Genomic DNA, 115,343 nt, shown 5'->3' on the forward strand with positions numbered 1-115,343 from the left:
TTTCGTTCGCTTAGCAGCGGGTATGCACTGAGCGGGTTCCGCCCGCCAGGCGATCAGGAGTGAAGCGCCTGAAGCTGGGATTGTTCGCTGCGCGAACAGGCTATGAGAAGGTTTCGTTCGCTTAGCAGCGGGTATGCACTGAGCGGGTTCCGCCCGCCAGGCGATCAGGAGTGAAGCGCCTGAAGCTGAGATTGTTCGCTGCGCGAACGGGCTATGAGTAGGTTTCGTTCGCCTGGTAAGCCGGGCAGTTTCAGATTCGCCTCTGCAGGCGACCGACAAGGGGGCGCCAGTCGCCGCGCCCCCTTGACCCCGGGCTCCGGCCTGCTTCACCGCCGCTTCGCGGTTCCTTCGCTACTTCAGGGTTTCTCACGGACCGGCGGGACGCGCCATCCATGGCGCGAACCCGCCTCTTCGCGACATCCCTGTCGCTCGTCCTGAAATCCCTCATCCGCTCAGCGGTTCTGACGGCCTCCCCACCCCCCTCGCTGTTATCTTTTCTTTTTATGTTGGGCTCGCTGTCGCTGTGAGTTTGGGAATTGCCTCTGACTTTTGGCTCAGCAGACAGAATGGCATTCAACCCGCCCGCTGTTATCTCTGCTTTTTATGTTGAGTGCTTTATCGCTGTGGTTTTTTGGGATTGCCTCTGAATTTCGGCTCAGCAAACAGAATGGCATTCAAACCTACCCGCTGTTATCTCGTTTTCAGGTAACTAAGATTGTTGCGGTGAACTTCAGGAATTGAGACTGGCTTTCAGACCACCAGACAACTGTGCACCAAAGAAAACATAAAGAAATCACAGGCGGGGGTTTCCCAGAGGCGTCCGAAGCGCTGAGGAACAACCGCAGGCCAGGATGAGCCGACAGGACGTCGGCGAAAGGACGGCACGAGCCAGGGATGGCGAGTCCGGACGGTCCGTCGGCCGCAGGGCGTGACGAAGGCACCCCGCACCGCGGGACGCGGAGGCAGCCGGACGCCGGGATTATTAAGGGGCGGGCGTCCGCCCCTTAATACGTTCGCCTGCTCGGGCGATCTGAAACTCCCCATCGCCTGGCGGGCGGAACCCGCTCAGTGTTAGCCCGCGGCTAAGCGAACGAAGCCTTCTCACAGCCCGTTCGCGCAGCGAACCCAGGGCCTGCCGGTCGTAACCCACTCAGTGCATACCCGCTGCTAAGCGTACACCGCCGCCAGGCGAAACCCTCTCAGCGCCCGTTCGCGCAGCGAACAAAAAGGCCTGGCGGGCCGCTACCCGCCTCTGCCCCGCTCAGATCAGCGCCCCACTATCATATTAGCCACCAGATACTTCTGTCCCTGGTCATCCTCTTCGGTGTAAACGCCCTGCAGCTCCGGCGAGAAGCCGGGCAGCAGATTAAGCCCCTCTTCCAGTGCCAGGAAGTAACGCTGCACCGCGCCGCCCCAGACTTCTCCTGGCACGACGCACAGCACGCCCGGTGGATAAGGCAGCGCGCCTTCCGCAGCGACACGGCCTGCGGCCTCGGCGATGGGCACCAGCTCCACTTCGCCGCGAATATAAGCCTGATGCGCATCCTGCGGATTCACCCTGACCGGCGGGAACTCGGCTGCGCGGAACATCAGTCGCTGCAGATCTTTAACGTTGTGACTGACGTAAAGCTCGTGCATCTCCTGACAGAGGCGACGCAGGGTATAGCCGGCATAGCGTTGAGCATTTTTGCGATAAATTGTCGGCAGCACTTCGGCCAGCGGCGCATCCTCTTTAACGTGCTGCTCAAACTGCGCCAGCATCGCCACCAGATTCGCCATCTTCTCTGAGCTTTCAGCCGGAGTCAGCAGGAACAGGATCGAGTTGAGATCGCACTTCTCCGGCACGATGCCGTTCTCACGCAGGTAGTTCGCCAGGATGGTCGCCGGGATCCCGAAATCACTGTATTCACCGCTAGCCGCATCAATCCCCGGCGTAGTCAGCAGCAGCTTGCAGGGATCGACCCGATACTGGTCGCGCGCGTAACCCGCAAAGCCGTGCCATTTCGCCTGCGGTTCAAAGCTGAAGTAGCGCAGATCGCGGGCGATCGTCTCAGTAGGCGCATCCTGCCAGCGCTGACCTTCCACCGTCTCCGGAACAAACGGCAGGATCATTTCACAGCGATCGAGGATCGCTTTTCGTGCCTCAATGCCCAGCGTGACACATTCATCCCACATGCGACGCCCCGCTTCGCCCTGATGCATTCTGGCATTGATATCCAGCGCGGCAAACAATGGATAAAACGGGCTGGTTGAAGCGTGCAGCATAAAGGCATTATTCAGTCGCTTATGCGGGCAGAAGCGCCGCTGTCCGCGAATGTGGTTATCTTTTTTATGGATCTGCGAGGTTTGTGAAAAACCGGCCAGCTGCTTATGTACGGACTGCGTGACAAAGATGCCGGGATCGTTCTCATTCAGCTCCAGCGTCAGCGGCGAACAGCCTTCCATCAGCGGAATGAACTGCTCATAGCCGAGCCACGCGGAATCAAACAGGATGTAATCACACAGATGACCGATGCGATCCACTACCTGACGTGCGTTATAGACCGTACCGTCGTAGGTGCCCAGTTGGATGATCGCCAGGCGGAAAGGCCGCGCCTCTTCCGCCCGCTGCGGATCCACTACCGCGATTTGCTCACGCAGATAAGCCTCATCAAAGCAGTGCGCGTCAATACCGCCAATAAAGCCGAAGGGGTTGCGTGCCGCTTCAAGATAAACCGGGGTCGCACCCGCCTGAATCAATGCGCCGTGATGGTTTGACTTGTGATTGTTGCGGTCAAACAGCACCAGATCGCCACGGGTCAGCAGCGCATTGGTCACCACTTTATTGGCACTTGAGGTTCCGTTAAGCACAAAGTAGGTTTTATCGGCGTTAAACACCTTTGCTGCATACTTCTGCGCATCTTTGGCTGAGCCTTCGTGGATCAGCAGATCGCCCAGTTTGACGTCGGCGTTGCACATATCAGAGCGGAAAACATTCTCGCCGTAGAAGTCATAAAACTGTTTGCCAGCCGGATGCTTTTTAAAGAACGCGCCACCCTGATGTCCGGGACAGGCAAAGGTGCTGTTCTGCATATCGACATAGCGGGTCAGCGTCTCGAAGAAAGGTGGCAGCAGCTCAGCTTCATACGCCTGCGCAGCCGCTTCCAGCGCAATCCACTCCTGCGGCTCACCATTCAGCTCACCGCTGACGCCAGGCAGGTGCATCACCTCTTCTTCAAACGCATTCGCGACAAACACTGGCAGATTAAAGCCGGTGTGACGCAGCAGCGCCAGCACACCGCTGCGGGTATCCGCCAGCGAGACGACAACCGCCGCCACATCAGTAAAGTCGGTGTTATCCAGCGTCACTACGTCACGCGCGGTGTTCAGGGTCAGACTGGGCGCGACAGCGGCGCTGGCAGCAATTTTCAGTGGAGTCATAAAAGAATCCCTAACGTCAGGGAGGAAGTGCCTGAGGCACAATCATGGGGACGGCGCCCCGGCGAATAATTAACAGGAAGGCATTAAGCAGCCCGTGAAGAAAAGCCCCACAGCCGCGGCCTGGCTGGCCTCACCGCATGAGGAATAACGCAGAGTGCGGAAATGATGAAAACCCGGTGAGCGCCGGAAAAAGCGAACGGTAATCCGGGCGAGTGCGCGGTGAACCGGACATGGCGACGTCCTCTGTGGTGAAGCAGCAGGGTCAAAAAGTGGCGGTCATAATGTCATCTTTTTTAGGCATGAACAACCCGAACCAGGCAATTATTCAGTCATCACCCCTAATTGTAACAACATGATTTTTATAGCCTATTTATTATGAAAAATTCACAATTCGACTAATTATATGAAATATATGTAGATTTATGCAAATAACCTGGCCGCCGCCCTTACCCGGAAAAGCGGCCGTTACCCTACCGTATTACCGCAGCCAGGCGTAAACTGATCCCCTCTTTCCCACTCTGCCGGAGGCTGCATGTTCAAGGCACTGGTCATTGAAAATGACGAACAAGGTTACCGTTCCCTGCTGAAAGATCTCCCCGAATCCCAACTGCCCGACCATGATGTCACGCTCGACGTCAGCTACTCATCCCTGAACTACAAAGACGCCCTGGCTATCTGCAACAAAGGCCCGATTGTGCGCCAGTTCCCGATGGTGCCGGGTATCGATTTTGTGGGCCGGGTGACAGCCAGCCGCCATCCCGACTGGAAAGAGGATGATGTGGCCCTGCTGACAGGCTGGGGCGTGGGTGAAAAACAGTGGGGTGGCCTGGCGCAGAAAGCCAGCGTCAGCGGCGACTGGCTGGTGCGTGCGCCCGCCACGCTGAGTCCGCTGCAGACTATGGCCATTGGTACGGCGGGGCTGACCGCGATGCTCTGCGTGATGGCGCTGGAAAAACAGGGCATCACACCTGATCGCGGACCGGTGCTGGTGACCGGGGCCAGTGGCGGCGTCGGCAGCTATAGCGTCAGCCTGCTGGCGCGTCTGGGCTATGAGGTCATCGCGTCGAGCGGACGCGCCAGCGACCATGCATATCTGATCGAGACGCTGGGCGCGGCATCGGTCATTGACCGTGAAGAGCTCTCCCATCCTGGTAAGCCACTGGCAAAAGAGCGCTGGGCCGCTGCGATAGACAGCGTCGGCAGTCAGACTCTGGCGAATGTGCTTGCCGCTACTCAGCGTGACGGCGCGGTTGCCGCCTGCGGAATGGCGCAGGGACTCGATCTGCCAGCCAGCGTTGCACCCTTTATTCTGCGAGGCGTTACGCTGGCTGGTGTCGATAGCGTGATGTGTCCGAAGCCGCTTCGTGAGCAGGCGTGGCAGCGACTCGGTGAGCTAATGGATAGCGAACGGCTCAATAAGCTGAGCCGGGTCATTCCGCTGAGTGACGCCAGAGAAGGTGCGCAGGCATTGCTGGATGGCAAAGTACAGGGCCGCCTTATTGTCGACTGCCGCTAACGCTTTTAAAGGCGCGTGAATCGCGCCTTTATCAATCGGCTCGCTGCAGCCGTTTGATCAGCCCTTCCAGCGCGAACTGCGTGCCCTGCTCCATCACCGATTTCGGATCGCCGCTGAACTGGTGGCACTCCGCCTCGTCCCTGCCGTCGGGCAATATCCAGCCAAACCAGATAGTGCCTGCCGGTGTGCCATCCTCGCCGCCACCCGGCCCGGCATAGCCGGTGATTGATAGTCCTACCGGTTCACCAGAGCGGGCGCAGGCTCCCTGCACCATCTCCCTCGCCGTTTTCTCGCTCACCGCCGTGTGCTGTTTCAGCGTGTCTGGATGTACCCCCAGCAGACGCGTTTTGGCATTTTCGCTGTAGGTTACGAAGCCGCTGGTATAGAAGTCGCCGCTGTTTTCCACGGCGGCCAGCGTCATGCTGATCAGCCCGGCGGTACAGGATTCGGCGGTCGCCAGATGAAGTCCGGAGGAGAGTAAAATATTACCCAGTTGCTCAGCGGTTTGCTCTAATGATTTTGCCATTATGGTCTCCTTAAGGCTGTCGGGAACTCCAGGTATAGCGCAAAATCAGCGATTAAAAGCGCGCAAGGCAATGTTTTTAAAGCGAAACGGTCTAGATACGCAGCTGGATATGCGGCTGTCCACTCCCGGCATGCGCCACTACCTGTAGATCGGCCTGGTACCAGCGCGTCAGCGTCGCTTCCGTCATCACCGTCTGCGGCGAGCCTTGTGCCACCAGTCGGCCTGCGTGCAGCAGCAGTATGCGATCGGCCCACAATGAAGCCTGATTAAGGTCATGTAACACGGTACAGACTGTGAGATCGCCGGCCCGCGTCAGCTGGCGTAGTAAACGCAGGGTTTGCTGCTGCCAGAAGAGATCCAGCGCCGAGGTCGGCTCATCAAGAAACAGCCAGCCGCGTGGTCTTCCCTCCAGCCAGAGCTGTGCCAGCACCCGCGCCAGCTGCACCCGTTGTTGTTCACCGCCGGAGAGCTGGCGGTAATCGCGCTGCGCCAGCCCTTCACAACCGGTCAGCCGCATAACCTCAGCCACAATTTGCGTCGTCTGCGCTTCCGGCCAGGGCGCACGGCCCATCGCCACGACCGACTCCGCCGATTGTGCAAAGGTCAGGTTGTTCTGCTGGCGCATCACTGCCCGGCGTCGTGCCAGCTGCTCACGCGGCCATGCCGTCAGCCGTCGATCGCCCAGCCAGCACTCGCCCCGATCGGGCGACAGAAATCCCGTCAGCATCCGCAGTAGCGTCGATTTACCTGCGCCGTTGGGGCCAATCAGCGCCACCAGCTCTCCACCTGACAGCGTGACGTCGAGATTATCGATAACGGTTTTGTCGCCGTGCGCGAGACACAATCCCCTGGCCTGTAAAATGTTCATCACTCCAGCCCTCGCTGTTGACGCAGAATCAGCCAGAGAAACCACGGACCGCCAATCAGGCTGGTCAGTAGCCCGACCGGCATCTCGGCCGGAACCACCAGAGTGCGCGCCAGCGTATCGGCCAGCAGCAGCAGAATCGCCCCCGCCAGCGCTGAGCCGGGCAGCAGCCAGCGATGATCGCCGCCAAGGCAAAAACGCATCACGTGTGGCACCACCAGTCCGACGAAGCCGATCACGCCGCTGACCGAGACCGCTGTACCGACAAGCAGCGCGCTGAGGATCAGCAGTTGATGCTGAGTACGCTTCACATCAATCCCCATGTAGTGCGCATCCTCTTCGCCCGCCTGCAGCAGATTAAGGTGGCGGGCGCGAGTCTGTAGCAGCAACAAGGCTGGCAGAATCAGCAGCAGGCAAATCAGCAGTGCGGGCCACTGTGTCTGGCTGAGGCTTCCCATGCCCCACAGCGACAGCTGGCGCAGCTGCTGATCGTTGCTCAGCCATGACAGCACGCCTACCGCCGCACCGCACAACGCATTAATCGCAATACCGACCAGCAACAGCCGCGAAAGATTGCCGCGCGCCAGCCGACTGAAACTGAAGATCAGCAGTGTAACCAACAGACTGCCGATAAACGCGGCGATCATCGGTAGCCACAATGCCAGTGATGCCGGCAACGCCACCGGAATAATGATTGCCAGCGCCACCGCCAGTCCCGCCCCGCTGCTGATCCCCAGCAGACCGGGATCGGCCAGTGGGTTACGAAAAACACCCTGCATCACCGCGCCAGAGACTGCAAGCGCCATGCCCATCACCACCGCCAGCAGCACGCGCGGCAGGCGGATATCCAGCCAGATCTGCCAGATCAGATCGCTGAGCGGTGCCTGCCATAGCGCCCGCACTGAAAGCGACATCGCCCCCAGATTTGCCGCCAGCACCATCGCCACCAGCAGGAAGATCAGCATCAGCCCCAGGCTACGCAGCGCATTATCCTTAATCATGGTTCAGCGATTCCGCCGCCTGACGCAATTTCACGATGGCCCGCGGTGTATCAAGGCCAAACCCCAGCAGTGCCATGGTGTCGATCACCAGCAGACTATGCTGCTGCCCGGCAGGTGTCAGCATCAGACCCGGTAACTGCCACAACTGCGCTTCGCCGCCCAGAGTTTTCAGGCCATCCTCGCCTATTACCACCAGATCTGGCGCGGCGGCGATCACCCCTTCCTGCGACAGTGCCTGATAGTGCGGCACCGAGCCCATAGCATTCTCCAGCCCGGCGCTGCGAATGGCGCCATCGGCCGCAGTCTGATTTCCAGCCGCCATCGACTTCATGCCGCTGTTCGCCATGATGTAGAGCACTTTTACCGGCAGCGGTTGCTGCGGCAACTGGCGAATCTGCTGCGTCATTTGCCGCGCCAGTGCCTGAGCTTCGCTTTCACGCTGCAGCGCCTGACCCACAGTGATAATTTTCTGCGGGATCGCCTGCAGGCTGCTGTCGCCGCTGACCGTGACCACCCTGACGCCCGCGCGGGCAATCTGTTGCAGCACCAGCGACGGCTGCGCCTGCTCGCTGGCGATCACCAGCGTCGGTTTCAGTGCCAGAATGCCTTCGGCGTTGAGCTGGCGCATATAACCCACGTCCGGCAGTCGGGTGGCCTGCGCCGGACGCAGACTGGTGCTGTCGCGCGCCACTAGCTGCGACTGGGCATCCAGCGCATAGATAATCTGGGTGACGTCACCGCCAATCGACACCACCCGCTCCGCCGCCAGTGATGGCAGCGTCAGCAGCAGCCATAACAGCATCACTCTTTTCATGCTGCCGCTCCCGACGTGTGGAGTGCACCAATCTGCTCGCGCCAGCTTGACTGCTCTGGCATACCCTCCGTGCGCTGACCGTAGAGCTGGGCGATCTGTGTGCCGTCGGCGGCGAACAGTTCCAGGCTGGTAACAAAGCCATCGCCCGTTGGCTTGCGTGTTACCCAGCTTTCGCTGATCTGATCAGCCATCAGATGCAGCGTGAACTGGGGATTGAAGATGTTGAGCCAGTTTTCCACTGGCTGCAGCTTCTCTACCCTGCCGGTGAAAATCTGAGTACAGCCACGGTTGCCGACAAAAATCATAATTTCATTGCCCGCCTGCTGTGCCATCTGTAGCAGGCGCTCAAGCGCATCGTTACCGGTCTGCCTGGCGAGATCGTCACCCACCGCGCGAAACGCCTGCGGTCGTGACACCTGATGGCGCTTAAGCAACGCGAAAAATTGATGAACATCGGTCATGGCGCGCCATTCACGGTCGATGGCGGTGGCATCAATCGCCTTAGTCAGAGGAGCAGCGGCAACCGGCTCAACCACAAGCGGCGTCGCCGCGGCGTCGGTAAAGTCGGCGATCAGCGTCTGCCACGCTGCCATGTTGGTCTGCTCCGTGACGTAAACTTTCAGCACCGCATCGCCATGACGATCAAAGATCTGAATGCTGTGACGAACGCCCTGCCCGGTTGGCTCCTGCTGAGCAAAGGCGCTGCACCACTGACCGACGAACAGGCGCAGATCGAGCGCACGGGGATTAAGCACCAGGCCACCGCGTGCGCCAATCTGCACATTGTGGTATTCACCCAGATGTTCATGTACCGCATAAGCGTTACGCGTAATGTTTTTGGTTTCGCCGACTGCGCCCAATGCTTTCAGCAACGCCGGAAAATCGCGTTTCAGCGCCACGGCATCAACGCCGATGCGCGCTTCACACAATTCCGCTTCGCTGATGCCGATCAGCGCGGCCAGGTCGCGGGCATATTTCTTCGGCTGTTCACCTTTAAGGGCAAGATAGTGCTGATAAATCGGGTTCATGATTCAGGCTCTCTTAGTAATGCCCTGCATCAGCGCAGGGCGACGGCTATCAAAAATCGACGTTAACACCTAACTGGAAAGTACGGCCCGGCATCACGGCCAGTGCCTGATCGTTGCGCTCCTGCTGAGTGGCGCTGGTCAGTTCACGGCTGCTGAGGTAATCCCAGTATTTGCGATCGGTTATGTTGTAAAGCCCGCCACTCAGCCTGACGTTATGCGCGACGCGCCAGTAAGCAGTCATATCCACCATGCCATAACCCGGTACCCGCATGTAATCGGTGCTGGAGTCGGCAAGGCTGCTGCCGTTGTTAGCGAAGCTTTCGCGGTTAGTCGCGCTGGCTTGCTTACCTTTGACAAAGGTAGCGGTAATGGCGGCACCGTAACCACGCGCCTCATCATCCCAGGCGAGTCCGACAATCGCTTTCATCGGGGCAACACTTTCCAGGTCGATGTAGCGGTCACCAAGGTAGCTCGACTTTGCCGCACCCTGCGTGTAACCAAACGCCAGATTGGCGCTCAGACCCTCGACCTCACTGAACCAGCTGCCGAAGTTCACTTTACTGCTGATTTCCGCCCCGTAGATGTAGGCTTTATCGCGGTTCTCCGCCTGATAGGTGGTGTAAATGTTGGCGGGTACATTGACGAACTGATCCGGATTAGCCGCCCGGCTGTAACGGGTAAAGGCTATAAAGTTTTTATAGTCGTTATAAAAAGCGGCAGCGTTAAGCGTGACGCCTTTTGTCACCTCTCCTTTTACACCCCACTCGTAGTTGTTGCTGGTTTCGGTTTTCAGGTCAGCGTTACCAATCAGCGCATACTGCGCGGTGCCGGCATAGCTGGAACCAAGGTTCCATGATCCATAGAGCTGGGTATCGTTGGGGAACTGCGCGCCACGGGTATATTGCAGATAAGTCATCAGCTTCGGTGTCAGATCGTACTGGAAGGCGATCGACGGTAATATCTGGGTGTCACTGTTTGGCGATCCGTAGAGCGCTGAAACTTCGCTGGCGTCAAGCACGCTACTGTTCGTGGTCAGCGTCGCCACATCACGTGGTCGGGTGTTCTGATAGGCCACGCGCGCGCCCGGCACGATAGCCGCCCGATGTCCGTCAGCATCGAAGCTGATAGTATCCTGCAGATAACCGCCCACGCTGTAGCTGCGGCTGTTAGCCTGCGGCTGCATAATCGCAGTAAAAGTACTGGCTGGCGGTGACTGACGGAAAGGTCGCTCAGTATCCACCAGGCGCGCATTCAGCCCGGCACTCAGTTCATGTCGCCCGACGCTTTTAAGTGCTCGGGTGTCAAAACCGTAGCTGTCGCTGTTGTAGTCGGAATAGACGGTTTGCCTGGCGGTGGCACTCGACGGCATTAGGGTGTTGTCATGCGCCTGGGTCTGCTGCCAGTAAACGCGGGTTGTCAGGCTGTCGATCAGGTCATTGTAAGGGGTGTACTCATCCGCCAGACTGATGCCCCAGCGGCGGGTGTCACTCTGCTGCTGTGCCGTTCCCCAGACTGTATTGCCTGAAGTGCTCCAGCTGTCGTAATGGCTGTGGTGGGTTTTGTGATAATAATCGACCGTCGCGCTGAGCTTGTGAGCATCATTGGGCTGCCAGATGCCGGAAGTCATAAAGGCATCGGAGTGCCAGTTGGCCGGATAAGCATCGAGCGTATCGCTGTTGTTACGGGTCTGCTGTCCGTCACGACGGCTGTAGACAAAAATGCCACTCAGCGTGTCATCGCCTGCTGCTGCAGTCATGCCGTTGTGCCAGCTGCGGCTGGCGGAGTCGTAGTCGCTTTGATAACCGAAAAAGGTCGGCTTGCCGGGGTGCAGATAGTCGTCCGGGGATTTGTTACGGAACGAGACGTTGCCGCCAATTGAGGTGTTCGGCTGATCCACTGCTGTGGCGCCCTTCTCAATCTCAATACGACCAAACATATAAGGATCGATGTAATCGCGGCCAATGCCAAAGCTGTCGAGACCAGCGCGTCCTACATAGCTGCGGCCAGTGGCCTGCGGCAACGGAATGCCGTCCACATCCAGACCGACGCGGTTGCTCTCGAGGCCTCGAATGTTGTAGCCGGTATAACCAGCCCGATCAAAACCGCTCTTACCGGCTGATGAACCGCCACTGGTACCGGTGGCACTGATCAGCGGTTCATAGCGCATGATCGATCCAAAGTCAGTGGCACCACGCTGTTGCAGATCGCTGGCAGAGAGCGAGGTTTTACTGCCTGCCGTTTTTTTAATTTCCGGCGCCGTCACCGTCATTACCTGTTCGGTATTGCTGCCATAGCTGTCGGAAAAGGCTAGCGTGGCAGATTCACTGCCCGCAGCATAAGTGCAGGTGGTATTGATGAAGGTGGCGAGCAACGCCAGTTGAGTCAGACGCGGTTGCGTCAATCTCCGAAAACGTGGTGACATAGGCGCGAATTACCTGATTAATTGTTAGTATTCGCTCACTTGCTTGCTGGCAACAGTAAAACGGCTCCGCATAAAAGCCGTGAAAAGTCAGAACATCATGCTGGTATAGTAATTATCGCCCGAAATTTAATGCAACTGATAATCATTATCAATCTTATTTACATTTAGATATAAACCACAGCGCACAAATTGTTAACCCGAATGCACTGGCATTTATCAACACGTAAAGGAATCAAGAGTTATGGCGCAAAAACCTGTGGTTGTTATTCACTACTGTATGCAATGCAACTGGCTGATGCGGTCAGCGTGGATGGCACAGGAACTTCTACATACTTTCGCTGAAGATCTGGCGGAAGTAACCCTTAAACCAGGCACCGGCGGTATCTTTGAAATTACGCTGGATGAGCATCTGCTGTGGGAACGCAAGCGTGATGGTGGCTTCCCTGATGCGACCACGCTGAAACAGCGCGTGCGCGACATCTGTTTCCCGGATCGTACCCTGGGCCACATCGACAAAAACAAAGCTGAAATCAGCTGATTAACTGTGAGTGATTTTTTCAGCCGCGTCGTGCAGCGCCTTAATCAGTGTCTGCAGCGCGGCTTCTGAGATATCTTCCTGCGCCAGCCGCCGGTTCAGCGCGACCTTCAGCCCATAAATCGCCTGCTCTACAGCAGGAATGCTGCGGTTATTGACCAGAATCGCCAGCGAAGAGAGCCGCGTGATCAGGCTGGAGACCGTTTCCAGGTTCTCTGCCAGCTGCGCCTCTCCCGTTGCGGTCAGACGGTAGGCTTTACGCGCTGTCTGCGCATCCACCACCTCAATCGCCTCCATCTCTTCAAGCAGCGTCAGATTGGGGTAGATGATCCCCGGACTAGGCGAATACTCTCCCTTCGACAGCACCTCAACCGACTTAATCAGTTCATAGCCGTGCGCCGCATTCTGCGCCAGGAAATGGAGCATCAGCAGGCGGATCTCACTTGCTTCCAGCATCTTTTCGCGTCGTTTGCGTCGTCCGCCGCACCCGCCTGCGCGCGTACTCTGATCGTCAGATGATGTGGAATTCGGATGCTGTTTCATGGCCTGCCCTGCGGGAAAAAAGTCGGATTGATGGTAGTCCGCCGTCTGGCAAAACTCAATTGCCAGAGCCGCTTACTTCTGGTGCCAGTAGGCCACCGCCCGCACAAAATCACTGTTGAGGCCGCGCTGCACCGTAAAGTAGTCAGACAGCGCTTTCACAAACTCACCTTCGCCGGTCAGCCAGATAAAGTAATCTTCCGCCGGGAGTGTGAGCTGATCCAGCTGGTCAATCAGCTGGCTGAGCTGCGCTTTCTGCATCTGACCGCTGCCCAGCCAGTTTGTCGTTACGCCAGTCGTATCCGATAAATAGTCGCGGCCCGTCACTTCTTCGGTAAAGGCATAGAGATGCAGCGACTGGGCACTTGCGTCACGCTGACGACGCGCAAACGCTGGCAGCCCGGTTTCATCACAGACGTAAAGCTGGAATGCATAATCGGTCGGCACCACCAGCGAACCGCGTGGCCCACCGATAATTAATTTATCGCCCACCTGAGCCTGCGTTGCCCAGTCACTCGCCACGCCCTGCTGGTGAATATAGAAATCCAGGGTCAGTGAAGAGACACCATCGAATTCCAGCGGCGTGTAGTCGCGCGCCAGCGGACGCAAACCTTCGGGCCAGACAATGCCCGCGTCAGTCATCTGCGGCAGAGCCAGTGTTTCACCTTCAGCGGAAGGGAAAAATACCTTGATGTGGTCATCAAAGCCTGGCGATGTAAAGCCCGCCAGATCGCTGCCGCTGAACCGGATACGCCAGAATTTACCGGCAATGTTAGTTTTACTGGCGACCTGAATATGACGGAAACGCAGTTCATTACGGACGCGCTGGGGTAAACGCTGATTAGCTGATGCAGTCAAAATATCTCTCCTCAATCAGGAGCTGTGCCCGTGATTCAGGGGCATGCTCACTGTCATGAAACTTTAATGGAATAACAATCATTCTCATCTCAAGCCGGGAGATTAGCTATGATATATCTTGAGTACAAGAACGAAAAATGCGATCGGGCAGATTAAGATATATTTTATAGAGATGCAGGCGTGCGTATCGCAGGCGTGAAGCGACCCTGACAAGCGTTAAGAGAGAGGTATTTGCGGGTTTAGTAAGGCAGGCAGATAAGGTTAAGGCTGGCCGGCTCCCGACGAGCCGGTCATGTTGCGCCACCGGGTCTGGCAGCGTATCAGCACTTACAGCGTGTCGTTGAATCCGGAGAGGGAAGCGTTACTGCTGGTGTGTTCCGGCAGCTCACCGTCACCCAGAATTTCATGCTGAGAAGCCTGAGAGTGGGGATGCAGTCCGGCAGGCGGTGAGAAAGGCTCAGCCTGCTGCGCCATTGCCATAACAGGCAATGCCAGAATCAGTGAAATCATTAAGCGTCGCATAGTTGTCTTCGTTTGTCGTTTTGGCCGGAAAAGGCCTGAAATGCAGATGAATGTTCCAGCCCCATCACGGATGCACGGTGATTCAGGTATGACAGGGTTTCGGGAGAGGATTTTACGCCAGACGGGCGAGTTAGTTTATAGAATCGTGCGGTTTGTCACAGTTTACCGCACGAATTATGCATTTGAGCCACGTGCCCTGTCCTGCTGGCTACGCCTGCATCACCGGAATAGAAAATACGCCGCTCAGCCAGTCGTGCTTACACTGTGCAAAATCGAGACGCAGCAGATCTTTGCCCGGACGGCGGGAAACACCCAGCGCTGGCAGATGCTGATAGTAGATATCCTCGATAAAACGCGTCAGCTGCTCCGGTCTGCCGCTCCAGCGAATCGACGCATAGAGGCCCGGCACTTCACTCCAGTTGTCGGTGTGGTCACTCAGCAGACCGGCATATTGCGGCTCCAGCGCCTGAAACAGGCTGATATTCTGCTGGTCAGCCGAACTATGGCCGGGGCCATACTGAAAGCCTAACCAGCCCTGCGCAACATGGCTGCCCGCCAGGGCGACAAGTTGCTGCGCCTGATCAGCCACCCGGTGATCGTGGTCGGCAATGTAATCACCGAACTTACACTCCCACTCCTGCGTCTCTCCTCGCAGATGCAGCTCTTCTTCGCGTTCCACCAGCGTTGCGCGCTCTGCCAGCGACCGCACCAGAATGCGTCCATGGAAATTTTTCACCGGCAAATGGGGAATACGCCGAAACGCGCCTGGCGTCAGCGCAAAGTGGCCTTTGAATACCCGGGTAAAGTTTTGCTGGTTATCAAAACCAAATCGCACGGCGATATCGATCAGCGTCATGCGCGTCAGACGCAGCGCCATGGCCGCCATCGTCAGACGCCGTTTGCGGGTATACGCCGCCAGCGTCTGTCCGGTCATCTCCTTGAACATGCGCTGCATGTGCCATTTCGAATAACCTGATTTTAGGGTGATTTGATCGATATTGAGATCGTCGGTGAGATTGGCTTCTATCCACTCGACCAGATCGTTAATGTGCTGTTTTTTAATGGCCTGACTGAGCATGATAGCGATTTACGACGCGGGTTAGGACTGGGATTTTCGTCACAAAAGGATAACAAAAATCGCGAATCGGTGTAAGGAAAGGGTAAGGCGCACGCGCCTTTTCGGGGCAATACCGCATTAATTGCTTAGGTTACTAACTAAAAAAGGCTGACCAACGTCAGCCTTCTGATTATTGATAAAAACTGCGTCGGATAACCGTGAGACGTGGCCTGCGACAATTAATGACTGCGCATTCCGGCCGCTGTCATCATCATGCGGAACAGCGAGGCGACGACGCCCAGTGCCAACACGCTGGCGGCATAGATAAACACCAGCCACATCAAACGCTTCCACCACGGCGCTTTCGTCTCTTCATGGTGATTGTGGTCTTTCATGCTGCTGAGGCTTTTCATATCAATGATATCCTTCATCTGCTTTGATTTTTCCACGGAACACGTAGTAGCTCCAGAAGGTGTAACCCAGGATCATCGGGATAATCAGCAGGCTACCTACCAGCATAAACGCCTGGCTCTGCGGCGGCGACGCGGCATCCCAGATGGTCACGGATGGCGGAATAATGTTTGGCCATACACTGATGCCCAGACCGGAGAAGCCCAGGAAGACCAGCGCCAGCGTCAACAAGAACGGTGAATAGTGCGCCTCGCGCTTAATGGCGCGCACAATACCCCACGAACAGAGCAACACCAGCACCGGAACCGGCAGGAACAGGAACAGATTTGGCTTGCTGAACCAGCGATGCGCGATATCTGCATGCGCAAACGGTGTCCACAGGCTAACGATGCCGATAATCACTAACAGCGCGATCACCAGCGGCGTCGCCAGCGCAGACATCTTTCGGTGCAGCTCGTTCTCGGTCTTCATGATGAGCCAGGTGCAGCCCAGCAGCGCATACGCCACAACCAGACCTACGCCGCAGAACAGCGGGAACGGTGCCAGCCAGTCCAGTGCGGAACCGGCGAAACGACGTCCCTCAACCGGAATGCCATCCAGGAACGCCCCGACCGCGACACCCTGACTGAAGGTGGCGATAACGGACCCGGCAATAAATGATTTGTCCCAGAATGCCCGATGGCCTTCAACCGCCTTGAAGCGGAACTCAAAGGCGACACCACGGAAAATCAGGCCAATCAGCATAGCGGTCAGCGGAATCGACAGCGCATCGGTAATCACTGCATAGGCCAGCGGGAATGCGCCGAACAGGCCTGCGCCACCCAGAACCAGCCAGGTTTCATTACCATCCCAGACCGGCGCAACGGTGTTCACCATCATGTCACGCTCGCCGGCATCTTTGTTGAACGGGAACAGCAGACCAATACCCAGGTCAAAACCATCCATCACGATATACATCAGGGTTGCAAAGACGATAATCACAAACCAGATAACGGAATAATCGATCATCTTAGTGGTCTCCATCCTTAAAGGTGGCAGCGGAAAGCGGACGCGCTGGCGTTTTCTTCTGACCCGGTCCACCCTCTTCGGTGATATGACCTTCGCCAGTAACCGGTCCCTGCTTAATCAAACGCATCATGTAGTGATATCCCACACCGAACACCGAGCTGTAGACCAGAATAAAGGCCAGCAGGCTGATGCTCATGTGCATATCGCCATGTGCCGAGACCGCATCAATGGTGCGCTGCACGCCATACACCACCCAAGGCTGACGACCGATTTCAGTGGTAAACCAGCCCGCCAGTATCGCAATCAGACCCGATGGCCCCATCAACAGCGCAAACCACAGGAAAGGACGCGACTCATAGAGACGGCCTTTGAAACGCAGCCACAGGCTGACCACGCCCAGCGTAATCATCAGCAGGCCCAGCGCCACCATCACGCGGAACGACCAGAAGATCACCGTGGAATTAGGCCGGTCCTCTTTCGGGAACGACTTCAGCGCCGGAACCTGCTTGTCCAGGCTGTGCGTCAGAATCAGGCTGCCGAGGTAAGGCACTTCCAGTGCATATTTGGTGCGCTCCTGCTCCATATCAGGAATACCGAACAGGATAAGCGGTGTGGCTTCACCCGGCGGGTTTTCCCAGTGGCCTTCAATCGCCGCGATTTTAGCAGGCTGGTGTTCCAGCGTATTCAGACCATGCGCATCACCAATCATCGCCTGAATCGGTGCAACGATTAACGCCATCCACAGCGCCATGGAGAACATCTTGCGAATAGCAGGATTGTTATTACCTTTCAGCAGATGCCAGGCCGCCGACGATCCCACAAAGAAAGCACTCGCCAGGAACGCCGCTACGGACATATGGAACAAGCGATAAGGGAAAGAGGGGTTAAAGACGATTTTGAACCAGTCCTGCGGAACCACGATACCATTCTGAATGATGTAGCCCTGAGGCGTATGCATCCAGCTGTTAGAGGCAAGGATCCAGAAGGTCGAAATCAGCGTACCCAGGGCAACCATGCAGGTGGCAAAGAAGTGCAGACCCGGACCTACGCGATTCCAGCCAAACAGCATCACGCCCAGGAAGCCCGCTTCCAGAAAGAACGCTGTCAGCACTTCATAGGTCAGCAAGGGGCCGGTGATACTGCCCGCAAACGCCGAGAAGCCGCTCCAGTTAGTCCCGAACTGATAAGCCATGACCAGTCCTGATACCACACCCATGCCGAAGTTAACGGCAAAGATTTTTGACCAGAAATGGTAGAGATCGCGATAGGTGTGATCGCGGGTTTTGAGCCACATACCTTCGAGCACGGCCAGAAAACTGGCGAGACCGATGGTGATGGCGGGAAAGATAATATGGAAGGAAACAGTAAATGCGAACTGAATCCTGGCCAGATGAAAGGCATCTAATCCGAACATTGCTTACCTCTTTGCCACATAGAACACCATGTATTTACTTATAATTAACAACTTAAGCCTGATGCGCCTGATTCTCTGCGCTTATTGAAATTCCCGCCGCAAATTTAAAACTATTCGCGGTGAGGAAATAGAAACAGTGGGGTTAATGAAAACTATAACAGTCTTTATTGATTCTGATCATTGTTTTTAACGGTAATTATTTATTTAAAAATAAGGGCTAAAGGTTAATCAGAGCGTATTTATGTGTCGTTAATGTTACGGTATTTTGTACTTTAAAAATCGATCGCGCTAAAGCGAAACCTGTCTGGAAATTGCTTTCAACAGGCTGTTTTCAGACACTATTTTGTTATAAACCCTGATTGAGTAAAGGTCAAATTTTAGAGCTTACAATTTAAATAGCCTTATTTTTTAAGAGGTTAAAAGAGTAAATAGTTACCTCTACCGCTTTGTTTGCTTTTTTGCTTATGCCTGGCTAATGCAGCTATAACTTCTGACAGAAAAAACGCAGAACGGCGCTTTTAAGTGCACTCAGAGATGTTAATAAAATGAGTCAAAAAGAAGATATTAATTAACAGCGCGCTGCGGGCAGTCGATTATTCCGGGCCAGAGGTTCATAAAACGATTTAATAACCAGCAACCATGCAAAAAGACCGACTGGATTATTTGCGCTGCCGTTACGTTATCGCGGTTCTGGAGAGTCAGATCACAGAAAAGCGGAAAAGAACATTTCCGGAAAGGGTAGCGATGCCGTCACCGTCTGACGGCTGACACGGGGGAATTTACTCTGCGGCGGATTTTTCGCGCTGTGCCAGAATCCGGCTCAGGTTCAGCTCCAGCCAGTCAGCCAGCCCCACAACCTGTTCACCGACTTCGCGCCCGAGTGGAGTCAGACGATATTCCACGTGCGGCGGCACCACATCGTAGGCGATACGCTGCACAAAACCATCTTCTTCCAGGTAACGGAGATTCTGCGCCAGCATCCGTTCGCTGACGCCACCGACCGTCCGGCGCAACGCACTGAAGCGCAGCGTCTGGTCCTGCAGGGCCAACAGAATTAATACGCTCCAGCGGCTGGTCACGCGTTTCAGCACGTCACGCGACGGGCAGTTGACGTTAAGCAATTCGCCACGACTAAATTTTTCACTGAGCTTTTCAGACACTTAATTTACCCACCTCAAACTAACAATTCTGTAAGTACTTACTAAAAATTAGTTTATACCCTAGTCTGAATTTCACCAACAGCCACAGGAGTTATCCCATGATTGCAGTAACAGGTGCTACCGGCCAACTGGGCCGAATCGTTATCGATGCATTACTGAAAAAAGTGCCGGCGGGAGAAATCGTCGCCGCTGTGCGTACGCCAGCCAAAGCGGCCGATCTTGCGGCGCTGGGCGTCATTGTCCGCCAGGCCGATTATGGCCAGCCAGAGACGCTGGAGGCCGCTTTTGCAGGCGTGGATAAGCTGCTACTGATCTCCGGTAGTGAAGTGGGCCAGCGTGAAGCGCAGCATAAAGCCGTCATTGAGGCTGCTCGTGCTGCGGGCGTGGGCTTTATCGCCTACACCAGCCTGCTGCATGCGGATACCTCGCCGCTGGGCCTGGGCATTGAACACCGCGCAACAGAAGCGCTGCTGAAAGCCTCTGGTATCCCGTTCGCCCTGCTGCGTAACGGCTGGTACAGCGAGAACTACGCAGCGAGCATCCCACCGGCGCTGGCGCATCATGCGTTTATTGGCGCAGCAGGTGAAGGTCGTATCGCCTCGGCAGCGCGTCAGGATTATGCTGAAGCGGCGGCAGAAGTGATGACCCGAGAGGATCAGGCGGGCAAAGTGTATGAACTGGCAGGCGATGACAGCTACACGCTGGCGCAATTTGCTGCGGAGATTGCCGCCCAGAGCGGTGAGAAGGTCGATTACGTCAATCTCTCTCAGAGTGAGTTTGCGGCGGCGCTGAAAAATGCAGGCCTGCCAGAGGGCCTGGCGGAAATGCTGGCGGATTCCGATGCCGGTGCAGAGAAAGGCGGTTTGTTCGATGATTCTCGTCAGCTTAGCCAGCTCATCGGTCGTCCCACTACCACCTGGCAGGCGGTGATTCGCGCGGCACTGGCGAACCGTTAATTCTGTCATTCATGAGCGGGCCATCGGGTCCGCTCACTTCACTCTCCTGCCCGAATTCCCGTTGGGTATGCCACTTTCTGCACTCTTTGCGGCTGCGGTTTCTTTTACAAAATGTGAATAAACGCCAGTTTTCTTCAGGTTAAATTTTTTTATTCAGGTCGCTAAGAGATTCATCTGAAATGCGTTTTTTGTGAATAGCGCCATATTTGGTTGAATTGTCTGGAATTTATTCAAAAACCTCGATTAATCGATAATATTTATTACGTTCATTGATATTCTGCATTGTTGTTCCGCAGGATGAGAGGTCTATAATTTGTCCTTTGTGCAACCACGACCGCTCAGGAGGCCGTTATTAATACCCATCGCCAGCAACAAAATGCACCTGAAGAGGTTCGTGCCGGGGCGGAAGTTGAGTATCAATACGATCCCCATGAACTGAAGCTGGATCGCATGCAGGATTCTGAACCGGAGCCGGAGTTGATTGAAGGCTTACCGGCGCCGGATGCGTTGACCCCTGCCGATCGTTATCTGGAACTGTTTGAACATGTTCAGATGTCGCGCATTTTCGAGGACAGCAAAACCTTTCCCGACTGTTCGCCCAAGTACGATCCGCTGGATGTGCTGATGCGCTATCGTCGACAGAAACGCAGCAGTGATTTTGACCTGTCGCGTTTTGTTGCCGATCACTTTTATCTGCCTGGCGTAAACGAAAGCTTTTATGTCTCTAACCCGGATAAAACGCTCAATGAGCATATCGATGACCTGTGGCCGGTTCTGACCAAAATGCCGCAGCAGCATATGCCACACTCATCGCTGCTGCCGTTACCCAAACCTTATGTGGTGCCGGGCGGACGTTTTGGCGAAACCTATTACTGGGATTCTTACTTCACCATGCTCGGCCTGGCAGAATCGGGCCGCGATGATCTGCTGCGTCACATGGCAGATAACTTTGCCTGGCTGATCGATAACTACGGTCATGTGCCAAACGGCAACCGTACCTATTATCTCAGCCGCTCGCAGCCGCCGGTGTTTGCCCTGATGGTTGAGCTGTTCGAAGAAGATGGCGTGCGCGGTGCTAAGCGTTATCAGGAACAGCTGATGAAGGAGTATCAGTTCTGGATGGACGGTGCCGGTTCTCTGATGCCAAATCAAGCCTATCGTCACGTTGTGCGGATGCCAAACGGCTCACTGTTGAACCGCTACTGGGATGACAGGGATACGCCGCGCGATGAGTCGTGGATCGAAGATGTGGAAACCGCCCGCGAATCTAAACGTCCGGCCAGCGAAGTGTATCGTGACCTGCGTGCCGGAGCGGAATCGGGTTGGGATTACTCCTCGCGCTGGCTGCGCAACCCAAAACGGCTGTCGAGCATCCGTACCACACAGTTTATTCCTATTGATTTGAACTCGTTCCTGTACAAGCTGGAGCTGATGATCGCCACCCTGTCGCACGCGAAAGGTGAAGAGCTGACCGCACTGGCCTGGCAGAAAAAAGCGGAAGCGCGCAAGCGTGCGATTACCCGTTATCTTTGGGACAGCACCGCGGGTGTGTTCCGCGACTACGACTGGCGTCGTGAGCGTTTTGGTGCCTTTACCGTGGCTTCGGTGGTTCCGCTGTTTGTAGGCCTTGCGACGCCGCATCAGGCGCACCTGCAGGCGATCTCGTTGCGTCATCTGCTGCTGAGCAACGGCGGTCTGCTGACCTCCATGGTCGAAAGCGGTGAGCAATGGGATCGACCTAACGGCTGGGCACCGATGCAGTGGATGGCTATTGTTGGCCTGAATAACTACGGTGAAGAGACGCTGGCAACGGAAGTGGCGGTGAACTGGCTCAATACGGTCAGTAACTTCTATCAGTTGCACCACAAGCTGGTCGAGAAGTATGACATCAGCGGCGATCGCGCCCGTCCCGGTGGCGGCGGTGAATATCCATTACAGGATGGTTTCGGCTGGACTAACGGTGTTACCCGCAAGCTGATGACGATGTATGGGCATTTAATGGCTGACTGAGTATCGCAGCCTGTAAACGTCTAAAACGCAAAAAGCCGGGTTATCCCGGCTTTTTTCATGCAGACAATTCAGCGCTATTTCTTCGCTTCAGTGCCTGGCTGTGACGCACGTTGCAGGAACTGCTGTGTGACTTCAGGCATATGCTGCAGCAACCACTCCGCCATCGCGACTTCCTGATCGCGGATCTCACTCAGTATGCGTACGCCCTGCGTATCACCTACCTGCTCAGCCGCGGCGATCAGGCTGGTGTAGCTGGCGATCTCGGCATTTTCGAATACATAGCCACTGATGGCACCCTTTACTACTTCATCGGAGTTAAACATACCGCCCACGGCCTGGCCGGTGGCGGCCATTTTGCCCATCGCATCTTTCATCACAGAGTGATCGATACCGTGGCTGTCCAGCAGCTGTTCCAGCAGGGACAGCTGATGTTTGGTCTCTTCCAGATGTTGCGCCAGACGCTGTTCCAGCGCCGGATAGTGTTCAAGACGACCTGACATCTTGCTCAGCATGCTTTCTGCTTGTTTTTCCATCGCATGCGCATCGCGCAGCCAGTCGTGATAATGTTCAATCGCAGTCATGTGTTACTCCTTAAGAGACGGTAATAGACTCGGCTACCGAGGTGAGCTTCTCATCCGTTTGCTTCTCTTCATTCAGGGTTTCTTCCAGCAGTTGCGCGGCTTTGGTGTAACCCAGCTTCAGCGCCAGCGCATGCAGCGTGCCGTAGGTGGCAATCTCATAGTGTTCAACTTTCTGCGCGGCACCGATCAGCCCCTGATCGCGAATCTCCCCCTTCTCGACCGAGTCGATAATTTCCTGCGCTTCTTCAACCAGGCCTTCCAGCGCATGGCATTTCATTCGTTTGATTTTGACTTCAGGTGTCACTTCCACCAGTTCGTCAAGTCGTTCAATCTGAGCACGGGTTTCTTCCAGATGCTGATTAAACGCAGCGATAAGATTTTCGTCACTGGCTGCACGCGCCATTTTAGGCAATGCACGGGTTATCTGTTTCTCAGCGCTGTATACATCGGATAAGTCATGGATGAACAGATCGTTTAAGGTTTTCACTGTCATAAGATAGCCTCATTGATTAGAAAGCTGCGTCAGTAATAACGCAGCGCCAGTCATATCGTTGACACCTGAAAAGTCTAGTGGAGATTTTTAATATCGCACGCCACTTCAGTATGAATTTAATACAAAAGTGGCATGCAAAATGCGTTTTCCTTTTTACAGCAAACATTTAGCTGGGAAATCTTTTTATCTTTACGGCTTCGCTCGCGGCACCGGAATTGTACAAAGTAATAAATCGTTGTATACATTTTCAAGGCTAAGCGCATAAAAAAGTACCAGTTAAAAACTTACCTGTACAAAGCTTTATTAAACCGTATAGCTTTAATTGATCGGAAATAAAAAACCGGAAGGGAAAACCCTTCCGGTTTAATTAACAGATCCGGCCATTGCCAATGATTCAGCACTGACACAATTCAGGGGGCAATTATCTTGCAGAAGAACTAAATAGATTCAAAATGCCCGGCTAACAGAGTAACCCTGCCGTCACAGCAGTGTTCAAGGCGTTCAGCTCCGGCGGCTAACCTTACCTCCCTTGCGCCCCGCTTCAATGGCACGTTCAGGATCGTTCTTAAAGTTGCCGCCGCTTTTCTGGCCACCTTTGCGTCCTGCTTCTGCAGCACGCTCTTTGTCGGCCGCAAAATTCCCGGCCCCACCGCGATATTGAGTCATATGCGTCCTCTTTGAATTTTGAAAATTATAATTTGCACAGTTAACGCTTCATCAGGCCGATTCAGCAACATAAATGTAGACAGAAAATCGGACCGATCAAGTGAGATAAATAAAAAACCCGTCACAGTTCTGGTTTATTGATCGTACTACCCTCAACCAGATTGATAACGGATTTCAACCATCGCTCTTTTGTATTGATAAAAGAGCTGCGGCATGAAAAACCTTTATAACGAAAATCGCCGCGCCCTATTAATCGATCATTTTCAAAAAAAGTCCAACTGAAAAAAATATAAGCGAAGCGGCACGTAGATAGTTTAATCAATATCAGTTGGTGAAGATGATCAACAAGCGATCAATTTCCCCAAGCGAAGCGATAAATAGAAGTCCTGCGCCCTGCTTTACCGTTAAAAATAAGCGAAGCGTGATGCATTCATTGCACCCGTTAAAAAAAGCCTGAATCGATCAATAAACGATCAATTATGCTGATTTAATGAAAATTTTTATTAAAATAGAGGACCGATTTAGCGCTGAAATTTGAATATAAGCGAAGCGGGAAAATTTATACTTTCGGGAGCAAAAAACAGTTTTTCAGAATAGTACTAAAATGCATTTTCTGCGGGGATACGCATAAATTTTGCATGCCTGTGAAAAGGGGAACTCAACGTTATGAGTGAGATGGAGCAATGTCATGAGGGGAGACAGTGCGTTAATGGCATGCAAAAAATGCCCTGCTCGCAGAGTCAGAAGGAGTCGGGAAAAGCGGAATCAAAAGCGACACCGCGCTTGCCATTTTTCTTGATGCGGTACATCGCTTCATCAGCACGCTGCAGTGCAGTATCAAAGTCATCTTTGTGTTGCGCCTGAGACACACCGACAGATGCCCCAATGAGAGCATGCCCGTTTGCCATATCAAAAGGTGCCATTACCACGTCAAGACAGGCGTGCGCCAGTTTCTTTACCTGCGGATGATCAAGTGCCCACGGCATTAATAACACGAATTCGTCGCCGCCCAGTCGGCCGATCATCACCTCTGTTGGAGAGAGTTCGGTCAATCGATGACTTAACTGGATCAGCACTTCATCTCCGCTGCGATGCCCCAGGGTGTCATTAACATGTTTGAAGTTATCAAGGTCAATAAAGACGACGCAGAGCGGCCCCTGCGCTTTCAGTTCACAGAAATAATTCTGCAGCGCAAGGCGGTTGTTGAGCATCGTAAGGGGATCGTGCAGCGCCAGCAGGGCGAGTTGCTCTTCATATTGCTTTTCTTTGGTCATGTCGATGTGAGTGCCGATCACTTTGACCGCCTCTCCGTGTGCATTCCACTCGCTTACCCGGCCCCGATCCAGCACCCACGTGATGCTGCCATTTTTGGCGATCATGCGGTGCAGAGCTTCATAGTAAGGGGCTTTGCCGACAATGTGATCGTTAAATGCCTTCAAAACTTCGTCGGCATCATCGGGATGCAGACTCTCTTTCCAGGATTCAAAGTTGGCGTCAGTCTCTTTCGGCTGGAAGCCCAGCATCGCTCCCCACCGCCGATTGAAAATCACCAGTTTGCCGCTGGGGATATCAAGCTGCCACAGAAACAGGCCAGTACCATCCAGCGCCGCGTTGAGTTTTGTGCGGGCGTCATGCGCTATACGCTTCAGACGCGCATTATGCTTTTTAAGGTTCTGTATCTGCTGCCGCAGTGCTTCTTCTGACATAACCGTGCGAGAGGAGGAAAAAGGGGTATTGTGCCTGTCAGGCTGATTCTGTAAAGGGTGGCTTACAAAACACGATTAGCCCCGGTCAATTGCAGGCTGGGCAGGATATCAGGCGGTGACAGTCTGACAACGCAGCATAGAGCCGGGACGATAAAGTAATTTCGCCGTGAAATCTGTTTGCGTTGTTACAGGGTTAAGGAATGGAATAAGCCTGGGAGAGGTAAAATTCGGAATGTTCGGGGAGAGGGTAAGTCTGTCGGACCGTCGATTACGGGTTTGCGCCATAAACGCAAAAACCCGCCAGAGGCGGGTTCTTTAAATCTGGTGCCCGAACCCGGAATCGAACCAGGGACACGGGGATTTTCAATCCCCTGCTCTACCGACTGAGCTATTCGGGCAACGGGGCGCATTAAACCAAAGCGGCCCGGCAGCGTCAAACGCTTTTCACCAAAATTAAATTGACTGGCGGCTTTTCCATCAACTCAAATACCGGATTTGACCTGGCGCAAACACCTTGTGTCTGGCGGGGTAAATTTCACTCAACGGAACGGCAAAGGCTGCATTGTGGCGCGGTTTTGCCGATATAGCATGCGAGACCAACACTAATAATAAGGATCGCCATGTTTTCCACCATTACATCAGGAATCGCTTCGCGCCACAGCTGGCAGAAGCGCTCACACTCAGCCGCCACGCTGAGCTCTCTCAACGGCTCCATCGCCATGATTGAGTTCTCCCCCGATGGCACCATTCTCAGCGCCAATGCGCTGTTTCTGGCGCGCATGGGCTACACGCTGGCAGACATCGAAAACCAGCACCATAGCCTGTTTTGTACCGCAGAGCAGCTTGAGTCGCGGGACTATCAGGATTTCTGGCTGCGACTCAACCGGGGCGAAAGTTTCAGCGATAAGTTCCTGCGCGTGGCGAAAAACGGCCGACCGGTATGGCTCGAAGCCAACTATGTGCCGGTACAGAACCGCCATGGCCGGGTAATTAAAATCGTTAAGCTGGCAACCGACATTACCGGTCATATTAACGATGCGCAGGAGCAGCGCGCCATCACCACCGCTATTGAACGGTCGATGGCCGTCATCGCCTTCAACCTCAAAGGTGAAGTGCTTAAAGCTAATGAAAACTTCCTGAAAACCATGGGCTACCATCGTGAGGAGGTAGAAGGTGTTCACCACAGTCGCTTCTGCTCACAGGCACTGCGTGACAGCCGCGAATATAGCGAGTTCTGGCAGCAGCTGAACCGGGGTGAATTTGTCTCGGGACAGTTTCCCCGCGTGAATAAAAGAGGCGAGACGGTCTGGCTGCGCGCCACCTACAATCCGGTGTTTGACGAACAGGGCCGGCTCTATAAAATCGTGAAATTCGCGACGGATGTGACTGCACAGGTGGAAAAGAATCAGCAGGAGCATGATGCGGCTCAACGAGCTTATCACACCGCACTGCAAACGGATCAAAGCACAAAGCTGGGTGCCGATGTAATCGCCAGCAGCGTGCAGACCATGAACGCCCTGGCCGTTGAACTGCAGGGGATCTCAGGTGATATTACCGGCCTGAGTGAATCCTCCGATCGTATTGGCGCGATTGTGGAAGGTATCCGCCGGATCGCCGATCAGACCAACCTGCTGGCGCTGAATGCCGCTATAGAAGCGGCGCGGGCCGGAACCCATGGCCGTAGCTTTGCGGTGGTGGCTAATGAAGTCCGTACGCTGGCGGCCAACATCAACCGCGCGACTACCGACATTGAAAATCGGGTACAACAAAACCATCTGCTGGCAAGCCGGGCACTGAAAGGGATTGAATCAAACCTGAAGCGCGCCGATCAGGGCGTACAACTGGCCCAGGAAGCGGGCGGCGTGATTGCGGAAATCCGTGAAGGTGCAACGGACGTCGTGCGCGCCATCGGCCAGGTGACCAAAACGCTTAAAGTCTGAGGCTTTGCGGGGGCAATCGCCCCCCTTTACGGTGTTGCCTGAACAGGCGCTTCTGGCGTCGGCGGAATAAAGATGTGGTCCAGAATCGCCCGCATCACAGGTGCAGCAGTAATCCCTTCGTTGCCGCCGTTCTCCAGAATCAGCGCCACCGCCACTTTCGGGTCGTTAAATGGCGCAAAAGCGGTGTAGAAGATATGGTCACGCAGCCGCACCGGGATCATTTTCGCGTTATAGGTCTGGTTTTGACGCAGGCTGAACACCTGCGACGTCCCACTCTTCGCGGCGATGCCATAAGGTGCCGTGTGGAAATATTTATACCCGGTGCCATTTGGCGCGTTCGCCATGCCAAACATCGCGTGGCGTACCAGCGACCAGTAGGGTGAATGAGGATCGCCAATCTGCGCCTCGCGCAGCTCGGGATGATAATTCTCCACCAGCGTGCCGCGCTGGGTTTTCTCCAGCAGATGCGGTGCGATTACCCGCCCGTTGTTGATCAGCGCCACCATCGCTTTCACCATCTGAATCGGCGTCGCAACCCAGTAGCCCTGCCCGATGCCAACGGAAACCGTATCGCCCTGATACCAGGTCTTTTTATGCACCTTCTGCTTCCACTCCCGGCTCGGCAGTAAGCCGCTGTACTCTTCATTGAGGTCGATGCCGGTCGACTTGCCATAGCCAAACTGGCTGAGCATGGTGTGAATCCGGTCAATGCCCATCATGAATGCCACCTGATAGAAGAAGGTATCGGCAGATTCTTCAATCGCCCGGGTCACATCCAGCATGCCGTGCCCGGTTTTCTTCCAGTCACGGTAGCGCCGGTCCGTGCCTGGCAGTGTCCAGGTGGGCGCGCCAAAGAACTGCGACTGCGGCGTAATCACATGGGTGAGCAGCGCCGACATCGCCATGTAAGGCTTCACAGTGGAGGCAGGCGGATAAAGGCCCTGCGTGACGCGGTTAATCAGCGGCAGGTCTTTATCCTGCAGCAGCTTTTTGTAAGCCTGATAGCTGATGCCTTTCACAAACGGATTAGGGTCGTAGCTGGGGCTGGAAACCATCGCCAGCACCGAACCGTCGTGCGGATCCTCAACCAGCAGTGCCGCACGCTGTCCCGCCAGCAGACTCTCTATATATTGTTGCAGATGCAGATCCAGCGTCAGCGTCAGGTTTTTACCCGCCACTGGCGGCACTTCTTTCAGCACCCGCACAATGCGGCCGTGGTTATCCACTTCCACTTCCTGATAACCCGGCTTGCCGTGCAGCAGCGCTTCGTAATAGCCCTCAATCCCCTGCTTACCGATGTTATGGTCAGCGGCATAGTTTTCGGCAATGCCTTCCGCATTCAGCCGTTTATAGTCGTTATCGTTGATTTTCGATACATAACCGATCACATGCGCCAGATCCGCGCCATAGGGGTATTCACGATCCTGGTAGGTCTCAATGCTGGCACCGGTGAAGTGAAACTGATTGACCGCAAATCGGGCGACCTGCTCTTCGGTCAGCTCCTCTTTCAGCACGACCGGCTTATAACGGCTGGTCTGCTTCAGCGCACGGCGGAAGGTGTCGATCTCGTCAGGCGTCAGATTAACGATTGGCGTCAGTTCCCGCAGCGTGGCGTCCATGTCGGTAATTTTGTAAGGCGTCAGCGTAATGGCGTACCAGCTGACATTGCGCACCAGCGGGATGCCGTTGCGGTCATAAATCAGCCCGCGCGTCGGGGCGATGGGAATCATCTTGATGTCGTTCTGGTTGGAACGCGTCTGGTAGTAGCTATGGTCGCGCACCTGCAGGCGATAAAGGTTTACGCCAAGAATGGTGAAACAGATACAGACCAGAACAAAGGCTATTGCGGCGCGGCGGGCAAACAGCTTCTCTTCAGCTTCGAAGTTACGAAAGTTCATCAGGGGGCATTATCAGGCGATTAATTATTATCTGTTATTGCGCACTATGATAAAGCGGGATCGCAGAGGTGCCAGCGCGAAGATGCACAAGCCTCAGCAAAAGTGTGTCATTTGATGTGAATGTTACCGGGACGGCGAGGCGGGAAAATCAGATCCTCCGGTGGGGGAGGATCTGAACAGGGGATCGGGCAGCGGGCGGATACTGCACCCGCCGCGCGGATTAATCACCCAGCAGGACAGACTCCAGCGCAATCTTAATCATGTCGTTGAAGGTTGTCTGACGCTCAGCAGCAGTAGTCTGCTCGTGCGTACGGATGTGGTCGGAAACCGTACAGATTGTCAGCGCTTTCGCCCCGAACTCAGCGGCCACACCGTAGATACCAGCGGCTTCCATCTCAACGCCGAGAATGCCATATTTTTCCATCACGTCGAACATCTGCGGATCCGGGGTGTAGAAGAGATCGGCAGAGAAGATGTTACCTACGCGCGCTTCAACGCCCAGGTTTTTCGCCGCATCAACCGCGTTACGCACCATGTCGAAGTCAGCAATCGCAGCGAAGTCGTGATCTTTAAAACGCATACGGTTCACTTTGGAATCGGTGCAGGCACCCATACCAATCACGATATCACGCAGTTTTACGTCGGCACGCACGGCACCACAGGAGCCTACACGGATGATCTTTTTAACGCCGAAGTCCGTGATCAGCTCTTTAGTGTAGATGGAGCAGGAAGGGATACCCATTCCATGACCCATTACAGAGACTTTGCGGCCTTTGTAGGTACCGGTGTAGCCCAGCATGCCGCGCACGTTGTTCACTTCAACCGCGTTTTCCAGGAAGGTTTCTGCGATGTGTTTTGCACGCAGCGGATCGCCAGGCATCAGTACGACGTCTGCAAAATCGCCCATTTCAGCATTAATATGCGGGGTTGCCATTGTTTAATCCTTATTAAATTGCTGATTTACAGCATGTTCTTGCCATAATCCATCTCGGACAGGCCAAAGTAATGTGCAATTGTCTGACCAATGTCAGCGAAAGTCTCGCGGTATCCCAGTGAACCCGGCTCCACTTTCGGTCCGTAGATCAGAATCGGAATGTGCTCACGCGTGTGTTCGGTGCCCTGCCAGGTCGGGTCACAACCGTGATCAGCAGTCAGGATCAGAATGTCATCTTCGCCAACCAGCTCCATCAGCTCAGGCAGACGGCGGTCAAACAGCTCCAGCCCGCCAGCATAACCGGCTACATCACGACGATGTCCCCACGTTGAGTCGAAATCAACGAAGTTGGTGAAAACAATCGCCTGATCCGGCGCGATTTTCATCTCCTGAATCGTCGCATCAAACAGCGCATCCAGACCGGTCGCTTTAACCTTTTTGGTAATGCCCTGCTCAGCATAGATATCAGCGATTTTACCCACAGAGATCACATGACCCCCCTTCTCATCCACCAGCTTTTTCAGCATGGTGGCGGATGGCGGCTCGACCGCAAGGTCGTGGCGGTTGCCGGTACGCTCGAACTGACCCGCTTTGTCACCCACAAACGGACGGGCGATAACGCGACCAATGTTGTAGCCACCTTCGGTCAACTCTTCACGGGCGATTTCGCACAGCGCGTAGAGACGATCAAGACCAAAGGTCTCTTCGTGACAGGCGATCTGGAATACGGAGTCCGCAGAGGTATAGAAAATCGGCTTGCCGGTTTTCATGTGCTCTTCGCCCAGTTGGTCGAGGATCACCGTACCTGAAGAGTGGCAGTTACCGAGATAGCCCGGCAGGTCTGCACGCTCAACCAGCTTGTCCAGCAGTTCCTGCGGGAAGCTATTCTCTTTGTCGCTGAAGTAGCCCCAGTCAAACAGTACTGGTACACCGGCAATTTCCCAGTGGCCTGATGGCGTATCTTTACCTGACGAAAGCTCACTGGCGTAAGCGTACGCGCCAGTGATCTTCGCTTCAGGATCCAGACCCAGCGGGAAGCGGCCGGTCGACAGCTCAGCGGCTTTGCCCAGACCCAGTGCGGTGAGATTAGGCAGATGCAAAGGACCTTTACGTCCCTTGTCTGCTTCACCTTTAAAACAGGCTTCGGCGATATGACCTAAGGTATCTGAACCCACGTCACCGAATTTATCGGCATCTTTACTGGAGCCAATTCCAAAGGAATCGAGCACCATAATAAAAGCACGTTTCATGCAAGTCTCCTGCGCATTGGCGCGTGACAAGTCAAAAAAAAGCGATCAGATCAGTATACCCGAATGCATCACGGCTGGCACGGGTTACGGGTCAGTTAGCTGATATCGCTCACACGGCGATAGACAACTGGCGTCTCAGCTGGCGCGGAATCACCGAGCACCAGCGCGGCTTTGACCGCAGCGGCGGCCTGCTGCCATTTGTCTTCGCTGCTGGCGTGAATCATCGCCAGCGGGCGCTGCGCATCGGCACGTTCGCCCAGGGTGATCATCTCGCTGAAGCCGACGCTGTAATCGATGCTGTCGCTGGCGCGCTGACGTCCGCCGCCCATCGCCACGACCGCCAGACCCAGCGCTCGGGTATCCATACTGCTGACGATGCCAGAATTGTCGGCATAGACCGGTTTGCTAAGCAATGGCGCGGGCAGATAAGTGTCGTAGCGTTCGACGAAATCAGCCGGTCCCTGCTGGGCAGCGACCATGCGACCAAACACCTCGGCGGCCTTGCCGTTATCCAGCACTGTCATCAGCTTCTGACGCGCTTCGGTGTCGCTGGCAGCCAGTTTGCCGGAGATCAGCATTTCGCTGCAGAGCGCCAGCGTCACTTCCAGCAGGCGCGGATTACGCTGCTCGCCGGTGAGGAAGCGAACGGCTTCACGCACTTCCAGCGCATTACCGGCTGAGGAGGCGAGAACCTGATTCATGTCCGTCAGCAGCGCGGTGGTCTGACAGCCTGCGCCATTGGCGACGCCCACAATCGACTGCGCCAGACTTTCTGAGGCTTCATAAGTTGGCATAAATGCACCGGAGCCGACTTTGACATCCATTACCAGCGCATCCAGCCCTTCTGCCAGCTTCTTCGCCAGAATCGAGGCGGTGATCAGCGGAATGGAATCGACGGTAGCCGTGATGTCTCGCGTGGCGTAGAAACGCTTATCCGCCGGCGCGAGTGAGCTGGTCTGGCCGATGATGGCCACACCGACCTGCTTAATGATTTCGCGGAAGCGGTCATCGTTGGGGAATATATCGAAGCCCGGAATCGCTTCCAGTTTATCCAGCGTACCGCCGGTATGGCCCAGGCCACGCCCGGAGATCATCGGCACATATCCACCGCAGGCGGCGACCATCGGCCCTAACATCAGCGACGTTACATCGCCGACGCCGCCGGTCGAGTGCTTATCCACTACCGGCCCGTTAAGGTTGAGTGATTTCCAGTTAAGCACCGTACCGGAATCACGCATCGCCATGGTCAGCGCGACCCGCTCTGGCAGCGACATGTCGTGGAAATAGATGGTCATCGCCAGCGCGGCGATCTGACCTTCCGAGACGGTGTTATCACGCACACCATTGATGAAAAAGCGAATCTCCTCTTCATTCAGCGCATGACCGTCACGTTTTTTGCGAATAATTTCTTGTGGCAGGAACAAGGTAGCCCCCTGGTTCAGGGAAAACAGAATGGATAACAGGCGGTCAGCGACCGCCTGAGGGATCAGTAACCCGCTTTGCTGGTGTCGCTGTCATGACCCAGAGTGTTTAGCAGGCTCGCCAGCAGGCTTGAGGCACCAAAGCGGAAATGGCGCGCATCGGCCCAGTCGGCACCCAGCGTATCTTCTGCCATTTGCAGATAGATCGCGGCATCTTCTGCGGTGCGTACGCCGCCCGCAGGTTTAAAACCAACTTCCTTGCTGACGCCTTTATCACGGATCACGTTCATCATGATCTGCGCCACTTCTGGCGTGGCGTTAACCGGCACTTTACCGGTGGAGGTTTTGATGAAGTCGGCACCGGCATCGATGGCAATTTCAGAGGCCTGACGGATCAGCGCTTCCTGCTTCAGCTCACCGGTTTCGATGATCACTTTCAGCAGCACGTCCGCTTCTGCACAGGCGGTTTTACAGGCTTTCACCAGATCGAAACCCACCTGGCTGTTACCGGCGATCAGCGCGCGGTACGGGAACACAACGTCCACTTCATCGGCACCGTAGGCGATAGCAGCGCGGGTTTCTGCCAGTGCAATGTCGATGTCGTCATTGCCGTGCGGGAAGTTAGTCACCGTGGCGATGCGGATCTCCGGGGTACCCTGCTCGCGCAGCGTTTTGCGCGCAATCGGAATAAAACGCGGATAGATACAGATTGCCGCGGTGTTGCCTGCCGGGGATTTAGCCTGATGACAAAGGTCGATCACTTTTGCATCGGTGTCGTCGTCATTCAGGGTAGTTAAATCCATCAGTTTCAGGGCGCGCAGGGCAAGGTGTTTGATATCGGTCATGAGGCTCTCCAAAGGATCGGGGTGCAACCCACCGGCTTGCCGGCGGAATGTTATAATAATAACACTCTGAAGCGGCCTGATATGTGCCAGCAGTCACATAGAAATAAGAAATTAGTGCAATCATGCCACATATAATGTGACTAAAATCTCAAGTTGCACTAGCTGATGCCGATTATACGCCAGATGCTGCGATGTTACTATTATCACATTTTACTGCAAGGGGTGCAGAGCGGGAGGCGGGTCAGCTGCGCAGCGGCGGGAAAGCGGGATCAAGCTGAAACAGCTTCTGACTGTTTTGCCACAGCGCATCGGCAATGTCTTCAGGTGACTCTTCCCGCAGGCTGCAGAGCACTTCCCACACCTGATGCGCCCGCTCCGGCCGGTTTGGCTGGCCCTGAAAACCCTGCAGTGGCATATCGGGTGCATCGGTTTCCAGCAGCAGCGAAGAGAGCGGCAGTTGCGCCACGGTCTGACGGGTCTTGCTGGCGCGTTCATAGGTTATGGTCCCGCCAATGCCAATCGCATAACCCAGCTTAATAAAGGTTTGTGCCTGTTGCAGGCTGCCAGCGAAACCGTGCACCACGCCACGGCGCGGCAGATCGTGACGACGCAGAATCTGCGCCAGCTTGTCATGGGTCCGGCGCGAATGCAGGATCACCGGCAACGCATAACGCTTTGCCAGCTTAAGCTGCGCATCGAGAAAGCGCTGCTGCTTATCAAACTGCGGATCGTCGCGATAGAGATCCAGCCCGATCTCGCCGATCGCCACCAGCTTACGCGGCCGCTGTTGCAGTAAGATTTCCAGCTGGTCGAGATGGGCGTCCTGATGATTTTCGATAACAATCGGATGCAGGCCCAGCGCGGCATAAAGTGGCGGATGCGCTGCAGCCAGCGCGCAGACCCGCTCAAAGCGGCTGGCATCGATCGCCGGAACGATAATCTTCTCTACGCCCGCCTCCGCGGCGCGGGCCAGGCTGGCGGCAATGTCTCCTTCGAACGGCGGAAAGTCGAAGTGACAATGCGTGTCGATAAACTTCATGCCAGCGATCCTTTGTCGTAATCCGCATCATTGTCCGCCAGTGGCGGTGTGATGATCAGTCGGGTATCCGGCGCATTGGCGACCGGTGCAGGCGGCATAACGATACGCGCTGAGATCATCGGTTCTGCATCGCTCAGCCACTGGCCCAGCGTGGCAAGGAAATAGCGACCACAGCGTCGTCCCAGATGATAATCCTGATTCAGCGCCGCGATGCTGCTGCCCAACGCACTGCTTGCCAGCACGTGCGGCGGGAAGATTTCAATGATGCGCAAATTATCGGGTGGATTCTCAATAAACTGCTGAATTTCCCGATAGCTCTGCTCATGCTTATTCAGCACGTTAATCATCGGCTGCAGCGCGCCGGTGCTGAGCCAGCGCTCCATCCGCTTAAACCATTTCGGGGTATAGAACATCTGCGACGGCACGGTGCGGATCACCACAATCGTATCGGCCCCGCGTCGGGCGGCTTCACGCACCGGAATGGCATCGCTGATGCCGCCATCGTGATAGCTGATCCCTTCCAGATTCACTCCCAGCCGGTAAAAGCCGGGAATGGCACTGGAGGCTTTAATCAGATCCAGCCAATTATCAGCGGTGGGATTGAAGTAGCCGGGCGTGTAGTCATCGCTGCGGCAGGCGCACATATAGAATTCGCGACCGCTGGAGAACAGCTGTTCCGCACTGCTCATCGCCAGCGGGAATTCACTGCGGGTAATATCGATCAGCCAGTCGAGATCAATCAGATTGCCTCCACGCACAAAGCGCAGCGGATCAAAAAAGAGTTTGCTGGTGGTGTAGCGGGTAATGACACGACGGGCATAGCCGGGTTGACCACAGACAAAGGCCGAGAGATTTTGCGCACCGGCAGAGGTGCCGAGCATCAGATGAAAAGGATTGAATCGGGCGCGCTGAAATTCGTCTAACACGCCTGCGGTGAAAATGCCACGCTGACCGCCGCCTTCACATACCAGGGCTATTTTCTGAGATTTAAACGGTGTCAGGGCCAGAGGTTCAATGGCGCCGAGTGTGACGGGAATGCGTATACCCACTGTGCGAACCTCAAAAAAGGGTTCCGGGTATGCTGGAGGATCGATCCATTTATTACGGCAGCATTCCGGAGAACCAGTCATCTATTCCTTTAACCGGCAGGCCAGCTAAGCTGGCTTACCTTGCAGCGATGTGAAGGTGTCCATTTCTTCACGTCAGTCGCTGCAGATGACTGGTCTCCGCTCTATGCTTTGCGTTGCATTAGACTGCAGAACTCATCGGCTAAAGCTTTTTACGGCCGGTAAACAGGCTGATGAGGAACAGGATAATACCAACGACGAAGACAACTTTAGCTGCCCATGCTGCTGTGCCCGCTAAACCGCCAAAACCTAACGCTGCAGCGATCAGTGCGATCACCAGAAAAATAATGCCCCAACGAAACATAAGCCTCTCCTTACCCTATTTAAAATCGAACTGCTTAGTTCATCCCCGGATGGGTATCTTTTATTCGTGCGGCCACCAGAGGCACCGCACGCAAGCTTAAGACTTAACCGTAAGGTCATTCTTAACGCTTTTCACGCCTTCAATGGCTTTAGCGATGCTTTCTGCACGATCTGACTGTGCCTGATTAGCAACCTGCCCTGAAAGCTGAACAACGCCGTCGGTGGTCTCAACTTTTACGTTGCGCGACGGAACAATGTCATCCGCTAATAGCTTAGCTTTAATTTCGCTGGTCGTAGCGGCATCGCCCGCATAACCTTTCATTGAAGAAGATTTGCTGTCTCTGACGTGTAGTTTGTCGCTGACGGATTTAACACCTTCGATTTTCTGCACCACAGCCACAGCCTTTTCAGCCTGATCCTGTGAGGTGACGAAGCCGCTTAAGGTCACGACGCCGCTATGCGTTTTTACCGAGATATCCGTGCTTTTAATTGCGTCATCATCTACCAGTGCCGCTTTGGCTTTAGCAGTGATGCCGCTGTCATCCATATAACCATCGACTTTTTTCATAGAACTATCGATTTTTGAACCCGCGCTGTCGGCTGTCTGTGACGCTTTCTGCGACATTGATTCGTCAGCCAGTGCGCTGCCGCTGATCAGTGCTGAGCCAATCATGGCGGCCATCAGGGTTTTAGCAATCTTAGTCTTGTTCATCGATATCTTCCTTCTATCAGTTAACTCACCCAAAAACTGTGGGCGCAACAGAGGCAACCAGGGCCACTGCGATACAGGACGTAAGGACAAGAGAAGTCTCTTCCGCCGTCCGATAGAATAATCATAGACGGCATTTTGCAATTTGCCTGGCTAACTGGTTGATCACACGTCAAAACAGAAGAAAAACGGGGTTTTTAGGAGGAGTCTGTAGCGGGGAAAACAGGGCCACTTCCAGCTGGAATGGCCCGGAAACAGCCGATTAGTGCTCGCGCGTTTTACGGAAACGAACGTCGGGATAACGTTCCTGCGTAATATTGAGATTGACCATGGTCGGCGCGATATAAGTCAAATTATTACCGCCATCAAGCGCCAGGTTAACTTCGTTTTTACGCTGGAAGTCCTCAAACTTTTTCGCGTCGCTGCATTCAACCCAGCGTGCCGTAGATACGTTGATCGCTTCGTAGATCGCTTCGACGTTATATTCGCTTTTCAGACGTGCTACCACCACATCGAACTGCAGTACCCCGACCGCACCCACGATCAGATCGTTGTTATGCACCGGACGGAACACCTGCACAGCCCCCTCTTCCGACAGCTGAACCAGCCCTTTCAGCAGCTGTTTCTGCTTCAGCGGATCGCGCAGACGAATACGACGGAACAGTTCTGGCGCGAAGTTCGGAATACCCGTGAACTTCATGTTTTCACCCTGCGTAAAGGTGTCGCCAATCTGAATGGTGCCGTGGTTATGCAGACCGATGATATCGCCAGGATAGGCTTCTTCAACGTGCGAACGGTCGCCCGCCATAAAGGTCAGGGCATCAGAGATCACCACATCTTTGCCGGTGCGTACCTGACGCAGCTTCATCCCTTTTTCATATTTACCGGACACCACACGCATAAAGGCCACACGGTCGCGGTGTTTCGGGTCCATGTTTGCCTGGATCTTAAACACGAAGCCGGTGAACTTCTCTTCTTTCGCTTCTACCGTACGGGTGTCGGTATCACGCGGCATCGGACGCGGTGCCCATGCCACCAGGCCATCCAGCATATGGTCAACGCCAAAGTTACCCAGCGCGGTACCGAAGAAGACCGGCGACAGTTTGCCGCTCAGGAAGGCTTCCTGTTCAAACTCGTGCGAAGCGCCTTGTACCAGCTCCAGCTCTTCACGCAGCTGTGCCGCCAGATCTTCACCGACTGCGGTGTCGAGGTCCGGGTTGTCCAGCCCCTTCACGATGCGCACATCCTGAATGGTGTGGCCTTTACCGGTCTGGTAGAGATAGGTCTCATCTTTGTAGAGGTGGTAAACCCCTTTGAACAACTTGCCGCAGCCGATAGGCCAGGTAATAGGTGCGCAGGCAATTTTCAGCTCGCTTTCCACCTCATCCAGCACTTCCATCGGGTCGCGGATGTCACGGTCAAGTTTGTTCATAAAGGTCAGGATCGGCGTATCGCGCAGACGGGTCACTTCCATCAGCTTGCGGGTACGATCCTCGACGCCTTTCGCGGCATCGATCACCATCAGACAGCAGTCGACCGCAGTCAGCGTACGGTAGGTATCTTCCGAGAAGTCTTCGTGGCCTGGGGTATCCAGCAGGTTCACCAGGCTATCGCGGTAAGGGAACTGCATCACCGAGGTGGTAATGGAGATACCACGTTGTTTCTCCATCTCCATCCAGTCCGACTTGGCGTGCTGGTTAGAGCCACGGCCTTTTACCGTACCGGCGGTCTGGATAGCCTGTCCGAACAGCAACACTTTTTCGGTAATGGTGGTTTTACCGGCATCCGGGTGCGAAATGATCGCGAAGGTGCGGCGGCGTGCCACCTCTTCTAAAAAGGGATTAGACATGGAATTCTTCTCAATAGGCAGCGCAACGTCCTGGCGCTGCTGATAAATCACGGTGGCCGGCAGAACCTTACCGGCGGGTAAACGGTGCCAAAAACGATCATTGATCGCTGGCGGGTCAGCGCGAAGTTACATTGGCGTGAAGTCCGGTTACCTGGTCAGCTTTAAGGCGGCATAGCATACAATATTTTGCGCTCGCGGCCTACAGGGAGAGGGGCAGGATTTCATGGACGGAGAATCGGAAAAGGTGAATGCCGTCACAGGGTGGGAAGGATCTGCATCCGCCCCGCCGCCATTATCCCAGCACCTTCCTGACACAGGCTTTAAAGATCTGCACACCAATCTCCAGCGAGCTGAGATCAAAATGCATATCGGGATGATGCAGTCCTGGCGTCAGGTTGGTGCCCAACCCCCAAAAGCCCGCTTTTACACCCGGACGCTTCACCGGATAGTAGAAAAAGTCCTCGCTGCCCGGCGTAGTCCGGGTCGACAGTGCGCCCTCTTCGCCCAGCACCTCAACGATCGCGGCGCGGATCACCGCCGTCGCCTCATCATCAATCTCGGCGGCGGGCATCTCTTTCAGCACGCGCACCTCGGCGGTGGCACCCAGTGACGCCACGCTATGGGTAATGGCACGCGTGACCTGCTCTTTCAGCATCGTCATAGGCCCGTTCTCCTGCGAACGCAGATCCCAGACTACGCGCGCTTCATCCGGCACCGAGTTGGTGACGCCCGCATCGCACAGGAAGCGCGTCGCTTTGACGCTCCAGGTCAGGCCGGGCGAAAGATGGATGGCGTTGACGGCCTGAACCGCCTGTACAGCGGCATCCAGTGCGTTGACGCCAAGATGTGGACGCGCCGCATGAGCGGGCTGGCCTTTGATGGTTGCTTCCAGCGTGCTACAGGCGGAGTAGAGCACCGCAGGCACCGCCTGACCGACCACGCACTCCTCCAGCGGACGCAGATGGAACCCCAGAATCATCTCCACATCATCCAGTGCGCCGCCTTCGATCATCGAGAGCGCCCCGGCACCCAGCTCCTCGGCGGGCTGGAACAGGATCTTCAGACGGCCACGTTTCATCGTGCCCTCCTGCAGCAGCGCCGTCGCCGCCGTCAGCACCACCGAAGAGTGACCGTCGTGACCACAGGTATGACGCGCACAAGGCACGCCATCAATGATGTGGCCCAGCGCATCCATATCCGCACGCAGCGCCAGCACCGGCCCCGGCACCCCGCTGTCGATCTCCGCCACGATGCCGGTGGTGTTATTGATGTTACGCGTCACCTTCAGGCCCGCTTTCTCAAGCTGGTCCGCGATGTAAGCCGAGGTTTTCACCTCCTGAAAACCCAGCTCCGGAATTTCATGCAGATAGTGGTAATGCTCTAATACCTTAGACACAGCGTTACTCCTGAATAAACAGACGCATAACAGACATCGCGATCAGCGCGTTGATGATGCTCACCAGCATCAACAGCGGCCAGTATTTTTTGGGCACATCGGCCACGCCCAGTAGCCGTCCCATATATTGCAGCTGCGATCCCATCAGGAAAATCGCCGGAGCCAGAATAGTAATATCCGCACCGGTCAGCAGCCCTTTAGTCAGCAGACTGACCGCTACGCCAGTGCCCGCCGACGATGAGAGCCAGGCGGTGAGCAGTACGGTAATCGCTTCGCCCGGCAGGCCAAACAGCCCCATCACCGGCGCAAAGACATGCCCGAGAAACTGCATAATGCCGAGCAGATTAAGTACTTCTGCCAGCACATAGGCCATCACCACATTCGGCATCAGGTTGTGAATGGCGATGTGAAAGCCTTTGCGCGCACCGGTCACAAAAACATCAAACGGATTACTGCTGGTCGCGATTTTATTTTCCATCGGCGAAATCCTTCTTATAAACACTGTTTAACACAGCGCGTGTTATCGCCGCACCGACAAATTTCAGAACGAACATTAATAACAGCGGAATAATAATCGGCAGGGTCATAGAGGCGAACAGCGCAGAACCGATGGCGAAGTAATTATTGATTAATCCGGCACCGGAATATTGCCAGGCGCTCATCACCACAACCTCTTTTTTGCTGATCTGTTTCTGGTCAGCCATCTCTTTGGTTAATGCCGCGCCCGCATCAGTGCTTTGCAGGTCGGTGATTAACGCCAGACCGCAATGTCCCGGCAGTCCCATTAGCGGCTTAAGCAGCGGGGTCAGCAACCGGTGTGCCGCGCGAATCGCGCCATAGTGGGTAAAGATTTCCAGCACGCCCAGCGCCAGCATCACCGTAGGCGTCAGCGACAGCGCAAACAGGAAACCTGCTTTGGCGCTGAGTCCGCCTGCGCCCAGAAAGGTGTTGCTGGCGGGATCTTTCATCGTGCCAAAGCTGCCGCCCAGCGTGGTGAAGTCAAAGGCACCCAGCCATGAAAGCCCCTCGACCTTATAAAACAGCCCTGAAAAAAACAGGATGGCAAAAATTAACGCGACATAACTGCCTTTGGTCGCCGTCATTTTTACCGAATTAACCACACTCTCTTCTGACATTTCTTGCTCCTGGTAAGCTGCTTTGCCGTAAATTCCCTGGCGTACAAATTTCAATTCAGGGAAGTAAGTTGTAAGCAGGATTTATGCCAGAGCAGATCAGAGCTCGCTTATAAATGGCGAGTCTGTCGTTACCTGGCACTTAATCCACGCGAACAGTCAGTTGCGCGCCCAAATAATATTTTCAGACCGCGAGGTTATATTTTCCCGACGTCATCAGATTGCGGATATTTCGCCTGCGTTTGTGACGATTGCACCAGCAGACCCATTAACGCCCGCACTATCATGGTGCTGATAACCCTGACTTTATTGCCCGGTAGCCTGTGATACAGAATGAGAATTGGTCGCATTCAATTTCCGAAATAATTCTATTTAAATCAATCAGATAAATTGGCTCATTTTGCCGAAAAGGCTTCACTTTACTAACATGTTTGATGCATAATTCACCGACTATACATCTGTATTTAACATCTTCTTAAAAGGACTCGGCCATGCTGACTGCTGAAATGACTGGGCGTTTAAACGACCAGCTGAACCTGGAATTTTTCTCTGCCAATCTTTATCTGCAAATGAGCGCCTGGTGCAGCGACAAAGGCTTTGAGGGTGCCGCTTCCTTCCTGAAGATGCATTCACGCGAAGAGATGCAGCACATGCAGCGTCTGTTTGACTACCTGAGCGATACCGGCGGCATGCCGGTGCTGGGCACCATCGCTGCGCCACCGGTTTCTTTCACCTCACTGAATGAAATTCTGCAGCAGGCGCTGGAACATGAGCAGTTGATCACCAGCAAAATTAATGAGCTGGCCCACGCTGCTATGACTTCGCAGGATTACTCTACCTTCAACTTCCTGCAGTGGTATGTTGCCGAGCAGCACGAAGAAGAGAAGCTGTTCAAAACCGTGCTGGATAAACTGGCGCTGGTCAGCAACAGCGGCAACGGTCTGTTCCTGGTCGATAAAGATCTGGGCAGGATGAGCACCGAGAACCACGCAGAATAATATTTATCGGCCCCTTTTTGGGGCCGACCTTATTTCCGTCTTGCTGACACCACTGCACCGCTATTCCAGCCGGTAACTCGCCGCTTTCTCGCCATTCACCCACAGCTCACGACGTTCACCTTCAGGCAGTAACAGCGCGATCTCCCGCCAGGCGGGCTGGTAATCTCCGCGTTTTTCCACCGTCAGGTCGATTCGACTAGCGCTGCTGCACAATGTCCAGCTCAGCCACAACGCATTGCCCTGCTGCCAGCCATGGCTTTCGCCATCGTCGTCAAACATTTCGCCCTGAGTGGTTACGCCTTCCGGTGCCGGCCATAGCTGCCACTGCCGCACCGTGTCGCGGCGCGCATCCGTCGTGGTTTCACACTCGCCCAGCGGGATCACCGCACCGGCCCGTACCAGCAATGGCAGCCGATCCAGCGGTGCATCCAGCGTGATAGTCTCGCCACCTGCAAACGCCTTGCCGCTGTGCCAGTCATACCAGCCGCCGCGGTTACGTGGCAGATAGACTTCACGACTTCGCGCGCCCTGCTCTACGACGCTGGCAACCAGCAGATCGCGACCCAGCATAAAGTCATCACACTCCTGATATGTCTGCGGATCCTGCTCATGATCGAGGAAGGTCGGACGCAGCATCGGCTCATCTTCCGCGCTGGCCTGCCACGCCAGGTTATAAAGGTAAGGCATCAGACGATAGCGCAGCCGGATCGCCTCGCGGATCATCGGCGTGACTTCCGCATACATCCACGGCTCGTTCACCGTGTGATCGTCATTCCACGAGTGGATGGTAAAGCGTGGATGCATCACGCCATTTTGAACCCAGCGCACAAATAGCTCGGCATCCGGCTTATCGCCTGAGAAGCCGCCGACATCATGTCCGACGTTAAACAGCCCGGACAGGCTCATTCCCAGCCCCATGCGGATGTTGTAACGCAGGGTCTGCCAGCTGGTGCGGTTATCGCCGCTCCAGGTCTGCACATAGCGCTGCATCCCGGCGCAGCCGGAACGGGAGATCAGATAAGGACGTTTCTCTGGTGCAAACTGCTGCTGTGCTTCCATTGAGGCGCGCATCATCAGCAACGGCATCACCGGACGGATATGCTTGATGGCGATTGGCTGACCGAAACCGTGACAGCGCGCTTCGCCATCCCACACCTCATATTCGTTATTGTCGTTCCAGGTGGAATCGATGCCCTTTTCCAGCAGCTGCTGAGTAACATTCTCCTTCCACCAGCGCACCGCCTGCGGATGAGTGAAATCGAGGTGCGATCCCTCATCATCCCAGAACACCGAACGCTCAGGACGATCCTGCTCAGAGTCACGAATAAACAACCCCTGTGATGCGACTTCCTGATAGCGCGGGTGATCCTGTAGCAGACAGGGCTTGATGTTGGCCGCCAGCTTCATTCCGGCACGATGAAATGCGTCGCTCAGCGCATTGGGATTCGGGACTTTGTCGTAGTTCCAGTTGAACACGTAGCGCTTGTTGTTAATCGAGGTGTAACCGGATGAGAGCTGGAACGAGTCGCAGGGAATTTCATGCTCGCGACACAGACGGATAAAGGATTGCAGCTGTTGCTGTGCGTCCGGTGCGTCGGTGTAGTGCATGGTAGAACCGCTGTAACCCAGGCTCCACTTCGGCTGAAACAGCGTGCGTCCGGTCAGGCGCACAAAGGCTTTGGTCACGTCGAGCAGCGTCGGGCCGAGCATCATGTAGTAATCGAGATCGCCCGCCTCGGCGCGGTAACGCCGATAAGGCAGATGATAGTTATCCAGCTCATTCCCCAGATCGAGCCAGCTGCTGCTGAGGTTGTCATAGAACAGGCCGAAGCTGACGCCATCGCGCTGCGTCAGGGTAAACGGAATATGTTTGTAAAGCGGATCGGTGCTGGCGGCGTTGTAGCCCATGGCGTCGAGATTACGCATCTCAAAACGACGGTTAACGCGGTTCAGATCGCCACTCTTCTCGCCCAGACCATACACCCGATCCTGCGGCTGACGACGCTGATAGTGCTCGACTCCATCACCATGCGCATTCAACAGATAGGCACCGGTGTGGCGATCGGCGGTCAGCGGCTGCCAGCTCTTTCCATCAAACTGCTCCCAGCTCAGGCAGAGCGGCTGATGCACCGTGACCCGCAGCTGTTGCGTGCTGATGCGCAGTTGCTGCGCATCGTGCTCCACCTGAAACGCGGGCAGCGTAAAGCCATCCAGCGCCTCGCGGTCACGTCCCTCCCAGGGCACATCCTGCCCGGGCGCAATGCTCCAGGTGCGGTTCAGCGCCAGCTCACCGTCGCGCTTCAGCAGCACGCGCATCAGCTTCTCTTCCAGCACATAAAGCCGCAGGAAATGACGAGCTTCGACCTTGAGTTCAACAAAGTGATCGGCCTGCTGATGCAGCGTCCAGTTCTTCAGGGTTTTCATCGCGATATCCTTATGGGTTAGCAGGGCGCTGGCGGCGTTCGGCGATCAGCATCACCAGGAAAACGGCACCAATCAGGTCAAAGAAGCCCATCGCCACAAACAGCGGATTGAAGCCGATGGTATCGGCGGTGACACCAATAATCAGCGAGAAGATAAAGCTGGCGATCCAGGCGCAGGAGCCGCGCATGCCGTTGACTGTGGCCATCTGGCGGCGATCAAAACGCTCTACCACCAGCGCGCTCAGCATGCAGGAGATCACCTGATGACCAAAGCCACCGACGGAGATCAGGGCGATAGCCAGCCAGGGATCTTTCACCAGCGTCATCAGCGCCAGCGAGACCATCAGCAGTGCACCGGTCACCGAACTGGCGACAATGGAATTGACGCGGGTGAGACCAAACCAGCGCACATAGATTTTGGTGAGATAGCCGCTGGCGACGCTGCCGAGGTCAGCGGCCAGGAATGGTAGCCAGGCGAACATCACGATCTGCTTGAGATCCATGCCGCGCTCGTTGGCAAGATAGAGCGGCACCCAGAAACTCAGCACCGCCCAGGCCGGTTCGGCCAGAAATGCCGGAATAGCAATGCCGTAGAATTTCTTCTCTTTACCAATCACTTTCAGCGCGGTAAAGAACGGCAGTTTTTCACCAATCGCTTCGTTGTCCTGATTAATAAAGGCGCGCTCTTCATCAGAGAGACGAGGATGGGTCTCCGGCGAGTGATAGCCCCACCACCAGAGTCCCACCCACAGCAGACCCAGGCCGCCGGTCAACAGAAAGGCGCCCTGCCAGCCAAAGGTAATGTGCGCGACATAGATAATCGGCGGAGCCAGCATGGCACCAATCGAAAAGCCGACGCCTGCCCAGCCCGCGGCGACCGGGCGCTCCTTTTTCGGAAACCAGTCACCAATCGCTTTGGCGTTAGCGGGCGTGGCGGCTGCTTCCGATGCACCCATCACAAAACGCAGCAGCGCCAGATGCAGCCAGCTTCCTGCACCGGCGTGCAGCAGACAGGTCAGCGACCAGATCAGCGCGCAGATCAGGAAGCCCATCTTCAGTCCGATGACATCGATCAGCCAGCCGCAGAGGGGCTGAAACAGGGTGTAGGCCAGCTGAAACGCGGCGACGACCCAGGAGTACTGCTCGGTACTCATATGCAGGCTGTTTTTCAGTTCCGGTGCCAGAATGCCGAGCGAGTTGCGGGTGATGTAGTTGACGGTGACACCCAGCAGGAACATTCCCAGCATCCACCAGCGTAAATTTTTAATCACGCGCACCGTGCGTGACGCACTGATGGGTTTCGTTGTTGATTCGAGGCTCATTCTGCCACTCCTGATTACCATTGATGACGCACACCGCCAGCAGGCGTACCGCGTGTCCTTTTCACGAACTTAGAAAAGTGCGAAACGTGGGTACAGCCACTTTTTTGCAACGTTTTTCATGGCAGGCTGGATTCCGGCAGAAAATGGCTCTGAAACGCTTATCTGACGCGATTCAGCAGGCTATGAAAAATTTTTCATTAGCAGATTTGAAGGCGATCACAGAATGAAACAAAGGCTGAAAGTGGGTGAAATAGCGGCGCTGAGCGGGGTCTCGATAAGCACGGTCTCGCGCGTGCTGGCGGGTAAAGCGAATACCCGGCCCGCTACCCGCGACAAAGTGCTGGCAGTGGCGCAGCAGCAGGGTGTGCTGAATAACCTGCATAGCGGTCGCCTGCTGCTGAATAACCTGATGGTCTTTGCCCCGCCCCGTGCCTTCGATGTGCGCAGTGACATCTTCTACTACAAGGTGATTCAGGGGATCAGCCAGGCGGTGGAGCCGCATGAGGTGCGGCTGCGCTACTGCCCGCTGGAAGAAGTAGAAAGTGATGCGACGCTGTTTATCGATAAAATGCAGCAGACCGAAGCGGCACTGCTGATCGGCATTGATGATGAGCATATTCATCAACTGGCGGCGGAGATGAACAAACCCTGCGTGCTGATTAACGCCCGCGATCGCCGTATGCGCCTGCCATCGGTCTCGCCACATCATCAGCTGATTGGCGAATTTTCAGCTCGCTATCTGTTTGAGCAGGGACACCGGCAGATCCTGTCGCTGCACTGTCTGCGCCGCTACACCATGGAGCAACGCCTGCAGGGCGTCCGTGACGCCTGGCACGCAATGAATCTGCGCTTTGACAGCCGCCAGCATCTGCTGACCCTGAACAGCTTCAGCAGCAATGAGGCGGCGGAGCGGCTTGGGGAATATCTGCGCCACTGCCCGGATGCGCTGCGCCCCACCGCGATTCTCGCCAGCGGGGATTACATTGCCGCAGGTGCCGTTACAGCGCTGGAGCAGGCCGGTCTGCGGGTGCCGCAGGATATCTCGGTGATGAGCATGGATGGCTTTAACCTTGCCGCTATCCACGATATTCCGCTGACGTCGGTGCAGGTGCCGCGTGATGAGCTGGGCGCTGCGGCAGTGAGAATGCTACAGGAGATGCGACTGAATCCCGGCACGCCCACCGGCAGCCTGCTGCTGAATGGCAGGCTGGTGGTGCGTGAATCGGTGCGGCGTATCCGCGATAATCTCAGCCATGCGCCGGTCCAGCAGCATGGCCTTTATGATTAACGTGGCGCTGGTTAACCCAGCGTTTTCAGCCGCAATTCCGATGGCTGAGGCCGACCGAACAGGAAGCCCTGGAACAGCGTACAGCCCTCATCGCGCAGTTTAGCGAACTGTTCATCGCTCTCCACCCCTTCGGCGGTAATCTGGATATCCAGACTGCGGCTCATGCCGGTGATGGCACGGATAATCGCCAGTGCCTCGCGGCTGTCGCCCATATCGTTGATAAACGATTTGTCGATTTTGATTTTGTCGAAGGGGAAAGATCGCAGATAGCTCAGCGACGAATAGCCAGTGCCGAAATCATCCAGCGCAATCTGCACGCCCAGCGCCTTGAGGTTTTGCAGGGTACGGATATTCCCCAGCGAATCATCCAGCAGCACCGATTCAGTGATCTCAACTTCCAGCCGCGCCGGATCGAGACCCGACTCCTTCAGCGCGCCTTCGACCACCGGCACCAGCGAGCTATTTTTGAACTGCAATGGTGAGAGATTGACCGAGACCGACTGCTCCCCTTCCCAACTCGCCGCTTCGCGACAGGCTTCGTAGAGTGCAAACGCTCCCAGCATATGAATAAGACCGGTCTCTTCCGCAATCGGGATGAAGTCGTTGGGCATGATCAAGCCACGGACTGGATGATGCCAGCGCATCAGCGCCTCATAGCCAATGATGGTGCGATGATCGCCATTGGTGATGGGCTGATAGTAGAGCCGCAGATGCCCGCCACTGATTGCATCGCGCAGATCGTTTTCAATCAGACGGCGGCTGCGCGCCACATCGTCCATCTCCAGTGTAAAGTGCTCATAGCGGTTACGGCCGTTGCGTTTGGCTTCATACAGCGCCATGTCAGCACAGCGCAGCAGCTGCTCCGGCGTATTGGTGATGGTGGTGCTGAGCGCAATACCCACGCTCAATCCGACCGTCAGATTATGGCCTTCCACGTTGACCGGCGAACGAATAGCCTCGATCAGGCGCTGTGCTACTGCGCTTGCCTCATCACTGTTCGCTACCGAAGGCAGCACGATGGCGAACTCATCGCCGCCGATGCGCGCCAGCGTATCCTGGTCACGCAGCGTGTTGCGCAGACGCTTTGCCACGCTGCGCAGCAGCTCATCGCCAATCTGGTGACCCAGCGCATCGTTCACATTTTTGAAATTATCGAGGTCGAGGCAGAGCGCAGCGGTCTGGCGCTGTGTCTGACCGGCGCTACGCAACGCTTCGCTCAGACGCTGGCGGAACAGCAAGCGGTTGGGCAGGCTGGTGAGGTTGTCGTGATGCGCCATATGGTGAATACGGGCATCGGCGGCGCGCTGGTCGGTGACATCTTCCACCAGCAGCATCAGATAGTTACGGCGCGCATCCTGACCATTAATCGCAGTAGCGCGGGTATGCAGAATGCGTTCGCCGCTGGCAGTCATCAGCAACTGCTCGCGCTCATGCATGCCTTCACTGCGCAGCGCAACATCGGCCAGATTATTAAAGTAGTCGCTGAGTTCAGGCGACATGCATTCGTGCGGGCGCTTGTTGACGATCAGTGATTTGGACAGGCCGAACAGCTGCTGAGTGCGGTCGTTAACGAGCAGGATTTCACGGGTGATAGCATCTTCCACAATCACGCAGGAGGGAATGTTGGCGATGATGTTATCGAGGAATCTGGACAGCGCCGTTTTCTGGGTGCTCTGGGCTTCGGCCAGATCACGTGCGCGCAGGATCTGCTGCTCCTGTTCACGGCGTTCCGTGCGGTCGCGGGTGATTTTGGCGAAGCCGACCAGCTTACCGTCATCATCATGGATGGCGTCGATCACCACATGCGCCCAGAAAGCGCTGCCATCTTTGCGGTAACGCCAGCCCTCATTTTCAAAGCGGCCGGTTTTCAGCGCGATACCGAGGTTGGCTTCCGGCGTCCGGTTCAGTCGCTCCTGAGAACTGTAAAACAGCGAGAAGTGCTGACCGACCACTTCGTCTGCTTTGTAACCTTTTGCACGCTGTGCGCCGGCGTTCCAGTTCACCACCACGCCATCGACGTCGAGCATATAGATGGCGTAATCGGTGACGCCCTCTACCAGCAGACGGAAACGCTGTTCCTGCTCCCTTTGCTCACTGCGGATTCGCTGCTGCTCGGTGCAGTCGCGGGTGATTTTGGCATAGCCCAGCAGCTTGCCCTGATCGTCGCGGATCGTGTCGATCACCACATGCGCCCAGAAGGCACTGCCATCCTTGCGATAACGCCAGCCCTCATCCTCAAAACGGCCGGTGCGATACGCGGTTTGCAGGTTCTGCTCCGGAACATGATTCAGCCGATCCTGCGCGCTGTAGAAGCGGGAAAAATGCTGACCGACGATCTCTTCCGCCACATAACCTTTGGCGCGCTGCGCGCCAGCGTTCCAGTTCACCACGTTGCCGTCGTGATCGAGCATGTAGATAGCGTAATCGGTGACGCCTTCCACCAGCAGACGGAAGCGCGATTCCTGTTCCCGATCTTTGTGCTGCTGTTCCTGTTGCAGGGTACAGTCACGGCAGATAGCAACGAATCCGACCAGCTGGGCCGCCTCATTACGGATCGGATAGATCACCACGTGAGCCCAGAACGTACTGCCATCTTTACGACAGCGCCAGCCTTCGGTTTCAAACCGTCCGGCGGTCGCTGCAGTATCGAGTTCGCACTGCAGCTGACCGCGACGGCGATCCTCTTCGTTGTAAAACAGGGCGGCATGCTGACCAATAATTTCGTCTGGCCTGTAACCCAGGACGTGCAGGCCCCCGCCGTTCCAGCTGGCGACAGTTCCGTCCGGTTTAAGCATGGTGATCGCATAATCGATCACGCTTTGTACCAGCATGCGATAGATGACATCAGAGTTATTATCCATTGTTATTTGCCTGCTGCTCGGTAGCCGGGTAATGGCTTAGGAATGTTCTTAATAAACTGGCCGCGACTAAAGCGGAAAAGGTCTGCAAACACAAGCGTATTAAGAAGAATAACTAATCTTAGCAGGTGATATATCGGCAGCGGCGGCCAAATATTCAATGGTATGACAACAGGATTAAGCGAACGGGATTAACATTTAACAGAGATTTCAGGGCAGAACGGCAGAAGCGCGAGGCGTGCTCGCGCTTAATGATTTCACGACGGGCGCGGGTATTTACAGGTCCATCTGCTGCTGTAAATGCAGCGCGGCAATCGGCTGCCAGATCTCGGTTAATGCGCCCTCTTTGCCGGTAAAGGGATCCTGCGTCGGTAAGGGCACTTTTTTCACCTGCTCCTGGGCCATCTTCAGCTTCGCCGGCTCATCGCGCATCGTTTCTGGCGACATGCCACGCGGATAGGCACCCACCACCATAAAATCTTCGCTGGCGCTGACCTGACGATGCCCGACACCTGCCGGAATCAGCACCGCATCGCCTGCGCGCAGGGTGACCATCCGGCCACTGTCGCCGCCAAACAGCACTTCTGCCCAGCCTTCCACCACGCCCAGCAGTTCATGGGTATTGGGATGATAATGGGTATAGGGGAAAATCGGATAGCGCCAGGCGGGCGGCCAGCCGTTTTCTTCGAAAGTTTTTTCAAACCACGTCCCGATCTCCTCTTCTTCCGGCACCACGCGCGGCCAGATAATCAGAGGTAACGGGTTATTAGGCACGCCGCCCGAGGGGATGCCGAGCATAAGATGCTGAGGATTATCAGAGGCCCCGGCCGAGAAGGTTCCCGCAGCAAAGGACATCAGTAACATCAGACTGGAGGATGAGGCACGCATACAGGTTCTCCGTTTTTTCTAAGTGTGGCAAACCTCCGGCACAATGCAATGTGCGCCAGACGGCACAATTGAGATAGTTGACTGATATTGCTGACTAAAGCCAAATGTGTCGTTAACAATAGTGCAACGATGTATCTGCGCGGTGGCGGAAAGTGGTTCTTACTACGGCAAAGTGTTGCAAATTGTCACAGGGCCACGACCGCAGCCGCTTCAGTCCGTTTATCTGGCACGCATTTTCTCAACTGTTATAGAAAAATCGAACAAATCTGTTTCTGATATGCTTGACTGTTATCTGTTGTAATAGCTAACAGATGACAGTGAGGTAACCAATGGACGCTATTAAACAAATCCTGATTGATGAGATTGCGACGCTGAACCGCGAAGAACGTCGCGACAATTTGCCGCGCTTTAGCCTCTCGTTTCTGAAAAACCATCCTGGCCTCTGGGCAGTCATGTACCTCTGCTATGGGCTGTGCGTGGCGCTGATTTTCACCACCGAGATGCTCGGCTGGCCCGCCTTCTGGTTCGCCACCGTATTTGTGCTGGTGATGAGCGTGTTGATGCTGCTGGATATCAACCCGAAATATCGCTTCGAAGATATCGATGCGCTCGATCTGCGCGTCTGCTACAACGGCGAGTGGTATTACGTTCAGCCGGTGCGCGAACAGGCTATCTCCCGCATTCTGTCGCTGCCCGAGACGCCGGAACGAGTGAAAACCGGTATCCAGCGTCTGCTGTCGCAAAAAGGGGAAGTGGATTTCTATGATGTCTACTACCTGACCTGGGGCCATCAGGAAGCGGCGCGGGTTTAATCTGCCTGCGGCTCCGCCATCAACTGACCCAGCGTTGCTATTGCCGCCTCGGCCCGACTATCCCACGGCCAGGCGGTATTCAGCCGAAAACAGTGACTGAACTGCTCCCCTGCCGAAAATAACTGCCCTGGTGCAATACTGATCCCCTGAGCCAGCGCCTGCTGATAGAGCCGGGTAGTATTGATGCTCTCCGGCAACGTCACCCAGAGAAAATAGCCGCCGCGCGCTTCACTGACCGTGGCCTGTGGCGGCAGCACCTTCAGCAACGCCTGGCGCACCATCTGCTGTCGCTTCGCCAGGATCTGTCGCAGCCGCTTCAGATGGGTGTCGTAACGCCGTGTGGCGAGAAAATCGGCCAGTGCCAGCTGCATCGGTGCGCTGGTCGAGAGCGTGCTCATCAGCTGTAGCCGCTGAATACGCTGCGCATGTTGCCCTGCCGCGACCCAGCCAACGCGAAATCCCGCCACCAGCGACTTTGAAAATGAGCCACAGTGCAGCACGTTTCCCTGACGATCCCAGGCTTTTGCCGGCAGCGGCGCAATTTCACCTGCCCAGAGTTCGGCATAGACATCATCTTCAATCATCGGCACCTGATAACGCGCCAGCAGCGCCACCAGATGCTCTTTGCGTTCCGGAGTTAACGTCACGCTCAGCGGATTCTGCAGCGTCGTCATCAGCCAGCAGGCTTTCACCGGCCAGCGCTGTAGCGCCTCCTCCAGCTGGACGAGATCGATACCCTGCTTTGCATCGACCGGAATCGCCAGCGCCTTGAGTTTGAGCCGCTCTATCGCCTGCAGCGCGCCATAAAAACCCGGATGTTCAATCACCACATAGTCGCCAGGCTCGGTCAGGGATTGCAGACTGAGGTTCAGCGCCTCCAGCGCCCCACTGGTGATGACAATTTCATCCGGCGACAGGGTGATGCCCTGACGCGCATAGCGCTGCGCCAGCAGCTGTCTCAACGTGGCGTTGCCGGGTGGCAGATTGTGCAGCGCATCGGTTGGGGTCAGATGATGGGAGACGTTCGCCAGCGAGCGCATCAGCTGGCGCTGCGGAAAGAGTGCGGGATCGGGGAATGCGGAGCCAAACGGCACGATAGCGGGATCGCGCGTGGCCTGCAGCACATCAAACACAAAGTCGTTGATATCAACCTGTTCGCTGATCGCCACACTCAGCGGTGCGGGGGCTAAGGCACGCGGTGCCACGTAGTAACCTGACTGTGGACGGGAGACGATCCAGCCCTGACTCTCCAGCAATTCATAGGCATGCAGCACCGTCATCAGGCTGACCCCCTGCTGCGCCACCTGCTGACGCAGAGACGGTAAACGGGTGCCCGGAAGCCAGATGCCGGCCTCTATCTGCTGCTGAATCTCATCCATCAATCGCTGGTATTTCGCCACGGGTCGCCTCTCCCTGTTTTACCGTGAATAGTCTGACCGCGAGACTTTACCACGCACAGCGACCAATGACAGGCGGCGCGAATCGCTTTATCCGATTGCGCTGGTTCTTCCCTGCTTCAGGCAGGTCAGATCACAGCGACCTGCGGCGTCAGCGGCTGCTCGGCTTTGGCAATCAGGCTCACATCCGCAACCGCCTCTTTAATTCCCGCCACCACAAAATCATCCAGCTCTGGCACCCGCTCCGGGGGAACAGGCTTGCCCAGTAGGTAGCCCTGTAGCGTATTACAGCCCAGGCTGGTCAGGAAAGCCTGTTGCTCAGTAGTTTCAACGCCCTCGGCCACCACTTTCAATTGCAGCGACTGGGCCAGCGCCACTATCGCTGACACGATGGTGGCATCTTCTGTGTGATGCTGCTGCAGCTCATTAACAAAGGCCCGGTCGATCTTGAGTTCACTGGCCGGAAGCCGTTTCAGATAGAGCAGGCTGGAGTAGCCAGTACCAAAGTCATCAATTGAAGCTTTCACCCCGAGCTGGGTCAGTTCAGTCAGGATACGCACGCTCTCATCGGGATCGCGCATCGCAATAGTTTCCGTCACCTCCAGCGTCAGCAGTTCGGCCGGAATCTGATGTTTTGCCAGCGCATCAACCACCGTCTCCACCAGATTCGATTGCTCAAACTGCAACGCCGACAGGTTCACCGCCACCGACCAGTGCGGATGGCCCTGCAGATGCCACTGGCGCAGCTGGCGACAGGCTTCATGGATTACCCAGTTGCCGATATTGACAATCATTCCGGTCTTTTCTGCCATTGGCAGAAATTTATCGGGCGACAGCAGGCCGCGCTGCGGATGCTGCCAGCGCAGCAGAGCCTCAAAACCGAGAATCGGACCGCTCGGCGCGCAATATTTTGGCTGATAGAACAGGCGCAGTTCATCATGATCCAGCGCCTGCCAGAGATCGTTATTCAGTTGAAGCTGGCTCTGGGCCTGAATGTTCATTGAAGGCTGAAAGAAGGTGTAGCCGTTACGGCCATTATTTTTGGTGTGGTACATCGCCGCATCGGCGTTGAACATCAGTTCACGCTCATCCACGCCATCACCGGGATAGACCGCAATGCCGAGACTCAGCGAGACCATCAGCTCATAGCGTGAGATATCAAACGGACGATCCACCGCTTTGACCAGCTTATCGGCAATGGCCGCCGCATCATTGGGATCGTCGATCTCCACCAGCAGCACAAACTCATCACCACCGAGCCGCGCCAGCGTGAAGTAGCCGGTCATCTGCTGGCTCATGCGCTCGGTCACGCCGATCAGCAGACTGTCGCCAATGTGGTGCCCGAACGCGTCGTTAACCGCTTTAAACCCATCAAGATCCATAAACATCAGGGCAAACTGCTTCTGCTCACGGTTCGCTTTGTTGATCGCCTGCTCCAGCCGATCCTCCAGCAGGATGCGGTTAGGCAGCCGCGTCAGGTTGTCGTGCAGCGCCAGCTGAGCCAGCTCGCGATTGGCTTCAGCCAGGGAACTGGCAAGAATGGAGGTACGCGCCTGCATCCGCGCATCCAGCATCGACACCAGCAGCGTTATGCCCAGAATCGAGATGGTGACCACCGTGACCAGAATCGCCAGCCAGTTGCTGTTAACGCCCTGACCCACCGAATGACTGTGAGCAGGAAACTCTGCCGCCACCATGCCGGTGTAGTGCATGCCCGCAATCGCACAGCCCATCACCACCGAAGCGCCAATGCGCAGCAGGGTGACCCTGCTGGTCTGTCCTTCCCGCAGGTTAAACGCCAGCCACAGCGCGGTACCAGAGGCGGCCAGGGCGATCGCCACCGACAGCGCCACCCAGCCCCATTTCCAGACGATACCGGGGGAGAACATCAGCGCCGCCATGCCGGTGTAGTGCATCGCGACTACGCCGCTGCCGAGAATAACCGCACCACCCGCCAGGCGCGGTAAGGGCAGATCATGACTGCTGCAGACCAGCCACAGCGCAAATATCGACGCACAGACAGCGATGGCCGCAGAGAAGGCGGTGAGCCCGGCGTTGTAGCTCATGACCATCTCCATGTTCATCGACAGCATGCCGATAAAGTGCATCGCCCAGATGCCGATGCCCATGGAAAAACCACCGCCGAACAACCAGACCAGCGCAACTTTGCCGGTGGAATGCACCACCCGTCCCGCCATATCTAAGGCGGTGAACGAAGCCAGCATCGCCACAAGAACGGAGACGATGACGATAAAAGAGTCGTATGAGGTCGCTAACATAGTGCATTCCCGCGGAAGCAGAGCTTGTGGTTGAGCAGAGGTATTTAAAATTATTCTCTTAGTTATCGGCACGGCCCGGCGGTTAATGAACCACGAACCCTGCATTCTTTTCACTCATTCTGAGTGATGAAATCTATCGTCAGCGTCAGCCCGACAGTGACGCTACCGGCGGTCGCAGCTGGGGAAAACTAAACGCATCAACCCGGTCCGCTGGCGTTGGCTTGCCCAGCAGATAACCCTGCAGCGCATCAAAGCCTAAGCTGGTGAGCAAATGCTGCTGCTCTTCCGTCTCAACCCCTTCCGCTACCATGCGCAGATTGAGACTCTGCGCCAGCGTCAGCATGGCGCTGACCACCGTCGCATCTTCACTGCCAGGTCGCAGACAGTTGATAAAGCTGCGATCGATTTTGAGTTCACTGGCATCCAGATCCTTGAGATGCAGCAGGTTAGCATAGCCGATGCCGAAGTTATCAATGGCGACGCTGACACCCGCCTGCTGTAATTCACGAATACGCTGCTGGCTGAAAACGGGATCGCGCATGGCGATCGCTTCGGTGATCTCCAGCATCAGTGCGCTGCCTGGCAACTGGTAACGCGCCAGCGTCTGGGTCAGGGTATTCAGCAAATCACGCTGGTGAAACTGCAACGCCGAAAGGTTCACCGAGACCGTCCAGTCGTTGTGACCCTGGCTGTGCCAGATCCTCAGCTGTCGGCACGCCTCATCGATGACCCAGTTGCCGAGCGCGACAATCTGGCCAGTTTTTTCGGCGCGCGGCAGAAACAGCTCCGGCGTCAGCAAGCCGCGCTGCGGATGCTGCCAGCGCAGCAGCGCTTCGAAACCCATGAGCCGGGTGCCACCGGAACGGAATTTGGGCTGGTAGAACAGCCGCATCTGCTGACGATCAATCGCCTCCCACAGATCGTTTGCCAGCTCCAGCTGATACTGTGTCGCGACGCTCATGGCCGGTTCAAACAGGCACCAGCCGTTTCGTCCGCTGTGTTTGGTATGGTACATCGCCGCGTCGGCATTCAGCAGCAGCTCCTGCCGGTTGCGGCCGTGCAGCGGAAATATCGCAATGCCCACGCTGAGTGAAACGTGCAGCAGGTAGCGATCCAGTTCAAACGGCGTACTGATCACTTTAACCAGTTTTTGCGCCAGCTGACGGGACGGGCTGATGTCACACGCCTCCGCCATCAGGACAAATTCATCGCCTCCCAGCCGCACCAGTAGCATCGTGTTACTGAGCTGACTGCGCAGCCGTTCCGCCACAGCTACCAGCAATCGATCACCGACGTGGTGTCCCCAGGTGTCATTGACCGCTTTGAAGCCATCGAGATCCATATAGATCACGGCAAAGCGCCTTTCATTGAGCATAGCCTGTTTAATGGTCAGGTCGAGCTGCTGCTCCAGCATCACCCGATTGGGCAGCGCGGTCAGGTTGTCATGCATTGCCAGCTGACGCAGCTCCTGGTTAGCGCGCCGGAGCCGGGTCGCCAGCCGCGCGGCACGCAGCTGCGCATCCAGCATTGAGCTCAGCAGCGTAATACCCAGAATAATCAGCGTAATGAGCGTCACCCACACCGCCAGTCCCGGATTACTCGCACCGTGCGACTGCATCGTGCTGATTTCACTGAACCGGGCTGCCGACATGCCAACATAGTGCATACCGGCGATGGCGATCCCCATCACCAGGGATGCCAGTCCCCGCATCAGCAGCAGATGATGATCGCCCTGACGCAGATGAAACGCCAGCCACAGCGCCAGGCCAGAGGCCGCAAAGGCAATCAGTACCGAGAGCGCCACCCGCAGCCCATTCCACTCAGGTCGGGGGTCAATCAGCAGCGCATACATGCCGAGATAGTGCATCACGACCATCCCCGCGCTGAGGATCAGCGTGCCGCGCAGCAGCCGCTGACGGGTGAGATGCAGGCCGCCCACCGTCTGACCAAAGGCGAGCACGGACGCCAGGATAGCCACCAGCAGCGAGAGGATCGTCAGCCGTGTGTCATAGCGCATTATCATCGGCATCATCATCGCCAGCATCCCGATAAAGTGCATTGCCCAGACGCCAATCCCCATTGCGGTGCCGCCCACCAGCAGCCAGAACCGGGCGCTCCAGCCACGGGATACCACCACCCGACCAGCGGTATCCAGGGCTGTAAAAGAAGCAATAAACGCCACGATCAGCGAAACGCCGATCAGCACGCTATCCCAGGTGACAGGCAACATGTGTAACTCCTCACCACCCGCTGATTAACGGATGCTGTGTACAGTCTGATAAGTGATCTAAAAAACACCCGGTAGGTGAGCGTTATTAAATTTCGATGTTTGTGTGACGGAAAAGCTGGCAAAACGCGCCCACAGACGCAGGACATTGATGACCTGCATTCTTATTACCTGGCCCCTAAGGCAGCGGGTAAATTGTTATAATGTCTGATTGGTAAAAGAAAATTTCACCGAAGCAGAAAACATGACAGCGGCCAAAAAAACAAAGGACTTTGCTTTTCCGACTCGCCTTCATCCCTTGCTATTACTGGGTTATCGGCCGCCGTGACGTTTTGATTAGTCAAAAATAAATTACAAGGCTTCGCGTAACGCTTTAACTGATCTATAGTAAGTAAAACTGATATAAATCAGCATTCTTAAGTCTGAGGTTAATCTTAAGATAGCGGCACTGCCCGCCTTGTTACTTTTATTTCATTCCTTTGGGTTAAATCGTTAATAAACACCGGGTGAAAAAGCACTGACTCTCGATAATCCGTAAGGAAATATTATGAAACTCAAGCTTTTTCTGTTTGCCGCTGCAGGATTAACTGTCGCCATTCCGTTATTAACCCAGGCGGCGACGACCTCGGGAACTGTCAATGCCACATTAACGCTGACCACCGGTTGCCTGGTGAACGGCCAGTCAGCCACGGCGGGTGTGAACTTTGGTACCCTGAACTTTGGTAGCAGCGCTGCCACCTTTGATACCCTGAACGCCACGCTGGTCGGTGCGGCGGGCAACGGTATTTTTGTGCGCTGCACCACCGGTCAGGACTACAACGTGGTGGTGACCAGCAGTAATGCTGCTCCAGCCAACATCTATGGCACTGCCTCGACATCGCCGCGTTATCTGATTCTCGGATCGAATAATGCGCAGGGCATCGCCTATACCCTCTACAGTGACGCCTCCTTCACCACGGCGATCGCCAATAACACGCCAATCGCGGCCAGTGGAACCACTGACCCGACGCTGGGCACCAACTACGCCATTTATGGCCGGGTGGTCGGCGGCGGCTTTAATCCCCTGGTCCCTGCCGGAACCTATACCGATACGATAAACGTTGCCGTGAACTATTAGCTGCTGTCGCAGGTAAATACGGGTGGTTCTCTGGCGATCCTGCCTGATGATCGCACGCGGTCTGCCCCTTCTGATAGGGAGTGTCAGCGCCTGGAGTCTGCCCACCAGCACCTTCCAGGTTACCGCGTCGATTGTGGCAGGCTGCGTAATAACCGGTACCAATACCGGCGTTTTCGGCACGCTTAACTTCGGCACACAGTCTGGCGTGGCGGCGACGACCGCCAACGCCAGCTTTGTGCAGAGCACCTCCATTAATCTTGCCTGCACGCCGGGCACCACGCTGAGCATGAGCATTAATCAGGGCGCCAACTTCACCACCACCCGCAACCTGAAGCTGCCCAATTTTAGCAACACCGTTCCCTATACGCTCTTTAGTAATGCCAGCCGCACCACGGTAATCCCGGTGAATCAGGCAGTGCCGCTGAGCTATAGCAATGCCAATAACATTACGCTGCCGATCTATGGCCAGCTACAACTGCCCGGCACTGCGCGCGCCGGCGTTTATACCGACACGCTGACCGTCACCCTGAGCTGGTGAGGTGATAGAAAACAAGGATATGATCATGAAGCCACTGCGCGCCCTGTTGCTGCTGCTAAGTTCCACCCTGCTCTCCCCGGCCTTCGCCGCGAATTCGGTGATGATCTGGCCCATCGACCCCGCCATTAATCCTGAAGAGAAAGCTAGCGAACTCTGGCTGGAGAATCGCGGTAACAGCACCACCATGATGCAGATCCGCGTCTTCAGCTGGCAGCAGAACAACGGCCAGGAGCAGTATCAGACTCAGCAGCAGGTGGTCGCCAGCCCGCCGATGGTGCGGATGGAGCCAGGCCAGAAACAGCTGGTCAGGCTGATTAAACAGACACCGCCCGCGGCCGGTAAAGAGCTGGCCTATCGGGTGGTGCTGGATGAGATCCCGACGCCGCGCAATCCTGGCGAAAATCAGGCCGGACTGACCTTCCAGATGCGCTACTCAGTGCCGCTGTTTGTGTATGGTACCGGGCTGAACACAGACAGCGCTCGCCCGGCTCTGCGCTGGCAACAGGTCAGCGAAGGCGGCAAGCGCTGGCTCCAGTTAACCAACAGCGGCAGCGGTCACGCCCGTTTGAGCAATGTGGCGATTGGCGGTCGCAAACTGGGCGACGGTTTATACGGCTATGTGCTGGCGGACAGCACTTATCGCTGGCCACTCACGGCGCCGGTCAGCGGCGAACTCACTGCAGAGGTTAACAAGAGCCAGTGGCGCAGCGCTGCACAAAAATAAGTGCTGAATGAGACCTTTCTCCCTGCATCCCTGCGCGCTGGCGGTAGCCAGCGTCATTTATGCCTTAACGCCGGATCCTGTGCTGGCGGAGACTTACTCATCCCTGCCCCCGCCGCCCAGCCTGCAGACCAGCAGCAACGGTCAGCAATATATGCTGGAGCTGGTGATTAACCAGCAGGAGAACGGCAACATAGTGCCGGTAGAGCAGCGCGACGGTCATTTCTGGATTCGCAGTGGCGATCTGCAGCGAGCCGGTCTGCCACAGGATAAGCTGGGCCAGCAGGAGCAGATCGATGTCAGCAGCCTGCAACCCGTCAGTGTGGAATATGATGCCTCCCGTCAGCGTCTGCTGCTCACCGTGCCGCCTGAGTGGCTGCCCGGTCAGGTGATTGGCGAGGTGAAGAACGGACCGCGCTATCCGGGTCGAACCAGCAACGGCGCGCTGATCAACTACGACCTCTACGCCAGCCGTACCGATACCACCGGCACCCGGCTTTCCGCCTGGAACGAACTGCGGCTGTTTGGTGATGCCGGACACGTCTCCACTAACGGCGTCTGGCAGCAGCAGCTGGAAGGCAGTACGACGTATCAGGACAACGGCTATATCCGCTACGACAGCTGGTGGAGCAACGAAGATGAGAATGCGGCGGTGAGCTGGCGGGTCGGCGATCTGGTCACTGACTCGCTGGCCTGGAGCAGTAGCGTACGGCTCGGCGGTATCCGTATCGGCCGCGATTTCAGCGTCCGTCCCGATCTGGTGACCTATCCGCTGCCCGCTTTTTCCGGTCAGGCCGCCGTGCCTTCCACCGTTGATCTCTTTATCAATGGCTATCGCTCCAGCCAGGCAAACGTGCAGCCTGGCCCCTGGTCGATGACCAATGTGCCGTTCGTTAACGGCGCGGGTGACGCGGTGATCACCACTACCGATGCGGTGGGCCGACGCGTCACCACCACCATGCCTTTTTACGTCTCCAGTAACGTGCTGAAATCGGGGTTATCGGACTATGCCTTCTCCGCTGGTGCTATCCGCGAGAACTATGGCATTAAAAACTTCGATTATGGTGCGGCCGCCGCCAGCGGCTCATATCGCTACGGCATGACCGACTGGCTGACGCTGGAGAGCCACGCCGAAGGCAGCGAGAGCCTGGCGATGGGCGGGCTGGGAGGCCAGTTGCGCGTCGGCAGCTGGGGCGTGGTTAACGGCGCGGTGGCGCAAAGTCAGCTCGATGGCGAAAGTGGCAGGCAATATAGCTGGGGCTATCAGTACAACAATCGCTGGTTCAACATCGGCACACAGCAAACCCAGCGCAGCAGCGACTTCGGCAATCTGGCCCTGGTCGGCAGCCGCGCCGGTAGCCAGGCGGATAGCCGTTACGCGCTGTCGCGCCGCAGTGCTCAGTACAGCGCCAGCGTCTCACTGAACCGCTTTGGCAGCGTCGGTGCCGCCTTTATCGATATCACCGACGGCCAGGGCGATCGCACCCGCTTGTGGAACCTCTCTTGGAGTAAAAACCTGTGGGGTAACAGCAGCCTGTATGTCTCGGCCAGCCGCGATCAGCAGGAGAAAAGCTGGACCGGGGCGATCTCGCTGGTGATCCCGTTTGGCGAACAGGGCAGCGCGGCCATCAGCACCGAGCGTGATCAGCGTGGCCGCGACAGCCAGCGTCTCTACGCCTCCAGCGCCATGCCCAGCGACGGCGGGTTCGCATGGGATGCCTCCTGGGCGAATCAGAGCGGTAACAGCGGCGATTACCGTCAGGGCAGTCTGCGCTATCGCAACAACCAGATTGACACCTCGGGGGGCTTCTATGGCGATGATGACAACCTGACTCAGTGGGCCGATCTCTCAGGCGCATTGGTGTTAATGGACAACAGCGTTTTTGCCGCCAACGCCATCAACGACGCCTTTGTACTGGTAAAAACCGGCTACCCCGATGTGAACGTCCGCTATGAAAATCAGTCGATGGGACGTACCAACCCGCAGGGCTATCTGCTGGTGCCCGCCATCAGTAGTTACTATCCGGCCAAATATGATATCGATACCCTCGACCTGCCCGCAGATATGACCACACCTCATGTTGAGCAGCGCTTCGCGGTGAAACGTCAGAGCGGCTACCTGCTCAACTTCCCGGTGGAGAAACTACGCTCAGCCAGCGTGATCCTGGTCGATGCGCAGGGCCAGCCGCTGCCGATCTCAAGCCTGGTGCAGCGCCCTGATCATCCCACCGGGTATGTCGGCTGGGATGGCATCGTATGGATGGAGGATCTCACCGCCAGTAATCCGATGGAGGTGGTGACGCCCGATGGCCGCCAATGCGAAACCGAACTGCGCATCGCCAGCGGTCAGCCGCAGGCGCTGAAAACTTACGGCCCGCTGACCTGTGCGCTGCCCGCACCGGCCGCAGGCAGCGCCCCCTCTCCAGCTGAATCTTTTACGTTCGGAACCCAACCATGATGAAATCGCTGTTACTGGCTGGCCTGCTGCTGTTACTGCCGTCGCTGGGCTACGCCGCCTGCGCCCTGCCCGCATCGACCGCCAGTTTCGGTTCAGTCACGACCTTTGTGGCAAATACCACCGTCAGTTCCACCACCACGAATGCCAACGTCAACTGTGGCGCGGGTGCCGGGCTGTCGCTGCTGGGCAATAACCAGATCACCTTTCAACTGACGGGCGCGACCAATAGCAACGGCACGCGCGGTACGCTGAAACGCAGCGGTGATACCGGCAGCGATAATGTGCCGGTGCGGCTCTGCACCGACAGTGCCTGCGCCACTGAACTGACGATTGGCGGCACGCCGTTCGTCTATGGTTCGCAGACCCTGATCAACCTGGCGGGCTTGCTGGGCAGCCTTAACTTCGCTATCCCGGTTTATCTGCGCACCGTTCCCGGCCAGGTGGTGGCCGCGGGTACCTATACCGTCACGCTGAATATGGCCGTGACTTATCGCATCTGCACCAGCATTGCGATTGGCAATATCTGTTTAAGCGAGCAGAACGGCAGTGGCGTGATCCCGATTACCATCACCGCCATACTCACTAACGATTGCACGACGATTACCGCGCCTAATATCAGTTTTGGCAGCGCGCCGCTGGTCGGCAGCTTCTCCGCCGTGTCACAGACTATTAATGTACTGTGCAGCAAAGGCAGTACCTATACCGTCGGGCTGAGCAACGGCAGTTATCCAGTGGGCAGCGTCAGGAATATGGCGAGTGGCGCGAATCGGTTGAGCTATGAGATCTATAAAAGCACCACCAGCAATCGCTGGGGATCGGCAGGCACTGAACGCTGGAGCAGCACCACCTCCACGGCGGTATCCACGGATGGACTGACGCGCGGTTTTAACTACACCGCGCGCATCCTGACCACGCAAAACACGCCGCCTGCGGGAAACTACAGCGACAGCGTGGTGGTCGATTTGTCGTTTTAGAGGGAGGCGCTGACCGTCGTCGTGCCGTTGTGACGCCTCTGGTACTGCTTCACCATCCGGCCAATCAGGAGAGTACCAATCAATCCGCAGACCGCGGCAAAGGTCAGCCAGACGCCCGGCATCGCTTTATCACCGGTGGCGTGGATCAGGTAGCTGGAGATAGCCGGTGTGAAGCCGCCAAACAGCGCCGTCGCCAGGCTGTAGGCCATTGAGAAACCGGCAGCGCGAACCTCAGCAGGCATAATCTCTGCCAGATAAACCACCATCGCACCGTTGTAACTGGCATAGAGGAACGACAGCCACAGCTCCGCTTCCAGCAGGTGGGCGAAGCTGGCCGAGCCTACCATCCAGTGCAGCACCGGCCACGTGGTGACAATCATCAGCAGAGTAAAGCCAATCAGCAACGGACGGCGTCCGACACGGTCCGACAGCGTGCCCATCAGCGGCAGCCAGAAGAGGTTGGAAACACCGACACAGAGCGTCACCAGGAACGCCTGCTTGTCGCTCATCATCAACACGGTTTTACCAAAGGTGGGGGTAAAGGCGGTGATCATGTAGAACATCACCGTGGTGGTGACCACCATCAGCATCCCCGCCAGCACCAGCGCCCAGTTGCTGGCGACTGAGCGCATGATTTCCGTCATGCTCGGATGATGTTTACGTTTGCTGAACGCTTCGGTCTCTTCCAGCATCCGGCGGATATAGAACAGGAACGGCACAATCAGGCAGCCGACCACAAACGGGATACGCCAGCCCCACTCCGTCACCGCTTCTTTCGCCAGCAGATGATTCAGCATCAGACCCAGCAGAGCAGCAAAAATCACCGCAATCTGCTGACTGCCCGACTGCCAGCTCACGAAGAAGCCTTTGCGTCCTTCAGGAGCAACTTCGGCCAGATAGACCGACACGCCACCCAGCTCAACGCCCGCCGAGAAGCCCTGCAGCAGTCGTCCCAGCAGGATCAGAATCGGCGCTGCCACGCCCAGCGTGGCATAACCTGGCACCACCGCAATGGTCAGGGTACCAATCGCCATCAGGCCCAGCGTCAGCAACAGTCCTTTGCGACGACCATGATGGTCGATGTAGGCACCCAGAATGATCGCCCCCAGCGGGCGCATCAGGAAACCGGCACCAAAGGTCATCAGGGTCAGCATCAGGGAGGCAAACGGGTCATCACCGGGGAAGAAGGTTTTTGAAATGGCGGTCGCGTAGTAGCCGAACACCATGAAATCATACATCTCCAGGAAGTTACCACTGGTGACGTTGAAAATGGTTCGGGCGGCACTTTTCGGCGGCTTTTGTAAAGACGGGGTGTGACTCATAACGGCTTCCTGTTGTTTTTTAGCCGTTTTAGCCTGCCTGAAGCGGGATTAATGTGACCTGAGTCACCATTGCACTTTACAAACCCATGTACATAAGTAACAACTAATTAACAATTAAGATAAGGCAGCATAAGTGATCGGTTTTGCCACTTATCGACCTGATTTTATGTGGCTGAAGTGCCACCATAAAAAAAGGCGACCTCAACAGTCGCCTTTTAACGGTGCCGGATAACCCGCTATTTCTTCACGGTTTCCATGCCCATCAGACCAATTTTCAGATAGCCCGCCGTGCGCAGCTTATCCATCACGTTCATCAGCGTTTCATAATCCACCGACTTATCCGCCTGGAAGAAAATGGTGGTCTCTTTATTGCCCTGAGTCTGGCTGGTCAGCACGTTCACCAGCGAATCCGGCGTCACCTGATCGTTACCGACGTAAAGTTGCTTATCCGCTTTAATTGACAGGTAAACCGGCTTCTCTGGTCGCGGCTGCGGCGCGCTGGTTGAGGCGGGCAGATTGACACGTACGTCGACCGTAGCCAGTGGCGCGGCCACCATAAAAATGATCAACAGAACCAGCATGACGTCGATAAACGGCGTCACGTTGATTTCATGCATTTCACCATCGGTTTCCAGATCGTCGTTTAATCGCATTGCCATAAGAACTTACCCTAAGCGCAGTTTCTGGGCGGTCGCAGGACGCGGAACGTCAGTGGCGACGGTGCCCAGGTCGATGTCACGACTCTGCAACAGCATCACCTGAGCGGCGACATCACCCAGCGAGGCTTTGTAATTAGCGATCATGCGGGCAAAAACGTTGTAGATCACGACGGCCGGGATTGCAGCCACCAGGCCTACCGCCGTCGCCAGCAGCGCTTCGGCGATACCAGGAGCCACAACCGCAAGGTTGGTAGTCTGGGTTTTCGCGATGCCGATAAAGCTGTTCATAATGCCCCAGACGGTGCCAAACAGGCCGATAAACGGAGCGACAGAACCGATGGTTGCCAGGAAGCCATTGCCCCGGCCTGCATGACGGCTGAACGCAGCAACGCGGCGCTCAAGACGGAAACTGGTGCGATCTTTAATGCCGTTGGTGTCTTCAACGCCCGCCGAGAGTTCAAGTTCATTCTGCGCATCGTTCAGCAGCACGATGCTGTGGCTGTGACCGGTAAACGACTGAGCAATGCGGGCGGCGTCATTGAGACTGCGGGCTTCGCCCAGTGCCAGTTGCTCACGCTTCAGGCGACGTTTAGCGGCGCTGAGTTCGGTATATTTACCGAAGAAGATCGCCCATGTCCCCACTGAGGCCAACAACAGGCCAATCATGACCACCTTTACCACGATATCGGCATGTTGATACATGCCCCAAACGGAGAGGTCCGTTTGCATCAAATCACTGGCTACCACGCTGCTTCTCCAACTTCTGATTCAGGGATGCGAAACAAGCGCGAATAATAGCAAAATAGCGGCGAATTGATAGTAGTTCTCATTAGTATTTACAAACCCAATCGCCGTTATTGACCTCCCATTGACCTTGTTTAAACACTATTTGCAGGGATGTTTCGGAAATGTGAAGTTGCATGAAAATTTATTAAAACAACGTTTCAAAATGTGACGAGATTCATTCAATCAGCATTGCTGCATTTTACTCAGACGCGATTTCACTATGCTGGCTGCACACGGCCCTCTGCGGTTAGCCCAGATCCCATGCCGTTTTACCTCTGCGGGAGACAATATAATGAGAATGACGAAAACATGCCTGGCCAGTGCCCTGGCGGCGATGATGATGAGCGCCACCGCCACGGCACAGGTGATTAAAGTGGCTGAAGTCCAGCCTGCCGGCTATCCCACCGTGGTCGCCCTGCAACACATGGGCGACAAACTGAAACAGGCCACCGATGGACGGCTGGAGATGAAGCTCTACGCCGGTGGCGTACTGGGCGATGAAGATCAGACGCTGCAACAGGTGCAGCTGGGTGCCATTGATATGATCCGCGTCTCGCTGGCTCCGGTCACTTCGATTGCCCCGGAAACCAGCGTGCTCACTCTGCCCTACATTTTTCGCGACGTTGACCACATGCATAAAGTGCTGGATGGCGAGATAGGCCGCGAAATTGCCGACAAGTTCGACAAAGATCCCAATGCCCGCATGGTGTTCCTGGGCTGGACCGATGCCGGTGAGCGCAACATGATTACCAAGAAGCCACTGGTAAAACCGGAAGATCTCAAAGGCATGAAGATCCGGGTGCAGAACAGCGCCATCTCACTGGCGACGCTGAAAGCGATGGGCGCGAATCCGGTGGCGATGGGCGTCAGTGAAGTATTCAGTGCGATGCAGACCGGCGTGGTCGATGGCACCGAGAATAACCCACCCACCTTTGTTGCCCATAACTACATGCCGGTCGCGAAGTATTACACCCTCAGCGGCCACTTTATCCAGCCAGAGATGATCCTGTTTTCAAAGCGCGCATGGGATCGCCTGAAACCCGAGGATCAGGCACTGCTGAAAAAGCTCGGCAAAGAGGCACAGGATGAGGAGCGCCAGCTCTGGGCGACCTACACCGAACAGTCGATCGCCAAAATGAAGGCGGGCGGCGTGACCTTCCAGCAGACAAACCGCGACTACTTCGTTAAAGCGACCCAGCCAGTGCGCGATCAGTTTGGCGGTAAATATCAGGATCTGATGACCCGGATCGCTGAGGTGAAATAATCCAGACGCCACACTGCCGTGTGGCGTGCTTAATCAGGGATCAATTATGTCTGCTTATACGCGTCTGATGGATGGGCTTTATCTGCTCTGCATGCTGGTGGCCGCCGTTGCGCTGTTGATCATGGTGACGGTGATCCCGATTGGGATTTTCGCCCGCTACGTGATGAATGGCGCACTCTCCTGGCCGGAACCGGTTGCCATTATCTGTATGATCATTTTTACCTTTATCGGCGCACCAGTCGGCCTGCGCGCCGGGACTCATATCTGTGTCTCGATGATGACTGACCGCCTGCCACAGGTTCCTCAGCGCGTGCTACTGCGGGTCTGCGATCTGTTGATGATCATCACCTGTCTGGTGATCTTTCAGGCCAGCTACAGCCTGTGCGAAGCGATGTGGGTGCAGACGCTCGCCTCACTTCCAGCGGTGACCTACGGCGAGATGTATCTGCCGATCCCGATTGGCGCGATATTCACCCTGCTGTTTGTTGTTGAGCGATTGCTGACCGGCGATCAAAGTCAGCGACCCATTGTTACGCTGGGCGGCACCCACTAATCCGGAGCAGAAGATGGATGCATTAATCTTGATAGGCAGTTTGCTGGTGTTGCTGTTAGTGGGTTTTCCGGTCGCCTTTGCGGTCGGCCTGAGCGCCTTTATCGGTGCCTGGTGGATCGATCTGCCGCTGGAAGCGGTGGTGATCCAGATTACCAATGGGATTAACAAATTTTCGCTGCTGACCATCCCGTTCTTTATCCTCGCGGGTGCGATCATGGCGGAGGGTGGCATTGCCCGGCGGCTGGTCAACTTCGCCTATATCTTTGTCGGCTTTATTCGCGGCGGCCTTTCACTGGTTAACATCGTGGCCTCGACCTTCTTTGGCGCCATTTCCGGGTCGTCAGTGGCGGATACCGCCTCAATTGGTTCGGTGATGATCCCGCAGATGGAAGAGAAAGGCTATCCGCGCGATTTTGCCGCTGCGGTGACGGCCAGCGGCTCAGTGCAGGCGGTGCTCACGCCCCCCAGCCACAACTCGGTGATCTATTCACTGGCCACCGGCGGCATGGTAACCATCTCTTCGCTGTTTGTGGCCGGTATTTTGCCCGGACTGATGCTGGGTGGTTGCCTGATGATCATGTGCCTCGGCTTTGCCCATAAGCGTGGCTACCCTAAGGGCGAGCGTATTCCGTTTCGTCAGGCGCTGAAGATTTTCTTCGATGCGTTCTGGGGCCTGTTCACCGTGGTAATCATCATGGGTGGGATCCTATCCGGTATTTTCACCGCCTCAGAGTCTGCGGCGATCGCCTGTATCTGGGCCTTTTTTGTCACCATGTTTATCTATCGCGACTTTAAATGGAATCAGCTGCATATCCTGCTGTTTCGCACCATTAAAACCGTCACCATCGTGATGGTGCTGATTGCGTTCGCGGCCGGGTTCGGCGCGGTGATGACCTTTATGCAATTGCCCACCATTATTACCGAGGCCTTCACCAGCCTCTCCGATAACAAGTATGTGATTCTGATGTGCATCAACATCCTGCTGTTGGTGGTGGGCACGCTGATGGATATGGCGCCGCTGATTCTGATCCTGACGCCGGTGCTACTACCGGTGGCGACCGCGCTGGGCGTCGATCCGGTTCACTTCGGCATGATCATGCTGACTAACCTGGGTATCGGGCTGATTACGCCGCCGGTCGGCACCGTGCTGTTTGTGGCCAGCGCGGTGAGTAAGCAGAAAATTGAGCAGGTCGTCGGGGCGATGCTGCCGTTCTACGGAATGCTGTTCATAGTCCTGATGCTGATTACCTATATTCCCGCCATTTCGCTCTGGTTGCCGCGCCTGATGGGCGTGATGTAAGGCAATGAAAACCGGCCCGCTTGCGGGCCGGTTTTTTTCCTGCGACGCACTCTGATAATCACCATTGAGTCTCAACCCTGCTGGCTGTTTCGTGGTAACGTGAGAGCTTAGTCTGAAGCGGTAAAGGCGACTCATGACCACCAGAAAAATTGATACCACGCTCGTCAGTGCAGGACGCAGCAAGCGTTATACCCAGGGCTCTGTGAACAGCGTGATTCAACGGGCCTCCTCGCTGGTTTTTGATACGGTCGCGGAGAAAAAACGCGCCACCGCCGGACGGGCAAAAGGCGAGCTCTTTTATGGCCGTCGTGGCACCCTGACACACTTCGCGTTGCAGGATGCGATGACCGAGCTGGAAGGCGGCGCAGGCTGCGTGCTCTACCCCTGCGGCGCAGCTGCCGTGGCGAACGCGATTCTGGCGTTTGTCGAAGCGGGCGATCACGTACTGATGAGCGGCGCGGTCTATGAACCGACGCAGGACTTCTGCACGAAAATCCTGGCGAAGCTGCAGGTGACAACGGGCTGGTTCGATCACTGCATCGGCAGTGAAATCAGTGAACTCGTACAGCCCAATACCCGAGTTGTCTTCCTCGAATCACCCGCCTCGATCACCATGGAAGTTCAGGATATTCCGGCGATTGTGGCGGCGGTTCGCGCCAAAGCGCCTGAAGCGATCATCATGATCGATAACACCTGGGCGGCCGGTATTCTGTTTAACGCGCTGGCGCACGGTATCGATATATCGATTCAGGCCGGCACCAAATATCTGATTGGTCACAGCGATGCGATGATTGGCACCGCAGTCGCCAATGCTCGCTGCATCGATCAGCTGCGCGAGAACTCCTATCTGATGGGCCAGATGGTTGATGCCGATAGCGCCTATATGGCGAGCCGGGGTCTGCGTACGCTGGGCACCCGTCTCCGTCAGCATGAAGAGAGCGCGATTCAGGTGGCTGAGTGGCTGGCGGCGCGTCCCGAAGTGGCGCGGGTGAATCACCCGGCGCTGGCGCAAAGCAAAGGTCATGAATTCTGGCAGCGCGATTTTAACGGCAGCAGCGGCCTGTTCTCCTTTATCCTGCAGGAAAAAGTAGACGCGCCTCAGCTGGCGGAATATCTCGATCACTTCCATCATTTCAGTATGGCTTACTCCTGGGGCGGCTATGAATCCCTGATCCTGGCGAATCAGCCCGAAGAGCTGGCAGAGATTCGTCCGGCAGGCGGCGTGGATTTCACCGGCACGCTGGTGCGACTGCATATTGGCCTGGAGCATGTTGATGACCTGCTGGCTGACCTGGAGGCCGGTTTTGCGCGGCTGACGCGCTGATTCAGCTCAACAGAAAGTAAACAGAAGATAAACCGGGCAGCAGCGGCCCGCAGAGTTTGCCGGGCACCGGCTCATTTATTGTTAAAATTTATCCCGCATCGTTCAGGCTGTCAGTGAGTTCACTGCGCTGTCTGAACGCAGACGGATTGTTCCTTGTGACGTGATGGAATCGCTAATGGGTGTTTTACACGAGATTGTCCAGGCGCTCTGGCATCAGGATTTTGCCGCGCTGGCAAATCCGGATGTGGTGTGGGTGGTGTACGGCGTGATGTTCCTGACGCTGTTTCTGGAAAATGGCCTGTTACCCGCCTCTTTCCTGCCGGGTGACAGCCTGCTGCTGCTGGCAGGCGCGATGGTGGCTAAAGGGGTGATGGATTTTGTGCCGACGATGGTGATCCTGACGACGGCCGCCAGTCTCGGCTGCTGGCTGAGCTATCTGCAGGGTCGCTGGCTGGGCAATACCCGACTGGTGAAGAGCTGGCTGATGCATCTGCCCGCGCAATATCATCAGCGCGCCTGGAATATGTTTAACCGTCACGGTCTGATGGCGCTGCTGGTCGGCCGTTTCCTCGCCTTTATCCGCACCATCCTGCCGACTATGGCAGGCATTGCGGGTTTACAGAATGGTCGCTTCCAGCTGTTCAACTGGCTCAGCGGCGTGCTATGGGTCGGCATTGTAGTGACGTTTGGCTATGGCATCAGCCAGGTGCCGTTCATCAAGCGTCATGAAGATCAGGTGATGGCGATTCTGATGATATTGCCGATGGTGTTGCTGGTGCTGGGCCTGTTCGGCAGCATCCTGGTGATCTGGAAACAGCGTCGCCAGAAACGCGCCTGACATGCCCGTAGCGTTCGGATCCGCCGCCATCATGGCGGACGGATCCGCTACCTATGAAGATGGATCCGCAACCGTCTGCCTGACACGATTGACCTCTTCCCCCGGTGTCACGCCAAAATAGCGTTTAAATTCCCGCGAAAACTGGGAGGGGCTTTCATAGCCGACTCGCACCGCCGCCGCACTCGCTTTCAGTCCATCGTGCAGCATCAGCAATCGCGCCTGATGCAGGCGATAGCGCTTGAGATACTGCAATGGCGAGGTCTGCGTCACTGCTTTGAAGTTATGGTGAAAGGCTGAAACGCTCATGTTCACTTCCGCCGCCAGCGCATCGACGCTGAGGTTTTCCGCATAGTGATTTTCAATCCGTCGCAGGGCGCGTGCGATCAGGCTGAACTGTGTCTGTCGGCTCACCAGTGAGAGCAGCGCGCCACCAATCGGGCCGGTCAGCACATAGTAGATAATCTCCCGCACGATATGCGGCCCCAGTACCCGCGCATCGCGCGGCTGAGTCATCACATCCAGCAGCCGCTCAGCGGCACACAGCATCGGTTCTGTCAGCCACGCCGAGTGAATACCTGAAGTCTGCGGCTGCGGCTGAAACTGATCGTCATCGCCGATTTCAATTAATAGATCCTGCAGGCTGGCGGTATCGACGTTGAGGCACAGCCCGGCAATCGGTATCTCCGGCGAGGCCCAGGTTTCGCACTCCACCGGCAGCGGCACGGTGAGCATCAGATACTTGCTGGCATCATACTGAAACACGGTGCTGCCGAGATAGCCGGTTTTGCTGCCCTGAAACAGGATCACAATGCCGGGCTGATACATCATCGGCGTGCGGGGACGATATTGATTCGCATAAATCAGCGACACATTTTCGACCGGACAGAGACGGTCGTGACCGTGGGTCATTAACGTGACTACCTGCTGTGCCAGCCGGTGACACAGTGCATCGTGCGCCATAACGACTCCTTTTCCTGGCAAAAAGCCAGTGTGCCGTGTGAATGCCCGAATCGCCAGTGGATTGGAGAATCAGGCACCCCTTTACGTCACTAAAATGTTCCAAATCGTTTTTATCATTCAGCCCGATGCGCCTGTACGTAAGCCGCTTCAATCAGAAGTTGTAGATAATTGAAACTAACAATACTTTAGGGTTTTCTAAGGTGCTTACAGTCACAATTTGCTGAGGTTCAGTACCAATCCAACATACAGCTTCAATATGGCAATCCTTCTGCTTTTTATACCCCAGAGAAATCAAATAGGCGTCAATCCCTCCTGAATCATCAGTATTATAATATTTTATTGCATAAACATGTGAAGCTGGCCCTGTAATATTCGCAAACTCAAAATTATATCGTGGAGAAATTCGGGGCATTTTCTTCAGGATCTCTGGAGTATAAAATTCATATTCGAGCACATCCTGCTCGGTATAATTTGCGCTCCCAGCGAATTCCATTTTTATATAAGGCCATATCCAGACCAGCACTGACATAATAACAATAATAATCATTGATACCATTTTGTATGACTTACGCATACGGTAATACTCCACCGGTTGCCTTATCTATATAGGAACCATCAGCGCTGGCGATACCAACTATCCCCGAATGGAAGTCACTCCAGGGTTTGACTGTCATCATAAAATTCGGCACAACACCTTTTCGGGGTCTCGCAATGGGGAATCTTTCAGGGTCGGGGAATAAAAGTGGCAAAAAAGAATCGTTCTTCCAGGAACCGATCTTTCCGTAATAATCCCATCTTTTCAGCGCCTCCGCTTTGCTGACGGGACGCAGCAGCTCAAAAAGATCATACAGAGTGACAACACGGTAAAAACCCAGCAAATCTGACACCAGATCTTCTCCACTGAAACCACTGTCTGTAACGCTAGTGATGGGAAATGATGCCTGCAATCCTTCAAACTTCCGGGCCAGAGACATCATCATTGCCAGCGCAATGCTTTTGCATTCAAAATGGGAACGACCGTGTTTGATACGCCAGGTAAGAAATTTACCCATTTTCATGGTTCTGGTCGGATCAATCATAGACTGCGAATAGGTAACATCGTAGTATTTCTTGCCTGAAGCCTCTCCGGAATCAATACTTCTCAACAGCGTTCTTATATCACTACCCTGAGCACGTCCCAGATCAATCCAGCCCAGTACTTCCGTATAAACCAGTCCATAGGGAACCCTGGCAGCAGCAGTTCCGTCAATGATATCACTTCGTTTACTCATCTTTTACTCTCCCTGTTTAACTAATGAGTTTCAGCAAAGCGTAATCATGCCACGGGAGAGGAATCACTTTAAGAAAAACGCGTTGGATATTTTCTGATCTGGCCGGAAATGCTCACTATTATTAACCTGTCTTCTTATTTTGATATGCCGTAATAGAGACAGTTTGTCTCCTTCGGGATTCTGTGTCGCCTGATATTACTGTGCTATCACCCTCGCGAAGCTAACGATACAGCTTTATTGTTATGGCACTACGACTATGCCCGTGTTGCCGCTCGCAAGCAGAATTTCCCGCTTCAGATATAAATGCTATGAGCCCCTGGCAAAACTGGACTATACCCTATAAGCAAGCCGGTTTAGTTCACGCCTGCAGAAAACCAGAATAAATATGAGTCGGCACAATTTCGGTCATGATTCGCTATAGCTGAGCAGGTTGAAAATTGTTGACTAGACTTAAGCAGAGTGAAATCTCACGGATTAACCGCAACGGAAAGGAGCAACTATGGCAGACCAACCCATTATCAAACTGCGCGATGGCAATATGATGCCGCAACTCGGACTCGGTGTGTGGCAGGCCAGCATTGAAGATGCGCGTCATGCGGTGCTGAAAGCGCTTGAGGTCGGCTATCGCTCAATCGATACCGCCGCAGCCTATAAGAACGAAGAGGCGATTGGTCAGGCACTGCAGGAAACCGACGTGCCGCGTGAAGAGATTTTCGTGACCACCAAACTGTGGAACGACGATCAGCAGAACGTTCAGCAGGCGATGGAAACCAGCCTGGAGAAACTGAAGCTGGAGCAGGTTGATCTCTATCTGATGCACTGGCCGTGTCCGGAGAAAGACAATTATGTTGATGCCTGGAAGAAGATGATCGAACTGCAGCAGCAGGGTCTGACCAAAAGCATCGGTGTCTGTAACTTCCATGAAGCGCACCTGAAGCGCCTGCTGGATGAAACCGGTGTGACGCCAGTCATAAACCAGATTGAGCTGCACCCGATGCTACAGCAACGCACGCTGCATGCGTGGAACGCACTGCATCAGATCCAGACCGAATCCTGGAGTCCACTGGCACAGGGCGGCAAAGGGGTCTTCGATCAGGAGATCATTAAGTCGCTGGCGAAGAAGTATGGCAAGACACCGGCGCAGATCGTGATCCGCTGGCATCTGGATAGCGGCCTGGTGGTGATTCCGAAGTCGGTGACGCCAGCGCGCATCGAAGAGAACTTTAAAGTGTTCGACTTCCGTCTGGATAAGCATGAAGTAAGTGATATTGCGAAACTGGACAGCGGCAACCGTCTGGGACCAGACCCGGAAACCTTTAACTAGAAACACTCAGCCCTGCGACTGCCGGGCTGAGAGAGTCACGCGGTCAGTCGGGATCTTTCCGCCTGGCCGTGCTGTTATGCCGTGGGCTGAACCACCAGCTGACCCGCCGTTCCGCGATCGGCCAGTTCCAGCGTCTGACTGTAATAGACGAACGGGAAGTGCTCGGACGAACTCTGCGGGAAGGTAACCATCAGTTCCACGCTACCATCGACCCACACCGTATCTTTCCAGCCACGATCTTCGCCCATCGGCTGAGCACCATTTACACTTTTAATCAGGAACATCACGCCCTGAATATGTAGCGACTGTGGCCGATCAGCATGCAAAATCCAGCGCTCAAAGGTGCCCTGCTGCGTAGTGGTATCAATGCGGTTCATATCCCAGATCGCGCCGTTAATGCCCGGCATGCTGTCACCGATGCGGAACTCGCGGGTGCGAACCGCGACACCATCCAGAATCTGATCGGCCAGCAGACGCATCGGCAGATTATCCGTCACCAGCGGCAGTAAGCCTGTAGGTCGCAGCGTCAGGATCAGCGTCGAGGTCAGAATAGAAGATGGCTCAAAGAAACCGCGCAGCCGGTCCATAATGCCCGCCGCCGTACCCGCAGTAATCGACACTTCATCGCCCTGTGACATGTCCACCAGCACTTCACGACGTTCGCCTGGTGCCAGTGACAGACGTTGTACCGCGACCGGCGCAGGCAGATAGCCCTGATCGCTGGCAATGACCATAAACGGACGGTTGTCGCTGAGCACCATCTCATAGCGGCGTGCATTCGAGGCGTTAAGCAGACGCAGACGTACCCAGCCGCGTGACACTTCCACAAACGGATTGCGCACGCCATTCACCAGCAGCGTATCGCCCAGGAAGCCGCCATCCTGCGGCGGGTCATAGACCGGCGTGGCAAAGTTATCGAGCCGCTTGTCCTGAATGATAATCGGGAAGTCATCGACGCCGTAATGCTTCGGCAACGGCAGTTGCCGGCCAATATCATCTTCCACCAGCCACATGCCCGCGAGACCGTTGTAGATGTGCGGAGCCATGCGGTTTGGGGTGTTGGCGTGATACCAGCAGGTTGCAGCCGCCTGACGAATCGGCAGCACCGGCGACCAGTCGACACCGGCCGACATCATACGCGGCGCGCCACCCATCAGTGCGCCCGGTAACTGCAGGCCGCTGATGGTCATTGAGACCGGCTCGTTCAGACGATTGCTGTAGATCAGCTTAACGTCGTCGCCGCTGTATACCCGAACGGTGGGACCAAGATAGAGGCCATTGATGCCCCACACCGGCACTTTGTTATTGTCGCCATTAAAAGACCAGTGGCTGCGCTGCATCGTCAGAAACAGCGGCTGGCCGCGACGGGATTCCAGCAACGGCGGAATCGGAAGTGGCGTATCGCCATTAGCTGAAGAAGCGGCGTGCGCCGCATGAGGTAATACACTGGCGCTAAGCGCCGCTCCGGCAGAAAGCTGGATGAACTGACGTCTGCTTAAAGACATAAAACTTCTGACCCTTTACGCGTGGCGCTAAGCGCCGACCCTGTTTTTATTGCTCTGATTTTGCTGTGCTGCGTTCACGACGAGCCGGAAAAGGCCCGCCGTGCGGCATCCATGCAGGATAGTGCGGCGAATGGTTCGCCGGTCAGATTTTTCCGTTTTTTTCGCGTTCTGCGACTTCGGCGTTCAGCTCTTCCAGCTTTGCCGCCATCTGTTCGCGACAGTGAGTGGCCAGCTTACGCACCGACGAGGACTCAAACGCTTTTACATCAACCGGTGGCAGCATCTCAACAATGACCAGGCCGTTGTTCCAGCGGTTGAGATTGATCTTGCCATGGGTGTTTGAGACCACGATCGGAATGATCGGTACACCTGCGGCCACGGCAGCGTGGAAAGCACCGGTTTTAAACGGCAACAGGCCACGACCACGACTGCGCGTTCCTTCCGGGAACATCCAGATCGAAATACGCTTACTGTTGAACTGATCCACCAGCTCACCGATGGTGCCGCGCGCTTTAGCACGGTCATCGCGGTCAATAAGCAGGTTACCGGTCAGCCAGTAGAGCAGGCCAAAAAACGGTACCCACAGCAGGCTCTTCTTGCCCACGGTTACCGTATAGGGCTGAACCATTTTGGCCGCAGTGACCATGTCATAGTTGTTCTGGTGGTTGGCGATGTAGATCGCATTACCATAATTCTCCGCGCCTTCCGGTCTGCGCAGCTCTACTTTAAGGCCAAAAACCGTCGACAATTTGCCGAACAGACGACCAAAAGTCGCGACGTGGCGCGGATCGCGTGGTGAAAAAAGGCACCAGACACAGCCAAAGATACAGATTAGGATCGAATAAATGACGACGATAATGGCACGCAGAATCAGTAACATAGTTCCCTCATTGAGCCACGGCTGACGCAGGATCAGCCGGGTAGTTTACGCTTCGCTATCCGGGCTCGCCGGACGCGCAGGCGCATCCAGTTCAACACGATCAATTTTTTGCAGGCCGCGCGGTAACAGCGTGCCGCGACGTCCGCGATCGGCGCGGAATTTCTGTAGTTCTTCACTGCGCAGCAGCATTTTACGCTTGCCCACGTGCAGTGTAATAGCGCTGCCCGGCGGCAGGATCATCAGCCAGGCCAGTTTGTCCTGACCGGCAGCCGCTTCCGCTGACGGAATGGAGATGATTTTGTTGCCCTTGCCTTTCGACATCTGCGGCAGCTCGCCGACCGGGAACATCAGCATCCGTCCCGCCTGCGTAATCGCCAGCAGCATGTCATCTTCATGGTGGACCGCCATGGGTGTCATCACCCGGGCATTTTCCGGCAGCGTCAGCAGCGCTTTACCGGCGCGGTTGCGCGACACCAGATCACTGAAGGTGCAGATAAAGCCGTAGCCCGCATCAGAAGCCATCAGCAGACGCTGGTCATCCGGCTCCATCAGCACCTGTTCAACTACTGCGCCCGGCGGTGGAGTCAGTTTGCCGGTCAGCGGCTCGCCCTGCCCGCGCGCGGAAGGCAGCGACGTTGGATCGAGCGTGTAGCTGCGGCCGGTAGAGTCGATAAAGGCCACCGGCTGATTGCTCTTGCCGCGTGCCGCAGCAAGATAGCTGTCGCCCGCTTTGTAACTCAGTCCTGCGGGATCGATATCGTGGCCTTTGGCGCTGCGCACCCAGCCCATCTGCGACAGCACAATGGTGACCGGTTCAGACGGCACCAGTTCGGTTTCGCTCAGGGCTTTGGCTTCTTCACGCTCATGCAGTGGCGAACGACGATCGTCGCCATAGCTGGCGCTGTCAGCCTGTAACTCTTTCTTCAGCAGGGTGTTCATCTTGCGTTCAGAGGCCAGCGTAGCCTGCAGCTGATCGCGCTCTTTTTCCAGATCCGCCTGCTCGCCACGGATCTTCATCTCTTCCAGTTTTGCCAGGTGGCGCAACTTCAGTTCGAGGATCGATTCGGCCTGAGTTTCACTGATGCCAAAACGCGACATCAGGACTGGCTTCGGCTCATCCTCAGTACGGATGATCTCGATCACTTCGTCGATGTTCAGGAACGCAACCAGCAAACCTTCCAGGATATGCAGGCGACGCAGCACGCGATCCAGTCGGTAGTTAAGACGACGTTTGACCGTATCACGGCGGAACACCAGCCATTCGGTCAGGATCTCATGCAGGTTTTTCACTGCAGGACGGTTATCCAGCCCGATCATGTTGAGGTTAACGCGGTAGCTCTTCTCAAGATCGGTAGTGGCGAACAGATGGTTCATCACCTGATCGAGATCGACGCGATTGGAGCGCGGCACGATCACCAGGCGGGTCGGATTCTCGTGATCCGATTCATCACGCAGATCTTCCACCATCGGTAGCTTTTTATTTCGCATCTGGTTCGCAATCTGCTCCAGCACGCGCGCGCCTGACACCTGATGTGGCAGCGCGGTGATCACCGCCTCGCCCTCTTCCTTCTTCCATATCGCACGCTGGCGAATGGAGCCGCGACCGGTCTGATAGATTTTGCGGATTTCGTCACGCGGCGTAATGATCTCCGCCTCTGTAGGATAATCAGGCCCCTGGACAATATCCAGCAGCTGTTCCAGCGTGGTTTTCGGCGAATCGATCAGCGCGATGGCGGCCTGAGCTACTTCACGCAGGTTGTGTGGCGGAATATCGGTCGCCATGCCCACGGCAATACCGGTGGTGCCGTTCAGCAGAATATTGGGCAGGCGCGCCGGTAGCATCTTCGGCTCCTGCAGCGTGCCGTCAAAGTTCGGCTGATAATCGACCGTTCCCTGACCCAGCTCACCCAGCAGCAGCTCCGCATATTTTGACAGACGGGATTCGGTGTAACGCATTGCCGCGAACGACTTGGGATCATCCGGCGCCCCCCAGTTGCCCTGACCGTCGACCAGCGGATAACGGTAGGAGAACGGCTGCGCCATCAGCACCATCGCTTCATAGCAGGCGCTGTCGCCGTGCGGATGGTATTTACCCAGCACGTCACCCACGGTACGCGCCGATTTTTTGAATTTTGCGCTGGCGCTCAGTCCCAGTTCGGACATGGCATAGACGATACGTCGCTGAACCGGTTTTAATCCGTCGCCAATGTAAGGCAGGGCACGGTCCATGATGACGTACATCGAGTAGTTTAAGTACGCATTCTCGGTGAATGTGTGCAGGGCAAGACGCTCTGCACCATCCTGAGTCAGTTCACTCATTAATTTCTCATCCTCACATCGTGGCCCACAACGGCGGGACACCCGGCGGTGGTTTGGCGAGGATAGTACCTTATTCCCTGGTGTTAGTCACAGGGGAAGCGCGGGACAAGAGGCTTCCCGCCACGCGATTTTGTGTGCCGGAGGCATGCCGGATTAAGACTGGCAAGTGCCTGACCTGTCTGCGGAAGTGAATCAGGGCTTTGCGCCCATCCACTGGCGGGCAATGTCACCATATTCGCCGGTGGCGGTGCTGAGATGCACCCACTGATCGACATAGAGTTTCCAGCTGATGTCGTCACGTGGAATCATGTAAGCCTTCTCGCCATACTGCAGCGGTTTGTCGGGATTGATCGCACAGAGCGTCGGGTAATGCTGCTGCTGAAAACGCGCTTCAGAGGCATCGGTAATCATCACATCCGCCTTGTTATCCACCAGCTGCTGGAAGATGGTGACGTTATCGTGGAACAGCGTCAGTGAGGCTTTCGGCAGATGGCTGTGTACAAAGGCTTCGTTGGTGCCGCCAGCCGGTTCAATCAGCCGCACGTCAGGCCGGTTTAGCTGCTCGATGGTCTGGAAGCGATCTTTATCCGTGCAGCGCACCAGCGGGATTTTGCCATCCACATCCAGCGGCCGGGCGAACCAGGCGGTCTGCTGACGTTTCAGCGTGACGGAGACGCCGCCGACGGCGATATCACACTGTTTTGCCAGAAAGTCAGGCATCAGGGTTTTCCAGGTGGTCGGCACCCACTGCACTTTCGCGCCGAGCGAAGTCGCCAGTGCGTTCGCCATGCTGATATCCAGCCCTTCATACTGTCCATCGGGTCGCAGATAGCTGTAGGGCTTGTAATCGCCGGTGGTGCAGACCTTAAGCGTTTTAGAACTGAGAATGGTGTCGAGATGCGATTGTGCCTGGACAGCACTGCTGGTCAGCAGCAAAGAGAGTGCAATTTTTTTCATTTTGCGTTTTTTCTTTGATTGTTTTCATGATGAGTTTGCCCACCGATGGTGCCATAAACCGGCGTATTGTTGCTGCCACAGCAAAAGTCTTGTGATCAACCTCCCATTTTTCTGCGGGCGCCGCACGCGTAAGCTGGGCACCATATTCAGGAAACGAGGCAATCTATTCATGAGCAAAATTTTAATTATCGATGGCGGCAAAACCTTTGCCCACTCTAAAGGCGAACTGAACCACACTCTGACCGATGTTGCAGCCAGCCAGTTGCGTGACATGGGGCATGAGGTATCAGTGACCCTGGCTGACAGCAACTATGTGGTTGCGGATGAAGTGCAGAAATATGTCGACAGCGATGTGGTGATTTATCAGATGCCAGGCTGGTGGATGGGCGAACCCTGGACCGTGAAGCGTTACATCGATGAAGTCTTTACCGAAGGTCACGGCTCGCTCTACGCCAGCGATGGCCGCACCCGTTCTGATGCAGCGAAGAAGTACGGTTCCGGCGGCCTGCTGCAGGGTAAAAAATATATGCTGTCACTGACCTGGAATGCGCCGCTGCAGGCCTTTACCGATCCGGAGCAGTTCTTTGAAGGCGTCGGCGTCGACGGTCTCTATCTGCACTTCCATAAAGCCAACCAGTTCCTGGGACTGGAAGCGCTGCCGACCTTTATCTGCAACGACGTGATTAAAGCGCCGGACGTGCCACGCGATATCGCCGCTTATCGGACCCATCTTAGCCACGTTTTTGCGTAAGATGGTTGGGGGCTACCCCCTATTTTCCCACGAAAGAGGAATTCGCGAATGTTAACAGTCGTTGCTGAAATTTGTGTTAAACCCGGTCGCCGTCAGGCCGTGCTGGATGCGGTGAAGAAGCTGATCCCGCTGGTCTTAGAAGAAGATGGCTGCCATCAGTATGACGCGCTGCTGGACCATCAGGCACAGGTACCGTGGAAGCAGAACTCGCCGGACTCCATTTTTATGCTGGAACAGTGGGAAACGCTGCGCCATCTGGAGCAGCATCAGCAGATGCCGCACATGGATGCGCATCGCGTCATCATTAAAGATGATGTGGTGGATGTGAAGATTCTGGTGCTGGAGCCCAGCGCCTGATTAGTGCGGGAGGCTTAACTCGCGTTGTGTAAACGGGGTTAAGGCTGCTGACAAACTCCGGCCACAGTCGCTGTAAGATCGAGCCAGCACAGGGATCAGGGTCAGATCGGAAAAACGCAAAAACCGTCATCCATGACATGCTCGGCCCGCGCCGTCCTGGCGCGGGACGTTTTCCTCTTCTGACCCTGGTCCCTGCGCGCTGAGCTAATACGTTGCGGTCAGATGCGCCCGACGAAATTGTCACCCATCTGAACCTCTGTCCAGTGACAGAGGTTTTTTGTTTCTGACAGACCGGTTCACAGCAGCTGACGCCGATCAATCTCGTTGCGAAGAAAATCCAGGAAGCAGCCGATGCGCGAAGAGAGCGTAAAGTTACGGTAATAGACCGCATGCACCGGCAGGCGCAGATCGCGGGTTTCTGCGGGGAGGACCGGCACCAGTCGGCCAGCGGCGCAATCTTCCCGGCTGACAAAGTCGGAGAGGCGTGCAATCCCCTGTCCTGCCAGCGCCAACTGTCGGATGGTTTCGCCGCTGGAAGCAGAGAGAGTCGGTTTAATGCGCATGAAATCGCCATCGGACTGCCAGACCGGCCAGACGTTGAGGGTGTCAGGATAACTAAAGCCGATGGTTTGATGCTGCGCGAGATCGGCAACGCTCTGCGGCGTGCCCGCTTTCGCCAGATAGGCCGGACTGGCCATCAGCCGGATCGCACTGCTACCGAGCATCCGGGCGCGCAGCGTAGAGTCACGCAGTTCGCCGATACGAATGGCAATGTCGGTCTGCTGCTCCAGCAGATCGATCATGATATCGTCGGTATTCAGCTCAAGCTGAATCAGGGGATAGCGGGCGCGGAAATCGTCCACCAGCGGCACAATCACATGCAGCATAAAGGGCGTGGCAGCGTTCACCCGCAGTCGTCCTGACGGCATCTCGCGCCGCAGGGCAATCTGCTCTTCGGCCTGCTCAACCGAGGCCAGGATCTGGCGCGCATGCTCCAGAAAAACCTGTCCCTCTTCGGTCAGCGCCAGCCGTCGGGTGGTGCGATGCAACAGGGTAGTCTGCAGCTTACTCTCCAGCCGGGACAACGCCCGGCTGATGCCCGAACTGGTCTGCGCCAGCTGGGATGCCGCTGCGGTAATGGAGCCGCTGTCCACCACCGCCACCCAGGCGCGTAGCTCTTCCAGGGTAATCTTCACAATGGTTACTGTCTCTGCTCTGAATCTGCCGGGTTCTCTGAGGATGTGCTGGCTGAAGCACAAAGAGAACAGGACGCTTTCGCGTCCTGTTTTTTACACTTCGATATCGGCCTTGTCGCCTTTTTCCTGCAACCAGTTACGCCGGTCTTCGGAACGTTTCTTCGCCAGCAGCATATCCATCATGCGCAGCGTCTGATCGATATCCTCTTCGCTGATGGTCAGCTGAACCAGGCGGCGGGTATTCGGATCCAGCGTCGTTTCGCGCAGCTGCAGCGGGTTCATCTCGCCCAGTCCTTTAAAGCGCTGAACGTTAGGTTTGCCCTTTTTACGTTTCAGCTGCTCCAGCACGCCCTCTTTCTCATCTTCATCCAGCGCATAGTAGACCTCTTTACCGAGATCGATACGGTAGAGCGGCGGCATGGCCACGTAGACATGACCATTTCTGACCAGTGAGCGGAAATGCTTCACGAACAGCGCACAGAGTAGTGTAGCGATGTGCAGACCATCGGAGTCCGCATCCGCCAGAATACAGATCTTGCCGTAACGAAGCTGCGAAAGATCTTCGCTGTCAGGATCGATGCCGATCGCCACGGAAATATCGTGCACTTCCTGCGACGCCAGAACCTCATCGGAAGAGACTTCCCAGGTGTTCAGGATCTTGCCTTTAAGCGGCATGATCGCCTGATATTCACGATCGCGCGCCTGCTTGGCCGATCCGCCTGCTGAGTCTCCTTCGACCAGGAACAGTTCTGTTTTATTCAGATCCTGCGCGGTGCAGTCCGCCAGTTTGCCCGGCAGCGCCGGACCGCTGGTGAGCTTTTTACGCACCACTTTTTTGGCTGCCCGCATACGCCGCTGGGCGCTGGAGATCGCCAGTTCAGCCAGCTGTTCTGCCGTCTGAATGTTCTGGTTCAGCCACAGGCTGAAGGCATCTTTTACAACGCCAGAGACAAAGGCTGCGCACTGACGTGAAGAGAGACGCTCTTTGGTCTGCCCGGCAAATTGTGGATCCTGCATCTTGACCGACAGCACATAAGCGCAGCGATCCCAGATATCTTCCGCAGAAAGTTTTACGCCACGCGGCAGGATATTGCGGTATTCGCAGAACTCGCGCATCGCATCCAGCAACCCCTGACGCAGACCGTTGACGTGAGTCCCGCCCTGCATGGTCGGGATCAGGTTAACGTAGCTTTCAGTTAATAGCTCGCCGCCTTCCGGCAGCCACAACAGCGCCCAGTCCACCGCTTCCACATCACCGGCAAAGCTGCCGACAAAGGGTTTTTCCGGCAGCGTCGGTAAGCCATTCACTGCTTCGCACAGGTAGTCAGTCAGGCCATCTTCGTAGCACCAGGTCTGTTCGGTATTGTTCAGCTTGTCTTTAAAGACAATCTCAACGCCGGGACAGAGCACTGCTTTGGCTTTCAGCAGATGGGATAAACGTGATACCGAGAAGCGTGGGCTGTCGAAGAAGCTTTCATCAGGCCAGAAATGGACGCGCGTACCGGTGTTGCGTTTCGCCACCGTGCCAGTAACCGTGAGATCCTGAACTTTGTCGCCATTTTCAAAGGCCATGTCATAGATTTCGCCATTACGGCGCACCGTGACTTCGACGCGTTTTGACAGGGCGTTAACCACAGAAATGCCGACGCCGTGCAGACCGCCCGAGAACTGATAGTTTTTATTGGAGAACTTGCCGCCTGCGTGCAGACGACACAGGATCAGCTCAACGGCAGGCACGCCCTCTTCCGGATGGATATCCACCGGCATGCCGCGACCATCATCAATAACTTCCAGCGACTGGTCAGCGTGCAGAATCACTTCAACCCGCTTCGCATGGCCGCCCAGCGCCTCATCGACGCTGTTATCAATCACTTCCTGGCCCAAATGGTTGGGCCGCGTCGTATCGGTGTACATGCCCGGACGACGGCGAACAGGCTCAAGGCCAGTCAGGACCTCAATGGCATCCGCGTTATAGTTTGATTGACTCATCGTAAATGTCTGATTAGAAGGGTGAAATGGGGTGCGATTTCCGCATTACTCAGGGATGATTCAGACCGAGAAAGTCCAGAATCTGCGGGAAATGGCGCTCGAATCCAGTAAATGTATGATTGCCGCCCTCTTCTACCGTGTGACGGCACGCGCTGTAATAGTCGAGCGCCTGTCGGTAATCGAGAACTTCATCGCCGGTCTGTTGCAGCAGCCAGAGTAAATCGGGCGCTTCCAGCGGTTCAATCTGCATTACTTTGAGATCGTAAATGTGGCGTGACTCTAACACATATTGCTGGCCCGTGTAGGGATTCTGATTTTCGCCCAGGAAATCCGCCAGCAGCTCAAAAGGCCGTACCGCGGGATTGACGACCACGGCCGGCAGCATAAAACATTGCGACAGCCAGGTGGCGTAATAACCTCCCAGCGAAGAGCCTACCAGCCCGAGGGTTTCGCCACTGCGACTCAGTACTAAATCCTCCAGCATGGCGGCTGTATCGGCCGGAAAAGTCGGCAGCTGAGGAACAATCATTTCAATTTCCGGATGCTGCGTCTCTAACCATTGCCGGAACTGAGTCGCTTTGGCCGACTGCGGCGAACTATTAAAACCGTGCAGATAGAGCAATGCCGCCACGCGTCAGTATCCTTCTGAGTCTAAGTCGGGACGAAAAGCGTCGGTGTCAAGCCGGTTCACTTCGGTCTCAAGGCCGCCATCCGGATGCAGCGTAAACCAGCGCCAGCCGGGAGCCACGGTGTCGATCGCAAAACTGGTGCAGTGCGGTTTGAACTGGACGCAGGTAGAGGGCGTAGCCAGCACCCGACGGCCATGCCACTCCATATCCAACTCCTGGTGAATATGGCCACAGACCAGCGTCCGGGCTAACGGGTAGCGCTGCAACACGGCATCAAGCTGATGAGAATTGCGCAGGCTGTGCTGATCGAGCCAGGTACAACCAGAGGCCAGGGGATGGTGATGCAGCATAACCAGTGTATGCCGTTGCGGAAAGCGGGCCAGCGCGTTGTCGAGCCACTCCAGCTGATAGTCGCTCAGCATGCCATGCGGGACACCGTAGACCTGGCTGTCGAGCAACACAACCTGCCACTGCTCACCCAACAGCACCTGCTTATGGGCATTGATGTGGGATGCGGCCAGCGTGTCGACCATCGCGGGCTGAAAATCGTGATTACCAGGTAGCCAGACACAGGGCCGCGGCAAACGTGAGATACCCTCAGCGAAATACTGATAGGCTTCGATAGAGTGATCCTGGGCGAGATCGCCAGTGGCGATGATCAGGTCGTAGTCGCGATGTTGCGCAATAATCGCATCCAGCACCGCTTCATAGCTCGACCAGGTGTTCACCCCAAGCAGCGATTCATGTTTTCCCGCGAACAGGTGGGTATCCGTGATTTGCAAAATCCTGATTTCGGAACCGTTCGCTGCAGGAAGAGTTAGCAGGCTATCCAAAGCGTTTCCTTCGTCTCCACGCCATTTACTGCATTATACGCATCAGCAGACCGGAACTGCCATCGCGCCATGTGCCAGGCAGTAGCGCAGCCAGTCTGCGAGAAACTGGTTTATCTGATGTTTTTCATCGCGCTGATGCAATTTTTTATTAGGATAATCATAGCGCGCTTTGAAACGATAGATCTGTTGAGTTGAACACACTTCGGCGACCATCGCATCGTGATAGAGCCTGACAGACATCGAGGGCAGGCTCCAGTAACTCACGGCAGGCGCGACCTGGCGGACCTCCACCAGCGTAGTGTAGCGTGTCGACTCCTGGATCGTCAGCTGATAACGGGCGCCACTCACCTGATAGATCACCGATTCTCCCGCCTCATCGTTACGCGGCAGCAGGCGGCGTAACTGGGCGAAATTGGTTTCGCAGAGCCGCATCATTTCGGGAAAGTCAGGGGTATAGCGCTGTTTCATTTTTGTATCCACTCTTCGCGTAGTTTTTCATGGTGCAACGCCAGCCATTGCAGTGCGATGACAGACGCCGCATTATCAATTATCCCCTCTTCCACCCAGCGGTAAGCCTGTTCGCGGCTCACTACATGGACAAGAATATCCTCATTCTCTTCCTCCAGACCATGGCATCCCTCTGCCTGGCTGGCATCCACTTCCCCAATCAGCACCGACAGACGTTCGCTGGTGCCGCCAGGGCTAGCCAGATAGCTAAGCATAGGCTTAACCCGTCCGACTTCTAATCCTGCTTCTTCAACAGCTTCACGGCGTACAACCTGCTCAACAGATTCACCCGGCTCGATAATGCCAGCGACCATCTCCAGCAGCCAGGGGGAAGCACTGCTGTCATAAGCCGGAATGCGGATCTGTTCAATCAGCACCACTTCATCGCGTAAGGGATCATAAGGTAGCAGCACGGCGGCATGTCCGCGCTCAAAAACTTCGCGCTGCACTTCCCCACTCATTTCGCCATTAAACTGGCGGTGACGGAAGCGGTAACGTTCGACGGAAAAAAAACCATCATAGACGGTTTCGCGTGCAATAATTTCTACATCGTTTTTTGTGAAAGTCACAGGGGATTTTTTTTCTTCCGGCATCATCAGGTTCCTTGTGCAGATTGGGGTGGAGCGAAAAAAGCCTGTAATCGTGCTCCATGTAAGTAGTTCTTTCTGAATTATTTACGTAAATTAGGGGGAGAAGGCACGTTCAGCCAACTTATCTCACAGTTGCCCTCTGCTAGAATCGGCGATAATTTTTTGGCTTACCCGGCAGCGCACCCACTGCAATTTGCTGCAACAAAAGGAATGCAAATGAAAAAACTGCTCCCATTTTTTATTGGGCTGAGCCTGGGCGGTTTCAGCTTCGCCAGCCAGGCCGAAGACCTGCTTCAGGTTTACCAGCAAGCACGTCTGAGCAACCCGGATCTGCGCAGCGCCGCTGCCGATCGCGATTCTGCCTTTGAGAAAATCAACGAAGCGCGTAGCCCATTACTACCCCAGCTCGGCCTGGGTGCAGACTACACCTATAACAACGGTTATCGCGACAGCAGTGGTCTCCATTCCAACACGACCAGCGGCTCGCTGCAATTAACCCAGACTATTTTCGATATGTCGAAATGGCGCGCACTGACCCTGCAGGAAAAAGCTGCCGGTATCCAGGATGTGACCTATCAGGTGGCGCAGCAGGATCTGATTCTGAACACCGCGACCGCCTACTTCAACGTGCTGAAAGCGATTGATACGCTTTCTTACACCGAAGCGCAGAAACAGTCGATCTACCGCGAACTTGACCAGACTACTCAGCGCTTTAACGTAGGCCTGGTGGCTATTACTGACGTTCAGAACGCCCGTGCGCAGTATGACAGCGTGCTGGCTAACGAAGTGACCGCGCGTAACAACCTTGATAATAACGTTGAAACGCTGCGTCAGATCACCGGCATGGACTACATGTCTCTGGCTTCGCTGAGCATCGATCGATTCAGAACCGATAAGCCCGAAGCGGTCAGCGCGCTGCTTAAGCAGGCGGAAGCTCGTAACCTGTCGTTGCTTTCTGCACGTCTGAATCAGGATTTAGCCCGTGAGCAGATCCGCTCCGCTGAAGCTGGTCATATGCCGACGCTGGGTCTGACTGCCTCTACCGGCCTGTCGAACAGCAAGTATGGCGGCAGCCGTGCGAACCAGAGCCAGGGTTCTACTGACTCAATTACCGGTTCTAACCAGGTGGGTCTGAGTTTCTCACTGCCACTCTACAGCGGCGGCAGCGTCACCTCTCAGGTGAAACAGGCGCAGTACAGCTTCGTCAGCGCCAGCGAATCGCTGGAAAGCGCACACCGTTCAGCAGTCCAGACGGTACGTTCATCGTTTAACAACGTGAATGCGTCTATCAGCAGCATCAACGCCTACAAACAGGCTGTGGTCTCTGCGCAAAGCTCTCTCGATGCGTCAGAAGCAGGCTATCAGGTTGGTACGCGTACCATCGTTGATGTGCTGGATGCGACAACCGTGCTCTATAACGCTAAGCAGCAGCTCTCTGATGCGCGTTATAGCTACCTGATTAACCAGCTGAATATCAGCTATGCGCTGGGTACGCTCAATGAGCAGAGCCTGCAGAAACTGAACAGCCAGCTGGGTAAAGAGATCCCGACTTCACCGGAAACGGTGGCACCGGAAAATGCACAACAGACCGCACGCGTGGATAGCGGTCCGGTGGCAACCGGCTCTTCTGAGGCAGCGCGTCCTGCGGCTCGCCACAGCAGCGCTAATCCTTTCGGTAATTAATCAGCGGACGGGCTGCTTTGCGGCCCGTCTCTCTGTTGAACGTATAACTAAGTAAAGATCCCTGTTGTATCAGGCCTCCAGCTTCAATTTTACCCCCCCATCCCCTATTCTATGCGCTACCTTTGGGCACAGGATAATCATAATGAAACGCACAAAATCTATTCGCTATGCCGCTTTTCGTAAGAGCTGGCAGGCACGCCATTTAACGCCCGTTGCTATCGCCGTCTCGGCGGTATTTATGCTGGCTGGCTGCGAACAGAACGATGAAACTGTTTCGATGTACCAGAACGCGGATGACTGTTCGAAAGCCAATCCGGGTCAGAGTGCGCAATGTACGACCGCATTCAATGAAGCCAAAAAAGAGGCGGAACGTACCGCGCCAAAATATGCCACGCGTGAAGATTGTGTGGCTGAATTTGGTGAAAACCAGTGTCAGCAAACACCGGCTCAGGCGGGTGTGGGCACCACCAATGCCGAATCACAGCAGAGTGGCGGTAGCTTCTGGATGCCACTGATGGCCGGTTATATGATGGGCCGCATGATGGGTGGTGGTTCGGGCTTTGCGCAGCAACCGCTGTTCTCCCCAAAAAATGCCCGCAGCCCGGCCAATGGCCAGTTTGTTGATGCATCTGGCCGTAATTATGGTGCTGCCACCTCCGGCAAAACCATGACCGTGCCTAAAACCGCGATGGCACCAAAACCGGCGACCACCTCTACCATTACCCGTGGTGGTTTTGGTGAAACCGTTGCGAAGCAGAACAGCATGCAGCGTAGCAGCGCCAGCGGCACCTCCAGCCGCTCAATGGGAGGCTAACGCCCCGATGGAACGCATTGCCATTTCAGAACGCCCAGGCTGGCGCGAAAAAGCCACCGAGTTCGGTTTTCGTTTTCACACCATGCATGGCGAACCCTACTGGTGTGAAGATGCTTATTACCAGTTCACGCTGGCGCAAATCGAACATCTGGAAGATGTGACCGCTGAGTTGCATCAGATGTGCCTGCAGGTAGTGGAAAAAGTGGTTAACAGCGAAGCGCTGCTGACTAAATTCCGCATTCCGAAACACACCTGGGACTTCGTGCGCGATTCATGGCATCAGCGTCAGCCGTCGCTTTACTCACGCCTTGATCTCGCCTGGGATGGCAAAGGCGATGTGAAGTTGCTGGAGAACAATGCTGATACGCCGACCTCACTGTATGAAGCGGCGTTTTTTCAGTGGCTGTGGCTGGAAGACCAGCTTAACGCCGGTCAGCTACCCGCAGGCAGCGATCAGTTTAATAGCCTGCAGGAAAAGCTGATTGAACGCTTTGCCGCATTACATCAGCAGCACGGCTTTAACTGGCTGCATTTCGCCTGCTGCCGTGACACCGACGAAGATCGTGGCACCGTGCAGTATCTTCAGGATTGCGCCACTGAAGCCGGTCTGCCGAGTGAATTCCTTTATATGGATGAGATTGGCTTGGGCGAGAAAGGGGAATTTACCGATGCTCAGGATCAGGTGATCAGTAACCTGTTCAAGCTCTATCCGTGGGAGTTTATGCTGCGTGAGATGTTCTCTACCAAACTCGGCGATGCTGGCGTGCGCTGGCTTGAACCGGCATGGAAAAGCATTATCTCGAATAAAGCCTTGCTGCCGTTGCTGTGGGAGATGTTCCCGAATCACCCTAACCTGTTACCTGCCTGGTTCGCCGAAGATGACGTTCCGCACATGGACAAATATGTGGTGAAGCCACTATTTTCACGTGAAGGGGCCAATATCCGAATCGTAGAAAATGGTCAGGAGATTGCCCGCGTTGATGGGCCGTACGGCGAAGAGGGAATGATCGTCCAGCAGTTCCATCCACTGCCTAAATTTGGCGACAGCTATACGCTGATCGGCAGCTGGCTGATCGACGATCAACCGGCCGGTATTGGCCTGCGTGAAGACCGCGACCTGATCACTCAGGATCTTTCCCGTTTCTATCCGCACGCCTTTATCGGTTAACGCACCGCGATAATAACAGGCCAGCTTCTGGCCTGTTTTCTCTCAGCTTTACCCTAACCTACCTGAACCGACAACATGCTGATGGCGCCCATCTCCATACCGTCAATCGGAATGCTGATTGCCTCATCCGGCTGACGTGCGCCCAGCACATAGAGCAGCGGCAGATAGTGCTCAGGCGTCGGGTTAGACAGTGCCGCACCAGGGTGATCCATAAAGTTAACCAGCGGATGAGAAGCGGCCTCGCTTTGCACCGTCAGATTATCGCGGACAAACTGTTCAAAACTGCTGGCCCAGGGGTAGACTTCGCTGTTGCCATCCCAGCGCACTTTACGCAGGTTATGCACCACGTTGCCGCTGGCGACAATCATCACACCCTGATCGCGCAGCGCAGCCAGTTTCCTGCCCATCTCAAAATGCCATGCCGCTGGTCTGGTGCCATCAATACTTAGCTGCACGACAGGAATATCCGCATCCGGATACATCTTAATCAGGACGCCCCAGGAACCATGATCCAGTCCCCATTCATGATCCAGCTTCACCTCAACAGGCGCTAACAGATCAACCAGCTGCTGCGCCAGTTCAGGCGATCCCGGTGCCGGATAGCGCGTATCAAACAGCGCCTGTGGAAAGCCACCAAAATCATGAATCGTCTTTGGCTCTGCCATTGCCGTCACGGCGGTGCCGCGCGTATACCAGTGTGCCGAAACCGCGATAATCGCACGTGGACGTGGCAGAGTGTCGCCAGCGTGACGCCACGCGGCAGTATAGCGGTTCTCTTCAAGGGCATTCATCGGGCTGCCATGCCCCAAAAACAGCGCTGGCATTCGTAACTGGCTCATTCGTGATCCCCGGGATCGGTTATTTGATAGCCACTACGATACGCGCATCCGCTGCTTTATCACGCGGATAACCATGATGGAGATTATCAGGAAATTTGAATGACATTGAACGTGGAAAATTTAACAGGTGTTTAGCAGGGGGAGAGAGGGAAAGTTGAAGGTCAGGCGGGTACGGCTGGAAGTAAAACAGGCCCCGTTCAGGGCCTGTTTATTGCGGCAGCCAGATTAGCTGGCATGACGCGTTTCGTGCGCGCGACGCCAGGCGATCAGATCTTCGATGGTCACGACTGGCATGTTGTGCTGGCGAGCGAAAGTAATCGCTTCAGGCGCATGGGCCATGGTGCCGTCGTCGTTGGTCAGTTCGCACAGGACGCCTGCGGGCTTAAAGCCGGCCAGCGTGACTAAATCAATAGTCGCTTCGGTATGCCCGCCACGGGTTAATACGCCGCCTTCGCTGGCACGCAGCGGGAAGACGTGACCAGGGCGATGCAGATCGGTAGGTTTGGCATTGTCGGCAATGGCAGCGCGAATGGTGGTGATACGATCCTGGGCAGAGACGCCCGTGGTGACACCTTCGGCGGCCTCAATGGTCACGGTGAACCCGGTACCAAAGGAGCTGGTGTTATTTTCCACCATCATGGGCAGATCGAGCTGCTGGCGACGCGCTTCGGTCAGGCAGAGGCAGACAATGCCGCTGCCGTGACGAATCGTCAGTGCCATCTGTTCAACGGTCATGTTTTCTGCGGCGAAGATCATATCGCCTTCGTTTTCGCGATTTTCATCGTCGAGTACCATCACACCGCGTCCCTCACGCAGGGCGGCGATAGCACGTTCTACACGCTGTTCAGGCGTGCCAAATTCAGAAAGTAGCGTCTGATTCATGGTAATAAAAACCTTAAAATGTATGGGTTACCAGAATCAGGGCGTGCTTAGGAGTGACGTCAAAAAGACGTGGCAATAACGTGAAGCAGACACAATTGTCCGACAGATGTCGTTACCCTCTCCCATCCGGACTGTAACCGTCGGCCCCGGAATTACACCGGATCTGCTGACCTTTATCTCTCTTTTCATCAAGATAAAGCGCTCGCGGGCTTTCAGCCGAAGCTGATTTACCGCCGGTGGGGAATTGCGCCCCGCCCTGAGAATAAGCCTTTCAACTATAACGCCGATCGTTTGAGGCGGCAATCATCAATAGCGCAATTGCTTTTGCATTTCCTGCGTTACCGATTTGAGGTTTATCCTTTTCATTTCTGGCATTACACTTAACACTTATTACGTTGGTAAACACGCTGACACAGCTCTCCGTAACCAGGAAATCATCATGATCGACACGAAAAAAATTGAACAACTTGCCCGTCAGGTTCACGAAGCGATGCCTAAAGGTGTTCGTGAGTTTGGTGATGATGTCGAAAAGAAAATTCGTCAGGTTCTTCAGGCGCAGCTGACCCGTATGGATTTGGTCAACCGTGAAGAGTTTGATGTGCAGACGCAGGTATTACTGCGTACGCGGGAGAAACTGGCGGCGCTGGAGCAGCGTCTGGCCCAGCTGGAAAGTCAGGGTTCATCAGCCGGTACGCCACCGACCGCAACGGCACCGGTAACGCCTGTTGCCGCGACACCCTCTGCAGCGGTAGCGAGTTCGCCAGCGGCTTCACCGGCACCGGTTGCGGATGTGGTGAAACCTGTCGCGGACAATAAGCCAGAATAAGCCTTTGAGCGGGAGCCAGGCTCCCGCTTACTTTCCGCTTCAGCTGCCGCGAATAGTTTTAATAATGTTGGTGGTAGAGATACCGTCCTCGAAGTTCAGCACCTGCACGTCGCCGCCATTTGCCCACACTTCTTTACTGCCCGCGATATCTTCCGGCTTGTAATCGCCACCTTTGACCAGCAGGTCAGGCAGAATCCCTGCAATCAGCCGCTGCGGCGTATCCTCTTCGAATACTACCACCCAGTCGACCGCTTCCAGCGCGCCCAGCACGATCATCCGGTTTTCCTGCGGATTCACCGGACGGCTTTCGCCTTTCAGACGTTTAGTCGACGCATCGCTGTTCACCGCGACGATCAGTCGATCGCCGAGCTTACGGGCATTTGCCAGGTAAGAGACATGACCGGCGTGCAGAATGTCGAACACGCCGTTAGTCATCACCACTTTTTCGCCACGACGGCGGGCCATCTCAACGGCGGCTTTTAACTGCGCTTCCGTCATGATGCCAAAACCCTGCTCAGGGCGGGCGTGAATTGCATTTTCCAGCTCAACGGTGCTGACGGTCGAGGTACCGAGTTTACCCACCACTACACCCGCCGCCGCATTCGCCAGGAAACAGGCTTCTTCCAGCGAGTCGCCAGCAGCCAGAGCAGCAGCCAGCACGCCGATCACCGTATCACCTGCACCGGTCACGTCATAGACTTCCTGCGCCTGCGTCGGCAGATGCAGAGGCGCTTTGCCCGGCTGGAGCAGCGTCATGCCATTTTCGGAACGGGTCACAAGCAGCGCGGAGAGGTCAAAGTCAGCGATAAGCTGTGTGCCACGCGCCACGATCTCCTCTTCGTTTTTGCATTTGCCGACGACGGCTTCAAATTCCGAGAGGTTCGGCGTCAGCAGCGTCGCGCCCCGGTAGCGCGTAAAATCGGTGCCTTTCGGGTCGATTAATACCGGTACGCCCGCTTCGCGCGCCAGGGTAATCATGGTCTGGACGCTGGTGAGCGCGCCTTTGGCGTAGTCGGACAGCACCAGCGCACCCGCTGCGGCAAGCGAATCACGCATTTTCTGGTGAATTGGCGCCGGATCAACCTGATCAAAGCCCTCTTCAAAATCGAGACGGATCAGCTGCTGATTGCGGGAAAGCACGCGCAGTTTGGTAATGGTCGGATGGCTTTTGACCGCCACGAAATCACAATGAACATTGACATCTTTCAGCGTATTACTTAACACGCGCGCCGCATCATCTTCACCGGTCAGGCCGATCAGGCGAGACGCGGCACCGAGTGCTGCAATGTTCATCGCCACGTTTGCCGCGCCGCCAGGACGCTCTTCAACCGTGTCCACTTTCACCACCGGAACCGGGGCTTCAGGGGAGATACGGCTGGTTGGGCCATACCAGTAACGATCCAACATTACATCGCCAACAACCAGCACTGAGGCTTGGCCGAACGCGGGCAGAGTCACTTTCATTCCAGACACTCCAGACTGCATTAAAAATAGTGCGCGGATGATAGCACAGTTGCGATTTGTGCTATCAGCATCACGCCAGGATAGACGCAGGCGTTATCAGCCAGCGCTGCCAGCTGTTCAGAACCGTCTGCCGCTCCGCTGCGTAAGCCTCTGGTTCAACGTGACCCGGCAGCTCCTGCAGGGCGCGATGGTGCAATGCGTCACGCAGCGTTACATATGCCTGCGTCAGCGCCTGCGCTTCATCAGTGGGCATTTTATGGTACTTCGCCATCAGCTCGAAAATGCGCACATTGTCAGACCAGCGCGTCAGTTCAGGCTGCTCAGCGGCGTAGCGTAAGACAAGATATTGTGCGATGAATTCAATATCGGTGATGCCACCCGCATCGGCTTTGATATCCCAGCGACCTTTGTGTTTGTTGCTGAGGTGAGCACGCATCTTTTCACGCATCTCACGCACTTCAGTTTGCAGCGCGTCTGCGGCACGTGGCAGCGACAGAATCGCCTGACGGATCACGCTGAAGCGCTCGCCCAGGGCCGCCTCGCCAAACACCACACGCGCCCGGACCAGCGCCTGATGCTCCCAGGTCCAGGCTTCACTGCGCTGATACTCCTCAAAGGCCTCAAAGGTACTGACCAGCATGCCTGCCGCGCCGGAAGGACGCAGGCGCGCATCCACTTCGTAGAGAATGCCGGAGGAAGTCCGGGTACTGAAGAGATGCATGATGCGCTGGGCAAGACGCAGATAGAACTGACGGCCATCAATGCTGCGCTCCCCTTCAGTCACCGCGTCAGCCGGACAGTCATGCAGAAAGACTAAATCGAGGTCGGAACTGTAACCCAGCTCCCAGCCCCCCAGCTTGCCGTAGCCCAGTACCGCAAAGCCTCGCTCATGTTCATTACTCAGGTGCGAAGGACGACCGTAGCGTTGCACCATCATATTCCACGCCTGGCGCACCACCGATTCGATAATCGCTTCCGCCAGCCAGGTGAGATGATCGCTGACTTTCATTACTGGCAGCGTGCCAGCAATATCAGCGGCAGCAATACGCAAATGCTGTGCCTGCTTAAACTGCCGCACGGCTTCCAGCTGCTGCTCCTCATCCTCAGTGGGAATTCGCAGCAGATACTGTCGCAACTCGTCACGATAGGCGTCGGTGGCGGTCGGCTGATAGAGCGTGGCGGGGTCGAGCAGTTCATCCAGCAATAAGGGATGACGCGCCAGCTGACTGGCTACCATCGGTGAGGCCGCGCACAGACGAATCAGATGACGCAGGGCACCGTGATACTCCGTCAGCAACTCAAGATAAGTACTGCGTGTCAGCACGCCGATCAGCAGCGGCGTCAGGCGGCCGAGCGTCACCGCCGCATCTTCACGCGGGCAGACTTCGCTCAGCAGCCGCGGCATCAGTTGATCCAGCGCCTGACGGCCACGCGGGCCGATAGTCCGTCGGTTAATATCCTGACGAAACGCCTCCAGCGCCTGATGCAGCGTAAGCCGCTGATCGTCACTGAGCTGCGGCACCAGCGGTGCCAGTTCGCTATCCTCCAGTTGGTCCTGCCACAGCACCTGAAACTCCGCCAGCTCACGCTGATCGCCAATTTCAGGGGTATCTTCGCCAATCAGCTCGTCAAAGATGGCCCGAACCGCCGCCATCTGGCCATCAAGGCGGGTCATCAGGGAAGCCCAGTCGGCACAATCCATCGCCCACGCCAGCCGGGTGCGATGCAGTTCATCCTCGGGCAGCGTCTGAGTCTGCTCATCGCCCAGGCTTTGCAGCAGATTCTCCAGCCGCCGGAGGAACAGATAGGCGTCACGCAGTGCATCGACCTGTTCCGCGGGCAGCAGAGCCAGCGTTTTGATCGCCTCCAGCGTCGGCAGCAGCGCACGCAACTGAAGCGAGCGCTCACGCCCGCCGCGAATCAGCTGGAACACCTGCACGATAAACTCGGTTTCACGGATGCCGCCCGCGCCCAGTTTGATATTGTTTTTCAGCCCGCGTCGCCGCACTTCGCGGCTGATCATCCCTTTCATGTTACGCAGCGACTGGATCACGCTGAAGTCGATGTAGCGGCGATAGACGAACGGTCGCAACATCTGTTGCAGTTCCAGGCTCCAGCGATCGTGGTCATCGCCCATCAGTCGCGCCTTGACCATGGCGTAACGCTCCCAGTCACGTCCCTGCTCCTGATAGTAATCTTCCAGCGCGGCAAAGCTCATCACCAGCGGACCGCTGTCGCCAAACGGGCGCAGTCGCATATCCACCCGATAGACAAAGCCATCCATGGTGGGTTGATCCAGCACTTTGATCAGCCGCTGTCCCATACGGGTAAAGAACTGGGCGTTGTCGAGCTCACGCCGTCCGCCGCGCGTGGTGCCGTTTTCCGGCCAGGCAAAAATCAGGTCGATGTCAGAGGAGAAATTGAGTTCGCCGCCGCCCAGCTTGCCCATGCCGAGGATCAGCAGCGGCTGCGCGTCGCCATCCGCATTACAGGGCGTACCAAAATCACGGCAGCAATCCTGATAGACCCAGTCACGCGCCCGGCTGATCAGCACTTCGGCTAATACGCTGAGCTGCTGCAGGCTCTGTTCGGTTGTGGCGTGTTGCAGAGCCTGCATCCAGGCGACACGCGCCAGCATACGGCGGCGAAACAGCCGCAGTTCACGCATCAGGCTCGCTTCGCTGTCGACATCGTTCAGCGCCTGATTCAGCCACGCAGAGTAGTGTTGCCACTCTTCAGGCTGAGGCGGCTGGTCGAGCATCGCCTGCCACCAGTCGGGATGTTGTTGCAGGTTTTCCAGCACAAAATCGCTGAAAGCCAGCCCGGCGGCCTGCTCCGGGCTTAGCGAAGCCAGAGGAACCCCAAGCTGTCGGGCGGCCTCTTCGGCCTGATCGCGTAGCAACGCGGGAAGTGCTGACAACATAACTCCCTCCTTGATGGCGTAACGGAATGCCCGTTAGCGGGCAGCGCCGCTGGTGAGCCAGAACGGCTGCTGTTTCAGCGCCTGCATCGCCAGCCAGGCTAATCCGGATGTCTGCTTTTCATGGATTGCCGACAGCAGTTGCTGCCAGGGATCGAGCCAGGCCATCACCGTTTCCACGGGATAGGAACCCGCCAGCAGGTGCACCGTCAGCAGCTGACGCGCCAGGCGCGTAGCTTTGTCCTGATACTCATTGGGCTGTTTTACCGTGATGAAGGTTTCTCTTAAATCAGCATTAACGCGGCTCAGCATGATGTCGCTGAAGCGCTTAAACGAACCCTGCAGCTTGGTTTCCCCTTTGGCATCGATCCACTGACGCCACTGAGATTCAGCCAGCCAGTGAGTCAGCGCCAGCTGCGTTTCAACGGAGAGAGAAGAGAGGCAGAAAGCAGTCGCCTCCTGCTCCTCATTCACCAGCGTCTCTTCCAGTGTGGTCAGCTGCTGACGCAATGCACTGCTGGCTTTGCGTGGCACCAGCGCACCAAACAGGCTGAAGGCCTGACGCAGCAGGTCCAGCGCTTCGCGCACCGCATCCTGCGCCGCCGCGTTACCGCGCAGCCAGACTTCTTCATGATATTGCCAGTGACGCAGTCCAGCAGACATTGCAGCGACCATGCCCTGCTCTACGGTCGCTTTAGTGCCGGCTTTCAGCAGCGGGAACGCCTCAATCTGGCGCGGCGGATTACCCTGCGCCAGCTGATAGCCGCGGGCGGCTTTGCTCAGGCTGCCCATACGCAGACCACCCAGCCCCACCAGCTGCTGTGCAAAGGCCAGCAGATCCTGGCGTTCGCCACGTTTCAGCTCCAGTTCGATCTCGCACAGCGGCTCGCTAAGCTCACCCGCTGTGACCGCGCCCTGATCAAACGCCACTTCAATTTCACTGTTGCCTGTGGTGATCAGCCAGACTTCGCGCTGGAAATGGGTGGTGAACAGCGGCTCCAGACGCGACTGTAGCGCCACGACATCGGTGCCCTTTGGCCAGATCTCTGCGGGCAGACGCGCAATGTCCAGCACCGGCTCGCTGAGCTCAACATTATATTCCGGACGCTGATGCAGTCCGCCAAGCGTCTGCCCCGCCGCTTTCAGCGTCATTTCATAACGCTGGTCAACGCCACGGATACGTAATCCCATGTCCCAGCGTCGCAGCTGGTTGTCGTCGGTTTCGAAGTAGATATTGGTCAGCTCGCGAGCAGCCTGATGCTGATTCGGCAGAGTGGAGAGCAGTTCAGCCAGTTTCCCGGCTGCCTGTGGAGTTGCAATGAACTTTAGTTCGATTTCGATGGTCATAATTTTTTATTCACTACGCCGCTGGCACTTAAGAGGGTTTTTCCTGCATATTTCAGGCAATTATCAGCAGGTTACTCACGCTGTCGCCTGGAGGGCAAGGGGTTTATGAGGCGAAGATTAATGCACAGAAGCCGCGCTGTCTCTGCTTTCTTTGCTCTTTCGCAGACCTTTTCGCACTCTCATGAGACCAGGATAGTTCTCATTCAGATTTATGCGAGGCCTCTCCAGACTGTGCCGGTAAATTTTATGTCAGACTAAGCCAAACGAAATCGAATGAAAAAAATCACACTCGCTGGACTCACTTTGCTGGCCCTTAGCACCCTTGCACCTGCCCATGCCGACGAAAAACGCTATGTTTCTGATGAGCTTTCGACCTGGGTACGTAGCGGACCAGGCGATCAGTTCCGCCTGCTCGGTAAGCTGAACGCCGGGGAAGAAGTGCAGCTGTTACAGACCAATAATGACACCCATTATGGCCAGATCCGTGATTCGGAAGGCCGCACCACCTGGATCCCCCTGTCGCAGCTTAGCGCGAATCCAAGCCTGCGCACCCGGGTGCCTCAGCTTGAGCAGCAGGTGAAAGATCTGACGGCCAAACTGGATAACATCGACAACAGCTGGAATCAGCGCACCGCTGAGATGCAGAATAAAGTCGCCAGCAGCGACGGCGTAATCAATGGGCTGAAAGGCGAGAATCAGAAGCTGAAAAATGAGCTGATCGTCGCCCAGAAGAAAGTCAGCGCCGCCAACGTTCAGCTGGATGATAAGCAGCGCACCATCATCATGCAGTGGTTTATGTATGGCGGCGGCGTACTGGGTGTCGGCCTGCTGCTGGGCCTGTTACTGCCGCACATGCTGCCGCGCCGTAAGAAAAGCGATCGCTGGATGAACTGACACTATATCTGTCGGATTTAAGCAGGGGATCGTAGGATCCTCTTTTTGGCATGTCTGCAATCCGGGGAATCTGTGCAACAATAAAATGAGATGCACGGCTGATTTCAGGCGCGGGAGGTGCCCGGCGTGCAGGTCATTTACTTTTCTCTGGAGTTTTGCGTGAAGACGTTTCTTGTTGGCGGTGCAGTGCGTGATGCGCTGCTGAATCTGCCGGTTACAGACAAAGATTGGGTAGTCACAGGTTCCACACCCGAAGCCATGCTCGAGCAGGGCTATCAACAGGTCGGTCGCGATTTTCCCGTTTTCCTGCATCCCGTCAGTCGCGAAGAGTATGCGCTGGCACGGACTGAGCGGAAAAACGGGAAAGGCTACACCGGCTTTGTCACCTGGTCCGCGCCCGACGTGACGCTTGAGCAGGACTTACAGCGGCGCGATCTGACCATCAATGCGATTGCTCAGGATGAAAACGGCGAGCTGGTTGACCCCTACAACGGCCAGCGTGATATTGCCCAGCGCCTGCTGCGTCACGTCTCGGAAGCCTTCAGTGAAGATCCGCTACGTGTACTGCGGGTCGCGCGTTTTGCTGCGCGTTTTGCCCATCTAAACTTTCGTATTGCCCCCGAAACCCAGTTGCTGATGCAGCAGATGGCTGAAAGCGGCGAGCTGTCGAATCTCACTGCGGAACGGGTGTGGAAAGAGACAGAAAAGGCGCTGAGTTCCCGTAACCCGCAGGTCTATTTTCAGGTTCTGCGCGACTGCGGTGCGCTGCAGGTGCTGTTTCCTGAGCTGGATAATCTGTTTGGTATTCCTGCGCCGATTAAGTGGCATCCGGAGATCGACACCGGCGTCCATACGCTGATGACACTGGCAATGGCCGCTGCCCTCTCCAGCGAGATCGATGTGCGCTTCGCCACGCTCTTTCATGATGTCGGCAAGGCGCTGACGCCGCCTGAGCTGTGGCCAAGCCACCACGGTCATGGACTGGCGGGCGTTCCGCTGGTCGGGGCGCTGTGCCAGCGACTGCGCGTCCCAAACGCGATTCGCGATCTGGCGCTGATCGTGACCGAATTTCACGACATTGTGCACACTATCGAACGTCAATCTGCAGCATCGCTGGTGGCGCTGTTTGACCGGATAGATGCCTGGCGTAAGCCGCAGCGCGTTGAGCAGATGGCGCTAACCAGCGAAGCAGATGCGCGCGGGCGAGCCGGGCTGGAGAGCATGCCTTATCCGCAGGGCGACTATCTGCGTCGTGCTTTTGTGCTGGCGCAGGCGGTGCCGACAAAAGCGGTGGTCGAAGCGGGATTTAAAGGGGCAGAAGTGCGGGAAGAGATGACGCGACGACGTATTGCCGCCGTCGCGCAGGGTCTGGCGCTCAGGCAGCCTGACTAGCAGGCTGCCCGGGGTTTACATGAAGATCATGTAAACCGCTGCCGCCACAATAAAGCGGTAAATAGCAAACGAGACAAACGAGATGCGTTTAATCAGCTCAAGGAAGGCTTTAATCGCAATCAGCGCCACGATAAACGCCATCACAAAACCGACCGCGAACATCGGGAAGTCCGCCATTGTCAGGAAGCCGATGCTCTTGTACATGTCCAGCACGGTCGCACCCATCATCATTGGCACTGCCAGGATGAAGGAGAATTCTGACGCTGCATAGCGGCTCACGCCCATCAGCATGCCACCAGAGATCGTTGCACCCGAACGCGAGAAGCCCGGCCACAGCGCTAAGCACTGGAAACAGCCAATCATAAACGCCTGACGATAGGTAATATCATCGACGCCGACGGCTTTCGGCTGTTTTGGCTTAAGGTACTCAGCGACCAGCAGCAGCACACCCCCCACCACCAGCGCGTACATCACGTTGATCGGATTAAACAGCGTTTTAATCTGATCGTGCAGGACCAGACCCACGACCACCGCCGGAACCATACCCAGCAGGATGTGGATCAGCGACAGACGGCCGGTGCCGACACCTTCATGTTTAACTTCGCCAAAGTGAATGCCGATCAGGCCAAACAGACGGCGCCAGAACATCACTACCACAGCCAGAATCGATCCTAACTGGATCACAACTTCAAAGGTCTCGGCTTTTTCACCCTCAAAGCCCAGCAGGTGACCCACTATAATCATGTGCCCTGTGGAAGAGACCGGTAAAAATTCGGTCAGCCCTTCCACAATGCCCAGGATTGCAGCTACCCAAAGCTGATGAATATCTGCCATCAAATGTTTCCTCTATCCGTTTCTAAACCATTAAAAAGGCGGTAGCGCGTGGCTATCGCCTGAAATTATGCCGCTATCAGCCTGAATTAAACCTTAAGGTCTACACCGTTTCGCCTGCTGTAACGAAACGGTACACGCTATGACAGACAGTAATTTGGTTTGGTTTCATTGTGATGGCAATCACATCGTATTTATTTAGGAATAGTCCCGCGCTCAATTCGCACGCCGACCTGCGCCGCCTGGGCTACAGCCCCCGGTTTGCTTACCTTTATGCGGACGCCAGGCGAATTGAAACGGTTCATCAACAGATCCGCGATTTCTTCAGCAACCCGCTCAACCAGGGCAAAACGACCGCCGTTCAGATGCGTCAGGATCGCAGAGGAGACATCCGCATAGCTCAGACAATCCTTCACATCGTCGCTGCTGGCCGCCAGACGGTTATCCCAGGCCATTTCGACATCGAGCACCAGCTTCTGCTGTATGTCCTGTTCCCAGTCGTAAACGCCAATGGTGGTGAACACCGTGAGTTGTTCTATAAATACGATATCCATGATGAGGGTCTCTGTTTTTGGCTAAGCCGGATACCACTTCCGGCGGATTATGCGTATTATCCACAGTTGATGAGATCAAAACGACCCTAAAGGGAACGGTACTGTGTTATGAGTGCTTTCGCGCTTGGTATGATTATTTTCGCGTATCTTTGCGGTTCGATTTCCAGTGCGATTCTGGTCTGCAAACTCGCTGGCCTGCCCGATCCCCGCACACATGGTTCAGGCAATCCTGGTGCCACCAACGTACTGCGTCTGGGCGGTAAAGCCGCAGCAGCCTGCGTATTAGTGTTTGATGTGCTGAAGGGGATGGTGCCGGTCTGGCTGGCCTATCTGATGCATGTCACTCCGCTCTATCTCGGCCTGACCGCGATTGCTGCCTGTCTGGGTCATATCTACCCGGTGTTCTTCCACTTTCGCGGTGGCAAAGGTGTGGCGACGGCATTCGGGGCGATTGCGCCGATTGGCTGGGACTTAACCGGGCTGCTCACCGGCACCTGGCTGTTAACGGTTTTACTCAGCGGCTATTCATCGCTGGGTGCCATCGTCAGCGCGTTGATTGCGCCATTCTATGTCTGGTGGTTCAAACCGCAATTCACCTTCCCGGTTTCCATGCTTTCCTGTCTGATCCTGCTGCGTCATCACGACAATATTCAGCGGCTGTGGCGGGGTCAGGAAGGCAAAATCTGGAAGCGTAAAAAGAAATCTGAGTCATAAAAAAAGCCGGCAAGCCGGCTTTTTTCACATCAGATGGCGGGCAGTTCTGCCAGCGGCCAGCGTGGCCGCACACTGATGCTTAACTCGCCCCGCGTTCCGCCTTTTAACCGCACCATGCCCGCATACGCGATCATCGCACCGTTATCGGTACAGAACTCCGGACGGGCGTAAAACACTTCACCGCCGCGCTTTTGCATCATGATCGCCATCTGCTCCCGCAGTGTGCGGTTAGCGCTGACACCACCCGCAATCACCAGACGCTTAAAGCCGGTCTGATCCAACGCACGCTTACATTTAATCGACAGCGTATCGACTACTGCATCTTCAAACGCACGGGCGATATCAGCACGGGTCTGTTCATCGTCAGGATTAGCGCGAATGGTATTAGCAGCAAAAGTTTTCAGGCCGGAGAAGCTGAAATCCAGGCCCGGTCGGTCGGTCATCGGACGCGGGAAGGTAAAACGCCCCGCCATGCCCTGCTGCGCCATCTTCGACAGCATGGGTCCGCCCGGATAATCCAGACCAAGCAGCTTCGCTGTCTTATCAAAGGCTTCGCCCGCGGCATCATCGATCGATTCGCCCAGCAATTCGTACTCACCGACGCCGGTAACGCTAATCAGCTGAGTATGTCCACCCGACACCAGAAGTGCCACAAACGGAAACTCTGGTGGATTCTCTTCCAGCATCGGCGCCAGCAGGTGACCTTCCATATGATGAACCGGCACGGCAGGCACTTTCCAGGCAAACGCCAGGGCGCGGCCAATGGTCGCACCAACCAGAAGCGCTCCAACCAGTCCAGGACCGGCAGTGTAGGCCACCGCATCAATCTGCTGCGGCTCCAGACCGGCCTCTTTCAGCGCCGCCTGAATCAGCGGCACAGTTTTACGCACGTGATCACGTGAGGCCAGTTCCGGCACCACACCGCCATAATCGGCATGCAGTTTTACCTGGCTATAGAGTTGGTTTGCCAGTAATCCGGCCTCGTCATCATAGATTGCGATGCCGGTTTCATCGCACGACGTTTCAATACCCAGAATTCGCATTGCATCACCTCATTCTTGCGGCGCGCAGTTTATCACAGCAATTGGATGTGCAGCGCAGGCATCCCGCGTAAAAAGTCATTTTCTGTCGGCTAAAGAGTGCGCTATACTCCCGCCCCTGGAAAAACCGGCAGCCGCACAGGCAAACGCTCCTGTTGGTTTCAAATTATCCATGGTGCTTTACAAACCAACTTGAGTTGGAGTAAAATGCTGCACCATTTTGAATTTGCTGGCGCCGCAGTCAGCAGCAAAAACCGAATTTTATCGAGGTGAGAGTTACATGCCGGTAATTAAAGTACGTGAAAACGAGCCATTTGACGTAGCACTGCGTCGCTTCAAGCGTTCATGCGAGAAAGCAGGCGTTCTGGCTGAAGTTCGTCGTCGTGAGTTTTATGAAAAACCGACTACAGAACGTAAGCGCGCTAAAGCGTCAGCAGTTAAGCGTCACGCCAAGAAACTGGCTCGCGAAAACGCACGCCGCACTCGTCTGTACTAAGTCGTTCCGGAGGTTCGCCTCCACCGCGTGATTCACGCAGACAGAGTCAAGTAAAAGGCCGTGCTTTCCGAAAGGAAGCGCGGCTTGTTGCCGTTTATGAGCTGAAAATCTGGGGCGTATGGCTGGACGAATTCCACGCGTATTTATCAACGATTTACTTGCCCGCACGGATATCGTGGATCTTATCGATGCCCGCGTTAAGCTGAAAAAGCAGGGTAAGAATTTCCATGCGTGCTGTCCTTTCCATAATGAAAAAACGCCCTCTTTCACCGTAAACGGCGAAAAGCAGTTCTATCACTGTTTCGGCTGTGGTGCACATGGCAACGCTATCGACTTTTTAATGAACTTTGATCGTCTGGAGTTTGTTGAAAGTATTGAAGAGTTAGCCACTTCCCACGGTTTAGACGTGCCTTACGAAGCAGGCAGCGGGCCCAGCCAGATGGAACGCCATCAGCGCCAGAGCCTGTATCAGCTGATGGAGAACCTGAACGGTTTTTATCAGCAGGGTCTGCAGCAATCCAGTGCGCAGCCAGCACGCGACTATCTTGATCGTCGTGGTCTGAGCGCCGACATCATCAATCATTTCGCCATAGGTTATGCGCCAGCAGGCTGGGACAATGTTCTCAAGCGTTTTGGTAAGCAATCGGAAGACCGCGAGTCATTGATGGAAGCGGGCATGCTGGTCAGCAATGACAAAGGCCGTACCTATGACCGGTTTCGCGACCGCGTCATGTTTCCGATCCGCGATAAGCGTGGACGCGTCATTGGTTTTGGCGGACGCGTGCTGGGCAACGATACGCCGAAGTATCTGAACTCGCCGGAAACCCCTATTTTCCATAAAGGCCGCCAGCTCTATGGCCTGTATGAAGCAGTAAAAAACCATCCTGAACCCGCCCGCCTGTTAGTGGTTGAGGGATACATGGACGTGGTTGCGCTGGCGCAGTACGGCATTGATTATGCCGTTGCGTCATTAGGCACCTCCACCACTGCTGAACATATTCAGTTGCTGTTTCGCAGCACCGACACCGTGATCTGCTGTTACGACGGCGACAGGGCGGGACGTGAAGCGGCATGGCGTGCGCTAGAGACCGCATTGCCTTACATGAATGATGGTCGTCAGCTACGCTTTATGTTTTTACCCGATGGTGAAGACCCGGATACGCTGGTACGTAAAGAGGGTAAAGCCGCCTTCGAAGCGAGGATGGAGCAGGCGATGCCGCTCTCTTCGTTTTTATTTGATAGCCTGCTGCCGCAGGTGGATCTGAGCTCACGCGACGGAAAAGCGCGCCTGAGCACGCTGGCTTTACCGCTGATAACGCAGATCCCCGGGGAGACCTTACGTATTTATATGCGTCAGGAACTGGGGAATAAGCTGGGTATTCTTGACGACAATCAGCTTGAAAAGCTGATGCCAAAGCTGGCCGCAAGCGGAACGGCGCCGGTTGCGCCACCGCTGAAACGCACCACTATGCGCGTGCTGATTGCGTTGCTTATTCAGAACCCGCAACTGGCCACCCTGGTGCCTTCGCTTGATGGGCTGTCTGAGTCAAAAATGCCGGGTTTACCGCTATTTATTGAATTAGTGGGTCGTTGTAATGAGAATCCTGGATTGACCACAGGACAGCTACTAGAGTTATATCGCGGAACAAATTTTAGTCAGACGCTTGAAACGCTGGCGATCTGGAACCACATGATAGTAGATGAAGAAGCCGAAGCGGTGTTTCAGGACTCGCTGGCCAGCATCTATGATTCAGCTCTCGAAGAGCGCCTGGAGTTTTTGATTGCGCGCGAGCGCACACAGGGTCTCAGCACTGATGAGCGCCGTGAATTCTGGACACTCAGTCAGGCGTTTGCCAGGAAATAACCGTTTTCAGCATGCTGCCCATTCCGAACGACGAAAGGGCAGCCGCACGAATTTTAAAGGCCGTCGGCGTCGACGCCAGTCTGGTTACCGCCAGCGCACAGCTTCCGCAGCGTACTAAAGTACGTGAGGAAAGCGAGCACTGCCGGGGAGCAGAATGGCGAGTAAGCCAGGCCCTTAGCACAGAGTTAACACAAGCGGCTTAAGTGCCGAATACTGATGGGCAAAGCCCACGCCGCGACGAAGGCAGCGGCAAGAACTAAACGCCTTCACTGCTTATTGTTGGCGCGCTGCCGACCGACACCAATCTAATTTAACAGAAGTGTGGATACCGTCTTATGGAGCAAAACCCGCAGTCACAGCTCAAGCTTCTTGTCACCCGTGGTAAGGAGCAAGGCTATCTGACCTATGCTGAGGTCAATGACCATCTGCCGGAAGATATCGTCGACTCAGATCAGATCGAAGACATCATCCAGATGATTAACGACATGGGTATTCAGGTGGTTGAAGAAGCCCCTGATGCCGACGATCTGATGCTGAACGAAAACAGCTCCGATACTGACGAAGATGCCGCGGAAGCTGCCGCTCAGGTGTTATCCAGCGTTGAATCTGAAATCGGGCGCACCACTGACCCGGTTCGCATGTATATGCGTGAAATGGGTACCGTTGAACTGCTGACGCGCGAAGGCGAAATCGACATTGCTAAGCGCATTGAAGACGGTATCAACCAGGTTCAGTGTTCTGTAGCCGAATACCCTGAAGCGATTACTTATCTTCTGGATCAATACGACAAAGTTGAAGCAGGCGAGTCACGCCTCTCCGATCTAATCACCGGTTTTGTCGATCCTAACGCAGAAGCAGATATCGCCCCAACGGCAACGCACGTGGGCTCTGAACTTTCTGAAGCCGATCGTAAGGACGATGCAGAAGAAGATGAAGAGGATGACGACAGCTCCGACGACGATAACTCAATCGACCCGGAACTGGCGCGCGAGAAGTTTTCTGACCTGCGTAAGCAGTATGAAACGACCCGCGCCGTGATTAAAAGCAAAGGTCGCAGTCATGCTGCTGCCGTTGCTGAAATCCAGAACCTCTCTGATGTCTTCAAGCAGTTCCGCCTGGTACCGAAGCAGTTCGATTACCTGGTCAACAGCATGCGCATCATGATGGAACGTGTCCGTACCCAGGAACGTCTGATCATGAAGCTCTGTATTGAGCTGTGCAAAATGCCGAAGAAGAACTTCATCACGCTGTTTACCGGCAATGAAACCAATGAAACCTGGTTCAAAGCCGCACTGGCAATGAACAAACCGTGGTCTGAGAAGTTGCTGGAAGTGCAGGATGACGTGACACGTTCCCTGCAGAAACTGGCACAGGTTGAAGAAGAGACCGGCCTGACCATTGAACAGGTCAAAGACATTAACCGTCGCATGTCGATCGGTGAAGCCAAAGCGCGTCGCGCCAAGAAAGAGATGGTGGAAGCTAACCTGCGTCTGGTTATTTCGATTGCGAAGAAATATACCAACCGCGGTCTGCAGTTCCTCGACCTGATTCAGGAAGGTAATATCGGCCTGATGAAAGCGGTAGATAAGTTTGAATATCGCCGTGGTTACAAGTTCTCGACCTATGCGACCTGGTGGATCCGTCAGGCTATCACCCGCTCTATCGCCGACCAGGCGCGTACCATCCGTATTCCGGTGCATATGATTGAGACCATTAACAAACTCAACCGTATTTCGCGCCAGATGCTGCAGGAGATGGGCCGCGAACCGACGCCGGAAGAGCTGGCTGAGCGTATGCTGATGCCGGAAGATAAAATCCGCAAAGTGCTGAAAATTGCTAAAGAGCCGATCTCTATGGAGACGCCGATTGGTGATGATGAAGATTCGCATCTGGGCGATTTTATCGAAGATACCACGCTGGAGCTGCCGCTGGATTCTGCTACCTCAGAGAGCCTGCGTTCTGCCACCCACGACGTGCTGGCTGGCCTGACCGCCCGTGAAGCGAAAGTGCTTCGCATGCGTTTCGGTATCGATATGAACACGGACCATACGCTGGAAGAAGTGGGCAAACAGTTCGACGTGACGCGTGAGCGTATTCGTCAGATTGAAGCGAAAGCCCTGCGTAAACTGCGCCATCCGAGCCGTTCGGAAGTGCTGCGTAGCTTCCTCGACGATTAAGTCCGACAAAAACCCCGGTTCGCCGGGGTTTTTTATGCCTGCCTGTTACCGACCCTGCCCTGACCCACTTCAATGACTCTCCGGATGCAGTTCCAGCCAGAGCTGACGATACGCCCCGACCATCTCGTCCAGTGATGCGCGATTCAGTCCGCTGGGATTCGGTAATACCCACACCTGCGTTTTCCCCATACAAATCGGCTGTTTGCCCCATTCGACTTTGCTCTGCTTAAAGGCGCGACGAAAAGCATCTTTACCCAGAATCGCCAGCGCAGCGGGCTGATAATCCAGCACCTTTTGCATCAGGCGTTTGCCCCCATCGCGCAGCTCATCAGGCGCTAACTCATTCGCCTGCACTGTAGGCCGCTCAACCAGCATGGTGATACCGCAGCCGGTTTCTGTCAGGCGCTGCTCTTCTTCCGGTTTCAGCTGCTGCCGGGTGAATCCCGCCAGATGAATGACTTTCCAGAACCGGTTGCCGGGATGCGCGAAGTGGAACCCCTGATGGGCAGTTGACTGGCCTGGATTGATGCCGCAGAACAGCACATCAAGACCAGAGCTGATGATGTCGCGGATAGCGTGCTCACTCATGCTGCTACCTCCAGCGTACGCTGCTTCAGCGCATCGCGGCTGCGTTGCAGCAGCAGACTGGCCTGCTCCGCATCCGGGCAGGCACGCGCCAGCGCCAGCGCGCCAACCATCTCTGCCAGCATGCTGGAGGCCAGCGCTTCCGCATCGGGCAATCTCAGCTCACCCAGCATCCGCGTCAGACTGGCATGCATCGTATTGAAGCCCTGGGCGAAGATCTGCCGTGTCGGCTGTGGAAGATGGGCTACTTCGCTCACCAGCGCCGCCATCGGACAGCCCTGAGCCGGCGCATTGCGATGCGCCTCAGAAAGATAGCTATCAATAAAATCTGCCAGCTGCTGCGCTGGCTTTGTCACGGACTCCGCAGGCTTGAAGGTATTGGCTTCAGCAAACATATGCTTCAGCACCTCCTCAACCAACTCCTCGCGTGACGCAAAATGCGCATAAAAACCGCCGTGTGTCAGACCGACCCGCTTCATTAACGCCGCCACACCGATTCCTTCGGTGCCGGTTTCACGCATCACACGCGCCGCCTCATCAAGGATACGCTGCCGCGTTTGTGCTTTGCTGCCTTGCTTTTCCATCTCATCTCCTGCGGTGTCTGCTACGTAGTATCTGGCTATTATAGTAATTATTACGCTCATCATATTCCAGCTTGACGAATTATATGATGATCGTCATATTGATGGCTATTATGACGATCATCATACGAGGAACAAGAGATGTCACAATCAGGTACAGCATTTATCACCGGCGCATCCAGCGGTATCGGCGCGACCTATGCAAAACGACTGGCAGCACGCGGTTATGATTTGATCCTGGTCGCGCGCGATCAGGCTCGACTCACCACTCTGGCTGACGCACTGGCAAAGCAGCACGATATTCAGGTAACGGTTATGGCGGCTGACTTAACGCACGAGCAGGATCTACAACGCGTGGAATCAGAGCTCGTAAATAACGCACAGATTACGTTGCTGCTGAACAACGCGGGCATGGGCGTTGAGGGAGAATTTCTTGAGGCGGACATCACACGCATTAACAGCATGCTGGCGTTAAATATTCTGGCTCCCACCCGTCTGGCACAGGCGGCTGGCCGGGCTTTCAAAGCGCGCGATAACGGCATCATTATCAATATCGCCTCGGTGCTGTCGCTGGTGCATGAGATGTTCAACGGCGCCTACAACGCCACTAAGTCTTACGTACTGACTCTGACGCGTGCGATGCAGCGTGAACTCGCAGAGAGCGGCGTACAGGTACAGGCGGTGTTACCCGGCGCAACCCGTACAGAGATTTTCGATCGCGCAGGCCAGTCTATTAATGAAATTCCGGCTGAAATGCTGATGGACGTTGATGAGATGGTAGACGCCGCGCTTGCCGGACTCGACAGCAAGGAGACCGTAACCATTCCGGCGCTGGAGGATCTGCAGATGTGGCACGACTATGATCAGGCACGTGGCACGATGGTTCCCCATCTTTCGCGGAATCAATCAGCATCCCGTTATCGTCAGAACTGAGTTAGCCATCATCTATACGACAGAAGTCCGGGTTCACTAAAGGCACGGAGAAGCATTTTCCGTGCCTGTTTGCGACTTCGGGATCGCGGTTCGCCAGATTTGCTATAGAAATCAGCAGGTAAATGACTGCTGCTTATTTCAGCAACCAGTGGCTGAGTGCTGGATTGCCCTGAAGAGATACTTTATAATCCCTGCTCCGCTGGCCCCTTAGCTCAGTGGTTAGAGCAGGCGACTCATAATCGCTTGGTCGCTGGTTCAAGCCCAGCAGGGGCCACCAAATTTAAGCTGTTAGCTAAGCAGACCAGAACTACCTTTTAGAGGGTGGCTTTTTTGTTTCTGGTACTCAATGTCCCCTTTTCGTCCCCTCATGAAAATAATTGCCTCCATCGCGGGGGCGTATCAGTTGTCACCACCGGGAGTACTCGTAGAAGATTTTCAGAATTCGAAAAAAACCACGAAGATTTTCGTGGTTCTATTGAAGAGTAGGCGTATTACTTTAACGCTCCCCTCGCAGAAGGGCCAACCCCAAAGTGAGTAGGTAGCCAAGCAATAAGAATCCAATAAAACCCACCAGCTTTATCAGTCCACTTTCGAATAAGAACAATGAAAGGAACGCTGCGACGGAGGCAACACCTGTGATAGTGGCAGCAAGAATATGGGATGTACCTATCCCAACGAATCTAGCAATTTTACTTAGAGAGGATTTTACAGAGTTCATTCTCAATGCCTTTACAGATCATAGAATTGCTATTGATTTATTTAATATAAGGTTCCAGCTGATTTTCAACAAGAAAATAGACCATATCAAGATTTTGAGGTGAAACTCTAAAATAGGTCTGTAGATAATTTCGCTGCATACGTCTTGAAGCCAAAGCCGCTTCCTCAATGAGTCCCTGCCACATCAATACGTTCAAGGGAACTGAAACACTGAAACGCAAAAATTCACGATAAACCACAGCGGATGTCGCCTTTCTAATCATCATCGAACCTGCTGTATAAGCAAGCCCAAACTGTGCCCCTGTTTTTCCGGCTAAATGTCCAGCACCATAAGCCAGCTGGTTATTTATCGCTTCTTTTCCTGCATCATTTAACTTTTGATAAAAATCCGTCATAACGAGGGTTATTAAACGGCGTATGGGTTCTTCTTTACTTCCCACAGATCGCATAAGCCTGATAAAACGCTCTGTCTCTCGCTGGTTTCTGTCCCTCATAGCACCACCTGCAAGCCCGCTTCCCTGCCACGATCTTATCACCCCATGCTGCATAAGGCCTGGCACACTGGAAATACCATCCACAATCCCACGTGCAATTTGCTTTGCGTCTATACTTTTTCCTTATAAGCAAATAATTTCCGAGATTGAGAATATCTAATCTGACGCAAAATTTCCATTGGCACTATATTTCAGCGCCGCCGCTGATTAAATATTACATTAAGAAATTCATTTATATGATGATTTTACGATTAGAATGATAAGCATGCTATCTGAAAGATGATCCATCTAAATGCACACAATCAGAATTATTTTAAGCTATAACAATAAGTTATGTTTTCCTGAGATCTTTTTTGAAATCCTATTACTGAAAATCCCTGAAATTCTTTTCACTCTTTTCAGTTGTCGGACTTCGGCAGTAAGCCAGCAGTCATGCGCTCTGACCATGCTGTTTGTAAAAAAATAAAACTGCAAAATTTTTATGATGCAAAACCTGCATGCCGATGCGGTATAGCGCCGATTTTGTCTGCGCGACGATTATTTTATCGGGGCTGACACGCAGCCAGTGCCACGCTGTGCGGATGATCTGTCAGGTGTAATGTTGCGTGATGGCTGCGCCTTTGCATGGCGCAACGTGCGTCTGAGGAGTTCTGATGACGGGTAATAAAAAAACCGCTGTGACAGCGGGTTAGTTTGCTGGATTATTTGCCGATGACGGGGGAATATTTCGTACTGAGCACAGCGGCCTGCTGGCTACTCTGTGCGATGGTACTGCTGCTCGTGGCCTGGCCAGTGATACGATTTCGCGGTGTCCAGATGATTGTCCTGTGCCATATGGCGATTCTCCTGTGAAGGGGTTCCATTATGGGCAGGCCTTAGGGAAGGCAAATCATACTGTTGTAATTGTGTGGCAGCTGACAAAACGGGCAACATTATCAGCCGCTGTGAGCAATCAGAAAAGCCAGCGTCCTGCACGGGCTGACTCAATAAACATTCTTATGGTCAGTGGCTCTTTATCCTGTTTTACAGGTACGCGTGAGAATAGCGAGGAGGTTTTCCAGGGGAAGTAAGCGGTAAGATTGAAGCCCACTGGCTCCACATCAAAGTCATTGAAAAAATTTTTCGCCATTTCAGCGATATCATCCGCCTCGAAATGTTCCTGCAAAATGTCATCGTCGCCGACTTCAATTTTTTTCAACAGGAACGTCGTCACCAGCGGCAGTTCACGCAGAATAAATTCGCGCACGGCATCAGGGATGACTGTCATATTATTCACCAGATTTTAGCTGTTAGATCAGCAGACTAAAGGCACCTTTAAGATGATTTTTTGCACCTGCAATTTGCTAATAACCTTACAATAGCAGGAGATTGCCGTTAACTTGCTCATTGTGCCCCTGTTGATCGCTTAGAGCGGCCTGAACAACGATGGTTAACAAAGCGAAAGCCTTAAATGACTTTTAAAATAACTTAATTATCAACCAGCAGGAGACTCAGACAAGCCTTTTTCAGACGAATATAATTACCTTTTGTCTCGTAAATCTGCCACAATCCCTGTGCATGACAGGGTGAACTGTCCATACTCATACCTGTTTCGTCCTCAATGACGGGCTTAGCACTTCAAAGCAGATACAGTATGCGGAATTCAAACATTTCAATAGTCATAATGTCTGAGAAGTATCGTAGCGATTCGGTTCCCACTGGCTGCTAATGCTATAACCATGAGCACCTTCATTTCATTCAATACGATCAATAATAGGTTTTGTCTCAGATAGTCAGTATTCATAAACTGAAGAAAATGCAGGAAAGTGCAAATGCATCATTTACTTGAAATGCTCTCAGACTTACTAACTTATTGGCCTGTAACATCATCGAAGCGACATAAAAAGCCAGTAAAAGACAAAAATAATATCTCAGGACTTCGCTATAAACCTATATGCAAGATAACGACCGATCACAAAAGTGGTGATATGGCGCAGAGAGATGAGACCAGCTAAGAAAAGGATACTAACGTTTATGAAGTCAGGCTCATTACTTTTGAAATAACATTCAACAGATTAATAACATTAATTAATAGTATCCCATAACTGCTGCCATAGACGTTTATAACACCGACTTTTTTCGCTTAGACTTAAACTGTGCTAACGCTCAACAACTCTCCTTTCATGATTGACTGCGGTAGCATACTTGTACGTCAGTGAATATCAGGGCATGTAGTTATGAATATAACGATGTGTCACCGTATCATTTTTTTGAAGCAATACTGTTAGCCCCTTTAAATAACATGGAATTAAACTGGAAATGGTAAACCGCCTGGATGAACTGAACTTAGAAGAACTTCTATGCCTTAAGGTATTTAGCGAG

At 55.2% G+C, this 115,343-nt stretch carries 100 protein-coding genes, 2 tRNA genes and 1 riboswitch (1 of these 103 only partly in view); of the genes, 34 read left to right on the top strand and 68 right to left on the bottom strand.

Annotated elements, in window-relative coordinates; all coding sequences use genetic code 11:
• Positions 1–1,266: 1,266 nt before the first annotated feature.
• Positions 1,267–3,420, bottom strand: coding sequence for an ornithine decarboxylase (locus AC2LB6_RS06335; RefSeq protein ID WP_490092873.1), 2,154 nt, complete (start codon positions 3,418–3,420; stop codon positions 1,267–1,269).
• A gap of 532 nt (positions 3,421–3,952) precedes the next feature.
• Between AC2LB6_RS06335 and acuI the strand changes: the two genes are divergently transcribed.
• Positions 3,953–4,936: an acrylyl-CoA reductase (NADPH) gene (gene acuI / locus AC2LB6_RS06340; RefSeq protein ID WP_490092874.1), complete on the top strand. Its 984-nt coding sequence runs from the start codon at positions 3,953–3,955 to the stop codon at positions 4,934–4,936.
• 31 nt (positions 4,937–4,967) lie between these two features.
• Here acuI and AC2LB6_RS06345 read toward each other — a convergent pair whose 3' ends face one another.
• The 6 genes from AC2LB6_RS06345 to AC2LB6_RS06370 form a co-directional block, all read right to left on the bottom strand.
• Positions 4,968–5,462: a CinA family protein gene (locus tag AC2LB6_RS06345; RefSeq protein ID WP_490092875.1), complete on the bottom strand. Its 495-nt coding sequence runs from the start codon at positions 5,460–5,462 to the stop codon at positions 4,968–4,970.
• 91 nt (positions 5,463–5,553) lie between these two features.
• A complete protein-coding gene (locus AC2LB6_RS06350) occupies positions 5,554–6,330 on the bottom strand; it encodes a heme ABC transporter ATP-binding protein (RefSeq protein WP_490092876.1) in 777 nt (258 codons plus the stop codon).
• Complete coding sequence (locus AC2LB6_RS06355; RefSeq protein ID WP_490092877.1) at positions 6,330–7,328, bottom strand: FecCD family ABC transporter permease; 999 nt, start codon at positions 7,326–7,328, stop codon at positions 6,330–6,332. The genes AC2LB6_RS06350 and AC2LB6_RS06355 overlap by 1 nt, the downstream gene beginning before the upstream one ends.
• Positions 7,321–8,142, bottom strand: a complete 822-nt coding sequence (locus tag AC2LB6_RS06360) for a heme/hemin ABC transporter substrate-binding protein (protein ID WP_490092878.1) — start codon at positions 8,140–8,142, stop codon at positions 7,321–7,323. The genes AC2LB6_RS06355 and AC2LB6_RS06360 overlap by 8 nt, the downstream gene beginning before the upstream one ends.
• Positions 8,139–9,170 (bottom strand): hemin-degrading factor, encoded by a 1,032-nt coding sequence (locus tag AC2LB6_RS06365; protein ID WP_490092879.1) that lies wholly within the window; start codon positions 9,168–9,170, stop codon positions 8,139–8,141. Before AC2LB6_RS06365 ends, AC2LB6_RS06360 begins: the two co-directional genes overlap by 4 nt.
• 49 nt (positions 9,171–9,219) lie before the next feature.
• A complete protein-coding gene (locus AC2LB6_RS06370; protein ID WP_490092880.1) occupies positions 9,220–11,592 on the bottom strand; it encodes a TonB-dependent receptor domain-containing protein in 2,373 nt (790 codons plus the stop codon).
• Between the two features lie 241 nt (positions 11,593–11,833).
• Between AC2LB6_RS06370 and AC2LB6_RS06375 the strand changes: the two genes are divergently transcribed.
• Positions 11,834–12,130, top strand: coding sequence for an Rdx family protein (locus AC2LB6_RS06375; RefSeq protein WP_004571230.1), 297 nt, complete (start codon positions 11,834–11,836; stop codon positions 12,128–12,130).
• On the opposite strand, the gene AC2LB6_RS06380 is transcribed toward AC2LB6_RS06375, so the two are convergent.
• From AC2LB6_RS06380 to AC2LB6_RS06415, 8 genes are all read right to left on the bottom strand, one after another.
• Positions 12,131–12,670, bottom strand: coding sequence for a PadR family transcriptional regulator (locus AC2LB6_RS06380; RefSeq protein ID WP_490092881.1), 540 nt, complete (start codon positions 12,668–12,670; stop codon positions 12,131–12,133).
• Between the two features lie 72 nt (positions 12,671–12,742).
• Positions 12,743–13,525: a siderophore-interacting protein gene (locus AC2LB6_RS06385; protein WP_490092882.1), complete on the bottom strand. Its 783-nt coding sequence runs from the start codon at positions 13,523–13,525 to the stop codon at positions 12,743–12,745.
• 327 nt (positions 13,526–13,852) lie between these two features.
• A complete protein-coding gene (locus AC2LB6_RS06390; protein WP_004571233.1) occupies positions 13,853–14,047 on the bottom strand; it encodes a hypothetical protein in 195 nt (64 codons plus the stop codon).
• 208 nt (positions 14,048–14,255) lie between these two features.
• Positions 14,256–15,125: a helix-turn-helix domain-containing protein gene (locus AC2LB6_RS06395; protein WP_490092883.1), complete on the bottom strand. Its 870-nt coding sequence runs from the start codon at positions 15,123–15,125 to the stop codon at positions 14,256–14,258.
• Between the two features lie 218 nt (positions 15,126–15,343).
• Positions 15,344–15,517 (bottom strand): DUF2474 domain-containing protein, encoded by a 174-nt coding sequence (locus AC2LB6_RS06400; protein WP_490092884.1) that lies wholly within the window; start codon positions 15,515–15,517, stop codon positions 15,344–15,346.
• A 1-nt stretch (position 15,518) separates the two neighbouring features.
• On the bottom strand, positions 15,519–16,523 hold the full coding sequence (gene cydB / locus AC2LB6_RS06405) for a cytochrome d ubiquinol oxidase subunit II (RefSeq protein ID WP_090965936.1): 1,005 nt from the start codon (positions 16,521–16,523) through the stop codon (positions 15,519–15,521).
• 1 nt (position 16,524) lies between these two features.
• Positions 16,525–17,937 (bottom strand): cytochrome ubiquinol oxidase subunit I, encoded by a 1,413-nt coding sequence (locus tag AC2LB6_RS06410; protein WP_490092885.1) that lies wholly within the window; start codon positions 17,935–17,937, stop codon positions 16,525–16,527.
• A 779-nt stretch (positions 17,938–18,716) separates the two neighbouring features.
• Positions 18,717–19,097: a winged helix-turn-helix transcriptional regulator gene (locus AC2LB6_RS06415; protein WP_136196594.1), complete on the bottom strand. Its 381-nt coding sequence runs from the start codon at positions 19,095–19,097 to the stop codon at positions 18,717–18,719.
• A 98-nt stretch (positions 19,098–19,195) separates the two neighbouring features.
• Between AC2LB6_RS06415 and AC2LB6_RS06420 the strand changes: the two genes are divergently transcribed.
• Positions 19,196–20,053 carry an SDR family oxidoreductase gene (locus AC2LB6_RS06420; RefSeq protein WP_490092886.1) on the top strand — a complete coding sequence of 286 codons (858 nt, stop codon included), beginning with the start codon at positions 19,196–19,198 and terminating at the stop codon, positions 20,051–20,053.
• A gap of 351 nt (positions 20,054–20,404) precedes the next feature.
• The gene (gene treF / locus AC2LB6_RS06425) at positions 20,405–22,063 is read left to right on the top strand and encodes an alpha,alpha-trehalase TreF (RefSeq protein ID WP_419140289.1); all 1,659 of its coding nucleotides are present in this window, start codon (positions 20,405–20,407) and stop codon (positions 22,061–22,063) included.
• A gap of 74 nt (positions 22,064–22,137) precedes the next feature.
• Here treF and AC2LB6_RS06430 read toward each other — a convergent pair whose 3' ends face one another.
• The 5 genes from AC2LB6_RS06430 to AC2LB6_RS06450 form a co-directional block, all read right to left on the bottom strand.
• Positions 22,138–22,644: a ferritin-like domain-containing protein gene (locus AC2LB6_RS06430; RefSeq protein ID WP_490092887.1), complete on the bottom strand. Its 507-nt coding sequence runs from the start codon at positions 22,642–22,644 to the stop codon at positions 22,138–22,140.
• Between the two features lie 10 nt (positions 22,645–22,654).
• Complete coding sequence (locus AC2LB6_RS06435; protein WP_033758778.1) at positions 22,655–23,137, bottom strand: YciE/YciF ferroxidase family protein; 483 nt, start codon at positions 23,135–23,137, stop codon at positions 22,655–22,657.
• Between the two features lie 501 nt (positions 23,138–23,638).
• Positions 23,639–23,803: a con-10 family general stress protein gene (locus AC2LB6_RS06440; RefSeq protein WP_004571242.1), complete on the bottom strand. Its 165-nt coding sequence runs from the start codon at positions 23,801–23,803 to the stop codon at positions 23,639–23,641.
• 740 nt (positions 23,804–24,543) lie between these two features.
• A complete protein-coding gene (locus tag AC2LB6_RS06445; protein ID WP_490092888.1) occupies positions 24,544–25,509 on the bottom strand; it encodes a diguanylate cyclase domain-containing protein in 966 nt (321 codons plus the stop codon).
• Between the two features lie 322 nt (positions 25,510–25,831).
• Positions 25,832–25,907, bottom strand: a tRNA-Phe gene (locus AC2LB6_RS06450).
• 222 nt (positions 25,908–26,129) lie between these two features.
• Between AC2LB6_RS06450 and AC2LB6_RS06455 the strand changes: the two genes are divergently transcribed.
• Positions 26,130–27,449: a methyl-accepting chemotaxis protein gene (locus AC2LB6_RS06455; protein ID WP_490092889.1), complete on the top strand. Its 1,320-nt coding sequence runs from the start codon at positions 26,130–26,132 to the stop codon at positions 27,447–27,449.
• Between the two features lie 26 nt (positions 27,450–27,475).
• Here the strand turns inward: AC2LB6_RS06455 and mrdA are convergent, their stop codons facing one another.
• The 13 genes from mrdA to AC2LB6_RS06520 all read right to left on the bottom strand — a co-directional run bounded on the left by mrdA (position 27,476) and on the right by AC2LB6_RS06520 (position 41,323).
• Positions 27,476–29,347, bottom strand: a complete 1,872-nt coding sequence (mrdA, locus tag AC2LB6_RS06460; RefSeq protein ID WP_490092890.1) for a penicillin-binding protein 2 — start codon at positions 29,345–29,347, stop codon at positions 27,476–27,478.
• Positions 29,348–29,567: 220 nt separating this feature from the next.
• Entirely contained in the window at positions 29,568–30,281 is a 714-nt protein-coding gene (gene deoD, locus AC2LB6_RS06465; protein WP_090965956.1) for a purine-nucleoside phosphorylase, read from the bottom strand.
• Positions 30,282–30,307: 26 nt separating this feature from the next.
• Positions 30,308–31,531 (bottom strand): phosphopentomutase, encoded by a 1,224-nt coding sequence (deoB, locus tag AC2LB6_RS06470; protein WP_490092891.1) that lies wholly within the window; start codon positions 31,529–31,531, stop codon positions 30,308–30,310.
• A 95-nt stretch (positions 31,532–31,626) separates the two neighbouring features.
• Entirely contained in the window at positions 31,627–32,955 is a 1,329-nt protein-coding gene (gene deoA / locus AC2LB6_RS06475; protein WP_490092892.1) for a thymidine phosphorylase, read from the bottom strand.
• Positions 32,956–33,017: 62 nt separating this feature from the next.
• Positions 33,018–33,797 carry a deoxyribose-phosphate aldolase gene (gene deoC / locus AC2LB6_RS06480; RefSeq protein WP_490092893.1) on the bottom strand — a complete coding sequence of 260 codons (780 nt, stop codon included), beginning with the start codon at positions 33,795–33,797 and terminating at the stop codon, positions 33,018–33,020.
• Between the two features lie 241 nt (positions 33,798–34,038).
• Entirely contained in the window at positions 34,039–34,836 is a 798-nt protein-coding gene (locus AC2LB6_RS06485; RefSeq protein ID WP_490092894.1) for a TatD family hydrolase, read from the bottom strand.
• Entirely contained in the window at positions 34,833–35,885 is a 1,053-nt protein-coding gene (locus AC2LB6_RS06490; protein WP_490092895.1) for a patatin-like phospholipase family protein, read from the bottom strand. Before AC2LB6_RS06490 ends, AC2LB6_RS06485 begins: the two co-directional genes overlap by 4 nt.
• A 220-nt stretch (positions 35,886–36,105) precedes the next feature.
• On the bottom strand, positions 36,106–36,267 hold the full coding sequence (locus tag AC2LB6_RS06495; RefSeq protein ID WP_003848537.1) for a DUF1328 domain-containing protein: 162 nt from the start codon (positions 36,265–36,267) through the stop codon (positions 36,106–36,108).
• A gap of 96 nt (positions 36,268–36,363) precedes the next feature.
• Positions 36,364–36,978 carry a molecular chaperone OsmY gene (osmY, locus tag AC2LB6_RS06500; protein WP_136197383.1) on the bottom strand — a complete coding sequence of 205 codons (615 nt, stop codon included), beginning with the start codon at positions 36,976–36,978 and terminating at the stop codon, positions 36,364–36,366.
• Between the two features lie 259 nt (positions 36,979–37,237).
• On the bottom strand, positions 37,238–38,824 hold the full coding sequence (gene prfC, locus AC2LB6_RS06505) for a peptide chain release factor 3 (RefSeq protein WP_136197384.1): 1,587 nt from the start codon (positions 38,822–38,824) through the stop codon (positions 37,238–37,240).
• Between the two features lie 292 nt (positions 38,825–39,116).
• Positions 39,117–40,220, bottom strand: a complete 1,104-nt coding sequence (locus AC2LB6_RS06510; protein WP_490092896.1) for a M20 peptidase aminoacylase family protein — start codon at positions 40,218–40,220, stop codon at positions 39,117–39,119.
• 4 nt (positions 40,221–40,224) lie between these two features.
• Positions 40,225–40,698: a YjiG family protein gene (locus AC2LB6_RS06515; protein ID WP_003848518.1), complete on the bottom strand. Its 474-nt coding sequence runs from the start codon at positions 40,696–40,698 to the stop codon at positions 40,225–40,227.
• Positions 40,688–41,323 carry a nucleoside recognition domain-containing protein gene (locus AC2LB6_RS06520; RefSeq protein ID WP_490093000.1) on the bottom strand — a complete coding sequence of 212 codons (636 nt, stop codon included), beginning with the start codon at positions 41,321–41,323 and terminating at the stop codon, positions 40,688–40,690. Before AC2LB6_RS06520 ends, AC2LB6_RS06515 begins: the two co-directional genes overlap by 11 nt.
• Before the next feature lie 521 nt (positions 41,324–41,844).
• On the opposite strand from AC2LB6_RS06520, the gene ftnA reads away from it, so the two are divergent.
• Positions 41,845–42,351, top strand: a complete 507-nt coding sequence (gene ftnA / locus AC2LB6_RS06525; RefSeq protein WP_010248984.1) for a non-heme ferritin — start codon at positions 41,845–41,847, stop codon at positions 42,349–42,351.
• 60 nt (positions 42,352–42,411) lie between these two features.
• Here ftnA and AC2LB6_RS06530 read toward each other — a convergent pair whose 3' ends face one another.
• Together AC2LB6_RS06530 and AC2LB6_RS06535 are read right to left on the bottom strand one after the other, a co-directional pair.
• Positions 42,412–44,775, bottom strand: a complete 2,364-nt coding sequence (locus tag AC2LB6_RS06530; protein WP_490092897.1) for a glycoside hydrolase family 31 protein — start codon at positions 44,773–44,775, stop codon at positions 42,412–42,414.
• 10 nt (positions 44,776–44,785) lie between these two features.
• Complete coding sequence (locus AC2LB6_RS06535; RefSeq protein ID WP_490092898.1) at positions 44,786–46,096, bottom strand: MFS transporter; 1,311 nt, start codon at positions 46,094–46,096, stop codon at positions 44,786–44,788.
• A gap of 223 nt (positions 46,097–46,319) precedes the next feature.
• Here AC2LB6_RS06535 and AC2LB6_RS06540 point away from each other — a divergent pair, with 223 nt between their 5' ends.
• Positions 46,320–47,384: a LacI family DNA-binding transcriptional regulator gene (locus tag AC2LB6_RS06540; protein WP_490092899.1), complete on the top strand. Its 1,065-nt coding sequence runs from the start codon at positions 46,320–46,322 to the stop codon at positions 47,382–47,384.
• A gap of 11 nt (positions 47,385–47,395) precedes the next feature.
• Here AC2LB6_RS06540 and AC2LB6_RS06545 read toward each other — a convergent pair whose 3' ends face one another.
• Both AC2LB6_RS06545 and AC2LB6_RS06550 read right to left on the bottom strand, forming a co-directional pair.
• Positions 47,396–50,245: an EAL domain-containing protein gene (locus AC2LB6_RS06545; RefSeq protein WP_490092900.1), complete on the bottom strand. Its 2,850-nt coding sequence runs from the start codon at positions 50,243–50,245 to the stop codon at positions 47,396–47,398.
• 273 nt (positions 50,246–50,518) lie between these two features.
• Positions 50,519–51,130, bottom strand: a complete 612-nt coding sequence (locus AC2LB6_RS06550) for a cupin domain-containing protein (RefSeq protein ID WP_490092901.1) — start codon at positions 51,128–51,130, stop codon at positions 50,519–50,521.
• A gap of 329 nt (positions 51,131–51,459) precedes the next feature.
• On the opposite strand from AC2LB6_RS06550, the gene AC2LB6_RS06555 reads away from it, so the two are divergent.
• The gene (locus AC2LB6_RS06555; protein WP_490092902.1) at positions 51,460–51,942 is read left to right on the top strand and encodes a YlaC family protein; all 483 of its coding nucleotides are present in this window, start codon (positions 51,460–51,462) and stop codon (positions 51,940–51,942) included.
• Here the strand turns inward: AC2LB6_RS06555 and AC2LB6_RS06560 are convergent.
• From AC2LB6_RS06560 to AC2LB6_RS06570, 3 genes are all read right to left on the bottom strand, one after another.
• Positions 51,939–53,342, bottom strand: coding sequence for an aminotransferase-like domain-containing protein (locus tag AC2LB6_RS06560; RefSeq protein ID WP_490092903.1), 1,404 nt, complete (start codon positions 53,340–53,342; stop codon positions 51,939–51,941). The genes AC2LB6_RS06555 and AC2LB6_RS06560 overlap by 4 nt on opposite strands.
• Before the next feature lie 125 nt (positions 53,343–53,467).
• The gene (locus AC2LB6_RS06565; protein WP_490092904.1) at positions 53,468–55,618 is read right to left on the bottom strand and encodes a putative bifunctional diguanylate cyclase/phosphodiesterase; all 2,151 of its coding nucleotides are present in this window, start codon (positions 55,616–55,618) and stop codon (positions 53,468–53,470) included.
• A 145-nt stretch (positions 55,619–55,763) separates the two neighbouring features.
• Entirely contained in the window at positions 55,764–57,848 is a 2,085-nt protein-coding gene (locus AC2LB6_RS06570; RefSeq protein ID WP_490092905.1) for a putative bifunctional diguanylate cyclase/phosphodiesterase, read from the bottom strand.
• A gap of 544 nt (positions 57,849–58,392) precedes the next feature.
• Between AC2LB6_RS06570 and AC2LB6_RS06575 the strand changes: the two genes are divergently transcribed.
• The 5 genes from AC2LB6_RS06575 to AC2LB6_RS06595 are packed head-to-tail and all read left to right on the top strand — an operon-like array spanning position 58,393 to position 63,653.
• Positions 58,393–58,962 (top strand): spore coat protein U domain-containing protein, encoded by a 570-nt coding sequence (locus tag AC2LB6_RS06575; protein ID WP_490092906.1) that lies wholly within the window; start codon positions 58,393–58,395, stop codon positions 58,960–58,962.
• Between the two features lie 46 nt (positions 58,963–59,008).
• On the top strand, positions 59,009–59,500 hold the full coding sequence (locus AC2LB6_RS06580; RefSeq protein WP_490092907.1) for a Csu type fimbrial protein: 492 nt from the start codon (positions 59,009–59,011) through the stop codon (positions 59,498–59,500).
• Positions 59,501–59,525: 25 nt separating this feature from the next.
• Entirely contained in the window at positions 59,526–60,224 is a 699-nt protein-coding gene (locus AC2LB6_RS06585; protein ID WP_490092908.1) for a fimbrial biogenesis chaperone, read from the top strand.
• A 7-nt stretch (positions 60,225–60,231) separates the two neighbouring features.
• Positions 60,232–62,679 (top strand): fimbria/pilus outer membrane usher protein, encoded by a 2,448-nt coding sequence (locus AC2LB6_RS06590; RefSeq protein ID WP_490092909.1) that lies wholly within the window; start codon positions 60,232–60,234, stop codon positions 62,677–62,679.
• The gene (locus AC2LB6_RS06595) at positions 62,676–63,653 is read left to right on the top strand and encodes a Csu type fimbrial protein (protein WP_490092910.1); all 978 of its coding nucleotides are present in this window, start codon (positions 62,676–62,678) and stop codon (positions 63,651–63,653) included. The genes AC2LB6_RS06590 and AC2LB6_RS06595 overlap by 4 nt, the downstream gene beginning before the upstream one ends.
• Here the strand turns inward: AC2LB6_RS06595 and AC2LB6_RS06600 are convergent.
• The 3 genes from AC2LB6_RS06600 to exbB all read right to left on the bottom strand — a co-directional run bounded on the left by AC2LB6_RS06600 (position 63,650) and on the right by exbB (position 66,363).
• Positions 63,650–64,975, bottom strand: a complete 1,326-nt coding sequence (locus tag AC2LB6_RS06600) for an MFS transporter (protein WP_490092911.1) — start codon at positions 64,973–64,975, stop codon at positions 63,650–63,652. The genes AC2LB6_RS06595 and AC2LB6_RS06600 overlap by 4 nt on opposite strands.
• A gap of 236 nt (positions 64,976–65,211) precedes the next feature.
• Positions 65,212–65,634 carry a TonB system transport protein ExbD gene (gene exbD / locus AC2LB6_RS06605; protein WP_337011702.1) on the bottom strand — a complete coding sequence of 141 codons (423 nt, stop codon included), beginning with the start codon at positions 65,632–65,634 and terminating at the stop codon, positions 65,212–65,214.
• Between the two features lie 6 nt (positions 65,635–65,640).
• On the bottom strand, positions 65,641–66,363 hold the full coding sequence (gene exbB, locus AC2LB6_RS06610) for a tol-pal system-associated acyl-CoA thioesterase (protein WP_490092912.1): 723 nt from the start codon (positions 66,361–66,363) through the stop codon (positions 65,641–65,643).
• A gap of 349 nt (positions 66,364–66,712) precedes the next feature.
• Here exbB and AC2LB6_RS06615 point away from each other — a divergent pair, with 349 nt between their 5' ends.
• The 5 genes from AC2LB6_RS06615 (at position 66,713) to AC2LB6_RS06635 (ending at position 71,699) form a co-directional block, all read left to right on the top strand.
• The gene (locus AC2LB6_RS06615; protein WP_490092913.1) at positions 66,713–67,684 is read left to right on the top strand and encodes a TRAP transporter substrate-binding protein; all 972 of its coding nucleotides are present in this window, start codon (positions 66,713–66,715) and stop codon (positions 67,682–67,684) included.
• A 46-nt stretch (positions 67,685–67,730) separates the two neighbouring features.
• Positions 67,731–68,237, top strand: a complete 507-nt coding sequence (locus AC2LB6_RS06620) for a TRAP transporter small permease (RefSeq protein WP_090966010.1) — start codon at positions 67,731–67,733, stop codon at positions 68,235–68,237.
• A 13-nt stretch (positions 68,238–68,250) separates the two neighbouring features.
• Positions 68,251–69,537: a TRAP transporter large permease gene (locus AC2LB6_RS06625; RefSeq protein ID WP_490092914.1), complete on the top strand. Its 1,287-nt coding sequence runs from the start codon at positions 68,251–68,253 to the stop codon at positions 69,535–69,537.
• A gap of 133 nt (positions 69,538–69,670) precedes the next feature.
• On the top strand, positions 69,671–70,861 hold the full coding sequence (gene metC, locus AC2LB6_RS06630; protein ID WP_490092915.1) for a cystathionine beta-lyase: 1,191 nt from the start codon (positions 69,671–69,673) through the stop codon (positions 70,859–70,861).
• A gap of 175 nt (positions 70,862–71,036) precedes the next feature.
• Entirely contained in the window at positions 71,037–71,699 is a 663-nt protein-coding gene (locus AC2LB6_RS06635; protein ID WP_090966016.1) for a DedA family protein, read from the top strand.
• A 51-nt stretch (positions 71,700–71,750) separates the two neighbouring features.
• On the opposite strand, the gene AC2LB6_RS06640 is transcribed toward AC2LB6_RS06635, so the two are convergent.
• From AC2LB6_RS06640 to AC2LB6_RS06650, 3 genes are all read right to left on the bottom strand, one after another.
• A complete protein-coding gene (locus tag AC2LB6_RS06640) occupies positions 71,751–72,659 on the bottom strand; it encodes an AraC family transcriptional regulator (protein WP_490092916.1) in 909 nt (302 codons plus the stop codon).
• 151 nt (positions 72,660–72,810) lie between these two features.
• Entirely contained in the window at positions 72,811–73,233 is a 423-nt protein-coding gene (locus AC2LB6_RS06645; RefSeq protein ID WP_490092917.1) for a hypothetical protein, read from the bottom strand.
• Complete coding sequence (locus AC2LB6_RS06650; RefSeq protein ID WP_490092918.1) at positions 73,226–73,930, bottom strand: hypothetical protein; 705 nt, start codon at positions 73,928–73,930, stop codon at positions 73,226–73,228. Before AC2LB6_RS06650 ends, AC2LB6_RS06645 begins: the two co-directional genes overlap by 8 nt.
• Before the next feature lie 499 nt (positions 73,931–74,429).
• Here AC2LB6_RS06650 and dkgA point away from each other — a divergent pair, with 499 nt between their 5' ends.
• Positions 74,430–75,254 carry a 2,5-didehydrogluconate reductase DkgA gene (dkgA, locus tag AC2LB6_RS06655; protein WP_490092919.1) on the top strand — a complete coding sequence of 275 codons (825 nt, stop codon included), beginning with the start codon at positions 74,430–74,432 and terminating at the stop codon, positions 75,252–75,254.
• Between the two features lie 74 nt (positions 75,255–75,328).
• Here dkgA and ftsP read toward each other — a convergent pair whose 3' ends face one another.
• From ftsP to AC2LB6_RS06675, 4 genes are all read right to left on the bottom strand, one after another.
• Positions 75,329–76,759, bottom strand: a complete 1,431-nt coding sequence (gene ftsP, locus AC2LB6_RS06660) for a cell division protein FtsP (RefSeq protein ID WP_490092920.1) — start codon at positions 76,757–76,759, stop codon at positions 75,329–75,331.
• 142 nt (positions 76,760–76,901) lie between these two features.
• On the bottom strand, positions 76,902–77,639 hold the full coding sequence (locus tag AC2LB6_RS06665) for a 1-acylglycerol-3-phosphate O-acyltransferase (protein ID WP_490092921.1): 738 nt from the start codon (positions 77,637–77,639) through the stop codon (positions 76,902–76,904).
• Positions 77,640–77,684: 45 nt separating this feature from the next.
• Entirely contained in the window at positions 77,685–79,958 is a 2,274-nt protein-coding gene (gene parC, locus AC2LB6_RS06670) for a DNA topoisomerase IV subunit A (RefSeq protein WP_136196742.1), read from the bottom strand.
• Positions 79,959–80,150: 192 nt separating this feature from the next.
• Positions 80,151–80,915, bottom strand: coding sequence for a transporter substrate-binding domain-containing protein (locus tag AC2LB6_RS06675; protein WP_490092922.1), 765 nt, complete (start codon positions 80,913–80,915; stop codon positions 80,151–80,153).
• 169 nt (positions 80,916–81,084) lie between these two features.
• Here AC2LB6_RS06675 and AC2LB6_RS06680 point away from each other — a divergent pair, with 169 nt between their 5' ends.
• Both AC2LB6_RS06680 and AC2LB6_RS06685 read left to right on the top strand, forming a co-directional pair.
• Positions 81,085–81,666 carry an NAD(P)H-dependent oxidoreductase gene (locus AC2LB6_RS06680; RefSeq protein WP_490092923.1) on the top strand — a complete coding sequence of 194 codons (582 nt, stop codon included), beginning with the start codon at positions 81,085–81,087 and terminating at the stop codon, positions 81,664–81,666.
• Between the two features lie 48 nt (positions 81,667–81,714).
• Complete coding sequence (locus tag AC2LB6_RS06685; protein WP_490092924.1) at positions 81,715–82,023, top strand: putative quinol monooxygenase; 309 nt, start codon at positions 81,715–81,717, stop codon at positions 82,021–82,023.
• Positions 82,024–82,319: 296 nt separating this feature from the next.
• On the opposite strand, the gene AC2LB6_RS06690 is transcribed toward AC2LB6_RS06685, so the two are convergent.
• The 6 genes from AC2LB6_RS06690 to nudF form a co-directional block, all read right to left on the bottom strand.
• Complete coding sequence (locus tag AC2LB6_RS06690; protein WP_490092925.1) at positions 82,320–83,219, bottom strand: LysR substrate-binding domain-containing protein; 900 nt, start codon at positions 83,217–83,219, stop codon at positions 82,320–82,322.
• A gap of 93 nt (positions 83,220–83,312) precedes the next feature.
• Positions 83,313–85,208, bottom strand: coding sequence for a DNA topoisomerase IV subunit B (gene parE, locus AC2LB6_RS06695; protein WP_090966032.1), 1,896 nt, complete (start codon positions 85,206–85,208; stop codon positions 83,313–83,315).
• 49 nt (positions 85,209–85,257) lie between these two features.
• A complete protein-coding gene (gene yqiA, locus AC2LB6_RS06700) occupies positions 85,258–85,839 on the bottom strand; it encodes an esterase YqiA (protein WP_490092926.1) in 582 nt (193 codons plus the stop codon).
• Between the two features lie 3 nt (positions 85,840–85,842).
• Complete coding sequence (gene cpdA / locus AC2LB6_RS06705) at positions 85,843–86,670, bottom strand: 3',5'-cyclic-AMP phosphodiesterase (RefSeq protein WP_490092927.1); 828 nt, start codon at positions 86,668–86,670, stop codon at positions 85,843–85,845.
• Between the two features lie 42 nt (positions 86,671–86,712).
• Positions 86,713–87,138 (bottom strand): DUF1249 family protein, encoded by a 426-nt coding sequence (locus tag AC2LB6_RS06710; RefSeq protein WP_090966038.1) that lies wholly within the window; start codon positions 87,136–87,138, stop codon positions 86,713–86,715.
• Complete coding sequence (gene nudF / locus AC2LB6_RS06715; RefSeq protein WP_090966313.1) at positions 87,135–87,770, bottom strand: ADP-ribose diphosphatase; 636 nt, start codon at positions 87,768–87,770, stop codon at positions 87,135–87,137. The genes AC2LB6_RS06710 and nudF overlap by 4 nt, the downstream gene beginning before the upstream one ends.
• A 213-nt stretch (positions 87,771–87,983) precedes the next feature.
• Here nudF and tolC point away from each other — a divergent pair, with 213 nt between their 5' ends.
• From tolC to AC2LB6_RS06730, 3 genes are all read left to right on the top strand, one after another.
• Positions 87,984–89,450: an outer membrane channel protein TolC gene (gene tolC, locus AC2LB6_RS06720; protein WP_490092928.1), complete on the top strand. Its 1,467-nt coding sequence runs from the start codon at positions 87,984–87,986 to the stop codon at positions 89,448–89,450.
• 142 nt (positions 89,451–89,592) lie between these two features.
• Positions 89,593–90,264 (top strand): DUF1190 family protein, encoded by a 672-nt coding sequence (locus AC2LB6_RS06725; RefSeq protein WP_136196749.1) that lies wholly within the window; start codon positions 89,593–89,595, stop codon positions 90,262–90,264.
• Positions 90,265–90,271: 7 nt separating this feature from the next.
• A complete protein-coding gene (locus tag AC2LB6_RS06730) occupies positions 90,272–91,432 on the top strand; it encodes a glutathionylspermidine synthase family protein (RefSeq protein WP_039390665.1) in 1,161 nt (386 codons plus the stop codon).
• A 53-nt stretch (positions 91,433–91,485) separates the two neighbouring features.
• On the opposite strand, the gene ygiD is transcribed toward AC2LB6_RS06730, so the two are convergent.
• On the bottom strand, positions 91,486–92,271 hold the full coding sequence (gene ygiD / locus AC2LB6_RS06735) for a 4,5-DOPA-extradiol-dioxygenase (protein WP_490092929.1): 786 nt from the start codon (positions 92,269–92,271) through the stop codon (positions 91,486–91,488).
• Positions 92,272–92,496: 225 nt separating this feature from the next.
• Positions 92,497–93,153: a 3,4-dihydroxy-2-butanone-4-phosphate synthase gene (gene ribB / locus AC2LB6_RS06740; protein ID WP_490092930.1), complete on the bottom strand. Its 657-nt coding sequence runs from the start codon at positions 93,151–93,153 to the stop codon at positions 92,497–92,499.
• Between the two features lie 110 nt (positions 93,154–93,263).
• Positions 93,264–93,421, bottom strand: a riboswitch (FMN riboswitch).
• Between the two features lie 171 nt (positions 93,422–93,592).
• Here ribB and ubiK point away from each other — a divergent pair.
• The gene (gene ubiK, locus AC2LB6_RS06745) at positions 93,593–93,979 is read left to right on the top strand and encodes a ubiquinone biosynthesis accessory factor UbiK (RefSeq protein WP_490092931.1); all 387 of its coding nucleotides are present in this window, start codon (positions 93,593–93,595) and stop codon (positions 93,977–93,979) included.
• A 39-nt stretch (positions 93,980–94,018) separates the two neighbouring features.
• Here the strand turns inward: ubiK and hldE are convergent, their stop codons facing one another.
• From hldE to AC2LB6_RS06760, 3 genes are all read right to left on the bottom strand, one after another.
• Positions 94,019–95,443 carry a bifunctional D-glycero-beta-D-manno-heptose-7-phosphate kinase/D-glycero-beta-D-manno-heptose 1-phosphate adenylyltransferase HldE gene (hldE, locus tag AC2LB6_RS06750; RefSeq protein WP_490092932.1) on the bottom strand — a complete coding sequence of 475 codons (1,425 nt, stop codon included), beginning with the start codon at positions 95,441–95,443 and terminating at the stop codon, positions 94,019–94,021.
• Positions 95,444–95,513: 70 nt separating this feature from the next.
• Entirely contained in the window at positions 95,514–98,366 is a 2,853-nt protein-coding gene (glnE, locus tag AC2LB6_RS06755; protein ID WP_490092933.1) for a bifunctional [glutamate--ammonia ligase]-adenylyl-L-tyrosine phosphorylase/[glutamate--ammonia-ligase] adenylyltransferase, read from the bottom strand.
• A gap of 33 nt (positions 98,367–98,399) precedes the next feature.
• Complete coding sequence (locus tag AC2LB6_RS06760; RefSeq protein WP_490092934.1) at positions 98,400–99,710, bottom strand: CYTH domain-containing protein; 1,311 nt, start codon at positions 99,708–99,710, stop codon at positions 98,400–98,402.
• A gap of 273 nt (positions 99,711–99,983) precedes the next feature.
• Between AC2LB6_RS06760 and AC2LB6_RS06765 the strand changes: the two genes are divergently transcribed.
• Both AC2LB6_RS06765 and AC2LB6_RS06770 read left to right on the top strand, forming a co-directional pair.
• Entirely contained in the window at positions 99,984–100,604 is a 621-nt protein-coding gene (locus AC2LB6_RS06765) for a TIGR04211 family SH3 domain-containing protein (RefSeq protein WP_008925741.1), read from the top strand.
• A gap of 159 nt (positions 100,605–100,763) precedes the next feature.
• On the top strand, positions 100,764–101,996 hold the full coding sequence (locus AC2LB6_RS06770) for a multifunctional CCA addition/repair protein (RefSeq protein ID WP_490092935.1): 1,233 nt from the start codon (positions 100,764–100,766) through the stop codon (positions 101,994–101,996).
• Between the two features lie 15 nt (positions 101,997–102,011).
• Here the strand turns inward: AC2LB6_RS06770 and bacA are convergent, their stop codons facing one another.
• Complete coding sequence (bacA, locus tag AC2LB6_RS06775) at positions 102,012–102,830, bottom strand: undecaprenyl-diphosphate phosphatase (RefSeq protein WP_490092936.1); 819 nt, start codon at positions 102,828–102,830, stop codon at positions 102,012–102,014.
• Between the two features lie 191 nt (positions 102,831–103,021).
• A complete protein-coding gene (folB, locus tag AC2LB6_RS06780; protein WP_490092937.1) occupies positions 103,022–103,381 on the bottom strand; it encodes a bifunctional dihydroneopterin aldolase/7,8-dihydroneopterin epimerase in 360 nt (119 codons plus the stop codon).
• A 108-nt stretch (positions 103,382–103,489) separates the two neighbouring features.
• On the opposite strand from folB, the gene plsY reads away from it, so the two are divergent.
• Positions 103,490–104,095, top strand: coding sequence for a glycerol-3-phosphate 1-O-acyltransferase PlsY (plsY, locus tag AC2LB6_RS06785; RefSeq protein WP_490092938.1), 606 nt, complete (start codon positions 103,490–103,492; stop codon positions 104,093–104,095).
• A gap of 29 nt (positions 104,096–104,124) precedes the next feature.
• Here the strand turns inward: plsY and tsaD are convergent, their stop codons facing one another.
• Positions 104,125–105,138, bottom strand: a complete 1,014-nt coding sequence (gene tsaD, locus AC2LB6_RS06790; RefSeq protein WP_490092939.1) for a tRNA (adenosine(37)-N6)-threonylcarbamoyltransferase complex transferase subunit TsaD — start codon at positions 105,136–105,138, stop codon at positions 104,125–104,127.
• A gap of 277 nt (positions 105,139–105,415) precedes the next feature.
• Between tsaD and rpsU the strand changes: the two genes are divergently transcribed.
• The 3 genes from rpsU to rpoD all read left to right on the top strand — a co-directional run bounded on the left by rpsU (position 105,416) and on the right by rpoD (position 109,672).
• Entirely contained in the window at positions 105,416–105,631 is a 216-nt protein-coding gene (gene rpsU / locus AC2LB6_RS06795; protein ID WP_001144069.1) for a 30S ribosomal protein S21, read from the top strand.
• Between the two features lie 118 nt (positions 105,632–105,749).
• On the top strand, positions 105,750–107,495 hold the full coding sequence (gene dnaG, locus AC2LB6_RS06800; RefSeq protein ID WP_490092940.1) for a DNA primase: 1,746 nt from the start codon (positions 105,750–105,752) through the stop codon (positions 107,493–107,495).
• Between the two features lie 335 nt (positions 107,496–107,830).
• The gene (rpoD, locus tag AC2LB6_RS06805; RefSeq protein ID WP_090966070.1) at positions 107,831–109,672 is read left to right on the top strand and encodes an RNA polymerase sigma factor RpoD; all 1,842 of its coding nucleotides are present in this window, start codon (positions 107,831–107,833) and stop codon (positions 109,670–109,672) included.
• Between the two features lie 69 nt (positions 109,673–109,741).
• Here rpoD and mug read toward each other — a convergent pair whose 3' ends face one another.
• Positions 109,742–110,260: a G/U mismatch-specific DNA glycosylase gene (mug, locus tag AC2LB6_RS06810; protein ID WP_090966072.1), complete on the bottom strand. Its 519-nt coding sequence runs from the start codon at positions 110,258–110,260 to the stop codon at positions 109,742–109,744.
• Positions 110,257–110,841 carry a TetR/AcrR family transcriptional regulator gene (locus AC2LB6_RS06815; protein WP_490092941.1) on the bottom strand — a complete coding sequence of 195 codons (585 nt, stop codon included), beginning with the start codon at positions 110,839–110,841 and terminating at the stop codon, positions 110,257–110,259. Before AC2LB6_RS06815 ends, mug begins: the two co-directional genes overlap by 4 nt.
• 138 nt (positions 110,842–110,979) lie before the next feature.
• Here AC2LB6_RS06815 and AC2LB6_RS06820 point away from each other — a divergent pair, with 138 nt between their 5' ends.
• Together AC2LB6_RS06820 and AC2LB6_RS06825 are read left to right on the top strand one after the other, a co-directional pair.
• Positions 110,980–111,771 carry an SDR family NAD(P)-dependent oxidoreductase gene (locus AC2LB6_RS06820; RefSeq protein WP_490092942.1) on the top strand — a complete coding sequence of 264 codons (792 nt, stop codon included), beginning with the start codon at positions 110,980–110,982 and terminating at the stop codon, positions 111,769–111,771.
• A gap of 201 nt (positions 111,772–111,972) precedes the next feature.
• A tRNA-Ile gene (locus AC2LB6_RS06825) sits at positions 111,973–112,048 on the top strand.
• A gap of 478 nt (positions 112,049–112,526) precedes the next feature.
• On the opposite strand, the gene AC2LB6_RS06830 is transcribed toward AC2LB6_RS06825, so the two are convergent.
• Both AC2LB6_RS06830 and AC2LB6_RS06835 read right to left on the bottom strand, forming a co-directional pair.
• Positions 112,527–112,982 carry a hypothetical protein gene (locus AC2LB6_RS06830; RefSeq protein WP_490092943.1) on the bottom strand — a complete coding sequence of 152 codons (456 nt, stop codon included), beginning with the start codon at positions 112,980–112,982 and terminating at the stop codon, positions 112,527–112,529.
• Positions 112,983–113,934: 952 nt separating this feature from the next.
• A complete protein-coding gene (locus AC2LB6_RS06835; RefSeq protein WP_490092944.1) occupies positions 113,935–114,258 on the bottom strand; it encodes a DUF1493 family protein in 324 nt (107 codons plus the stop codon).
• Positions 114,259–115,280: 1,022 nt separating this feature from the next.
• Here AC2LB6_RS06835 and AC2LB6_RS06840 point away from each other — a divergent pair.
• Positions 115,281–115,343, top strand: partial view of a hypothetical protein gene (locus AC2LB6_RS06840; RefSeq protein WP_490092945.1) — the beginning only. Its footprint extends 510 nt past the window's final position; the window shows 63 of its 573 coding nt (coding positions 1–63); its start codon is at positions 115,281–115,283; its stop codon lies beyond the right edge, outside the window.

This window comes from Pantoea sp. RCC30.1 (assembly GCF_058148845.1).

Coding starts and splice junctions, on each gene's coding strand:
- AC2LB6_RS06335 (WP_490092873.1), bottom strand. CDS start 3,420: ATGACTCCACTGAAAATTGCTGCCAGCGCCGCTGTCGCGCCCAGTCTG.
- acuI (WP_490092874.1), top strand. CDS start 3,953: ATGTTCAAGGCACTGGTCATTGAAAATGACGAACAAGGTTACCGTTCC.
- AC2LB6_RS06345 (WP_490092875.1), bottom strand. CDS start 5,462: ATGGCAAAATCATTAGAGCAAACCGCTGAGCAACTGGGTAATATTTTA.
- AC2LB6_RS06350 (WP_490092876.1), bottom strand. CDS start 6,330: ATGAACATTTTACAGGCCAGGGGATTGTGTCTCGCGCACGGCGACAAA.
- AC2LB6_RS06355 (WP_490092877.1), bottom strand. CDS start 7,328: ATGATTAAGGATAATGCGCTGCGTAGCCTGGGGCTGATGCTGATCTTC.
- AC2LB6_RS06360 (WP_490092878.1), bottom strand. CDS start 8,142: ATGAAAAGAGTGATGCTGTTATGGCTGCTGCTGACGCTGCCATCACTG.
- AC2LB6_RS06365 (WP_490092879.1), bottom strand. CDS start 9,170: ATGAACCCGATTTATCAGCACTATCTTGCCCTTAAAGGTGAACAGCCG.
- AC2LB6_RS06370 (WP_490092880.1), bottom strand. CDS start 11,592: ATGTCACCACGTTTTCGGAGATTGACGCAACCGCGTCTGACTCAACTG.
- AC2LB6_RS06375 (WP_004571230.1), top strand. CDS start 11,834: ATGGCGCAAAAACCTGTGGTTGTTATTCACTACTGTATGCAATGCAAC.
- AC2LB6_RS06380 (WP_490092881.1), bottom strand. CDS start 12,670: ATGAAACAGCATCCGAATTCCACATCATCTGACGATCAGAGTACGCGC.
- AC2LB6_RS06390 (WP_004571233.1), bottom strand. CDS start 14,047: ATGCGACGCTTAATGATTTCACTGATTCTGGCATTGCCTGTTATGGCA.
- AC2LB6_RS06395 (WP_490092883.1), bottom strand. CDS start 15,125: ATGCTCAGTCAGGCCATTAAAAAACAGCACATTAACGATCTGGTCGAG.
- AC2LB6_RS06400 (WP_490092884.1), bottom strand. CDS start 15,517: ATGAAAAGCCTCAGCAGCATGAAAGACCACAATCACCATGAAGAGACG.
- cydB (WP_090965936.1), bottom strand. CDS start 16,523: ATGATCGATTATTCCGTTATCTGGTTTGTGATTATCGTCTTTGCAACC.
- AC2LB6_RS06410 (WP_490092885.1), bottom strand. CDS start 17,937: ATGTTCGGATTAGATGCCTTTCATCTGGCCAGGATTCAGTTCGCATTT.
- AC2LB6_RS06420 (WP_490092886.1), top strand. CDS start 19,196: ATGATTGCAGTAACAGGTGCTACCGGCCAACTGGGCCGAATCGTTATC.
- AC2LB6_RS06430 (WP_490092887.1), bottom strand. CDS start 22,644: ATGACTGCGATTGAACATTATCACGACTGGCTGCGCGATGCGCATGCG.
- AC2LB6_RS06435 (WP_033758778.1), bottom strand. CDS start 23,137: ATGACAGTGAAAACCTTAAACGATCTGTTCATCCATGACTTATCCGAT.
- AC2LB6_RS06440 (WP_004571242.1), bottom strand. CDS start 23,803: ATGACTCAATATCGCGGTGGGGCCGGGAATTTTGCGGCCGACAAAGAG.
- AC2LB6_RS06445 (WP_490092888.1), bottom strand. CDS start 25,509: ATGTCAGAAGAAGCACTGCGGCAGCAGATACAGAACCTTAAAAAGCAT.
- AC2LB6_RS06455 (WP_490092889.1), top strand. CDS start 26,130: ATGTTTTCCACCATTACATCAGGAATCGCTTCGCGCCACAGCTGGCAG.
- mrdA (WP_490092890.1), bottom strand. CDS start 29,347: ATGAACTTTCGTAACTTCGAAGCTGAAGAGAAGCTGTTTGCCCGCCGC.
- deoD (WP_090965956.1), bottom strand. CDS start 30,281: ATGGCAACCCCGCATATTAATGCTGAAATGGGCGATTTTGCAGACGTC.
- deoB (WP_490092891.1), bottom strand. CDS start 31,531: ATGAAACGTGCTTTTATTATGGTGCTCGATTCCTTTGGAATTGGCTCC.
- deoC (WP_490092893.1), bottom strand. CDS start 33,797: ATGACCGATATCAAACACCTTGCCCTGCGCGCCCTGAAACTGATGGAT.
- AC2LB6_RS06485 (WP_490092894.1), bottom strand. CDS start 34,836: ATGAAGTTTATCGACACGCATTGTCACTTCGACTTTCCGCCGTTCGAA.
- AC2LB6_RS06495 (WP_003848537.1), bottom strand. CDS start 36,267: ATGTTTCGTTGGGGCATTATTTTTCTGGTGATCGCACTGATCGCTGCA.
- osmY (WP_136197383.1), bottom strand. CDS start 36,978: ATGAACAAGACTAAGATTGCTAAAACCCTGATGGCCGCCATGATTGGC.
- prfC (WP_136197384.1), bottom strand. CDS start 38,824: ATGTCTAATCCCTTTTTAGAAGAGGTGGCACGCCGCCGCACCTTCGCG.
- AC2LB6_RS06515 (WP_003848518.1), bottom strand. CDS start 40,698: ATGGAAAATAAAATCGCGACCAGCAGTAATCCGTTTGATGTTTTTGTG.
- AC2LB6_RS06520 (WP_490093000.1), bottom strand. CDS start 41,323: ATGACGGCGACCAAAGGCAGTTATGTCGCGTTAATTTTTGCCATCCTG.
- ftnA (WP_010248984.1), top strand. CDS start 41,845: ATGCTGACTGCTGAAATGACTGGGCGTTTAAACGACCAGCTGAACCTG.
- AC2LB6_RS06530 (WP_490092897.1), bottom strand. CDS start 44,775: ATGAAAACCCTGAAGAACTGGACGCTGCATCAGCAGGCCGATCACTTT.
- AC2LB6_RS06535 (WP_490092898.1), bottom strand. CDS start 46,096: ATGAGCCTCGAATCAACAACGAAACCCATCAGTGCGTCACGCACGGTG.
- AC2LB6_RS06540 (WP_490092899.1), top strand. CDS start 46,320: ATGAAACAAAGGCTGAAAGTGGGTGAAATAGCGGCGCTGAGCGGGGTC.
- AC2LB6_RS06545 (WP_490092900.1), bottom strand. CDS start 50,245: ATGGATAATAACTCTGATGTCATCTATCGCATGCTGGTACAAAGCGTG.
- AC2LB6_RS06550 (WP_490092901.1), bottom strand. CDS start 51,130: ATGCGTGCCTCATCCTCCAGTCTGATGTTACTGATGTCCTTTGCTGCG.
- AC2LB6_RS06555 (WP_490092902.1), top strand. CDS start 51,460: ATGGACGCTATTAAACAAATCCTGATTGATGAGATTGCGACGCTGAAC.
- AC2LB6_RS06565 (WP_490092904.1), bottom strand. CDS start 55,618: ATGTTAGCGACCTCATACGACTCTTTTATCGTCATCGTCTCCGTTCTT.
- AC2LB6_RS06570 (WP_490092905.1), bottom strand. CDS start 57,848: ATGTTGCCTGTCACCTGGGATAGCGTGCTGATCGGCGTTTCGCTGATC.
- AC2LB6_RS06575 (WP_490092906.1), top strand. CDS start 58,393: ATGAAACTCAAGCTTTTTCTGTTTGCCGCTGCAGGATTAACTGTCGCC.
- AC2LB6_RS06580 (WP_490092907.1), top strand. CDS start 59,009: ATGATCGCACGCGGTCTGCCCCTTCTGATAGGGAGTGTCAGCGCCTGG.
- AC2LB6_RS06585 (WP_490092908.1), top strand. CDS start 59,526: ATGAAGCCACTGCGCGCCCTGTTGCTGCTGCTAAGTTCCACCCTGCTC.
- AC2LB6_RS06590 (WP_490092909.1), top strand. CDS start 60,232: ATGAGACCTTTCTCCCTGCATCCCTGCGCGCTGGCGGTAGCCAGCGTC.
- AC2LB6_RS06595 (WP_490092910.1), top strand. CDS start 62,676: ATGATGAAATCGCTGTTACTGGCTGGCCTGCTGCTGTTACTGCCGTCG.
- AC2LB6_RS06600 (WP_490092911.1), bottom strand. CDS start 64,975: ATGAGTCACACCCCGTCTTTACAAAAGCCGCCGAAAAGTGCCGCCCGA.
- exbD (WP_337011702.1), bottom strand. CDS start 65,634: ATGGCAATGCGATTAAACGACGATCTGGAAACCGATGGTGAAATGCAT.
- exbB (WP_490092912.1), bottom strand. CDS start 66,363: ATGCAAACGGACCTCTCCGTTTGGGGCATGTATCAACATGCCGATATC.
- AC2LB6_RS06615 (WP_490092913.1), top strand. CDS start 66,713: ATGAGAATGACGAAAACATGCCTGGCCAGTGCCCTGGCGGCGATGATG.
- AC2LB6_RS06620 (WP_090966010.1), top strand. CDS start 67,731: ATGTCTGCTTATACGCGTCTGATGGATGGGCTTTATCTGCTCTGCATG.
- AC2LB6_RS06625 (WP_490092914.1), top strand. CDS start 68,251: ATGGATGCATTAATCTTGATAGGCAGTTTGCTGGTGTTGCTGTTAGTG.
- metC (WP_490092915.1), top strand. CDS start 69,671: ATGACCACCAGAAAAATTGATACCACGCTCGTCAGTGCAGGACGCAGC.
- AC2LB6_RS06635 (WP_090966016.1), top strand. CDS start 71,037: ATGGGTGTTTTACACGAGATTGTCCAGGCGCTCTGGCATCAGGATTTT.
- AC2LB6_RS06640 (WP_490092916.1), bottom strand. CDS start 72,659: ATGGCGCACGATGCACTGTGTCACCGGCTGGCACAGCAGGTAGTCACG.
- AC2LB6_RS06645 (WP_490092917.1), bottom strand. CDS start 73,233: ATGCGTAAGTCATACAAAATGGTATCAATGATTATTATTGTTATTATG.
- AC2LB6_RS06650 (WP_490092918.1), bottom strand. CDS start 73,930: ATGAGTAAACGAAGTGATATCATTGACGGAACTGCTGCTGCCAGGGTT.
- dkgA (WP_490092919.1), top strand. CDS start 74,430: ATGGCAGACCAACCCATTATCAAACTGCGCGATGGCAATATGATGCCG.
- ftsP (WP_490092920.1), bottom strand. CDS start 76,759: ATGTCTTTAAGCAGACGTCAGTTCATCCAGCTTTCTGCCGGAGCGGCG.
- AC2LB6_RS06665 (WP_490092921.1), bottom strand. CDS start 77,639: ATGTTACTGATTCTGCGTGCCATTATCGTCGTCATTTATTCGATCCTA.
- parC (WP_136196742.1), bottom strand. CDS start 79,958: ATGAGTGAACTGACTCAGGATGGTGCAGAGCGTCTTGCCCTGCACACA.
- AC2LB6_RS06675 (WP_490092922.1), bottom strand. CDS start 80,915: ATGAAAAAAATTGCACTCTCTTTGCTGCTGACCAGCAGTGCTGTCCAG.
- AC2LB6_RS06680 (WP_490092923.1), top strand. CDS start 81,085: ATGAGCAAAATTTTAATTATCGATGGCGGCAAAACCTTTGCCCACTCT.
- AC2LB6_RS06685 (WP_490092924.1), top strand. CDS start 81,715: ATGTTAACAGTCGTTGCTGAAATTTGTGTTAAACCCGGTCGCCGTCAG.
- parE (WP_090966032.1), bottom strand. CDS start 85,208: ATGAGTCAATCAAACTATAACGCGGATGCCATTGAGGTCCTGACTGGC.
- AC2LB6_RS06710 (WP_090966038.1), bottom strand. CDS start 87,138: ATGAAACAGCGCTATACCCCTGACTTTCCCGAAATGATGCGGCTCTGC.
- nudF (WP_090966313.1), bottom strand. CDS start 87,770: ATGCCGGAAGAAAAAAAATCCCCTGTGACTTTCACAAAAAACGATGTA.
- tolC (WP_490092928.1), top strand. CDS start 87,984: ATGAAAAAACTGCTCCCATTTTTTATTGGGCTGAGCCTGGGCGGTTTC.
- AC2LB6_RS06725 (WP_136196749.1), top strand. CDS start 89,593: ATGAAACGCACAAAATCTATTCGCTATGCCGCTTTTCGTAAGAGCTGG.
- AC2LB6_RS06730 (WP_039390665.1), top strand. CDS start 90,272: ATGGAACGCATTGCCATTTCAGAACGCCCAGGCTGGCGCGAAAAAGCC.
- ygiD (WP_490092929.1), bottom strand. CDS start 92,271: ATGAGCCAGTTACGAATGCCAGCGCTGTTTTTGGGGCATGGCAGCCCG.
- ribB (WP_490092930.1), bottom strand. CDS start 93,153: ATGAATCAGACGCTACTTTCTGAATTTGGCACGCCTGAACAGCGTGTA.
- ubiK (WP_490092931.1), top strand. CDS start 93,593: ATGATCGACACGAAAAAAATTGAACAACTTGCCCGTCAGGTTCACGAA.
- hldE (WP_490092932.1), bottom strand. CDS start 95,443: ATGAAAGTGACTCTGCCCGCGTTCGGCCAAGCCTCAGTGCTGGTTGTT.
- glnE (WP_490092933.1), bottom strand. CDS start 98,366: ATGTTGTCAGCACTTCCCGCGTTGCTACGCGATCAGGCCGAAGAGGCC.
- AC2LB6_RS06760 (WP_490092934.1), bottom strand. CDS start 99,710: ATGACCATCGAAATCGAACTAAAGTTCATTGCAACTCCACAGGCAGCC.
- AC2LB6_RS06765 (WP_008925741.1), top strand. CDS start 99,984: ATGAAAAAAATCACACTCGCTGGACTCACTTTGCTGGCCCTTAGCACC.
- bacA (WP_490092936.1), bottom strand. CDS start 102,830: ATGGCAGATATTCATCAGCTTTGGGTAGCTGCAATCCTGGGCATTGTG.
- folB (WP_490092937.1), bottom strand. CDS start 103,381: ATGGATATCGTATTTATAGAACAACTCACGGTGTTCACCACCATTGGC.
- plsY (WP_490092938.1), top strand. CDS start 103,490: ATGAGTGCTTTCGCGCTTGGTATGATTATTTTCGCGTATCTTTGCGGT.
- tsaD (WP_490092939.1), bottom strand. CDS start 105,138: ATGCGAATTCTGGGTATTGAAACGTCGTGCGATGAAACCGGCATCGCA.
- rpsU (WP_001144069.1), top strand. CDS start 105,416: ATGCCGGTAATTAAAGTACGTGAAAACGAGCCATTTGACGTAGCACTG.
- dnaG (WP_490092940.1), top strand. CDS start 105,750: ATGGCTGGACGAATTCCACGCGTATTTATCAACGATTTACTTGCCCGC.
- rpoD (WP_090966070.1), top strand. CDS start 107,831: ATGGAGCAAAACCCGCAGTCACAGCTCAAGCTTCTTGTCACCCGTGGT.
- mug (WP_090966072.1), bottom strand. CDS start 110,260: ATGAGTGAGCACGCTATCCGCGACATCATCAGCTCTGGTCTTGATGTG.
- AC2LB6_RS06815 (WP_490092941.1), bottom strand. CDS start 110,841: ATGGAAAAGCAAGGCAGCAAAGCACAAACGCGGCAGCGTATCCTTGAT.
- AC2LB6_RS06820 (WP_490092942.1), top strand. CDS start 110,980: ATGTCACAATCAGGTACAGCATTTATCACCGGCGCATCCAGCGGTATC.
- AC2LB6_RS06830 (WP_490092943.1), bottom strand. CDS start 112,982: ATGAGGGACAGAAACCAGCGAGAGACAGAGCGTTTTATCAGGCTTATG.